The organism is Burkholderia sp. THE68, from assembly GCF_009938265.1.
Taxonomy (GTDB): Bacteria; Pseudomonadota; Gammaproteobacteria; order Burkholderiales; family Burkholderiaceae; genus Caballeronia.
Window position 1 is genome coordinate 746,458 of the sequence record NZ_AP022319.1, and the last position, 111,748, is coordinate 858,205.

Genomic DNA, 111,748 nt, shown 5'->3' on the forward strand with positions numbered 1-111,748 from the left:
GACAATGTGAGCAATGGAAATCTGCGGCTTAGCGCTGAGAGACCAGCTTGGCTACAGAGGACTCACCGGACGTCGTTCAGTGAACGGACCTTCGAGCGAGCAGTTGGTCAAGGTCGTCGCGGGCGGCTTGCAGCTCATCGATTGCTGCTGTGAGCCGGGCGAGCGGCAAGGTTGGCAGCGCCGTCTCGTCGGGGGCATTGAAGCGCTCCTCCAGTGCCACGGAGGCAGCCTGCACTTCCCGGGCAGCGCTCGCAATGCGTTCGATGGCAGCCGCTTCTTCGTTTTTGCTGTTGGTTTGTTCCATGCGCAGCGCCGCTTCTACTCGAAGGTCCCATTAGGTAAGTCCTTGCAAACCGGTGCGTTGCTAGCATAGTCCCACCGAAGTCCCTCTTGCACCACTGGTGACCACTTGCGCCAGCTGAAAAAGCTGCTCGGATGTCGCACGAAGAGCAGTTTCACAGGGCGCCCGGTCGCTGTGTGGACTGAACCGGAGCGCGCGCAGAACCGACCGACCTCTGTTGGATGGCGTCTCACCTTGCAGCTAATTCCATTTCGGCCTGCTATGAGCCGAAGTACGCTCGCAGACTCCACCCCGAACACAAGGCATTGTTCGATGCCTAATACATCAAACAGGTCCAACGCTGCGGCCCATCCCTTCTCGTAGTGGTGCGATTCTGGGCGATGCTTGGCCGAAGCCATGGCTTCGAGCACAAGGTTGTGATAACAAACGGAAGACCATAGTGTCTGCTTCTGGGCGTCGCTCGGATTGCGCCGTTGAAATATCGCACGCTCAATATTTCGTACGTAGCGAGATTTTTTATCGAAATCGAGTGCGTGATTACTGTGCGTGACGCGCAGACCAGAAGTCAGTGCATATCGCTTGTCGAACGCCTCGCCTTTGGACCAGCGGTACACGCTCTCACCGAGAAGCATCGTTTTGACGGCAGACCTTGAGAATTCGCTGCCCACCCAAGGCCACCATTTAATTTGCTGGCGGGTTTCAAAAAGGTGGTCAAACGACAAATCGAGGTGGTCCATGAGGTGCTAGTTATTTGTTTTGTTTGAGTACAAGGCGTTCGATTGCCATTACGCCTGCTTCCATCTTTGCGCGCGCGGCGCTGTTTGCAGAGTGTACGAAGATTTTTGGCGGCCGGAAACTTCTAAGCGCGACAGCTTCCTCTATCCAGAGGATGACGTCGTAGCCCGTTCCTCGCGAGTCGTCGCCGAGGTCGTGGTCGAGGCTTAGTTCTTCGACGGTCCCTGTTTCAAGCAGCCTGATTGCCTCCTGCGGCCAATACACGCGCGTCCAACCTTGCGGTATGACGCGCTCGTCGTCCAGGAAGACTTTCATACAGCCACCCCCAGCTCCGACATATCGAATGCTTCCGATGTGCGTCGAGGCTCTGCGCAGCTACGGCAATACACGGCCAGCTCGCGCTCGTCGACAACTCGCGCAGAAACGAGCCACGGCTCTGACGCATCTTCAAACTGCGACATGCTCACGGAAACGTGCGGCGCATTTCTGTCGACAGCGCGCAAGCAAAGCGAACAAGGCACCGTCTTGGCGGTCGTAGGATACGCGGACGTCAGCGTCGAGGAAATGGCCGCTTCGGCGTAGTCGGCGCATTCCTGTCCGCAGAAGTCTGTCAGCACGTTGTCGTCTGAAACCAAGACGACACCAGGCTCGCTGCCCGTTACAGTTTGGCTGCGCTTCGTCAGGCTGAAGAAGCCGTGCGAGAGTTCGTGGTCACAAACGCCGCAGTAACGACCTTGGTATGAATTGCCCATGCTTGTCTCTCCGTCAATTGCCGAGCAGATGGAAGGGGCTCGTCTGATGGAGGGGAGTCTATCCACCGACTGAGACAAGCGACGTCTCGATTTCCCTCATGCGACTTTCCATTCCTCGAGAATCTGCTGGGCCAGATATTCACATGGGGGTCGTGCGGAACGGGCACTGCGGACAAGCACGACCTCGACCTCGCTCATCGCGGGAACGCCGTCGCTTTCGGACAGTTGAACGAGATGGGCTGGGATGCTGCATTTGGCCAGTGGCGCGATGGCGAGGCCGGCCTCTACCATGCTAAGCAAGCCGAGGAAACTCGGGCTTTCAAACGACATCCGGAACGCGATGTTCTCTCGGCGGAGCGCCCGTACAGCGTGGTCGCGGGCAGTGCTGCCGTCGGCGAAGACAGCGATTGGCAACGGACGCTCCAACCAAATCTTCCGCTTCGACGGCCCAGTCCACACCATCTGCTCATGCCTGATGAACTCGCCCGCGATTCCCTTTCCCTTCGTGAGGCACGCAAGGTCGATGGTGCCGTCCTCAACCATTGGCATGAGCGCGGCGCTGGGAAGACCGATAACGCGAATATCCACTCGTGGATGCATCAACGCGAACTTTGCTAGCACCTGTGGCAGCAACGAAGAAACGTAGTCGTCGGGGACTCCAATCGTCACCTGTCCTTCTACTTCGGGACGAACTATGGAGGCCCACGCCTCATCTCGCATCTCGAGCATCCGACGGCCATAGTCCGCCAGCCTCTTGCCTTCCGCAGTTGCTGAGACATTGCGCGTGTCCCGGACGAACAGTTGCTTTCCGAGCGCGTCCTCGATTGTCTTGATTTGCATACTGACGGCAGAGGGTGACCGAAACACGGTCTGAGCCGCCTTGGCAAACGAGCCCGAGTCCGCAACCGCCACAACCATTTCAAGCACATCAAAATCGAGCTTCTTCATATTATTCAGAAAATCTGACGAGTGCGCTCAGTTTAATTCGTTTCTCTTCATGGTCGCATGGTCCGACAATCGGTTCATCAAGATTTTTTGAAGGTGAAGCGCAATGCAAGACGCTGGGTCGATGTACCAATTCCTCGCGGTGGGCGGGATGCTCGCCATTACGCCTGGTCCGAACATGGTCTACGTGATGTCGCGTTCGGTCGCGCAAGGGCGCGCCGCCGGCCTGATTTCGCTTGCCGGCGTAATGCTGGGATACCTCTTCTACATGTTCAGTGCCGCGTTCGGAATCACGGCGCTGGTACTCAAAGTGCCAGGTGCGAGTGCAGTTCTTGGCGCAGCAGGCTCGATGTACCTCGTTTATCTTGCGTGGCAAGCAGTGAAGCCCGGAGGGCGTTCACCGTTTCAGGTACGTCAGTTGACGCAGGAGCCGCCGCTACGTCTGCTTGCGATGGGGGCGACAACGAGCCTGCTGAACCCGAAGTTGGCGATGCTCTTCATTTCGCTGCTGCCGCAGTTCATCGACCACACGCGAAATGATGTGATGGGCCAATCCCTCATGCTCGGCTCGTTGCTGATTGCGGCGTTCGCTCTCGCGAATGGGCTTGTCGCTGTTGGCTCTAGCGGAATTGCCAATTTTCTCAGCGGTCGACCCTCGCTACTGCTCGCACAGCGATGGGTGATGGGAGCGATGCTGGCTGGACTTGGAATAAGTCTGGGTGTTAATTCCGTGAGACTTTTCCTCGTCTCCTGAGCGCGGCGCGGGTTGGCTTGACGTCGGCGGTAGGAGCGCGACGATTTCGAGTTAGCGAGCCAGAACCGCCGTTCGCACGGTCGCACCATTCATGATTTGGTACCGAAAACGTCGTCGAACAGCAGTACGCATCTCCGGCGCGTTACCAACAAAAGGCGCAAGCAAGGCTAAGTGCCGCGCTCTAGACGTGGCATGACCACGCCAACAATCTCCACCCAACCTGAAAACAAAGTCGCAGTCCGGAAACGGCGGTCACTGGCCGTTCTGGCTGCATTTCTTCTCTCTGATGCCGTCACGGACGTCGAACTTGTCTCTCGCGAGCTGTCTTTGGCGCCCGCGATGCTAGAACGCATGCGGCACGCACTAGATTGCCTGCAGTGCGTCGGGATGATTTTCGACACAGAGACTAGCGGTCAATTTGGTTGCACGGGTGACGGCGAGTCAACCATCGCCGCTCGGCTGCGGGAGCACTTGGGTGAATGGCCTGACGGAAGCCTGGAAGTGTTGGCCACAGATTTCCTGGAACCAAGACGTGATACGTCTCGGTTCGACGGTACCTTCGTCGGTACAGAAAGTTTGCGAGGGATTGAGGGATAGCAGGTGGCCGGTTGGTGCCTCTGACGACCTCACAACGCGGAGGGCAGACCGGGGCCAAGGCCCCGGGGTAACGCTCCGGCGTCATTCTGGATGCAAATTCGCAGAATTCGCCCATCACCGCGGCCGGGTTTCGGCCTTGCAATTAGAAGTGTTTACCCCTCTAGAACAACGACTTAGCGGCAAAAGCATAGTGAAAACAGGAAGAAGCGTTTACCTGTAAACGCTTCTATTTCCGTTTGCCATAACCAGAATCGAAGCTTGCGCTGATTGCTCCACCGTCACCGACTTCGCCACATTCCGTGTCTTATCGACACAAGTTCATTTTTAGCTAACGCCACGCGCGAACGCGACTCGCTTCCGCAGCTGCAGCAGCAAAGACCGGTCGCGCCCGGGCCCGCTCGGACAGCGGCGGCTTTGTCTTCCTTCCTATCAATTGCTCCCATTCTTGTTCACCAAATGGTTTATCTTCTTAGAAGGTGGGTAACGATTTTCTTTGCGACGTCGACCACGCTTCCGAACCTACCGACCGGAAGGGCTTCTGAGTACCGCTCTATTCCCTCTTTAAATATGACGCGGATACGGATGAGCTCACCGTCAACGACTATCTGCACGCAAGCATCCGGTCGCGGCTCAGTGTCATCAGCATTTCGATGTCCAACGAACGCTGTGAAGTGCCGGGCGTCGGGATAAGGACCAAGAGGCCATTGGTACCCGTGCATGTGCAGCGCAGCCGAAGCACGCTCCCAAATTGCCTTTCGTGGGTCAATCTCCGCCATGCAAGTGTAGAGCGGGTCTACGTTCGACGGTTCCTTCTCGTGTGTGCCGTCAAACAGCTTGACGATGGTCCGCGAAAACTCCGTTGCCCAAGCCTGCGCTACCCACAGGAGTCGCGCGTAATCTGCATCAGCATTGAGCATTTCGACAGGGCTGCGTTCACCAAGACTAGCGCGTCTCGATTTCAGGAAATCTAAGCGTGCATCGCCCGCTGGAACAATGATTCTGCAGACCTCTTCTAGACGCGTGTGATTGTGCCGTGGGTCGGCGAGCTCTCTGGGATAGTAGACGTGGCCATCGACTTTCATTCCAAATATGCTGCCAGCTTCGAGTAACTCTCGAAACTGCTTCTCGCCGACCCGGAGTCGTGCACGGAACACATCTTCTGGGAGCAGCGTTCCGTCTGACAGCATTTTGCGTCGAGCCCACAGCGCCTGTTCGCAAAGCTGGTCATGAAGGGATGACGCATCGGACATCACCCCGAGCCCTTCTTGAGACCATCCCTCAGATTTTATGGGCTGCGGCGACAGGATGACGACGCGCTCCGTCCAGCTCTCATCAGTTGCGACGTTCCAGCCGCAACTATGGCCATGACTGGCTGGAGCGTGAATACACATGGTGCTCCCGTCTTGCGAGTGTTGTCGCTCACATATCCACGGCTCGACAATCAAGCCGACATCGGCAAGTTCTTCTGCGTCGGTATAGTCGGCGTAGCCGGGAAGCAGCAGAACGACTGCGTTCGGGTCAGCGTCTGCAAGGCGTAACAGGAGTTCGGAGACTTTCATGGATTTTCGGGATAGGAGTGACGACGACGTCGCCCGCGTTGTTCGCCATCTGTTTCGCGAGACGCTCGGTAGTTCACTGGCATGCCCCTGCGTCGCGAGAAACCCGCCCGAGTTTCCGCAGGCGTGCAATCCGCCTACGTTTTTGGTAGTGGTTCAAAGCTTTCGTTCGCTGGATGTACCTCCGTCCACGAACGACAATTACTGGTCGAAAGATAGGGTTGTGCAGCAGTCTTCGGATGACGTAGACGGGCATGACATTGAGAAGCGGGGGCAGGTCAGCAACTGACATCAACGTTCGGTTGGCACGGTCGGTTTGACGCACACGCAAGAGCTTTGTCGAATTGAAGTGAGCTCGCAGCTAGACGTCGACGACCAATGTCGGGTTGAATGCGGGATTCTCCCAGACCAACTCATTTGGCCCTTCGGCACTCAGACGATTTCGCGCATACCCTCGCGGATTTGCAATCACTCTGCATCGACCGATGTGATACTCGAAACTGTCGTGTACATGTCCATGGCACCACAAGTCAGCTCGCTCGACCAGGGGCGTCAGGTCCGAGACAAAAGCGGCGTTGAGTATGTCTCCGTCATGCCTGCGATGTACCGAGCCGCGATGCGGCCCGTGGTGCGTTACAACAACGGTTCTACCATCGAAGGGCACCTCGAGTTGCTGTTGCAACCACACCCTTGATTTCACGTGCTCAGTCCGAGCAATTTCCGGCGTGAAATAGCCGCCCTCGCTGACTCGAATCACGCTGTGGTCGCGGATGCATCGCTGCGCCTCGCGCATTGCCCACGCGGTCCGGCCGTCAAGGGCGTAGTCGGTCCAAAGACACGTGCCGAGAATACGCACACCCGGCAATTCAAAGGCGGCTCGTTCAAGGTACTGAATTCCAGTCTCTTCCGCGAGACGCGCGATTTCGGCGGTTACGCCGTAGTAGTGAGCGCCATAGGCTTCGTGATTGCCGTGGACATAGAGCACAGGAACCGGCCAATCCGAAAATGCGTTGATGGCGTGTGTATGGCTGTGAATATCTCCGGCGAGAATGAGGGCATCCGCATCATGCACGGGTTCGACGACACGGTATCCGGGGAACCGATGCAGCATCTCCAAGTGCAGGTCGGAGGCTATTTGAAAGCGCAAGGTCTTCCTCCAAAACGAGAATCAAACGCGCGGCCGGCCGAGCATGGAAATCGCACGCGGCGGGCTGTATGCCTCACAGCGGAGTTCAAGAATCCTGAGTGCTTCCTTCCGCGGCTCGAACCCTTCACGATTGTCGGTCACAACATTGCTCGACGTCGCAGATATGCACCTGCTGCGATATGTCGCGGTTGTATTCAGCGTCGAGGACCTTATCGAGAGCACGGACTATCTCCCCATGGGAACCAGATATGGCCGCGGGCACGTTATGCAACAGATGCTTACTACCTTGCCAGGTGCGCTTCCGCGTGTTTTGCCAACCTGCGGGCGACGTCCTCGAGCGCGCTCGCCCGCAATGAGTCCGGTACGAAACAGGATGAACAGGCGACCCATTTGAATAATCGTCGCGCGGCAGCGATATCGCTCGGACTGACCTTTAGGGCGACCAATGCAACAACGAGTATCTCAAGGCGTGGCGGACCTCTGGTCTCGCGCTTCGTGGATAGCGAATCTGCGATTTCACAACAGATGAGATAGACGGACTCAAAGGCGCACCGCAGCCGAGTATGCTCCGAAAGCTCGATGTTGCTCGCATCTCGAAGAAAGGACTCGCTCAACCGAAACCGGCTGGAGTGATTCATGTCCACCGTCTCTCTGCGTGTCCTCCGAAATTCGACGCTTCACATGTGACGTCGCGGTAGTTCCTCACTTTGTTCGGCAAGCACCAGTTGGACCACACGTGTTCGGCGACCCCGGCGAAACCAGGCGCGCCAACGAACTGATACACAAGGGCTGAAATCGTCATGCCTCGCTTCTCAAGCTTGTCGAAGCTGACAATCGCCGAACTGACTCCGCCGTGATGATTCCGTGCATCACGGCCCACGAAGTGGGTCGTACCCTTGTCAATCGCAAGGATTCGCCACTGCAAGAGCTCAAAGCGGGAAACTTCGTTGAATGACCTGGCGCGCCAAATAGGCATACACGATTCCTCGCCACCCAAAAGGCGGCCGTTGCGAAGGCCCCAGTCGTCATCATCGCCCGTGAGCTCACGAAACATCGACGGCTTCCTCGCGAACGATGCTCCAGTACCGCTTCGCTAAGTCTTTCCACTCGTCAGTCAACTGGCTCTCGAAAAGCCGCCGCGCTTTGTTAAGCCGAGCGACCTCTTCGTCCGACAAACTCTGTATCGAATGGGTGGCACCTTCGATGACACCTTGCGCCTCAAGGGCGTGTAAGTTGAAATCGACTACTAGTTCCCATTCAACTGTCTGCAGTCGCGTCTCCCGGGCGGCTGGCTGCAAGGACACAAGGTGAAAGAAAACCCGCCGCACGAGCCATCGAAGTACATCGATGCGCCACTCCATCTCACCCGCCATCTCGGTTGCCGGCAATTGCACAATCTGCCCGTCGATTTTTGTTCTGAACGGTGCTCCCATACGCGCAAGCGTTGCGCGCGTAGAGGGTGGGACGAAATTGACTCGAGCGGTTTCCAAGTGGTTCCTTTCCTTTGGCTCAGGCGCTTCGCAATGGCATTTTCGGAAGTCATCGCATCGAGGTCAGCAAGGCCGACGACCCATCCGGTGAATTTATGCCTGTAATATGATAACTATAATAGGTGCATTTATAAATTGCCATTTTAAATTCGGGTAGATTCTCTCGTTTCGATAGGGGATGCTCTCGTCCGATATGGACGAGACCACCACCACACCTCGGCAGAGAGCTGCCCGTTCGCGGCTAGCGACGAATCTAAAATTGCTTCGCGGCCGCTCGGGCGTTTCGCAGGAGGATTTGTCCCGCCGCGCCGGCGTAAGTCGGGCGTACGTTGGACAGATTGAACGCCAACGGGTAAGCGCTACGCTCGATATCGTCGCTTCTCTCGCCGAGGCACTCGGTGTGGATGAGGTGGAACTTCTCTGTGAACCTCGCGAAGCGCCAATTCCGCTTAAAAAAGGTCGGAAAAAGAAGAGCGATGCGGGACAGAGTGAAGCCAAGTAAAGGCGTACGGCAGCAGATGCTCGTGGACCGTCAGCGCAACGCAGCTGTGCGCGACATCTTGCGGACCGAAAATCGCCTGTGCCTGCGGGCCCTCAATCGTCATGCGGACGATAGCCGGGCTCGCCCAACGGCCAGTTCGATTTGACGACCTCCCTCCACCAACGCAGAAGTCGTTGGTCGTGGAGCTCTTGTCGTTGCTGAAAGCCATCCGCGGTCGGCAATTCGTCCAGCGCACACGGTCGCCGGTGAAAGCTGACTGTGTTGTGCGGGTTCATCTACGCCAACGTTCGCGATTTAAGAGCCGGGCTCGTCCCAGGACCATCCAGCATTGCCGACCGCTGAGCAAAACGCGAATTTCACGGAAAGCAGCAACTACCACTCAGAGGAGCGAGCCGTGCTTCACGTCGAGCACAATCGCAAGTCGCTCAAACGTCTGGACGCTGATACTTTGCGGCCCGCAAACTGTTCAGGGCATCGAGCCAAGCTTTTGATGATGTGTTTCCGTGAACACATTGGGGTTGCATAAAACATGCACAAGCCATATCGGCGGGATATGCCGAACCCACACTGGACGACGGTGGTCGAGCCGATGGACCGCATCCTAATGTGCGCCGCCAGCAGCCGTTCTCGGTTCGTGCGCCCTACCCCACGGTGCTCCAGCGTAAGTCGTATTTCCGCCGACGATTTTCGAAGGTAAGATGATTCATTTCCTGTTATCAAAGACAGCGCGACCGTTTTGTACGGGACGTGGAACGGATGCTGAATCGCGATAGGCTGGGATACGATATGTCGACGAGGAATGCCCAGTGGACGACCAAAATAAACACAATAACGAGCCTGCTTCCGCCTCGCGCGTAAATTGGGGCTCGATTCCCATCGAAGAGGCGCTGCAGCAATTGCGCCTTCGATTGCTAGACCTGACCGCTCGCGACCGGCTGCTGAGCTTCAAACCGACTGCTGGGAAATCACTGCAATTCGTGCAGTGCAGTCCGGAAGCAGTATTCAGCAGACTAGTTGATGCCCCGAACTCTGCGACTGTCACGCTCACGGGGGTTCCCGAGCCTGAACGCGCCGCCTGGGCAATAAAGAACGGCCGGCTGACGCGCCCTGACGTACGCGACTACGCGCCGAGCGCCGGCATTCCTGTCACATACGAGCTGGGACGCGCCAATACGAAGCTGCCAGCCACGGCCACGTCCGGCGCCCAAATGCGCGCGCTCTTCTACGCCGACGACTTGCCGCTCCATTGCCGGAAGCTTGAGCGTGAGGCGAAGCTGGCCATGTTCAGATGCGGTGGGACGTCGAAAGCTGCATCGATGTGACAGAACTCGGGTGGCCCTATCCGCGAACGGAAAGCAGGTTCGATGAATTCGTCACTTCGAGGACTTTACAGTCCCATCCCGCCCTAACCCTCGAAGAAGCGAATAAGCCTACGATTGCCCCTTTGTTCTCAACCCACCAATCCGTCGTCGCGAGGAGCTGCGCGACAAGCCGCCGCGTAGCGCTCAACCAATAATTGAAACAGCAAAGGCAACGCCGCGCTTGATACGTCGAGCCTGCCGTCCGTCACGCATAAACGCTCTCCGACTTATCTGCGGAACATGACGGGCGCCGAACCTTTTTCCCGCCCCTCGTGCCGTCACCGAGCAATCAGACACCAAATCTTTTCTCCGGCAAGCGGCGGAGTCTCCCCCTTTGCGTTTCCCCGTGCTGGATAACTCACCCGCCCACAGGCCGATGAACCTGGCCTATGGACGGCCCTTCGGGACTGTGAGTTACCCACACTCGAGCCTGACGCGCCGCTCCGCGGCTTGCCCCAGTAAGAGCAACAGCAAAGTCAAAACCAACCGAAATGGCATGCCGACGCCGGAAATGCTGCCCTGAATCGTCGCCTAGCGACTTCTTTTTTTTCCCGTTCTCCTGATGAGGACCATGTCCATTTACTGACACCTGCTCTTGTTGCTGCAAGCCAAAAGACTTGCACGTAACCACCAGTCCTGCGCCGAGAGAATACGCGGCAGATGGCGCGCCTGCTGCGCGGCGCTGCCGAATTTCATCAGCACCGGGCCGATCATGTTGAGGCCGAACGGCAACTGGCGCGGCGCCCCCGCGAGGCCGCATTCGATATCGAACAGCAGCCGTTGCAGCGCCGTCCAGCCGGTACCGCCGAACGCCTCGGGCCAGCCGGGCGCGCCCCAGCCCTGCGCATGCAGGATGCGCTGCCAGCGCACCGTATCGTCGCGCTCGAGCGGGCGATGATTCAGCACCTTGTCGCGCAGATCACCGGGAAGGCGATCACGCAGAAATGCGCGGATGGAATCGCGAAACGCGAGTTCCTCTTTCGAATAACGCAGGTCCATTGAACATCCTCGTTGACGCGCATCCAGACAGACTCACGATACGCGGCATGCCACGCCGGACCGCCACCCGCCTCGGGTGGTCACGCGCCGGTGCGCCTCCCCTATCCTTCATCAAAGGGCAAGCGAGCCGTCGTACGGCGGAATCGACAAATCAACAGCCGGGGAACGGCGCGCGGCCTCGTGGCCGCATCCGGCAAAAGCATCCATGCTCGGGAGACAGATGTAATGAGCACGCTCGAAGCAAGCGGCAAGGTGGCACCGTCTTATCGTCCTGTGCGGTTTCCAGAGCGGCAAACGCTCGTCGAGCATCGCGCGGACGGCACGTTGATTCTCCGCAGCGCCCGCGCGCTGCCGCGCATCGAACAGCGCTCGTTCGCGGATTTCATTCCGGGCTGGGCGGCGCAGCGCGGCGACAGCGCCGCGTTCTGCGAGCGCGACAAGCACGGCGCATGGCGCTCGCTGAGCTGGCGCGAACTGTGGCGGCAAGTGCAGAAGGTGGCGGCCGCGCTGCTGGACATGGGACTGAACGCGCAGCGCCCGCTCATGCTGCTGTCGGGCAATTCCATCGAGCAGGCCGTGTTGCTGCTTGCGGCCGAATACGCGGGCATTCCGGCTGCGCCGGTATCGCCCACCTATGCGCTGATGAGCAAGGATTTCGCGCGCCTCAAGGCCATCTGCGAGCTGGTCCCGCCCGGCGCGGTGTTCGTGCAGTCGGTCGCGCCGTATGCGCGGGCGCTCGGCGCGCTGAATCTGAAGGGCGTGCCCGTCATCGCCGTCGATGGCGCAACGCAAGGTCAGTTCGCATGGGACGCGCTCACGGACGGCCCGTTCGACGAGACGCGCCAGCGCGCTGTCGAGCGCGCCCATGCCGCCATCGATCACGATGACACCGCCCGCGTGCTCTTCACCTCCGGCTCCACGGGGCTGCCGAAAGCCGTGCGCCTCACGTACGGCAATCTGGGCGCGGTCGCCGCGTATTACTCGGACAGCTTCGCATGGCTGCTCGACGCGCAGCCCGTATTTCTCGACTGGCTGCCGTGGCATCACGGTCTCGGCGGCGTGCTGCATCTCGGCCGCGCGATCCAGTTCGGCGCGACGCATTACATCGACGATGGCCGCCCCCTGCCCGGCATGATCGAGCGCACCGTGCGCAATCTGCGCGAAGTGTCGCCGACCATCTTCACGAGCGTGCCGTCCGCATGGACCGTGCTCGCCACCGAGCTCGAACGCGATCCGCAACTGGCCGAAAGCCTCTTCGCGAAGGCGAGCTTTTTCGGCTACGGCGGCGCGAGCATGCCGGCCGAAGTGTGGAAGCGAATCCAGAACGTGGCGGAGAAGACCATCGGCGCGCGGATCACGTTCTGCACCGGTCTCGCATCGACGGAAACGTCCGGCATGGGCACGTATTGCAGTTGGCCGACGGATACGCCCGGCAACATCGGCACGCCCGCGCTCGGCTCGGAAGTGAAGCTCGTGCCGCTCGAAGGCGGCGACGGCCGCTATGAAATACGCATGCGCGGCCCGAACGTGTTCGGCGGTTACATCGGGCAACCGGAACTCACCGCGGCCGCGTTCGATGACGAAGGCTACTTTCGCTTCGGCGACGCCGTCCGTCTGGCCGATCCCGCCGATCCGGCCCAGGGCATGATCTTCGCGGGCCGCACCGTCGAAGACTTCAAGCTCGCGAACGGCTCGTGGGTTCGCACCGGCGCGCTGCGGCTCGCGCTCGTCGACTGCTGCGCGCCCCTTCTGACGGACGCGGTGATCTGCGGGCACGATCGCGACTTTCTCACCGCGCTCGCCTGGCCGAACGTCGCGGCGTGCCAGCGCATCGCGCCCGAGCTCGCGTCGCTCGACGCCGGCGCGCTCGCCGCGCATCCGCTCGTCGTCGCCGAACTGAGCCGGCGCCTTTCGCAACAGAAGGCGCGTGGCGCGACGCTCGTCATCGAGCGGCTGATGTTGCTGGCCGAGCCGCCCTCGCTCGACGCCAACGAAATCGCCGACAAAGGCTACGTGAATCAGGCGGTCACGCGCGCGCGCCGGGCGCATCAGATCGACGCGCTCTATCTGGCCGATCCGGCTTCGAACATCGCGTGCACAGGCGCCATTCCGCGTCACGCGAAGAAATAGAACTCACCTTCCAGGATTCTCGACATGCACATCGAACGCACCGTCTTTCGGGACGATCACGAAATGCTTCGTACTACTGCTCGCCGTTTCTTCGAGCGCGAATGCGTTCCGCATCAGGCGGAATGGGACAAGGCCGGACGCGTGGATCGCGAAACCTGGCTGAAGGCGGGAAAGCAGGGCCTCTTGTGCGTCTCGATTCCGGCCGAATACGGCGGCGGCGGCGGCGATTTCGGCCATGTGGTCGTCGTCAATGAGGAAATGACGCGCGCGGGCGTGAGCGGGCCGGGCTTCGCGGTGCATTCGGATATCGTCGCGCCGTATATCGCGCGCATCGGCAGCGAGGAGCAGAAGCAACGCTGGCTGCCCGGCATCTGCACGGGTGAACAGATTCTCGCCATCGCGATGACCGAGCCCGGCACCGGCAGCGATCTGAAAGCGGTGCGAACCAGCGCGCGCCGCGACGGCGACCACTACGTCATCAACGGCAGCAAGACCTTCATCACGAATGGGCTGAATGCGGATCTCGTCGTGGTCGTCTGCACGACGGACCCGAGCGCGGGCGCGAAGGGCGTGAGCCTGATCGTCGTCGAGACGACGCGCGAAGGCTTCCGGCGCGGCCGCAAGCTCGACAAGATCGGCATGCACGCGCAGGACACCGCCGAACTCTTCTTCGACGATGTGCGCGTGCCGGTCGAGAACCGGCTCGGCGAGGAAGGCAAGGGCTTCGCGTATCTGATGGCCGAATTGCCGCAGGAGCGCCTGAACATTGCGGTCGGCGCAGCCGCGCGGCTCGAAACGTGCCTCGAGCATACGCTGAACTATGTGAAGGATCGCCGCGCGTTCAATCAGACCGTGTGGGACTTTCAGAACACCAAGTTCAAGCTCGCCGACATCAAGGCGCAGGCCATCGCCGTGCGGCTGATGGTCGATCACTACCTCGACGTGCACATGCGCCGCCGTCTGACGCTCGAGGAATCGGCGCTTGCGAAGCTCTTCGCCACCGAAGCGCTCGGCAAGGCGCTCGACGAGATGGTGCAACTGCATGGCGGCTACGGCTACATGCTCGAGTATCCGGTCGCCCGCGCATTCGTCGATGCCCGCGTGTCGCGCATCTACGGCGGCGCGAGCGAGGTCATGCGCGATCTCATCTCGCGCAAGCTGTGAATCCATCGAATCTTCAATTACTGAAGGAGAAGCACATGAGTCGCAAGGTGTATGTCGCAGGTGTCGGCATGATTCCGTTCAAAAAGCCGGGCGCGAGCGAGCCGTACGACGTGATGGGCGAAATCGCGATCCGCGATGCGCTCGCCGACGCTGGCCTCGACTTCAAGGCCATCCAGCAAGCCTATGCCGGCTATGTCTACGGCGACTCGACGTGCGGACAGAAAGCGATCTATCGCGTCGGCATGACGGGCGTGCCGGTCATCAACGTCAACAACAATTGCGCGACGGGTTCGTCCGCGCTCTTTCTCGCGCGCCAGGCCGTCGAATCCGGCGCGGTCGATTGCGCGCTCGCCGTGGGCTTCGAATTCATGCAGCCGGGCGCGTTGTCGTCGAAATGGAGTGACCGCGCGCCCGCGCTCGAACGCGCGCTCGATCTGACCAACAAGCTCGTCGGTCACACGGAGATTCCCACCGCGATCCGCCAGTTCGCCGGCGCGGGCCTCGCGCACATGCGCAAATACGGCACCAAGCTGGAGACGTTCGCGCGCATTCGCGCGAAAGCGAGCGAGCACGCGGCGCGCAATCCGCTCGCGGTGTTCCGCAATGTCGTGTCGACCGAAGACGTGATGAATGCGCCGGTGCTGTGGGAAGGCGTGCTGACGCGCCTGATGGCGTGTCCGCCGACCTGCGGCGGCGCGGCGGCCATTCTCGTGTCCGAAGCGTTCGCGCGCAAACACGGCTTGCGCAGCGATGTGATGATCGCGGGCCAGTCGCTCGCCACCGATCTGCCGAGCACGTATGACGCGGGCGACATGATCCGCGTCGTGGGCTTCGACATCACGCGCAATGCGGCGCAGCAGGCGTACGAGCAGGCGGGCGTCGGCCCCGATGACATCGACGTGATCGAACTTCATGACTGTTTCGCGCAGAACGAGCTGCTGACCTACGAAGGACTCGGCCTGTGCAAGGAAGGCGAAGGCGAGCGCCTCGTCATGGATGGCGACAACACCTACGGCGGCAAGTGGGTGACCAATCCGTCGGGCGGACTGCTGTCGAAGGGCCATCCGCTCGGCGCGACGGGACTCGCGCAATGCTTCGAGCTGACGCATCAGTTGCGCGGCACGGCGGGCGATCGGCAAGTTCAGGGCGCGAAACTCGCCTTGCAACACAACCTTGGGCTCGGCGGCGCGGGCGTCGTCACCATCTACAAGCGCAACGCGTGATGACGATCGAGAAGAAGCATATCGGCATGCGGTTGCCGGTATTCACTGCAACTGCGGATGCGTGGCGACTGCGCTTCTTCGCGAAGGCGATCGGCGAGACGAACCCGGTCTATTTCGACGAAGCCGCCGCGCACGACGCGGGGCATCCCACGCTGCCGCTGCCGCCCACGTTTCTGTTCTCGCTCGAATTCGAACAGTCGTCGACGGCATGGCGCGATGAACTCGGCATCGTCTCGTCGCGCATTCTGCACGGCGAGCAGTCGTTCGAGTATCACCGCATGGCGTATGCGGGCGATCTCCTGCGTTACGAAAGCCGCATCGCGGATATCTACGACAAGAAGAACGGCGCGCTGTGGTTCATCGTGCGCGAAACACGCGTGACGAACCAGCGCGGCGAGCACGTAGCCGATCTGCGCAGCGTCATCGTTCAGCGATAAGCGAGGAACAGGCGAATGAGCATCATCAGTTTCGATTCGATCCGCGTCGGCGACATCTTGCCGTCGCTCACGCTTCCCGCAGTGAACCGCACGACGCTCGCGCTTTTCGCGGGTGCGTCGGGCGATCACAACGCCATTCATCTCGACACCGACTATGCGCGTCGCGCTGGCGTGCCGGACGTGTTCGCACACGGCATGTTGTCGATGGCGTGGCTCGGGCGGCTGCTCACCTCGTGGGTCGAGCAGAGGCAGTTGCGCTCGCTCGGCGTGCGCTTTGTCGGCATTACGCAGCTCGGACATGTCGTGACGTGCACGGGCAAGGTCACCGAGAAATTCCAAGCCGAAGGCGAGCGCCGCGTGCGGCTCGAAATCCAGACCGTCAATCAATATGGCGAACCGCGCGTGCTCGGCGACGCGGTGGTCGCGCTCTGAATCATTCATCGGGAAGACATCATGGGAAAGCTCGAAGGCAAAGTGGCATTGGTAACCGGTTCGGGACGCGGCATCGGTCAGGCGATCGCGCTCAAGCTCGCGAGTGAAGGCGCGCGGCTCGTCATCAACGATCTCGATACCGAGGCCGCGCAGGAGACCGTGGAGCTGCTGCGCAAGCAAGGCACGGAAGCGGTGGCGTGTGTGGGCAATGTGTCGGCGCCGGATTTCGCGGACCGGCTGATCGGCACAGCGATGAATTCGTTCAAGGGCATCGACATCATCGTCAATAACGCGGGTTATACGTGGGACGACGTCGTGCAGAAAATGACCGATGAGCAGTGGTACGCGATCATCGACTGTCATCTCACCGCGCCGTTCCGCATTCTGCGCGCGGCCTATCCGCATATCAAAGCGCTGCACGCCGCTGATAAGGAAGCGGGCCGGGAGAATTATCGGAAAATCGTCAATATTTCGTCGACGTCGGCGCTGAACGGCAATGCCGGGCAGATCAACTATTCATCGGCGAAGGCGGGCGTGATCGGCATGACGCGCGCGCTGGCGCGCGAGTGGGGGCGTTTCAACGTCAACGTGAATTGCGTCGCATTTGGCCTGATCCATACGCGCATGACCGTGAGCACCGAGGCGGCGGCGTCCGTGAAGATCGATGGCAGGGACATTCGCGTCGGCCTGAACGCCGACATGCTGAAATCGCACGCGCAGCGCAATCCGCTCGGACGTGGCGGCACACCGGAAGAAGCGGCGGGCGGCGTCTATCTCTTCTGCTCGCCGGAATCGAACTACATCACCGGGCAGACTGTCGCGGTGGCGGGAAACCTGCAATAGGACTACTCGATTCAGGGATTGGGTTGCTCCACTTTGGCGCGTTCGGAGGTTGGCCGAACGTGCTTTTTTTGTTTTTCACGCGAGAAACATGCCTGCAATAGTCCATAACCCTAATACATCGAGACGGAACACGAAGTAGAATCCATGGTCAATTGTCGTTCTCCTGAAAATCACGAGCGGGGTTCACATCTATGCCAGCACCGCCGAAAATCAGTGTCTTGTTGCCTGTGTACAAAGTCGAGCCGTACATCGAAGAATGCCTCGATTCGCTTCTGTCGCAAACCTCCACTGATTTCGAGATTATCGCCGTCGACGACAGCAGTCCTGATCGATCCGGCGAAATGACCTCGCGCATCCTCGCGCAGCAAGACCGAATTCCGTGGCAGTTTATTAAGAACCGCGAGAACAAGGGCCTCGCCGAAACCCGCAAGATCGCCGCGCAGGCGGCGCGCGGGGAATACGTTCTGTGCGTCGATAGCGACGATCACGTTCACCGCGACCTCATCCGCCGGGTCATTGCCGAGGCGGACGCGCACCATGCGGACGTCGTAATCTTCGCTGCCGAGAACATCAGTCCGGAAGGTAAGATCAATTACCGCGTCGAAACGGGCGATGCGATCATCACCGGCCTGGAGGCGGTCGAGAGAATTCTCGATCTATCGCTGCAAGCCTATTGCTTCAACAAGCTCGTGCGCCGATCCATTTTCCTGGCCATTGAGCATCCGACCGGACTGATATACGAAGATATCTGCGTCTCGGTGCAGACGCTGGGCAAATCGGAGATCGTACGGCTCATGCCCGATACCTTGTATTCGTATATGTATAGGGAATCGGGCATTTCGACACGCTTCAATCCTAAGATCGTAGATCTTTTTGCCATCATGGATCGCGTGGAAAAGAGCACGGAATCGATGCCCATACGAAATTACCGCCGTCTTTTGTTCAGACTGAAATACATCTACGGTTATAGGACGATCGCGTTTCAGACAGCGATCAAGGCACCGACTTACCGACTGGCGAAACCGATTCTGTGCAGCGTAGCCGAGAGGCTTCGCATCGCGCATCTGGTCGGCATGTACTCGGATCATCGCCCGAAACTGTCCATTGTGATGGCCATGCTCAAGATCCATCCGTGGATTTTCTACTGCTTCGTCCGTCATTTCGGGCGTGGATAACATGCACAGGCTTTGAAGGGGCTGCTTCAACCGGTCAGGCTTCCGACGCGAACCCGAGGCCACTCGCACGCAGCCGCGCAATCTCCGATTCATCCAGGCCCCAGTCCCTCAAAGCACCGGCGCCTCCTTCGCCTCGTCGCGGCGCAGGCCGTGAAATGGCCGAAGGCGTTTGCGAAAACTTCGGCGCGGGCGCGGGCTGCACGACGCCATCGAACTCGACAAAGCTTGCGCGCGCGCGATGCTGCGGATGCGCCGGCGCTTCCGAAAAGCCCAGCACCGGCGCGACACAGGCGTCGCTGCCTTCGAACACGCGGCACCATTCGTCGCGCGTGCGCTCGGCGAACGCCGCCGCGAATCGTTCCCTCAGCAGCGGCCAGCCTGCCCGATCATGCTGCGCGGGCAAATCCGCGTCGGCCAAGCCGAGCTTCTCCAGCAATTGCGCATAGAAGCGCGCTTCGACCGCGCCAACGGCCATGTAATGCCCGTCACGCGTGCGATAACTGTCGTACCAGGGCGTGCCGCCATCGAGCAGATTGCTCTCGCGCGCCTCGCGCCAGTTCCCCGACGCAATCAATCCCCACAGGGTCGTGCCGAGCTGCGCAGCGCCTTCGATCATCGCGGCATCGACCACTTGTCCCGCGCCGCCGCGCTGCACGTTGAAGAGCGCCGCCACCACGCCGAGCGCGAGCAGCATGCCGCCGCCGCCGTAATCGCCGACGAGATTCAGCGGCGGCACCGGCGGCTCGCCCGCGCGCCCGATGCCCGACAGCACGCCCGACAGCGCGATGTAGTTCAGGTCGTGCCCAGCGCGCTCGGCGAGCGGACCTGTTTGCCCCCAACCCGTCATGCGGCCATACACGAGCTTCGGATTGCGCGCGAGCGCCGTTTCCGGTCCGATTCCGAGCCGTTCCATCGTGCCCGGCCGGAAGCCTTCGATGACGACATCCGCCTTCGATATCAGTTCGAGCGCGGCATCGGCGGCTTCGCGCTGCTTCAGGTCGAGCATGACCGAACGCCGGCCGCGCCCGGTCAGATTCTTGTGCTTGCCGCTGATCTTCGGCCCGAGATCGCCGGCCGCGACGGGACGATCGACGCGCAGTACATCCGCGCCCATGTCCGCGAGCAACATGCACCCGAACGGCGCCGGACCGATCGCCTCGAACTCCAGAACCCGAACTCCGCTCAATACGCCCATGTCTGCCTGTCTCCGGTGTGAAAGTGATGCGCTCCAGTCAGTAAGCCAGATGCGCGCATGAGCCGCGCCACCCGCGTCGGGTAGATCGATTCGAGCCGATCCGTTATCCTGCGCTGACAACCAACAGCGCGGCGCAATCGAACGCCATCGAACCCGATGCTCACTCTTTCCCCACGCGACACTGCGATGCTCGACGGCGAGTTCGGCGATGGCCTCGCGCTCGCGATGCGTATCGTCGCCGCGACGGCGCGCGTCATGGACGCCGATACGCTCATCGACATCAGCTGCGCGCACATCGACGGCTGTCTGTATCACGGCGCGGCGAGCCTCGATTTCGTCGAGCGCTTCGTCGCGAGCGGCGCGAAGGTCGCCGTGCCGACCACGCTCAATGTCGGCTCGCTCGATCTCATTCACCCGGAGCTGTTTCGCGGCGATGCCGGCACCGCGAGCGCGGGCAAGCGCCTCATGCAGGCGCATATCGAACTCGGCTGCGAAGCGAGCTTCACGTGCGCGCCGTATCAGTTGAAGCATCGCCCGAAACTGGGCGATCAGATCGCATGGGCCGAATCCAACGCGATCGTCTTCGCCAACTCGGTGCTCGGCGCGCGCACCAGCCGCTATGGCGATTTTCTCGATCTCGCCGCCGCGATCACCGCTCGGGTGCCGAACGCGGGCCTGCACGTCACGGCGAATCGCGCAGCGCGCATCGTGATCGCAGCACCCGATCTGCGCGCGTCGCCGCATCGCGATGCGGACTTCGCCGCGCTCGGCTTCCTGCTCGGCAGCGTGGCCGGCGCGACGGTGGCCGCCATCACCGGCCTGCCCGATGACACCACCGAAGACGAACTGAAGGCGCTCGGCGCGGCGGCGGCGTCGAGCGGATCGGTGGCGCTGTTTCATGCGGTCGGCATCACGCCCGAAGCCGCGACGCTCGACGCTGCATTGCAAAGGCGCGCGCCCGAACGCACGATTCCGGTGAGCGCATCGGACCTTCATGCCGTGCGCGCGCGCTGGAGTCACGCGCAACCGGGCGACGCGCTCGCCGCCGTCAGTCTCGGCACGCCGCATTTTTCCGTCGAGGAGTTCCGCACGCTCGCCGCGCTCTTCGCGCGTCATGAAGGCGCGCCGCGCTGCGATGTCTATGTGAACACGAGCCGCTTCGTGCTGTGGCAACTCGAAGAGGAAGGCATCGCGCAACGGCTTGCGGCGCGTGGCGTGCAAATCGTCGTCGATACCTGCACATACATCACGCCGGTGATGAAGCAGGTGAGCGGTCTCGTGATGACCAACTCGGGCAAATGGGCGCATTACGCGCCGGCGAATATCGGCGTGACGGTCGCGTTCGGCAGCATGAGCGAATGCGTGCGATCGGCGTTCGAAGGAAAGGTGTGCATCGATGAATACGTTTGAGGCCGTCACGCTCGTTCCGGGCCACGCACGCGCTGCGGGCATCGCGTTGCCGCCGCTCAGCTTCTGGGGCGGCTACGACGCGCAACGCGGCGTGATCGTCGATGCCACGCATGCCGGTCACGGGCAGCGTCTCGCGTCGCGCATTCTGGTGATGCCGCGTGCGCGCGGATCGAGTTCGAGCAGCAGCGTGCTCGCCGAAGCGTTGCGCAACGGCACGGGGCCGGCCGGCATCGTGCTGACGGAGCGCGATCTGATTCTGTCGATTGGCGCGATCGTCGCGAATGAACTGTATGCGTCGAACGTGCCGGTCGTGATGGTCGATGAAGCCGCGTTCGCGCAGCTCGCCGTCGCCGATGCTCACATCGAAATCGATGCGCGCGACGCAACGCAGCCCGCGACGCTGCGCGTCATCGCGCCATGATCGTCTCGACCACCGAGATGATCTGCTGCCCCGCCGTTTTCACGTGCTGTTCGAGCAGCTTCGCGCCGAGCTTCGGATCGCGCTTCCTGCATGCATCGATCAGGCTCATGTGCTCTTCATGCGACTGCTCGCGAATCGGTACCTGCACGACCTGAAAGCGGAAATAGCGGTCGCTGCGATCGTGCAGCCCGCGCAGCATCTGCAACGTGATATCGCGCCGCGCCGGCAGATACAGCGTTTCGTGCAGCCGCCAGTTCAGTTGCCCCCAGACGCCCGAATCCGCGTGATCCATCTCGTTGACGAGCTTTTCGGCCTTCGCGATTTCGGCATCGGTGATAAGCGGAATCGCCTGCGAGAATAGCCACGGCTCCAGCCGCAAGCGAATCTCGAACGTCTCTTGCACTTCTTCTATCGACAGCTCCGCGACATACGCGCCACGATGCGGCACCTTGGTCAGCAAGCCCTCGCCGGTGAGACGCGTGATCGCTTCGCGGATCGGCACGCGGCTCACGCCGAGTTCGTCGGCGAGCGCTTCCTGACGCAGCACTTCGCCGGGCGCGAGATCGCCCGAGAGAATGCGTTGCCGGATCGCGGTCGTGACGAGCTCGACCGTGGTCGTGCGCACGATCCTGTGCGCGGAATCGCTCGCGTTCGGCGTTTCTGTTCGACGGGATTTAGCGGCGACCGGAGGCATGTGCTTCATTCGATGCTTATCTATGATGTTGCGGCATCGTAGCACGCACCCACGCGCCATTCTTCATCACGCCCGCGATGCGCTCGCCCTGCCCGGTCAGCACGCGGATATCCTTGAGCGGATCACCATCCACGACGAGCAAATCCGCATACGCGCCCGCCGCGACGACGCCAAGCTTGCCCTTCATGTTGACGATCTCCGCGCCAATGGCGGTCGCCTGACGAATGGCCTCGAACGCGCCGACGATATCCGCGCGTATCGACAGCTCATCGCTCTGATACTGATGCATGTCGCCGAGCAGATCGGTGCCGAGGCCCATTTTCACGCCGCGCGCATGCAGCATCGCGAGCGCTTCGAGTCCGCGCTTGCGGACGGACTCGTTCTTGTCGAGCGTATCTTTCGCGAGGCCCATCTGCGCGCCGACTTTCGACATCGCGTCATACGTGACGAGCGTCGGCACTGCATAGGCGTCGTGTTCCGCCATCACGTCTGCGGTTTCTTCGTCGATCAGATTGCCGTGCTCGATCGTACGCACGCCGAGCCTGACCACGCGCGCAATCGCCTTCGCGGTGTAGGCATGCGCCATCACGTAGGTCTGATGCGATTGCGCTTCCTCGACGGCGGCCTTCACTTCGTCGACAGAGAATTGCAGGTTGCCGATGGGATCGGTCGGCGAAGCCACGCCGCCCGACGCCATGATCTTGACGTGATGCGCGCCCGCGCGCATTTCCTCGCGCACGGCACGGCGCATTTCATCAACGCCATCGACCACGCGCCCGATCGCGCCCATGTTGCGATTGCAGCCGCACGGGTCCGGATCCGAGTTGTCGTAACGTTCGCGGAAATCGCCGTGGCCGCCCGTCTGCGAAAGCGCCTTGCCCGCCACGAACAAACGCGGCCCCGCGATCACACCCTCTTCGATCGCACGCGACAGCGCGTAATCCGCGCCGCCCGCATCGCGCACGGTCGTGAAGCCGCGATTCAGCATACCCGCGAGAATCGGCACCGCGCGCAGCACGGCGAACGTGTTCGGCAAGCGGCTGTTGTTGCCGAGATGCGCGACCGATGCGATCACATGCACATGACAATCGATCATGCCGGGCATCACCGTCTTGCCGCCGACATCGATGACCTGCGCGTCGCTCGCCTGCACCGGTTCGCGCGTGACATCGCGAATCGTGTCGCCGTCGATCACGATCGAATAGCGGCCGTCGTCGCGTTCGTGATCGGCGTCGAGCACGCGGGCGTTTTTCAGTATCAGCATGGCTTGATCTCTCCCGTTATTTCAGCAGGAATCCGTGTGCGAGCGGATCGCGGTCATCGACGAAAATCGTGTTGTGGCCTGTCACGCGCGCCCAGCCTTCGATGGCCGGCTGAATCGCCTCGTAATCGCCGACGCGCGCCGCTTCCATCGGCACGCCTTCGAACAAGGTGCCGATGATGCTCTCGTGCACGAAGCGCTCGCCGATCTTCAACTGCCCTTTCGCGACGCGCTGCGCCATGCGCGCCGAGGTGCCCGTGCCGCATGGCGAGCGATCGATGGCCTTGTCGCCGTAGAACACCGCGTTGCGCGCGCTCGCGCCTTCCACGGTCGGCTCGCCGGTCCACATGACGTGACTCAGGCCGCATATGGCGTCGTTCTCCGGATGCACGAACGTGTACTTCTCGTTCGCCTGCTGGCGCAGCACCGGACTCAGGCGCTGGATGTCGGAAGGCTTCAGCGCGTGCAAGCCGTCATAGTTGCGCTGCGGCTCGACGATCGCATAGAAGTTGCCGCCGTACGCGACATCGAATTGAATTTCGCCGAGTCCTTCGACTTCGACGGACAAATCCCGCGAATGCAGGAACGAAGGCACGTTGACGAGCTGCACCGAATCCACATGCTCGCCATTCATCCGATATCGCGCGACGACGAGACCCGCTGGCGTATCGAGCCGCAGCACGCCGGGCTCGCGCGGCCGCACGAGTCCGTGTTCGATGGCCGTCGTCACCGTGCCGATGGTGCCGTGTCCGCACATCGGCAGGCAGCCGCTCACTTCGATGAAGAGAATCGCGAGATCGCAATCGGGGCGCGTCGGTGGATAGAGGATGCTGCCGGACATCACTTCGTGCCCGCGCGGCTCGAACATCAGTGCGGTGCGGATCCAGTCGAACTCGCGCAGAAAATGCGCGCGGCGCTCGATCATGTTCGCGCCTTCGAGCGGCGGCGCGCCACCCGCGACGACGCGCACCGGATTGCCGCAGGTGTGTCCGTCGATGCAGAAAAACGTGGATTTCATTGCGCAAGCGCCCGCACGTTGGCAATCGCCTTCTCGACGATTTCTATGGTCCGCTGCCGCTCATCGCCTTCGAGCATCAGACGCGGCGCCTTCACGTATTCCGGATAGCCCGCCGTGATGTTTTCCGCGAGCTTGATGTATTGCACGAGCTTCACATGCGTGTCGAGATGGAACAGGTCGATCAACGCGCGATACAGCGCGCGCGCCTTGTCGTATTCGCCATTGACCGCGTAATTCAGCAAATCGACGGATTCCTTCGGCATCGCGTTCGCCATGCCCGAGACCCAGCCTGTCACGCCGAGTGCGACGGATTCCACGATCAGATCGTCGACGCCGCAGAACACGACGAAGCGCTCGCCGAACCGTGTGTAGAGGTCGGTGACCCGCGTCGTGTCGTAGGTCTCTTCCTTGATCGCGACGACGTTCGCTTCATCGATGAGTTGCGCCAGCAGATCGGGACGCATGTCGACGCCATAGCCGCGCGGATTGTTGTAGATCATCAGGCCGAGCTTCGTGGAACGCGCGATCGACCGATAGTATTCGACGGTCTCGCGATCGTCCGAGCGATACGTCAGGCCCGGAAACACCATCAGGCCCTGCACGCCGATTGTTTCGGCATCCTTGGCGAATTGCATCGCGTTGGCGGTGTTCAGTTCCGCGAGACCGGAAATGACGGGCACGCGTCCCTTCACCGTTTCGACGGCAATCTTCAGCACCGTGCGCTTCTCTTCCGGCGTGAGCTGCGCGTTCTCGCCGACCATGCCCATCATCACGACACCGCCGACGCCGTTGTCGATCAGACGGTTCAGGCCGCTCACGATGACGTCGCGATCGAGCGAGCCGTCTTGCCTGAGCTTCGTCGTGACGGCGGGGAATACGCCTTTCCAGTTCACTTGCATGGTTGCTCCTCCAATTTAGAAACGCGCAATCGAATATGGCGCGAGCGGCACGCGCGGCGTGCGGCCCGCGAGTACATCGGCGACGAGCGCGGCGGTGGTTGCGGATTGCGTCAAGCCGAGATGACCGTGTCCGAATGCATAAACGACCGATGACATGCGCGGCGATGCGCCGATCACCGGCAACGAATCGGGCGTCGCGGGGCGATGGCCCATCCATTTCGCCGCGTCCCTATCGTCGATGCCCGGAATGAAGCGCTTGCCGAGCGCGAGCAATGCATCGCTGCGACGATAATTCGGCGGCGCATCGATGCCCGCGAACTCCGCCGCGCCACCGATGCGCAAGCCCACATCGAGCGGCGTCGCAACGAACTTGCGCTCCGCGAAGATCACTTCGCGCGTCAGTGCAGTGCCGTGTTTCGGCAGCGTCGCGTTATAGCCGCGCTCGCTTTCGAGCAACACGCTATCGCCGATGGACTTCGCCAGTGCCGCCGACCATGCGCCGGCGGCGATCACGATGCGCCGTCCTTTCACGCGGTTGCGGTCCGCAAGCAAGACCGTATCCGTCGATTCGATCGCACGCGCGACGCCCGTCACGAAGCGCGCACCGAGCGCACGCACGCGCTCGCGCAACAGCGTGACGATGCGGCGCGGATCGCCGATATGCGACCAGTCGTCGAGAAAGACGCCATGCCGGAACACGGGCGCGAGCGACGGCTCGCAATCGCGCACCTGCTGCGCGTCGAGCGCGTGCCAGCGCGCGCCGAGTTCGCGCTTGAACATCCATTCGGCCTGATCGGCGGCGAAGGCTGCATCGGTCTCATAGACGGTCAGCGCGCCGCGCCGGTAGTGCATCGCGCTTGCGCCGATATCGTCGAACATCGGCAGGATGTCGTGGTAGACGCGGTTGTTCAGCAACGCGAGCGCATGCGATATCGCCTGAAAACGTGCCGGCTCGCTCGCGCGCCTAAACGCCATGAACCACGGCAGCGCCTTTGGCAGATGCTTCCAGTCGAGCGCGAGCGGGCCGAGCGGGTCCATCAGCCATTTCGCGGCCTTCGTGAACATGCCATGCACGGCGATCGGCGTGCTCTCCGTCACCGCGATGCCGCCCGCGTTGCCGTGCGATGCGCGATCGCCTTCGAAATCCCGATCGATCACGGTCACGCGCGCGCCATCGCGCAGCGCCGCCCACGCGCAAGCCAGCCCGACGATGCCCGCTCCGATCACGACGACATCCGCGATTTCTTCGCCCGTCATGCTCATGAACTCGCGCGCGACTTGATGAGCTTGTCGTCGACGGCTTCGCACCACGTATCCGCGAGCGTGAAGCCGGTCTGGAAACGATCGGTCGGATCGACGCCGACTTGCGATATCGCGGTGATCCACGCCTGGCCGGATACGACGGGCACGATTGCGGGCACATCGCCCAGGCGCGTGACCGATTCGATGCGGCTCTCGAAGATCGACCCGATGATCGACTCGTGCAGGAAGGTCTCGCCCACGTCGATCAGTCCTTTGGCGTGCATCACCGCGAGCCGCGCGGACGTGCCCGTGCCGCACGGCGAACGGTCGCAGCGACCCGGCGACACGATCACCGTGTTGCGCGATTTCAGCACGCCGTTCTCGCGCGAGAGCGGCCCGACGAACTCGGTCATCGTGATGCCCTTGATGAGCGGATTCAACGGATGCGGCGACGGCAACTGCTCCGCCGCGGCGGCCTTGATGACCTGCCCGAGTTCGCACAGTTCGCGCGCTTCATCGGGCGTGATCTGAAAGCCGAGTTTTTCTGCATCGACGATCACATACGTCATGCCGCCATATCCGACATCGACAGTCAGGCTGCCGATGCCTTCCACTTCGATCGTCCTGTCGAGATGATTCGCGAACGCGGGCTGATTGGTGAACTCGACCTTCGTGACCTTGCCATTCGCGCACGCGCAGCGCAGATGGATCAGCCCGGCCGGCGCTTCGAGCACGAGCTCGGTGACGGGCTCGACCATCGGCAGGATGCCGGTTTCGAGCAGCACCGTCGCGACGCACATCGTGTTCGAGCCGGACATCGCCGGATATTCGGTCGATTCGGCGATCACATAGCCCATTTGCGCGCGCGGGTCGGTTGCGGGCAGCAGGAAGTTCACCGTCTGATTGGCCGAGCCGCGCGGCTCGAAGATGCAGATGCGGCGCAGATCGTCGCGCACTTCTTCGAGGTGCATCATCTTGTCGAACATCGTCGCGCCGGGTACGTCGAAGACGCCGCCCGTCACCACGTTGCCGACTTCGCCTTCGGCGTGGCAGTTCACTACTGTGAGCGTTCGGTTCCAGCGCATGATTATTGCAGCGGCGCGTGCGCCGTCTCCTTGATGGTGAAGACCGTGAAAGTCGAGAGCAGCGCGGCGAGCATCACGAAGTACGCCGGCGAAAGCGGCGAGCCCGTCGCCTTGATGAGCGCGATGGCGATCATCGGCGCGAAACCGCCGAACACCGCGTTGGCGATGCCGTAGCCGATCGACATCCACGTCGTGCGGATTTTCGTCGGAAAGAGTTCGGAGAGCACGGCGGGCCCGACGCCCGAGAAGATGCCGATGATCACGCCGCCCAGCACCTGCACCGCGCCGACGATCGCCGCCGATTTGTATTCGAGCATCAGATGGAAGATCGGATACGGCAGCACGAGAAACGCGATGCAGCCGATCGTATAGATCGGCTTGCGGCCGAAGCGGTCCGAGGCCGCGCCCCAGAACGGAATCGATGCCGTCATCACAATCAGGCCCGCCGTGTTGAGCCACAGCGCCGTCGATGCGTTCATGCCGACGTACTTCGTCGTGAACGACGGCAGGTAGTTGAGCAGCACGTAGAGCGATACCGTCCACACGATCACGAGGCCGCAGGCCTGCAGGCCGAGAAGAGCGGGCGCGCGGCCTTTCGCCTTGGGCGCTTCGTCGGTGGCGCTCTGGTAGACCGGCGTTTCCTCGCTGCGCTTGCGGATGATCCAGCCGATCGGCCCGATCACGATCGCACCAACAATGAACGGCACGCGCCAGCCCCAGTCGAGCATGGCCTGCTGGCTGAGCAGCGTGGTCATGAGCGCGGCCGCGCCCGAGCCGAGCAGCATGCCGCCGAGCGTGCTGCATTGCTGGAAGCTGCCGTAGAAGCCACGCTTGTTCGGCGGCGCCCATTCGACGAGAAACGCGACCGCGTTGCCCAGTTCCCCGCCGACGGAAATGCCTTGCAGCATGCGCGCGGCGACCAGCAGGATCGGCGCCCAGATGCCGATCGATGCATAGGTCGGCAACAGCGCCATGAAGAGCGTGGCGGCGGCCATCAGCGGCATGACGAAGGTGAGCGTCCACTTGCGGCCTTTCTTGTCGCCGAGCCAGCCGAAGATGATCGCGCCGAGCGGGCGCGCGGCGAAGCCGAGGCCGAACGCGCCGAAGGTGCCGAGCATGGCGGCGAAGTCGTCGCCAGTGGGGAACATGACTTTGGCGATGACGGTCGCGAGGAATGCGTAGGTACCGAAATCGAACCATTCGAGGATATTGCCGACGACCGCGGCAGTGACGGCGCGGCTGGATTTGGACGAGGCTTTGGGTGCGTCGCTTGCGGCGTATGGACTGGCAACGGCGTTGGCGCGGTCGGTCATGGTGACTCCCTCGGTCGCGTGGGGTGCGGTTCCGGGGGATTGTGCGCCCATATCAAAATTGAATCAAGGATTTTGGATCCAAAATTCGACGACGGAGCCGACAAAGGAGGGAGTCTTAAGCGACGGGCGGCCCTATGGGCCGCCCGTCGCAATCGTGGTATGACCTATTCGGAACAGCGATTACTTGCGAAGAAACGCAAAGAAATCTCCGAACGACGAGTAGTGCATCCCGCCCTTGGTGACGTACGGCAACTTGAGGTCGACATTCTTATACGTTCCATCGTCCTGCCTGTCGAACTGAGCAAAATCGGACGCCTTTAGTACGAAAATCGATTGCGATTTCGGGTCGAACTGAATCTGCCTGATCGCCGTGGTCGGAACGCTGAGAGTCGTTTTCACATTCTTTTGCACGTCGTACAGGATGACCGGATTGAGCGTGGAACTGTTGTTGGTAAAGACGATCTGTTGATTGTTGATTGCGTGGATATGCAGCGGGTTCGACTCGGTAAGCGCGGCGAACTCTCGCACAGCACCGTTCGACATATCCAGCTCTCTCAGACGCTGCTCATAGTTGGGTAAGCCAGGACCGTCGAAGTAGGCTCGCTTCCCATCGGGCGTGATAGCAAGCTCGTTCCTGTAGGGATTCCAATCTCCGAGTTCGAACGACTTCACCACATCCAGCCCCTTCGCGCTCAGTTTGAGGATCCAGTCCCGCTTCAGGCTGCTATTCGAGGCCAACGCGTAGATCGCGTCCGAATCGTCCGAGGCCGTGGCGACCTGACTCACACGCAATCCCTGAGGCGCAGCAATGGTCCCCTTCAACGCGCCATTAGTCGCATCGAAGACGCTTACCGACTCTGCAGCGACAAACAGGCGTGAGTTGTCCGAGGAAACCTGAATGCCGTAGACCGACGAGCTCAAATTCAGAGGCGAAACCCAGGCAACCGAATTGCTCGCAACATCGAACGCGGCCAAGTACTGCTTCTTATCAGCTTCATTGGCCAGGACAAAGTACATTCTCCGTCCGTCCGGACTCGATCGCATCAACGAAGCGCGGTCATAGGGTACGGCGACGCCAAGATCGATTTCCTTGACGATCGCACGAGTCGCGTAGTCGTACACCGTCAGATGAACCGGAGCGACTTCACGAGTCACTTCGTAAAACACCGCTTGTCTGCGCGGGCCATAGAATTTCTGCGCCATCTCGATGTCGGTGGGGCTCAGTTTGCCGTCGCCATTCCACTTCGGATTGCAGTAGTTCATGATCGACGCGAGATCCCACGGACCGACCATCGTGTCGCCGTAAGTACCCTGTGCGGGCTCGATACACGACGATGGTGTATCCGGCCGATTCTGCTCATGCGCAAAGCCCAGCGCATGACCGAATTCGTGCGCGGCGATGCGACGAATGCAATATTCCTCGCGCCCCTGACAGCTCTGGCCCCAGTTGTTGAAGGTGAAATTGAGCGCCATTCCGCCTTGAGCGTTGTTCAACATCGCACCCAGGCCCCACGTATGCGGCGCGCTGCCAACAATGTCCTCGACCGAGATCCGAATGCCGTAGTAGCCCGGATCATTCGTGCATTGCTGCCAACCGGAAAATTCGACGCCGGAATTCTGCTCCCAGGTCTCCTCGACCGCGAGACGAGTCCAGTTGCGCTCCGCGGAGTACCGCGCGAAATCCGCAGTGTTCAGATCCCAACAAACTCCGATGGGCACCCGATCCCAGATAACGGCCGACAACGCATAGCCTTTCACCGTTGCCTTGTCCTGCACGGCCGCCTGCTCGACTGAAGTCTTGGCCGTGGAACTAACCGCGTCGGTGCCGCCGCTGCCATCGCCGCACCCACTGATGAGCAATCCTGACAAGAATGCCAGTGCTAAACCCCTAAACCTTTTCATCTTCTTCTCCGTTAATGACTAACCACGCGTCCTCATGCGGGGCGGGAGAAGTATATTTTCAGCACCCAATCAATCTGACATCTTCATTACGAAATATTTCCAATGCCTTCATTTTCAGCAACGACGTGCAATTAGATTGCTTCTAGGCAGGCAATCAAGCGCAATGTCCCCTCATCGCGCTCCATAAAACCGCTGCGCCATGACGATATCCGTCGTGCTCAACTGCCCGTTGCCATTCCAGTCCGGATTGCAGTAATTCATGATCGATGCCAGATCCCACGCCCCGATCAATGTATCGCCATAACTGCCTTGCGCGGGCTCCTTGCATGTCGATGGCGTATCCGGCCGGTTCTGTTCATGCGCGAAACCCATCGCGTGACCAAACTCATGCGCGGCGATATTGCGAATGCAATACTCTTCACGGCCCACGCAACTCGTGCTCCAGTTGTGGAACGTGAAGTTGAGCACCATGCCGCCGACCACGTTGTTCAGCGTCGTTCCGAGCCCTTGCGTATGCGGTCCGTTCGTGGCGTTATCCTCGATCGAAATCCGTATGCCGTAGTAGTTCGGATCATTGGTGCATTGCTGCCAGCCCGTGAACGTCACGCCGGAGTGTGCCTGCCAGCTCGCCTCGACCGCGAGACGGCTCCAGGTGCGCTGATTGGTATACAGCGCGAAGTCGGCATTGCTCATGTCCCAGCAAACGCCGATAGGCTCCTGCTTCCAGATGACGGTGGACAACGCATATCCTTTTGCAGTGGCCTGATCCTGCGCGCTTGCTTGCTTCGCCGCGCTCCCGGCGTCGCTGCTATCGCTCCCACCGCACCCGCTAACCAGCATTCCTAACAATAATGCAAATGCCCATGCTCCGATTCGGCTCATCGTCTTCTCCTGAGTCACTCAGCAGAATTATATTTTGCGATGAGCCGTCAAACTCGAATGGTCATTCCATAAGATCCAGGAAAATCAACGATTTTGCGCGCGGGCGCTTTCGAACGTCGCCGTCACGATCACGCCGCGCTCGGGATGCTCTCGCTGGCCGAGCCGAATCTCGCCCCGATGCGCCTGCACGATTTCCTTCGCAATCGCGAGCCCCAGTCCCGTCCCTTCCGCATCCGCCGCCGCGCGATAGAACGGCTCGAACACGCGACTGCGCGCTTCCGCTGGAATGCCTGGACCGTCATCGGTGACGGTCAGCGTGACGCGTTGCGCATCGCGCGTGATGGCGACGGTCACGTGTCCACCCGCCTGCGTATATCGGATCGCATTCTCGGCGACGTTGTGAACCAGCGCCGACAACAATCCCTCATGCCCGATGATCCACGCCGATTCGACCAGCTCCGCGCCGAGGTCGATCTCGCGTTTCTGCGCGAACATCGCAAGGTCTTCGATCACGTTCTGCGCGATCGCGGCAAGATCGACCTCATGCTTCGCAAGCTGCGTATAGTCCGCCGCCTCGGCCTGCGCGAGCAGCAACAGCTTGTTGGTGAGGCCGACCATCGAGCGGTTGCTTCGCTGCATCGCCGCCAGCGCTTCGTGCAACGATGGCGCCATCTCGCGATGCTGCCGCGCGAACTGCAACTGCGTCTCCAGCAAGGTCAGCGGCGTGCGCAACTGGTGCGCCGCGTCCGCGATGAAGCGCCGCTGCGCCGCCACCTGAAGCCCGAGCCGCGCGATGCACTGATTGATCGCCTCGACGATCGGCCGTAACTCCGTATGCAAACGCTCGACGCGCAAGGGCTCGAGCTGCATCGGATCGCGATCCATCACTTCCTTCTTCACCTTCAGCAGCGGCCGCAATTCGAACGTCAGTCCGATGCACGCGAGCGCGACTGCGAGCAACACCATCTCGATCTGCCGCACGAGTTGCGGACGCCAGAGTTCGCGCACCATCGCGTCGCGCGACGCCTGCGTCTTGCCGACCGAGACCAGCACGCGCCGGATCGCGCCGTTGTCGTACATCTGGCGCACGAAGCCGACGGCGCGGATCGGCTTGCCGTGCAGATCGGCGTCGTAGTACATCGGCGTATCGTGGATCGCGGCGGTCGGCCCGAACGGAAAATCGGGCGCGCCGGCGAGCAGACGGCCGTCGTCGACGCTCACGTTGTAGAAAACCTGATCGCCCTGAGGCGACGCGAACACTTCGAGCGCGGCTGGCGGAACATCGACGAGCAAGCGCCCATCCGACCACTCGACTTCGCCCGCGATCATCCGCGCCGATGCTAGCAACGTGTTTTCCTGCACGAGATCGGCGGTGTGGCGCGCGTTGTCGTACGCGGCCTTGCCGGTCACGAACACGTAGAACGCGAGCGGCACGAGCAGCCACCAAAGCAGGCGAACGCGCAGGCTATTGGTCATCGTCCTTCTTGCGCAACAGATAACCGAGTCCGCGCAGCGTGACGATTGCGGCCGAACTGCCGTCGAGCTTCTTGCGCAGCCGCGACACGTAGATTTCGAGCGCGTCTTCGCTCGGGCTGTCCTCGTGCGTGAAGATCGCGTCCAGCAGCGATGCCTTCGACACCGTCTTGCCCAGACGCAAAATCAGCGCTTCGAGCACGCTGCGCTCGCGCGGCGTCACGTTGAGCGGCGCGCCCTTCATCGTGAACTGGCGCGTGTCGATATCGAAGACGAGATCGCCGCACGACACCTCGTTCGCCGTCGATGACGTGCGCCGCCGGATCATCACCTTCACGCGCGCGACCAGCTCGCGGACCTCGAACGGCTTCACCAGGTAATCGTCCGCGCCCGCGCCGAGCAACTCTACTTTCTCGTCGATGGAGCCGCTCGCGGTCAGAATCATCACCGGCGTCGCGTCGCCACGCTGGCGCATTCGTCGCAGCACGTTCTTGCCCGACAGGCGCGGCAGGTTGAGATCGAGCAGCACGACATCGTATTGATTGGTGCGCAGCAGTTGATCGGCGGACTCGCCATCCTGCACGGTTTCGAGTGCGAAGGATTCCTGTTCCAGCATCTTCGCGAGCCAGAGCGACAGCGTCGGATTGTCTTCGATCAGCAGCAGTTTCATGGTGGCGCGATTGTATTGGCTTCGACGAAGCATGACGCATCGGGTTAACACCCATGTTTCGCTATCGACACAGAAAGCTGGCAGAAGGATTCACCTTTCTATAATCGCCGCACACATTCGAACAAGCGGGCCTTTCCTTACGTCCCGCCCCACATCAAGGAGACTCCTGATGCGTACTTTGCGCCAGATCGCTGCGGTATCCGGTATCGCTTTCGCGCTCGCCGCGGCATCCGTGTCCGCCCATGCCGAGAAAATTTCCATCATGGTCGGCGGCGCGACCAAGATCATCTATCTGCCCGCGAAGCTGACGGAGCAGCTCGGCTACTTCAAGGACGAAGGGCTCGATGTCGAAATTCTCTCGCAGCCCGCGGGCGTCGATGCGGAAAACGAGCTGCTCGCCGGCGCGGTGCAAGGCGTCGTCGGTTTCTACGATCACACCATCGACCTGCAGAGCAAGGGCAAGGAAGTGCAGGCGCTGGTGATCTTCGGTCAGGTGCCGGGCGAAGTGGAACTGGTCTCGACCAAGGCCGCCGACAAACTCAAGAGCATGGCCGACGTCAAAGGCAAGACGCTCGGCGTGACGGGCCTCGGATCATCGACCAGCTTTCTCACGCAATACCTCGCGCAGCGCGCGGGCGTGAGCTCGAAGGAATACACGCTGCTGCCGGTGGGCGCGGACGCGAGCTTCATCGCGGCGATCAAGCAGGAACGCATCGACGCAGGCATGACCACCGAGCCGACCGTGTCGCAACTGCTCAAGACCGGCGAGGCGAAGGTGCTCGTCGACATGCGCACGCTCGAAGGCACGCGCGCCGCGCTCGGCGGCACGTATCCGGCATCGAGCTTCTACGTGCAGCGCGCGTGGGCGGAATCGCACAAGGCGGACGCCGCGAAGCTGTCGCGCGCGTTCGCGAAGACGCTCAACTTCATCTCCACGCACAGCGCCGAAGAGATCGCCGAGAAGATGCCGAAGGACTATTACGCGAAGAACAAGGAGCTTTACGTGGGCGCGCTGAAGGCCTCGCTGCCGATGTTCACCAAGGACGGCAAGATGCCCGCCGACGGCCCCGAAACCGTGCTGAAGGTGCTCTCCGCGTTCAATCCTTCGGTGAAGGGCAAGCATATCGACCTCGCGCGCACGTACTCGAACGAGTATCTGTCGGGCACCGCGACGGCATCGAAGTGAGGCGCGCACAATGAACCAGACGACACAACCGGCCATCGAACTGCGCAACGTCTCGTGCCGCTTCGTCTCGCCGGACGGCAAGGCCACGGTCGCGCTGCGCGAATTCAGCATGTCGGTGGCGAAGGGCGAATTCGTCGCGATCGTCGGCCCGACGGGCTGCGGCAAGTCCACCACGCTCAGCATGATCACGGGCCTGCTCAAGCCAACGACCGGCGAAGTGCGCGTGATGGGCCAGCCGGTCGACGGCATCGATCCGCGCATCGGCTTCGTGTTTCAGGCGGATGCCGTGTTTCCGTGGCGCTCGGTGCTCGACAACATCGCGGCCGGCCCGCTCTATCGCGGCCGCTCGAAATCCGCCGCCTATGACGAAGCCAACGAGTGGCTGCGCCGCGTCGGTCTCGACAAGTTCGGCAAGCATTATCCGCATCAGTTGTCGGGCGGCATGCGCAAGCGCGTCGCGCTCGCGCAAACGTTCATCAACAAGCCGGAAATCCTGCTGATGGACGAGCCGTTCTCCGCGCTCGACATGCAGACGCGCACGCTGATGCAGGACGAGTTGCTGCAACTGTGGTCGGCGAACGCGGGCTCGGTCGTGTTCGTCACGCACGATCTCGAAGAAGCGATCGCGCTCGCGGACCGCGTGTTCGTGCTGACGGCGCGCCCCGCGACGCTCAAGCGCGTCTACGAGATCGATCTGCCGCGCCCGCGCATCACGTCGGAGATTCGCTATCACCCGCATTTCATCGAGATTTCGCGGGATATCTGGCACGACCTGCGCGAAGAAGTGCAGATCGGTTGAACCTGTTCGAGAGGAACCTCACCCATGTCCACGCCTCAACAAGCGATGCCCGCGGGCATCGATCCCGGCGCGCTCGCGCAAGTCGAACGCGAAGCGCAAAAGCGCATCAAGCAGCGCCACGCACTCGTGATCGGACTGCGCATTGCGGTGCTCGTCTTCGTGCTCGGCGGCTGGGAGCTATCGGCTCGTCTTCACTGGATCGATCCGTTCTTCTTCTCGATGCCGTCCGCGATCTTCGATCAGATCGTCGAATGGTTCGTCGAAGGCACCTCGCAAGGGCCGCTGCTCACGCAAGTATGGGTCACGCTCGAAGAGACGGTGCTGGGCTTTCTGATCGGCTCGGTGGCGGGCGTGTTCTGCGGCATCGTGCTCGGCCGTAACAAGCTGCTGTCTGACGTGTTCAGCATCTACATCAAGATCGCCAACTCGATTCCGCGCGTTGTGCTCGGCTCGGTGTTCGTGATCGCGCTCGGTCTCGGCATGGCGTCGAAAGTGGCGCTGGCGGTCGTGATGGTGTTTTTCGTCGTGTTCGCGAATGCGTTTCAGGGCGTGCGTGAAGCGGACCGCTACATGATCGCGAATGCGCAGATTCTCGGCGCGTCGCGCCGTCAGGTGACGACGTCGGTGGTGATTCCTTCCGCGCTCTCGTGGATTCTCGCGAGCCTGCACGTGAGCTTCGGCTTCGCGCTGGTCGGCGCGGTGGTCGGCGAGTTTCTCGGCTCGAAACAGGGTATCGGCTTGCTGATCTCGACGGCGCAAGGCGCGTTCAATGCAAGCGGCGTGTTCGCGGCGATGATCGTGCTGGCGGTGGTCGCGCTCGCGGCGGATTATCTGCTCACAGCGGTCGAGCAACGGTTGCTGAAATGGCGGCCCACGGCGAATTGATGTGCCCCATGAAAAAACCCCACGCGAGCGCGTGGGGTTTTTTCGTTTCCGGGCAGTGTCCTGCATTCAGCGCAGGCCGACTTCCCTGGCCCGCGCGACGTTGCATGCGGCGTGTTCCGTGAAGACCACGCGATTCTGGTTGTTGTAATAGACCGAATACCGGTCGACGCCATTCTTCTTGAAGGCGTATTCGGTGCACTGCGAATGCCACGGCCCCCAGTTTCCGTCGGGCGGTCCGAGATGATCCTCGACATCCGCCCGCGTCATGCCGATCTTCACGCGACTCATGTACTCCGTCGGATCGGGGTCCGGGATGAAGGCCGAACATCCGTTCAGGCCGATCAGGGCGCCGAGCAGGGCCATCACCAGACACGTTTTCGATTTGAGCATCGCTTCAGCCTTCGCAAAAGGACTGAAACTATCGGCATCGCAGGCGCGGGGCAATCGACCTAGTCTGAAAGTGCGCGCGAGCGCCGCCGCGCCAGTTCCGCGACGCCGATGCACGCCGCCAGCCACGCGCCGCCCGACGCGAATCCGCCGATCACATCGCCGGGAAAATGCACGCCGATCACGATGCGGCTCGCCCCGATCGCCAGCACGATGAAGCACGCCAGCGCGACGATGAGCGGGTCCCAGCGCGTCGGCGCGAGCCTGAGCAGCACATAGGCGCACATGCCGTAACAGACGATCGACCCGAACGTGTGCCCGCTCGGAAACGCGAAGCTTTCGGGCAGCGGCACGGTCGAGCCGGTCGGGCGGTCGCGGCGCATCATCGCCTTGAGGGCCTGATTGAGCAGGCCGCCCGCGCTCGTGACCACCGCGAAATACACGGCGAGGCCGAGGCGGCGCGTCACGACGAGCGCCGCGCACATGAGCGCGCACAACAGCGTGAGGAACCACGGGTCGCCGAGATGCGTGAGCACGGCCAGCCATCGCGCGGCGAGTGCGGGCGCGCCGTCGCGCACGGCGTCGAGCACGCGCTGATCCGCCGATGAAAACGCCGTGCCCTGCGCAATGCGCGAGGCAATCGCGATGAACACGCCCGCGCCGGTCACGACCGGCACGCACGCCGCGAGCGCCACCGCGGCGGCTGAAAGCGGGGTCCGGCGTGCGCGCGCGGCCCAGGCCCAGGCGCCAGCCGCGATCGATGGAACGACGAAAAGCACGATCGCGATGATCGCGACCGCGTGGCCTTGCGCGAGCGCCCTGTATTCCATGATGTCCTGTTTCTCCCGAATGTCTCCCGAAAGGCGGCCGCTCGCGCGGGCTCAGGACGCAATCGCGCGTTCCTCTGCTTCGAGCGGCCGTTCCCAGCCGAATGCCTGCACGCGCGCGACGGGCTTGTCCACGACGAGCACGCCGCAGATTCCGCCGGGCATCGGTAGTGTAAGTGCGTGCCATTGCGGCGGCGCGGCGCGCCCTCGCGCGTCGCCGCGTTGCGCGCGGGTTCTGCCGATGCGCGCCGCCTCGTCCCACATGTCCTGTCTGGCGGCCGCGTCGGAGGCGCCGGTGGTTTCGACGACCACGCCGAGCCCTATTTTCGCCGATGCCACCGCGATCACGATCCAGATGCCCGAATACGCGACATCGACATGAAGCGTGCCATGGACAAGCGGGTGCGTGACGACGATGCGTTCGTCGGGTTCATCGTCCACGCTCACTTCGTGCGGCTCGCATTTCAGCATGTGCGAGAGCACGAGGCGCAACGTCGCGCGCGCCACGCTGAAGCGCCGCCCGAGCGCGGAATTCGGATGCAGCCGCGCGCGTTTGCGCTCCGCCGGGCTGAGCCAGTTTCCGATGTTCGATGCCGATGCGAAGCGGAATTCCGACGGCACGAGCCAGAGACAGACGTCGCCGGGCGCGGGCGGTTCGTGGATCTGCACGCGGGATTTGGCGAGATCGTAGTAGCGCCACGGGGCGTCGGCGATACGCGGCAAGGGTGGGCGGTGAGTGGCGGACATTCGCAGGGCGGAGGGGGCGGCGCGGGCGCGCGTCGGAATGCTCCGCATTCAGGGATGAACTCATATTCTCGGCATTCGTACCTTATGGGACGCTTAGCTGGCTGTTTTTTTGAAACGACCGCGAGGCGAACACTCGTCCCGGCGTACGGGTCATCCCCAAGTTGAGCTTTCCTCAACCCCGCCCTCAAAAATCCTCGATTCCACCCCGCGCGAAGCCCGTCGCAGAATGCCCTGCATCCACCGCACCGGTGGCACAACAGCGGACACAAAGGAAGGAGTCAATGGAAAAGAATCTCTTCATCGGCGAAGGCTTCGAAGGGCCGGGCGTGAATCTCGCCCATATCAACGTGCTGGTCGGCCCCCGTAACGGCCCCGCGGGCCAGGCGTTCGCCACCGCGCTCGCGACGCCGTCCGCCGGTCACGCGCCGTTCGTCGTGATCGCGCAGCCCGGCGTGCCGACCAAGCCGCTCACGCTCTACGTCAACAAGGCGCAGATCGACAGCGATTTCCACGGCAACGCAACCTGGGGCGCATCACAGGCGGGCATCGCGAGGGCAGTCGCCGAATCGCTCGAAAACGGCACGCTGCCGCCCGAAGCGGAAAACGACTGGGTCGTTGTATCCGCGAACTGGGTCAATCCGAAAACCGACGATCTCGATGCCGTCTTCGAGAACAACTATCGCGCATGTAAGAACGCGATCATCGCCGCGATGGAAGGCCTGCCGCGCAAGGAAGCCGTCTTCAAGGCCGCACGCGACGTCTCGAACCCGTTCTACACGCCGAAGAAGTAAGGAGTCTCTGCAAATGGAATACGTGCGTCTCGGCCACTCCGGCCTGAAGGTGTCGCGCCTTTGTCTCGGCACGATGAACATGGGCACGCCGCAATGGAAACCCTGGATCTTCGACGAAGCGCAAAGCGAACCGATCGTGCGCCACGCGCTCGACAAGGGCGTGAACTTCATCGATCTGGCCGATTTCTATTCGACGGGCGTCGGCGAGGAAGTCGTCGGCCGCATTCTGAAGCGGCTCGTCAAGCGCGAGGAAGTGGTCGTGACGACCAAGGTCGGCTACGACATGGCGAACCATCCGAACGCGGGCGGCCATTCGCGCAAGCACATCATGGACGGCATCGACGGCTCGCTCACGCGCCTCGGCATGGATTACGTCGATATCTACATGCTGCATTACTTCGACGTGAACACGCCCGTCGAAGAGACGATGGGCGCGCTCGACGACATCGTGCGCGCGGGCAAGGCGCGCTACATCGGCGTATCGACGATGTACACCTGGCAGTTCGCGAAGATCATGCAGGCGTGCGAGAAGAACGGCTGGCATAAGCCGGTCAACATGCAGTTGCAGCTCAACGCCGCGTATCGCGAGGAAGAGCGCGAGATGATTCCGTACTGCATCGATCAGGGCGTCGGGGTGTCGGTGTTCAGTCCGCTCGCGCGCGGCCTGCTCACGTCCGATGCGAAGTCCACGCGCAATCAGACCGATTTCTTCACCGCGCAGATGTACGGCGATCACGCGTCACAGGAAGTCGCGGCATCGGTCGCGCGGGTGGCGGCGCGGCGCGGGGTGTCGGCGGCGCAGATCGCGCAGGCGTGGGTGCTCAGCCGCCCCGGCATTTCGAGCATGCTGGTCGGCGCGGATTCCGCGGCGCAATTCGACAGCGCGCTCGCCGCGCTCGAAACGAAACTCGACGAAGCCGAAATGCACGAGCTCGATCGCAACTACACGCCGTGCGATCTCATCAACGACTACACGGCAGGACGACGCATCGCGCGCGAGGCGCGTGCCGCGCAAGGCCACTTCGAACCCGCACTGGAGCGCGCGGCATGATGAACCTGTTGCAATCGAGTCATTACATCGACGGTAAATGGCGTGAAAGCGCGAGCACGTATCCGGTGCGCAATCCCGCAACGGGCGACGTGATCGCGAACGTCGCGCGCGGCGGCGGCACGGAAACCCGGCAAGCCATCGATGCCGCGAAGCGCGCGTTCCCCGCATGGCGCGCGCTGACCGCGAAGGAGCGCAGCACGCGCGTGAAGCGCTGGGGCGAGTTGATGCTCGCCAACCGCAACACGCTCGCGGAACTGCTGACGCGCGAACAGGGCAAACCGCTTGCGGAAGCGCTCGGTGAAGTCGCGTACGCGGCGAGCTTCTTCGAATGGTTCGCGGAAGAAGCGAAGCGCAGCTATGGCGACATCATCCCGAGTCCGAAGCCGAATGCGAAGATCGTCGTCACGCGCGAGCCGGTGGGCGTCGTCGCGGCCATCACGCCGTGGAATTTTCCGCTCGCGATGATCACGCGCAAGGCCGGCCCCGCGCTCGCCGCGGGCTGCACAATGGTGCTGAAGCCATCCGAGGAAACGCCGCTGTCCGCGCTCGCGCTCGCGGTGCTGGCCGAGGAAGCGGGCATTCCGGCGGGCGTGTTCAACATCGTATCGGGCGATGCCACCGCCATCGGCCAGGTACTGACCGAATCGCCCGATGTCCGCAAGCTGTCGTTCACGGGTTCGACGCGCGTCGGCAAGCTGCTCGCGAAGCAATCGGCCGATACATTGAAGAAGCTCTCGCTGGAACTCGGCGGCAACGCGCCGTTCATCGTGTTCGACGACGCCGATATCGATGCCGCCGTGCAGGGCGCGATGGCATCGAAGTTCCGCAACACCGGGCAGACGTGCGTGTGCGTGAATCGCTTCTACGTACAGGACGGCATCTACGACGCATTCACGCAGGCATTGACGCGCGCCGTGCACAAGCTCCGCGTGGGCAACGGGCTCGAAGGCGAGTTCGATCAGGGGCCGCTCATCAACGAGGCCGCGCTCACAAAGGTGCAAACCCATCTCGCCGATGCCGTCAGCAAAGGCGCGAAGGTGCTGACCGGCGGCAAACCGCACGCGCTCGGCGGCACGTTCTACGAACCGACCGTGCTCGCGGACGCGAAGCCTTCCATGCTGATCGCCGATGAAGAGACCTTCGGTCCGGTGGCAGCGTGCTTCCGCTTCAAGAGCGAAGAAGAAGTCATCGCCCAAGCGAACGACACGCCTTACGGCCTTTCCGCGTACTTCTACACGCGCGATCTGGGCCGCGCGTGGCGTGTCGCCGAGGCGCTGGAGAGCGGCATGGTCGGCATCAACGAAGGCATCATCTCGACGGAAGTCGCGCCCTTCGGCGGCGTGAAGCAGTCGGGACTGGGCCGCGAAGGATCGAAGTACGGGCTCGATGAATACATGGAACTCAAGTACATGATGATGGCCGGCCTCGGCCGTTGATTCATCGCCACAGGGTCTGTTCACAAATAAAACGGCCATGCGTCGCCCCGTAAGGGGCCGCTCGCCCGTGGAGGAGATACTCTTGGACATGCAAAGCCTGAGCGCGCAGCCGCTCGCACCCGGCGCCGCCGCGCCCTTCGATACCGCGCAAAAACGCATCGCGCTCGACGATGTGCCGCTCAACCGCTTTCACGTGAAGATCGCCGGTCTGACGTTCGGCGCGCATTTCACCGAAGGCTATGCGCTCGGCACGATCGGTTACGCGCTATCGTCATTGAACAGGCAGATTCCGCTCGACGCATTCTGGATGGGCCTGCTCGGTTCGTCCGCGCTGATCGGCATTTTCATCGGCAGTCTCGTGTTCGGCTGGCTCTCCGACAAACTCGGCCGGCAGAAAATCTTCCTTCTGAGCTTCATCATCATCACGGCGGCCGCGTTCGCGCAGTTCTACGCGACCACACCGGCGATGCTCGTCGGGCTGCGCGTTCTGATCGGCTTCGGCATGGGCGGCGATTTCGCGGTCGGTCATGCGATTCTCGCGGAATTCTCGCCGCGCAAACATCGCGGCACGCTGCTCGGCTCGTTCAGCGTCATCTGGACGATCGGCTATGTGATCGCGAACGTGCTCGGCATGCATTACGCGGATGCATCGCCCGATGCGTGGCGATGGCTGCTCGCCTCGGCTGGCGTGCCGGCGTTTCTCGTGCTGATCATGCGATTCGGCACGCCGGAGTCGCCGCGCTGGCTGCTCGGCCAGGGCCGCAAGGACGAAGCGATGCGTATCGTGCGCAAGCACTTCGGCCCGCACGTGACGCTCGATGCCGGCGCCGGCGAGCACTTCGCGCCCGCGGGCGGCTTTGCGCGACTCTTCAAGCCGGATCTGATTCGCCGCACGGTCTTCAATTGCGCGTTCTTCGTGTGTCTCGTGATTCCCTATTTCGCGATCTATACGTTTCTGCCGAGCATACTCACGGCGATCCGTCTGCCCGAAGGCTCGGGCGCCGATCTGCTGCTCAACGGCTTTCTCGTGCTCGGCGCGCTGGTCGGGATCTGGCTGACGATCAGGCTGTCGCGACGTTCGTTTCTGATCGGGTCGTTCGCGGTGTGTTGCCTGTCGCTGTTCGCGTTGAGCGCGCTGCCGACATCGGCGAGCGTCGCGATGATCGTTGCGTTCGGGGTCTTCACGCTGACGATGTCTGCGTTCTCGAATCTCGTCGGTGTGTTTCCGCCGGAGTGCTTTCCGACCGAAGCGCGTGCGTGCGGCGTGGGGCTGTCGATTGCGTGCAGCCGGCTGGGGTCGGCGGTGGGGACGTTTTTGCTGCCGATCGGCATCGCGCAAGCCGGCGTGCAGATGACGATGCTCGCGCTCGCGGGTGTGTTGCTGATCGGGATGCTGGTCTCGATCGCGTGGGCGCCGGAGACGAAGCATCTGACGTTGAATCAGGCGAGCGGGGGGTAGTCGCGCTACGGCTGCGCGTCCTTCGCGCCCTCGGCGCGCAGCCACTCCGCAAACGCCTGCACGCTATCCTCACTCGCGAACGAAGGCGCGATATCCAGCCAATACCCATACGGCCCGGTCGATTCCACGGCCGACAGCAGAACCAGCGACCCATCATGCAGTTCATCGGTGATCATGTTGCGGTCGACCACCGCCAGCCCCGAACCCGCCCGCGCCGCATGAATCGCCTGATCCAGCGTCGAGAATTCGATGCCGTTCTCGCCGAAAGCGCGCGGCAATCCCGCCGCATCGAGCCAGTTGGGCCACAGCGTCAGCCGCGCATCGTTATGCAGCACATGCAGCGCGGGCAGCCGCTCGAGCAGCGTTTCGACGGACTGCCCCGCGAACTTCATCGCGCCGACGAGCACATGCCGCTCGATGAACAGCAACTCCGACCGATGATCCGCCCTCGCCTCGTACCCGAAGCGAATGCAGCACTGCCTGTCTTCGGCGGTATCGGTGCGTACGGACAGATCGATGTCGGGCACCGCGTCGATCAGCGAGCCGAGTCGCGGGGACAGCCAGCGCGTCGCAAAAGTCGGTGGCGCGCTCACGGTCAGACGCTTGCGCTCGACACGCTGCGCGGACGAAAGCGAGCGCGTCACACGTTCGATCGAATCGAATGCTTCGGACAGGCACGCGAGCAGCTCAGCGCCCTGTTTCGTGAGCCGAATGCCCTTGTGATCGCGATCGAACAGCTTGGTGCCGAGCGCATCCTCCAGCAGGCGAATCTGACGGCTCACCGCGCCCGGCGTCACGCACAACGCCGCGGCGGACTTGTTGAAGCTCATATGCCGCGCGCTCTCCTCGAAGAAGCGCAACGCGGTCAAGGATGGCAGTCGCCGCACGATCATCTCCCTTATCTGCGCGCGCCTCGCCTGGCGCCGCGTCCGCCCGCCTGCTTCTCGATCTCCTCGCGCAGCCACTCGCGAAAGAGCGCCACCTGCGGCGCATCGTCATGGCCGGTGCGCGTGACGAGCCAGTATGACTGATGCCCGTCCACCTCGACATCGACGATCGGCACGAGCGTGCCCTGCCGCAACTCGTGCGCGATCATATGTCGATCGGCGATGGTGACGCCGATGCCGTCGACCGCCGCGCGGATCGCATGATCGAGCAGATCGAACTCGTAGCCGCCGTGCGTATCGACATCGTCGATATTCGCTGCCTTCAGCCAGTGCTGCCACGTCAGATAGCGCTGATCGCTCGCCGCGAGCACATGCAGCAACGTGAAGCTGTTCAGGTCGATATCGGCGCTATCTTCCTCGCCGATCAGCGAAGGCGAACACACCGCGACATGCCGCTCGTTCATCAGCAACTGGTTGTCGAGACCTTCCCACTCGCCGTTGCCGAAGCGGATCGCGCAATCGAGCGCGCCCGATTCGACGAGATCGTCCTTGCGCTGCGTGGTCAGCGAGATTTCGAGGTCCGGCGCGGCGGCGCGCAACGATTGCAGCCGCGGCATGAGCCAGCGGCTGGCGAAGGTAGGCGGCGCGTTCACGCGCAAGCGCGTCAGATGAGTTCTTTCCTGAATGCTGCGCACCGTGAGCTCGATGCGGTCGAACGACATCTTGAGCGCCTGCAGCAGAAGGCGCCCCGTCGCCGACAATTCCAGATGATGATGCCGGCGCAGCAGCAACGGCTCGCCGAGCTGCGTCTCGAGCTGGCGCACCTGGCGGCTCACCGCGCTTTGCGTCACGTGCAGCATTTCGGCGGCGCGCGTGAAGCTGCCGGTATGTCCGGCGACCTCGAAAGCCCTCAGCGCATTCAGGGCAGGCATCTTTCGCTTCAAATCGGTCTCCTTTCCTTGCGTTCAACGCGTGATTCAACACGCATCCACGCCGGAACGTGCCGCTCTAAGGCAGCATTTTACGAATCGAGGCAAATTATGCCGCTTTATGACGTGAAGGCGACACGACGCCCTCACGCCTCACGCGGATCAGCCGATCGCCGCGGGTTCGGCCGGCGCCGGAACGCGTTCGACGACCGTGCGTGCGTCGTCGAGAATCATGTCCGCGCCTTTCTCCGCGACCATCATCACCGGCGCGTTGAGATTGCCTGACGTGATGTTCGGGAAAATCGACGCATCCACGATGCGCAAGCCCTCGATGCCATGCACGCGCAGCCGCTCGTCGACGACCGACGTGCGCTCGTCCGGCCCCATCGCGCAGGAACCGCACAAGTGGTAGATCGAGCCCGACTGCTCGCGGAAGTACTCCAGCAGGTCGGCGTCGCTCCGCACGTCCGGTCCCGGCGAGATTTCCTCCGCCGTGATCGCTCGCAGCGCAGCCGAACTCATGATCTTGCGCACGAGCTTGCTGCCCTGCACCGCTTCGTGGACATCCTTCGGCGTCGTCAGCGCGTTGATGCGGATCTTCGCGGCATCTCCCACGCGGTTCGACGCGATTTCGATTGAGCCGCGGCTCGTCGGGCGGCACGGGTTGAAGCACAGCAGGAAGCCCGAGTACGGCTCGGGTTCCAGCTGCGCCTTGCTGCTCTTCGGAATGCGATACGAGAGCGGATTGAAGTACAACTGCAGGTTCGGTTGCGTCTCTTCGTCATCGCCCTTGAAGAAGCCGCCCGACTGGTTCACGCTCATCGAGAGCGGCCCCTTGCGCGAGGTCATATAGCGCATCCCGGCCTTGATCTTGCCGACGAGCGATCGCAGTTCGTCATTCAGCGTCGGGACCGTCGCGCGATAGTAGAAGCTGACGCACAGGTGATCCTGCAGATTCTGGCCGACGGCCGGCAGCTCGCGCACGACCGGAATGCCGTGCCGCGCGAGCAGCGCGCCATCGCCGAGACCGGAGAGCTGCATGAGCTTGGGCGTATCCACCGCGCCCGCCGACAGAATCACTTCGCGCTTCGCACGGAATTGCAGCGACTCGCCCGCGCGCGTCGCCGTCACGCCGGTCGCGCGCGCGCCGTCGAAGAGCACGCGGCTCACGCTGACATTGCGCTCCACGCGCAGGTTCTTGCGTCCCAGCACCGGATGCAGATACTCGAAGCTGCTCGACGAACGCTCACCCTTGCGCGCGTTGATGTCGTAGATGGTCGCGCCTTCGTAGTCCGCGCCGTTGATGTCGCCGGTGACGGGATAGCCGGCCTGCCGCGCGCCTTCGAGGAACGTCCCGCAGATGGCGTGGGCGCCGTCCTTCATCGACGAAATGCTGATCTTGCCGCTCGCGCCGTGGTACTGCGTGTCGCCGGCCCAGTGCGATTCGAGGCGGCGGAAATACGGCAGCACGTCGCGATAACCCCAGCCCGCATTGCCCGCGCGCGCCCAGTCGTCGAAATCGTGCGGCTGGCCGCGCACGTAGATCATCGCGTTGATCGAGCCGGAGCCGCCCTGCACCTTGCCGCGCGGGCAATACAGCGAGCGGTCCTTCAGTTGCGCTTCCGGCTCGCTGTAGTACATCCAGTTGTATTCCGGGTTGTAGTAGGTCTTCGTGAAACCGACCGGAATCCTGAACCAGCACGAATCGTCCTTGCCGCCCGCTTCGAGCAGCAGCACCGAATGCTCGCCGGACTCGGTGAGGCGATCGGCGAGAATGCAGCCCGCCGATCCCGCACCCACGATGATGTAATCGAATTCCATGCTTTACCTGCTTGCCTTGTTCTGCGTTCAGCCCTTCGCGGGCGCGAGATCCTTCACGTCGGCGGGCTTCGCCGCCATCTGCAGATGCAGACGCGTGCCCGTGTACGGCGTATGCGCGCGCACGACATCCATGTTCAGTTCGACGCCCAGACCCGGCTCCGTCGACGGAATGATGTAGCCGTCTTCCCAGCGGATCTTCGTCTTGAGCACCTCGGCGTGAAAGCCGTCCCATGTGCCGATGCTTTCCTGAATCAGGAAGTTCGGCGTGCACGCGGCGATCTGGATGCTCGCAGCCGCGCCGACCGGGCCGTTGTAGAGATGCGGCGCGATCTGCGCGTAGTACACCTCGGCGAGACTCGCAATCTTCTTTGCTTCGAGCAGACCGCCCACGCGCCCGACGTTGAACTGCAGAATCGACGCCGCGCGTGCTTCGAGCAGCTTGAAGAACTCGTACTTCGTCGTGAGGCGCTCGCCCGCCGCGATCGGAATGCTGGTCTTCGCGGCGACTTGCGCCATCGCGCTTTCCTGTCCCGGCGGCACCGGCTCCTCGAACCACAACGGATCGAACTTTTCGAGGCGCTGCGCGAGACGGATCGCTGATGACGGCACCATCTGCCCGTGCGTGCCGAACAGCAGATCGGCCTTGCAGCCGACGGCCTCGCGCACCTTGCGGCAGAACGTTTCGCAACGGTCCATCACTTCGAGCGAAATCTGATGGCCGGAATACGCGGTGTACGGACCTGCCGGATCGAACTTCACGGCCGTGAAACCGAGCGCGACGTTGTGCGCGGCGCATTCGGCGGCGAGATCGGGATCGTCGTAGTCGTATTCGCCGCGCGCGTTCTTCGGATAGAGATAGGTGTACGAACGCAGACGCTCGTGCACGCGGCCGCCGAGCAGCTCGTACACCGGCTTGCCCGCCGCCTTGCCGATGATGTCCCAGCACGCCATTTCCAGGCCGCTGACGACGCCCATCATCGTGAGATCGGGGCGTTGCGTGAAGCCGCTCGAATACGCCTCGCGATAGAAGCGCTCGACGTGATGCGGATCGTGGCCGAGCAGATAGCGCTCGAACACGTCTTCGATGATCGGCGCCATCGCTTTCGGATGGAACGTCGCGGAATAGATCTCGCCGACGCCCTCGATGCCGCACGCGGTGCGCAGCTTGACGAAAATCCAGTACATCCCGCCGATGTGCGGCGGCGGCACCGCGACGATATGCGTTTCCAGCGCGGCGATCTTCATTGTTGCGCTCCCAGTTTGTTCAGTCGATGTTTGAAGAAAAGCGCGGCCACGCCGCCCAGCGCGGACATGAACGCGATATAGCCGAAATAGAGCTGATAGCCATGCGCGCCGGGATAGTTCTGCGTGAGATAGCCGTTGATGAGCGGCAGCACCGCATCGGGCGAGTAGCCGATCACCGAGACGAGGCCGATCGCGAGACCCATGATTTCGGCGGGCACCTTGCACTGATCGAGCAGCGACCAGTAGAGGCCGCGAATCGCATACGTCATCACGCCGATGAACAGCACGACCACCGCGATGAGCGCGTGACTGCCGATAGAAGGCGCGGCCATCAGTACGAGCAGCGCAGCGGCGGCAGCGAACAGCGCGAACACGAGCACGGAGGTCTTCGAGAAACGGTCGCCGAGAAAGCCCCCGCCGATGCCGCCGATCGGGCGCATCCACAGTTTGGCGGTGGTGATGAAACCCGCCGCGACGACCGACAAACCAATTTCCTTCTCATGCAGATACGCGGAGAAGCTGTAGGTCGCCCAGAACACCTGATAGCCGCAGAAAACGATCGCCGAGAGCAGCCACAGTTGCGGGTTCTTCAGCAGCACCGCGAGATCGCGCAGCACGTTGCGCTTTTCGCGCGCGGCCCGCGCCGGCTGCGCGCCTTGCGGATCGCGCACGAGACCGAGCACCACGCCGAGCCCGATGCACAGGAACGCGTACATGTACACGACGAGCCGGAAGCCCGCCGCCGTCGATTCGGCGTGCGTCTGCGTGGCCCATGCGAACAGGCTGATCGCGATGGTCGCGAGCAGCGCTTCGATCAGGCCGCGGCCGCCATCGAGAAAGCCGAAGAAGCGGCCTTGCTCGTCGGCGGCGGCGATCATCTGCACGCGCTTGATGATCGCGGCCCAGAAGGTCAGGCCGGTCGTCAGTCCCCAGCATCCGAAGATCACGATCAGCGAGCCGAACGATGGCGCAGTCGAATACCAGAGCCCGAGCGCGCCCGTCGCGATCAGCGAAAAGCTGATCAGCACGCGCGGCGCGACGCGGTCCGCGAGCCAGCCGCTCGGCAAATAGCAGACGAGAAAGATCGTGCCGAGCGCGGAATACAAATAGCCGAGTTGCGCTTCGCTGATGTGGAAGACTTCGAGCATCGTCGGCTGATAGACCTGCCGCAGATACAGAATCGGATAGATGGCGCCAGCGGCGATCACGAGCAGCGCGAGTTGCAGATAGCGGTCGGCGCGCGTGCCTTCGCGCGGCGCGACAACGCTTTCACTGGATTGAGCGGAATTCGTTGACACAGGAGTGCTCCTCAAAGGGCAGCGGCGCGCGACATGCGGATGCCGCGCGGCTGGCCTTCAATATGTTTTTGTTGAGTTAGGAATTGATGCGGCCGGCAGCGGCCGCGAGAATCAGTACTTCATGACGACGAGACGCGTCTGCGTGAATTCGAGCATGCCGTGCTTGCCGTCGTCGCCGCCGATGCCGGAGCGCTTCCAGCCGGCATGGAAACCCTGATACGGGTCGGCGGGCGTGCGGTTGATATAGAGCTCGCCCGCTTCGATCGCGTTGGCGACCTTCATTGCCGTGCGATAGTTTTCGGTGTAGAGCACCGACGACAGACCGAACTGGTGATCGTTGGCCATCGCGAGCGCGTCGTCGATGGTCGCGTACTTCAGCACCGCGAGCACGGGGCCGAAGGTCTCTTCCTGCACGATCTCCATGTCCTGGCGGCAATTCGAAAGCAGCGTCGGCGGATAGAAGAAGCCCTTGCGTTGCGGCACTTCGCCGCCGGTTTCGAGCGTCGCGCCCGCTTCGATCGCGCGGCGGACCATCGCGTGAATGCCGTCGCGCGACGCCTTGTTCACGAGCGGGCCCATGTTGCTCGGGTCCTCGTAGCGATCGCCGATTTGCCTGGCCTTCATCTGCTCGCGCAGCAGGCCGACGAATTCATCATGGATGCTCTCGTGCGCGTAGACACGCTCGATCGCCGTGCAAAGCTGGCCGCTGTGCGTGAGCTTCGAGGCGACGAGTTCGCGTGCGGCCTTGTGCAGATCGGCGTCCGGCTCGATGATCGCGGGCGTCTTGCCGCCCAGTTCGAGCGAAGGCTTCGCGATATTCGCCTTGCAGTATTCGAGCACCTTGCGGCCCGCGTTGACGCTGCCCGTCAACGTGATCATGCCGACCTTCGGATGCGTGCAGACGGCTTCCGCCGTCGCGTGATCCATCGCGAGAATATTGACGACGCCCGCGGGCAGCGCCGCGCGCTCGACGGCGCGTGCCAGTTCGAAAGCCGACAGCGGCGTGTTGTTGCTCGGACGCACGACGACCGTATTGCCCGCGATCAGCGCCGGCGCGACCTTGCGCATCAGCGTGTAGATCGGGAAATTGAACGGGATCAGGCACGCGACCACACCGATCGGCTCGCGATGCAGCACGAGGTTTTCGTTCGGCGTATCGCTCGGAATGACTTCGCCTTCGATACGGCGCGCCCACTCCGCGTGATAGCGCGTGATCTGTGCGGCATAGACGGCTTCGCTGGTCGCGTCTTGCAGGCTCTTGCCGGATTCCATCGCGAGCGCCGCGCCGATCTCGGCGGAGGCTTCGACGATCGCATCCGCGAGACGCTGCATATGCGCGCCGCGCTCGGCGGCGGGCATCACGCGCCACAGACGCTGGGCGTCGGCGGCCTGTTCGACGGCCATGAGCGCCTGCTCGCGCGAGGCGTCGTGCACGTGGCCCAGCAACTCTTCCGTCGCGGGATTCAGGATGGCAGTGACGTTATCGCTTACGGGCTCGATGAAACGTCCGTTCACAAAATTCCGTTCTAACTTCATGTCTGGCGGGTTCCTTTCGCTGGGCGTCGGGTCGCACGGCAGCCGCGATTCCGGCCAACCGCTGCGACAAGTCAACGCATTTGCGGCTCATTCTTCCGCGCCTCGCGCCGCAACGACAAGCGAAGAATTTTCTGGAAGAACATGCGAAAAAATCACGCTCGCTGTTCGACTAAATCCATTTTCAGTGCCGCTTTCCTCACGCACAATCCGTCGCTCGCGGTCCTGCCTGCACTGATGGTTCGGACTTCTTCGAATAAGTAAAAGATTTGAGACTTTCATGAGAATCAAAGCAATCTCCTTGGCCGCACTCGCGTGCATCGCGACTTCAGCGCATGCTCAAAGCAGCGTCACGCTGTTCGGCATCCTCGACGAAGGCATCGACTACACGAGCAACGTCGGCGGGAATCATGTCTATGAACTCACGAGCGGCTATGCGGCGGGCAGCCGCTGGGGCCTGCGCGGCGTCGAGGATCTGGGCGGCGGCACGAAGGCCGTGTTCCAGCTCGAAAGCGGTGTGAACCTCAGCAACGGCGCGGCCGGCCAGGGCGGGCGCATGTTCGGTCGTCAAGCGTATGTGGGCGTGAACAACGACCGTTTCGGCTCGGTGACGCTCGGCCGCCAGTACGACTCCATGGTCGACTATCTCGCGGCGACGACGGCCAACGGCAACTGGGCAGGCTATCTCTTCGCGCATCCGTTCGACAATGACAACACCGACAACTCGTTCCGCGTGAACAACACGGTCAAGTACGCGAGTCCGTCGCTCGGCGGCTTGCGCTTCGGCGGCACTTACAGCTTCAGCAACGACACGAACTTCGCGAGCAACCGGCAATACAGCGTCGGGGCGTCGTACGCGAACGGCGGCCTGCTGCTGGGCGCGGCTTACCTGCACGCGGACGGCACCGGCTCCAATGCCAATGGCGCGATCGCGACGAACGATGCGAGTTTCATCGCGTCGCGCATGCAGATTTTCGGCGCGGGCGTGAACTACACGTTCGGCAACGCGACGGCGGGCTTTGCGTACACGAATTCGAGCTATCGCGATCCGGTGACGAACGGGTATATCGGCGTGCCGCTCGCCTCGGACGGCAACACACTGAAGAATCTCCGATACCAGAACTTCGAAGTGAACGGAAAGTACCAGTTCACGCCGGCTTTCTTCGTCGGCGCACAGTACGTGTATTCGATCGAGACATACGACTCGACGGCAGGCACCGTGAAGCCGCGCATCCACTCGGCTGGTCTGATGGCGGATTATTTCCTGTCGAAGCGCACCGACGTTTATGTGCAGGGCGCGTATCAGAAGATCGCCGGCAAATCGACGGATTCGGTGATGGATCAGGCGTTCATTCCGGGCACGCAGGGTTTGTCGTCGAACTCGGAGCAGTTCGTCGCGCGCGTGGCGTTGCGGCACGCGTTCTGACGCAGCGCGTCGACATGCAGGCGGCACCGGACCATATGCGAGCCGCATGTCCGGGGGCCGCGCGTCATGATATCGTCGACGAGTCATTCCGGTGCCGTCATCATGAGTCAAGTGCGCTACCCCCTCGGACCCGATGACCGGGTGCATCTGCTGTGCTGGCTCACGTGCGGATTGCTCGGCGCGTACTACATCGAAGGCGACTGGCCCGATGCGTCGTTCCAGGTGCGCGCGGCGCATCGCTGGCTCGACCGGCATCATCGCGCGGCCGAGTGGATCGAGACCGCGCGGCTGTCGGCTGCGGCGCAGGCGCTCGCCGCGCGATTCTCGGCGACGCTCGACGCCGACGCCTCGCGCGGCGACATCGAGCGCATTCTCGAAGGCGAGGATCTCGACTACGAAAGCGCGCTAGTCAAGCGCGTCTATCACGAATGCTGGGTCGAGCTGACGAGCCGGCGCAAGCCTTCGCATTAGCCCGCGCTTTCAATCTACCTTCAGTCTTTATCGCCTTCACGTTCAATTTTCGTGCCGCATCGCGCGCGTGCCCCGACGAGTCTCGCGTTCGGGCACGCGCATTTTTTTGCGCCGCATGAATGTGCGGAACCCCACATTGGCGTATCGGGCGCGGCGCTAACATCTGCGCGCCTGCTCGCACGTCGATGTTCGCGTCGCCCGGCCGTGACCTGAAGCGCCGGGACAAGCGCGGCTACACCGTCAGCGGCCCCGAAAACGACCGGAACAATCGACATCGAGCCGAGGTAGCCATGCAGGATCGCATTCGTCCGTTTCTTCCCCGAATTCGTCATCGTCGCGCGAGGCTGCGGCCGCTCGCGATGTTCATATCGCTCATTGCGAGCTCTGTATACGCCGCGCCGCCCTTGCCAGCGGGCGGCCAGTTCGTCGCGGGCAGCGGCGCGATCAGCGGCGGCGGTCAGTCGCTCACGATCAATCAGACGTCGACGCGCGGCGTGATCGACTGGACCAGCTTTTCCATCGGCGGCGGACGGCAGGTCACGTTCAACAACGGCGCCGGCGCGACGCTCAATCGCGTGACGGGCGGCGAAGCGTCCGTGATCCTCGGCCAGCTCAGCGCGACGGGCAGCGTGTATCTCGTCAATCCGCAGGGCGTGCTCGTGGGGCCGGGCGGTGTCGTCGCGACGGGCGGGCGCTTCGTCGCGTCGGCGTTGAACATCGACGGCGATGCGTTCATGCAGGGCGGCCCGCTCACGCTCTCGGGCGGCGGCGACGGCATGGTCATCAATCTCGGCAAGATCGGCTCGAGCGGCGGCGACGTGTTCCTCGTGTCGCGCACGGCGGCGGTGAACGGCGGCAGCATCAGCGCGCCGCAGGGCAGCGTGGAAATCGCGACGGGCAATCAGGTGCTGCTGCAGGATGCGTCGGGCGGACAGCAGGTGTTCGTGCAGGCGGGCAGCGGCGGCACGGCGATGAACGGCGGCGCGATCCAGGCGGCGCAGGCGAACCTGCAAGCCGCCGATGGCAACGTCTACGCGCTCGCGGGCAACAGCAGCGCGATCCGCGCGACCGGCACCGCGACGCGCGACGGCCACGTGTGGCTCGTCGCCGACCAGGGCGCGGTGCACGCGAACGGCGCGATCGCCGCGACCAACGCGAACGGCAGCGGCGGCACGGTCGAGACGCGCGCAACCACGCTCGATGTCGCAGGCGCGAACGTGCAGGCGCGCACGTGGAAGCTCGGCGCGCCAACCTTCACGGTCGATCAGGCGAACGCGGATTCGCTCGCGCGCAGTCTCGCCAACGGCACCTCGGTCGATATGGAAACCAGCAGCGGCGACCTGAGCGTGGCGGGCAACGTCCAGTGGAACGGCAATGCGTCGCTGACACTCGGCGCGGCGCATAACGTGACGATCGGCACGGGCGCGACCATCGGCAACACGGGCAACGGCAATCTCACGTTGCGCGCGGATGCAGGCGGCGTCGACAACGGCGGCAGCGTGACCAACGGCGGCACGATCGACTGGTCGAAGAGCGGCGGGATCGTGAGCGCGCTCTATGACATGAACGGCAGCTACGCGCCGGGCACGGTGCTCACCAACAGCGGATGGACCGCCGCGCCGTATAGCGGGCTCGTCACGCAGTCGACCGCGTACCGGCTCGTGAACACGCTCGCTGATCTGTCGAACGTGTCGAAGGACCTCGCGGGCAACTATGCGCTCGGCAAGGACATCGACGCGAGCGCGACGGCCTATCCCAACTACTTCACGCCGATCGGACAGACGACGGCCGCGCCGTTCACGGGACAGTTCGACGGCTTCGGCCACAGCATCGACAAACTCGCGACGCAGTCGGATCTCGTGAACGACTACTTCGGCATGTTCGGCGTGATCGGCACGAGCGGCATCGTGCGCAATCTGAATCTTACCAACGCCAGCACGGGCGGCTACTCGTCCGGCGGGCTCGGCTTGCTGGCGGGTCAAAACAATGGCCTCGTCACCTACGTCAACACGACGGGCGCGGTCGGGCAAAACGGCTTCGGCGGATTCGGCGCGGGCGGACTCGTCGGCGTGAACAACGGGACGGTCGAGCGCTCGTCGAGCACGGCGGATGTCGGCTATCAGATCCCGGCGGGCGGGCTGGTCGGCGTCAATAACGGGACCATCGCGCAGTCGTACGCGACCGGCACGACGTTCGCCGGCAACCACGGCGAAACCGGCGGGCTCGTCGCGTTCAACACGGGACTCATCACGCAGTCATACGCGACCGGCAGCGTGGGCGGCTTCGGCGGCGGGGGGCTCGTGTTCGTCAACGGCAGCACGGGCGTCATCAACGAGTCGTTCGCGGTCGGGCAGGTCGGCGGCGGCGGGCCGCCGGGAGACCCGGAAGGCGGTATCGCCGCCTACAACCAGGGCGCGATCCACAACAACGTCTACTGGAACAAGGACACGACGATTCGCACGGCTGCCGCCGGGTCGAACTCGGGCACGGTGCCGCCGGATTCGAACGGGCTGTCGACGGCGCAGATGAGCAATGTGTCGAATTACCTCGACTGGAATATTCCGGCGGGCGGCGTGTGGGCGATGCCGGCGGGCGCGACGCATCCGGTTTTGCAGTGGCAGCAGGCGCAGCCCTGACGCGCGTGCGGCTGGGCGGCGCGGTGCGCCGTCCAGTCCGCTAACTCCCGATCACCAGAAACACTTCCCCCACCGGCGCCTTCGACCCGTTCGGCACCACCGCCTTCAGCGGAAACCCATACGTCCCGCGAAAGCTGACGAAGCGCCCGATCTGCACGCGAATCCCCGCTCCGACGCTCGCCAGCGACGCATTGTTGACTTCACCGAATTCGGCGATGCGATTCCACACGTGCCCCGCATCGAAGAACAGGAACGGCTGCATGGCCGCGCTGCCCGCCGATATCGCCGGCGCACGCAATTCCGTCTGCACGTTCCAGCCGCGATCGCCTTGCGCGGCGTACGGCTCGTAGCCGCGCACGGTGGCATCGCCGCCCAGACCCAGCTCTTCGCTCGGCAACAGCGTGCTGCCCGTCCATTGAAGCAGCCCGCGCGCCGACACCGAAAAGCCCGACTTGCCGAGCGGCATGTCGCGCTGCGCCGACAACTGCATGTACTGATAGCGCGGTGTCGCGCCGAGACGCGCCGCATCGTAGGCTTCGTCGTTACTGCTGCTGTCGAAGTAACCGGGACTCGCGAATAGCGATGCATTGAGATGCGTATCGCCGGATGCATCGCTTCGCAGAAGATCGTAGGCGATCACGAACTGATGGATATGCGTGTTCGCGTTGAACACCTGAAAGCCGCCGAATTCGAGGTCGTTGTTGGAGCGCTTGAAGTCGTAGCCGATCTGCACCTGCTGCTGCCACGCGCCGGCGCGATCGAGCGGCGGCAGGCGCCAGTCGTATCGAAAGCTGAGCTGCGCGCTGAGGCCGGTTTGACCGTAACTATCGGGCAGGCGCGGCGTGCTCTGCGCGTACACGCCGAACAGCTCGATTCGGTCGAGCCACGGCAACGGCGCGATCACATTGAACGCGTGCGCGATGTAACGCGGCCGATCGGGCCGCCCTTCGATATCCGGATTGCCGCTCAGCAGATCGTTACTCGCGGTCATCTGATAGCCGATGCGCGCATCGATGCCGAACAGATTGCCGTAGTCGAATCCGGCGAGAATGCGATCGCGGCCGAGGTCGCGCACGCCATCGTTGTTGTAGCCGCCGTAGAGGCGAAACGGCAAGCGGTCTTCGGTTTGCAGCACGACATCGGTGGTATCGTGCTCGGCGCCGGGCGCGTAGATCACATCGACACGCCGATACGGATTCGCGTTGAGCAACGCAAGCCCGGACGCGACAACGGCTTCGTGAATCGGTTCGCCGCTCGCAAGCGGCATCTCGCGCGTGAGCAACGCATCGGAGAAATAGCGGTTGCCTTTCGGTATGACACGTCCCGCACGAAACTCCGCGATTGCGATCGTCACGACGCCGTTGCTCACATCCTGTTCGGGCACGTACACATCGACGAGCGGCTGGCCTGCCGCGCGATAGCGCTGCACGACCGCGCGGCGTATCGCGGCGAGTCGCGCGAAGGTCAGTGGCTCGTGCAGATCGGCGGAAAAGCCGTCGAGAAACTCGGGCGTGAGCAATGGAACGCCCGTCGCCGTGATCGCACCTGCTTGCGCGGAAGCACGCGCGTTGGTATCGGTATCGGTATCGGCACCCGCATGCGCGCGCACGAATGCGATGCCCCGCAGATCGCGGATCGCGACGTCCTGCGACTTGTCGTCGGGCTCGGGCGGCGATGGCAACGCGCGCGGCTTCGCAGCGGCGGGAGGCGCGATCGGCGCCACGTCGCGATACGACTGCGCGGCGGCATCGCGCGCATGAACAAGGCAGACGATCGCAACCGGCAGGACCGTCGCGGCGATGCGTGCGGATTTCAATCGATCTCCGGCGTGGCTCTCACGTGAGTCGGCTTCGCATGGTATCAGCGGGTCGGCGTTCGATCCACGGCGCGGAACGATTCATGCATGAACGCGCTCGTGGCTCGCCGCCACTCACGCTGCTCAGCGTAGAAATGACACGCCCACGCATGACGCGGCAAGTAGAAATCACCGCTTGCGCGTCATGGCTGGCTTCCAGACACTCGACGCATCTATGATTCGAAGATGAGCGGCTCATCACCAGCCGAAACCGCATTACCAGGACGATGATGGACAAAACCTCTGCCGCAGACATCACCGGCTCCGATACGCTCGATGCATCGGTCCACGCGCAATGTGCGCGCGAGCCGATTCACATTCCCGGCGGCATTCAGCCTCACGGCGTGCTCTTCAGTGTCGACGCGCACTGCCGCATCCTGCAGGTCAGCGGCAACGTTGCGCAGTTCGCGAACATCGCGCCCGACGCGTGTCTCGGCCGCCCGTTGTCGACGGTGCTCGGCCAGCATGCCGCCGAGCGCGCGAGCGCGGGGCTCACGCAACTCGCGCGCGATGGCGCGACGTTCCACGTCGGCAACGTGGTGATCGACGGCTGGACGCCGCGCGGACCCGTCGCGATCATCGTGCATCGGCATGACGGGCTGCTGTTCGTCGAAGTCGAGCCCGCGCAGGACACCGCCGATGTCTTCTCGACGATCTACCCGCTCGTGCGCTCCTTCGTGAGCGAAGTCCAGTCGATGCGCACCATCGAGCAGATCTGCCAGTTCGCAGCGACGGAGATCGCGCGCATGACCGGCTTCGGCCGCACGCTCGTCTATCAGTTCGACGAGGAAGGCCACGGCAACGTGCTCGCCGAAGCGGCCGAGCCGGGCTATCCGTCGTATCTGAACCAGCACTTTCCGGCATCGGACATTCCCGCGCAGGCGCGCGAGCTCTATCGCAGGAATCGCATCCGGCTCATCTCGAACGCGAACTACGAAGCCGCGCCGCTCGTGCCCGCGCTGCATCCGGGGACGGGCCGCCCCACCGATCTCACCTACGCGTCCTTGCGCAGCGTGTCGCCGGTGCATCTGCAATACATGCGCAACATGGGCACGCTCGCCTCGATGTCGATGTCCATCCTCGTCGACGACAAGCTCTGGGGCCTGATCTCGTGCCATCACGCGACGCCGCGCCTGCCGTCTTTCGAAGTGCGCACGGCGTGCGAGCATGTCGCGCAGATCGTGGCGCTGCAGATCGAAGCGCGCGAAACACAGTCCGAAGCGCATTACCGGCTCGAACTGCGCCGCATGCTCTCCAAGCTGCTTTCGTCGATGGCGAATACCGACAGCTTCGTCGATGCGCTCGTCGACGACGCATCCGATCTGCTCGGCTTCACGCGCTCGTCGGGCGCGGCCGTGATCTTCGAGGGACGCACGTCGCTCGTCGGCGTGACGCCCGGCGAGCACAGCGTGACCGCGCTCGTCGACTGGCTCGACGATCAGAGCGAGGACGTCGTGCTGTCGGACCGCGCCTCGCAGGAGTGCCCCGCGCTCGCCGATTCGCCGGACGTGGCCGGCTTTCTGGCCGTATCGATCTCGAAGATCTACCGGAACTATGTCATCTGGTTCCGGCGCGAAGTCGTGCAGACGATCGAATGGGCGGGCGATCCGCGCGCGAAGCTCACGGGCCTCGCCGCATCGCTTTCGCCGCGCGAGAGCTTCGACACCTGGACCGATGTGGTGCGCCATCGCTCGCTGCCGTGGCGCCCCGCCGAGCGCGAGATCGCGCTTGAATTCCGCGCGGCCGTGCTCGGCATCGTGCTGCGGCGCGCGGAGGAAATCGCGCAGCTCGCAACCGAACTCGGGCGCGCAAATCACGAGCTCGAAGGGTTTTCGTACACGGTATCGCACGATCTGCGCGCGCCGCTGCGGCATATCGTGAGCTTCGCGGAACTGCTCAAACAGATCGACGGCGAGAAGCTCTCGGAGCGCGGGCGCGGCTATCTGGAGCGCATCGTGACATCGGCGCGTTTCGGCGGCCGACTCGTCGACGATCTGCTTTCGTTCGCGCAACTCGGCCGCGCGGCGCTGCGTCCGCATCAGGTCGATGTCCACGCGCTCGTGCGTACGGTGATCCAGAACGATATCGATGAACACGCGTCCTCCCGCGTGCACTGGACGGTTGACGCGCTGCCGCCCGTCGAAGCGGACCACGTCTTTCTGCATGTCGCGTTCGCGAACATCATGTCCAATGCGGTGAAGTTCAGCGCGCAGCGCGAGCAGCCGGCCATCGAGATCGGCGCGCGCGAAGGCACGGGCGAGCTGATCGGTCATATCGTCTATTTCGTGCGCGACAACGGCGTGGGCTTCGACATGCGTTATGTCGACAAACTCTTCGGCGTGTTCCAGCGGCTGCATGTGAACGAGGCATTCGACGGCACCGGCATCGGGCTGGCGAACGTCCGGCGCATCATCGAGCGGCACGGCGGCCGCGCGTGGGCCGAAGGCGAGCCCGATCGCGGCGCGACCTTCCATCTCGCGCTGCCCAAGCAGTTTCGCCCTGAGAGCGGGGTGCGGCGCGATACCGCCGCGAGCGCGCTGGCGCGGCTCGCCGCGGGCACGGGCGGCGCGGGGCATGATGTCGGCCAGCTCATCAAACGATCCGAACAGGACAAGAAGTAGCGCGCCATGCAAAACGGCCGCGATCTCGTCGATCGCGGCCGCTCTTTCCTGCGATGCTGCGTTTAGAAGCGGTGGCGCAGACCCACCGTCGCCGCGACCTGATTCTGCGTCGACGACGGAGACAGCGTGTTGATCATCGCGACGTTGGCGCCCGCGTTGCCGAGTTCGCCCGACGCGTGCTGATACACGCCTTCCACGTACACATCGGTGCGCTTCGAGAGCGAGTAATCGGCCTGCAGCGAAACCGTATGCCACTTCGGATCGCCGGTGCCGTTGCCGCCCGTCACCTTGCCGTCCGTGTACGTGTACGCGGCGTCGAGGCTCAGCGCCGGCGTCAGCGCATAACGGCCGTTCAATTCGAAGTTGTTCAGATGCAGGTTCGTGTTGCCCGGCAGCGCGATCGTCGAGCCGCCTTGCGACGCCGCGAGCAGTTGGTCGTAGTGCGTGTTGGTCCACACGAAGCCGACCGTTGCCGGGCCGAACGTGTAGTTCACGCCCGCGCCGAAGGTGCGCTGCAGTTCGGCGGTCAGGTTCGCGTTGTTGCCCTGACCCGCCGAAACCGCGCCGTTCGCGTTCGCGCTATTGCGCGAGTTATTCGTCTGCAAATAGGCCGCCCCGAAGTTGAGCGGGCCCGTGCTGTACGACGCGCCCGCGCTCCACGCGCGATTGTTCGCGAACTGGCCGGCGTCGTTCGAGAAGCCGTACAGGCCGCCGAACTTGAAGCCCGCGTAGTTCGCGCTTTGATATTTGACCGAGTTCTTGATCGAGAACGAATGATCGAGATTGTCGTTGTCGAACGGATGCGCGCTCAGGTTATTGCCGTAGCCCGCGCCTGCTTCCGAGAACGGCGACAGATAATCGACCATCGAATCGTATTGACGGCCGAGCGTGATCGTACCGTATTGATCGTGTTGCAAGCCGACGTAAGCCTGGCGATTGAACATCGTATTGCTTTCGGTGTAACGGCCATTATTGAGGTTGAAGCCGCTCTCCAGCTTGAAGAGCGCGTGCAACCCGCCGCCCAGATCCTCACTGCCTTTCAGGCCGAAGTAAGTATCGGAAACCGAGCCGCTGCCTTGCTGCCAGTTGTTATGGCCACCGGAATTGTTCGTGTAGACGAGGCCTGCATCCAGCGTGCCGTACAGCGTGACGCTGCTTTGCGCGTGGGCTGCCGCTGCGAACGTGCCGAGAATGCCCGCGATGAGAAGGGTTTTTTTCATGATTCTCTAGATCCTGTTTAACGCGAAAAGCTTCCTGAGGTTCGACGGGCCGTTTGGACGTCCGCTCGCCCTGAGAAACTGGACACACTTTAGGCGACGGGTCCCCGAATGTGGCTGCGTATCGTGCGCAATAGTCATTTGCTGATCGTGAGAACGGGCGCGTAAATCCCTTCATATTCTTTTAAGGTCAACCGCTTAGCGGCAACAGCGCGCGCGCCACGTCGGATCAGGTGTTGTGGATCGACGACGTTATTACTGCGTATTCCGGAGAACTCCATTGCGCGGCGCGTGGTTTATATCGGCCGATGTGATTGCTAAGCTTCCTCGCGTCAACAGAACTCCGAGAAGTCATTCTGAGGACACGGAGCAGTTTCGCGAGAGGAGACTGCTCCGTTTTCATTCTCCTTGCTTGAACGGATACGAAATCCTTCGGTCCGGAAAATGCGCGTTGGCCGCGCGTTTTCAAACACCATCGATATTCAGTTTTCCAAAGTATATCGACGACCATCCGAAGACAATCGGAACAACTCGCATTCAGACGACGCCTCGTCATTCGAAGCGATATGTTTCTCTCGATATCTCGCCACGATTGAAAACTTTGCGTGTCATTCCGATGTCATAACCCGGAAGTACGGCCGCCTCGCGATCGCGCGTCCGAACTTCGGCAAGTTCACGCTCAAAAATGTAACAGCCTCCGAGCGATTACGACGGGCATTTCAGCGATCCTGTGAACCCTCGTTTCAATTCGAAACAAATTGAATAAGCTTGAATCGCCTGTCCGGAACATTGATTGCTTTAATAGAGGTCTCTGCAAATCAAGCCGGAAACAGCCCTATGAAAAGTAGTATCGACGCCACCACCGTCCCAGCATTTCGACAGCGACGCCCAGCCCAACTCGCGGAGCGCGAGCTCGTGCATCTGGAAATGATCCTGGCGAATTTCGTCGAACGCAGCGTGACGTCCGAGCGCCTGCCTGCAAGATATTGGGACATGCGGATCGCGCAGCTCGATGCCGATTACGATCTCGTGCCATCGCAATGTCAGCGCGTGGCGTTGCTTCAACGGAAGCTCGCGTTGCTGGACAACGCGCTCGATACCGCGTCGTCCGCTGCGGACGCGCAAGAAGGACAGCAGAGCCGGCGCGCCGCCGCCTGACTGCCGGACGGCTCATCCGTCCCGCATCCTGAAATCAAGGTGCCGTTCGCACCCAGTCGTCCACGAACGCGCGTGCCGCCGTGTGTGCGCTCATCAGCGCGTCCTCGGCAGAGACGAAGTTCGCATAGCGCGCGCGGTCGATGCATAGCGGCGAGAACGCAGTCACCGGCCGCCCCGACCGGCTGATGGTCACAATGGCCAGATAATGCACCGCCCCGGGCGGCGGCACGAGCCTGCAGCTCGTTTCGATTGCGACTTCGAGCACGTAACCCTTGTGGTTATACGACCGTATCATCTGGGCACCCCGCCAGGTTCGGACGACGCAAGATCACACACCATATCGATGCACGGCGTCTGATCGTGCACTAGCATGAGGCGTACCCGTGAAATGCGTCCTATCGCGCGCGGCGCATCATCGCGCGTACGATGTTCGCGGCCAGATCGGCGCGTAGTTCGGCCCATTTGCCGAGCAGCGAGGCGTCGTCGGTGAGGAAGTACGGCGCGTCGGCCCATTGCAGAACCTGCCCGTCTTTCACCGCGATCTCGAAGATACGCATGTCGTGATCCTCGCTCACACCCACGCGCACGAGTTCGATGAACGAGCGGACGTCCTTCAGCGCGACATGCTGGACGCCGATGCTGTGAAGCACCGCCATCACCGTCTTGCCCATGCGCCAGGCGGCTTCGCGGCTGTCGGCCAAAATGTACGCGATGCCGTCTTCAGGCGTCTCGAACTTCAACCGGTACAGGCGCGATTTACACTGCTCACTGAGTTGCGTGTTCATGGGTTCAAGTCTGCCGCTCGTCACGCGAGTCCGCCGACACGGCGCTCGCTTGGAGCCGCGAGCAGCAGAACTCGTTCCCGGTCAGTGATTGAGTTCTTCGAGACGCAAGCCGTTGGTCTTCGGCCCGAACAGGCCGATCGCGAGCGCGACCAGCAGCATGCAAACCGTGATGCCGATGAACACGCCCGGCACGCCGAAGTCCTTCAGCAGGAACGCGATGATGAAGCCCGACATCATCGCGCCCACGCGGCTTGCCGAATACACGATGCCGCTCGCACGGCAGCGCACGGCCGTCGGAAAGAGTTCGGTCTGATACGCGTGATAGCAGACCGAGATGGTTTGCCCCGCGAGCGAGATCAGCACGCCGAACGTGATGAGCGCCGCGGGCGATTTCATCTGCCCGAATGCGAGGCCGCTCGCGATGACGACGAGCGCGCCGCCGACGATCAGATACTTGCGCTGGATGCGATCGGCATAGAGCATCGCGAGCAGCGGTCCCACTGGCAGCGCGAACGCGATGACGAACGAATACAGCAGACTTTTCGTCACGGTGATGCCTTGCCCGATCAGCAAGGTCGGCACCCAGTTCGCGAAGCCGTAATAGCCGATCGCCTGACAGAAATTGAACACGATGAGCATGATCAGACGCGAGCGATACGGCGCATGGAACAACTCGCCAAGCGACGCCCGCCGATGCGCCGGCTGCTCGACGACAGGCGCGGGCGGCGGCAGCGCCGCACCCGACTCGCGCTCGACCACGCGCTCGATGTTGCCGACCACGCGCTCACCTTCCTCGATCCTGCCGTGCATGGCGAGCCATCGCGGGCTCTCGGGCACCGTGCGCCGGATGAACCACACGACGACCGCGCCGACCGACCCGGCGAGCACGACCACGCGCCATCCATCGAGACCGAAGACCGTCTCCGGCACGAGCCAGTAAGACAGGATCGCGGCGACGGGCGCGGCGGCGAACATCACCATCTGGTTGAACGCCATCGCGCGGCCGCGCATGTGTTGCGGCACCAGCTCGGTCACGTAGCTGTCGATGGTGATGATCTCGATGCCCACGCCGATGCCCGTCACGAAACGCCAGAAGATCACGCCTTCGGGCGTCGTCTGAAAGGCCATGATCGCCGAGCCGACCGAGTACCACAGCAGCGAGAACGTGAACACGCTGCGCCGCCCGTAACGGTCCGGCAGCCAGCCGAAGAAGAACGTGCCGATGAAAAGCCCCGCGAAGGTCGCCGCGATGAAGCCCGCGATGCCCGTGAAGCCGAAGAACGCATGCGTGGTCGTCTGCAACAGGCCGCTTTTCGCCATGCCCGGCGCGATATAGCCGGTAAAGATCAGATCGTAGATTTCGAAAAAGCCGCCGAGCGAGATCAGAAACACGAGCATCCACAGATGCCGCGTGATCGGCAAACGATCCATGCGGGCGGAGATTTGCGCGCCGGGTGTCGAGGCGACGCGTACGTCGGGCGAAACGAGCGGCTCGGCGACCGCGCTGAAGGTTGGCTGCATTGCTGTGTCTCCTGAGTGGGCGATGGCGCTGGCTTTTTGTATGCGCTCGTCGCGATGCTTCATGCCGTGACGTTCTTCTTGAGCCGTCCCAGCACTTCGTCCGTATGCTCGCCGACGCGCGCGAGGGGTTGCCGCACGCCGGGGCGCCGGCCGCCCATCGTGAGCGGCAGCAATACGACGTCGGTGGTGCCGCCGTCGTCGGTCTGCATCGGCACGAGGCCGCCGCTCGCCTTCAGATGCGGATCGTCGAGCAGTTGCTCGGGGCGCATGATCGGCGCGTAGGGAATACCGGCCGCTTCGAGCTTCGGCGCGAGCTCGTCCGCGCGATGATGCGCGAGGATCTCGCCGAGCCGTTCCAGCAGATGCGGACGCACCGCGACGCGCATCGCGTTGGTCGCGAAGCCGGGTTCCTGCGCGAGGTCGGACCGTTCGAGCACATCGCACAGCGTGACGAACTGCTTGTCGCTCACCGCGCCGATGAACAACTGCTCGCCCCCGGCCAGCGTGAACACGTCGTACACGCTCCACGCCGACACGCGCGAAGGCATCGGCGGCGGCGCTTCACGCGTCATCGCGTATTGCTGCATGTGCTGCGAGGAAAGAAACACGCAGTTCTCGAACAGCGCGCTCTGCACCTCCTGGCCGCGTCCGGTGAGATCGCGTTCGCGCAGCGCGGCGAGCACGCCGATCGCGCCGAACATGCCGCCCATGATGTCGTTCACCGAGGTCCCGGCGCGCAGCGGCCGGCCCGCCGGACCGGTCATGTACGCGAGGCCGCCCATCATCTGCACGACTTCGTCGAGCGCGAGACGCTTTTCGTACGGGCCGGGAAGGAAGCCTTTGTGCGACACGTAGATGAGTTTCGGATACCGCTTCGATAGCGTGTCGTAATCCAGCCCGAATTTCGCCATCAGGCCGGGGCGGAAATTTTCGAGCAGCACGTCGCATTCGCCGATCAGTTCGATCGCGGCTTCGCGGCCCTCGTCCGTGTTGATGTCGATGACGACGCTCTTCTTGTTGCGATTGAACGAGCGAAAGAAGCCGATACCGAGTCCCGGCAGATTGCGCGTCTTGTCGCCGCCGGGCGGTTCGATCTTGATGACTTCCGCGCCGAGATCCGCGAGGATCATGCCGCAGGTCGGGCCCATCACCATATGCGTGAACTCGATCACGCGAATGCCTTCGAGCGGCAGGGTGGAATGGTTCATATCGTCCTCAGGCTGCGATTGCAGCGTTCGATCCGTAAGTGACCGGCAAGCCCGCGAGCGCGAGCGCGCCGCGCAGCGTTTCGCCGTCGAGCCAATGCGCGAGCTTCGCGCGCAGGGTCAGCAAGGCTGGAATGTCGATGCCGGTTTCGATGCCCATGTCGGCGAGCATGAACGCGAGATCCTCGCTCGATGCATTGCCGCTCGCGCCCGGCGCATGCGGACAGCCGCCGATGCCCGCGAGCGTCGCATCGAAGCGCGCGACGCCGGTTTCGAGCGCGGCGCAGACGTTGGCGAGCGCGAGTCCGCGCGTGTCGTGAAAGTGGCCGCACCACAAGCGCTCGCCCGCGATGGCGTGCGCCTTCTCGAAGAGATCGCGCACGGCGCGCGGACCGGCGTAACCGACCGTATCGGCGATGCTCACACGGTCCGCGCCGGCATCGAGCAGCGCCTGCATGTAGCGCAGCACATCGGCGTGATCGACGTGGCCCTGGATCGTGCAGCCGAACGCCGTGCCGATGCCGCCTTCGATCAGCGTCTTCGCGCCCGACGCGTCGCGCGCGGCACGCATGCGCGCCACTTCGTCGACGACTTCTTCCGGCGTCTTGCGCAGATTCGCGAGACTGTGCGCGCGGCTCGCGGAAAGCGGCACGAGCATCAGATCGGCGTGTGTTTCGATGGCGCGCTCCGCGCCCTTGAAATTCGGCACGAGCACGGATACGAAAAGTCCCGGCAGCGTCTTCGCGTAGGCGACGAGTTCGGCGGTATCGGCAAGTTGCGGCAGAAGGCGCGCGGGCACGAACGAGCCGACTTCGATTTCGCGCTGGCCGGCGGCGTAGGCGTCGCCGATCCATTCGATCTTGCGAGCGGTCGGCAAGAGCGTTCGAATGCTTTGCAGGCCGTCGCGCAAGCCGACTTCGCGGATCACGGCGCGCTGGGGGAACGCGGGCATGGCTTTGTCTCCGGGTCTTTTGTGTGTATGGACTCGACTTTAGAGATTCCGTAAATGCCATTAAAGCGGTATTTTGGAAGGTTCATGCTTCCCGTTCGGAACGTCAGAGGAAACCGCCCTGCCATGCGCGACATCGACCTGAAAACGCTGCGTCTATTCGTGACAGTTTGCGAGCACCAGAACATCGCGCGCGCGGCGCAGGAATCGCATATCGAGCCTTCGGCAATCAGCAAGCGCATCGCGCAGCTTGAGACGTCGCTCGGCGTGCCGCTTCTGTCGCGCTCGCGACGCGGTGTCGAACCGACGCCCGCAGGCATGGCGCTGCTGGAGCACGCGCGCAGCGTGCTTTTCACGATGGAGCGCATCGCCAACGATGTCGCCGCGTTCGGCGGCGGTCTGATGGGGCGCGTGAGCATATGCGCGTCGGCATCGGCGATTGCGGAAGCGCTGCTCGACGATATCGCGTCGTTCATGCGCGAGCCCGCGAATCAGAACATCAAGGTCGACGTGGAAGAGCGCCTGTCGCACGATCTCGTGCGGCAACTGCGCGAAGGCGTGGCGTCGGTGGGCGTGTGCTGGGACAGCGTCGATCTGCGCGGCTTGCAGCATCGCGCTTATCGGCACGATCAGCTCGCGCTCGCGGTGCCCGCCGATCATCCGTTCGCGCGGCGGCACACGGTGAGCTTCGAGGAATCGCTGGCGTTCGAGCACGTCGGACTGCCGCCGGCGACCGCCGTGCACACCATGTTGCAGCGCGCGGCGGCGCAGGCCGGCAAGACGATGTCGTATCGCGTGATCGTGTCGAGCTTCGACGCGGCGTTTCGCGTCGTCGCGGCGGGACTGGGCATCAGCGTCGTGCCGATGGAAGTGGCGGGAACCTACCGGCAGGCGCTAGGTGTCGAAGCCGTGCCGCTATCGGATGCCTTCGCGAAACGCCGCTTCGTCGTGTGCTTCAGGGATTTCGATTCGTTGCAGCCTGCGGCGCAGCGTCTCGTGGAACATCTGGAAACGCGCGCGGCGCGCTAGTTCGGCGCGTCGCAGAACACCGTTTCGGTGTCCGTTTTCTCGATGGTCAGGTTGACCGATCGCGCGCCGCCCGGCCGCGTGCAGTGGAGTTTGCCCGCGGGCACGGTCAGCAATTGTCCCGCGCGCAATTCGACGGCGCCGTCCTCGAACTCGATGATCAACGTGCCTTCCACCGACACGAAAGTCTCGTCGGAATTCGGATGGAAGTGCCACTGGAAAGGCGCGTCCATCACGCTGATGTGGATGTCGTGATCGTTCACGTTCGCGATGACGCGGTTCATGTAGCCGTCGCGCGCGGCGTCGGCGATTGCGGCGTAGTCGATGGTTTTTGTCATGCGATCAGGCTAACGCTGCACGCGCGACGGCACAAACGAATCCTTTTCGCGTCGATGTGAGCGCGATTAGCATCGTCACACACCGCTCTGGGCATTCGCGTGCCCCATGATCGACGCGATATTGCCGATGGCCGGCTGCGCGTACCGCACCGGCGGCGCGTCGAGCGGCAGCGGCGCGGGGCCGGAATCCGTCGCGCGGGCATAGACCGGCAGCGGCGGCGCGCTCTGCGCGCTGGAGGCGACCGGAAACTCCGGGCCGCCGATGATGCCCACGCCGATGAACGGATGCGCCTGCGCCACCGTCGCCAGACCGAAGGTCAGTTTGGCTGCCACTATCGCGTATCTGATCGCTTTCATTTCTCGTCTCCTGGGTTGCTGTTGTCTTTCGATGGAGGGCATTCTGCGCGTCGAAAATGAGCGAAGAATGAGAACGGGGCGCGCGTAACGTCGGATCAATCGGCGCGGACTACACTTCCAGACGTCATCGCACATTCAAAGGCCGCGAGATGCAAAGCCGTTTCACCGCGATCCTCACTGCGCTCGGCGCCGCCGCGCTGTTCGGCGCGGCCACGCCGATCGCGAAAGCGCTGCTCGGCCCGATGCCGCCGTTCATGGTCGCGGGCCTGTTCTATCTCGGCAGCGGCATAGGCCTCGGCGCGGTGCTGCTCGGCCGCCGGTTCTGGCGGGAGAAGGACAAAGGCGTGGGCGCACGGGAACTGGCCTGGCTGCTCGGCGCGATCGCGTTCGGCGGCGTCGCCGGACCGGCGCTGCTGATGCTCGGCCTGACGACCACGCCCGCCGCGACGAGCGCGCTCCTGCTCAATTTGGAAGGCGTGTTGACGGCGGCGATCGCGTGGATCGTGTTTCGCGAGAACGTCGATCTGCCGGTGTTTCTCGGCATGGCCGCGATCGTCGCGGGCGGCGTCGTGCTGGCGTGGGAACCTGGCCCGAGCGGCGTATCGGCGGGTGCGCTGCTGATCGCGCTGGCGTGTCTCTGCTGGGCCATCGACAACAATCTGACGCGCAGGATCTCGAGCGCCGACGCCACCCTGATCGCGTGCGCAAAAGGACTCGTCGCCGGGGCGGTGAATCTCGGTATCGCGCTCGCGATGGGCGCGCGTCTGCCCGCGCCGCATATCATCATCGGCGCGATGACGACGGGCTTCGGCGGCTATGGCGTGAGTCTCGTGCTATTCGTGATCGCGCTGCGCCATCTCGGCACCGCGCGCACGGGCGCGTATTTCTCGGTCGCGCCCGTGTTCGGCGTCGCGCTCTCGCTCGTGATGTGGCCGCACGCGCCGGGCGCGGCGTTCTGGATCGCCGCCGCGCTGATGGCGCTCGGCGTGTGGCTGCACGCGCGCGAGCGGCACGAACACGCGCACACGCACGAGCGGCTGGAGCATGTGCATCGGCATGTGCATGACGAGCATCATCGGCACGCGCACGACTTTCCGTATGCCGGCGACGAACCGCATACGCATCCGCACGTGCATCTGCCGATCACGCATACGCACGCGCACTTTCCGGACATCCATCACCGGCATTCGCACGAGCGCGGCTAGAACACCTTCCCCGGATTGAGCAAGCCGTGCGGATCGAGCGCCGCCTTGATCGCGCGCATCGACGCGATATCGGCTTCACGGCGCGCGAGATGCAGATACGCGCGCTTTTTCAGGCCGATGCCGTGCTCCGCCGAAATCGAGCCTTCGAACGCGCGCGTGACGTCGTAGACGACGGCGTCGACATCGTCGTGGTCCTGCTTTCCTCTGCCCGGAATATCCACGACGATGTGAATATTGCCGTCGCCCAGATGGCCGTAGGTCATCACGATCGCGTCGGGCCAGCGCGCGCGCAGACGCGCCTCGCATTGCGCGGCCGCATCGCCGACCTGCGCGATGGAAAAGCTCACGTCATACGCCGCGTGGTTCGGAATGAAGCGATCGTATTCGCCGGGCGCATCGCGGATCGCCCAGAAATCACGCGCGTGCGCCTCGTTCGATGCGATCGCCGCATCGGTCACGATGCCTGCTTCGAGCATGCCGCCGAGAAACTCCTCGAAGGCTTCGCCGTGCCGCGCGGGATCGGTGCCGACGCTTTCCAGCAGCACGTAGAACGGATGCGCATCGGCGAGCGGCGCGCGCAGATTCTTCAGATTCGCGATGACGGTGTCGTGATAGCCCGCCCACATCACTTCGAACGCGGACACGCCCGGCGCGAGTCCCGCCTGCGCGCGCGTGAGCAGCGTGGTGACGGCCGCGAAATCCGGCAGGCCGCACCATGCGGTGGCGATCGCGGTTGGCTTCGGGCGCAAGCGCAACACGACGCGCGTGATCACTGCGAGCGTGCCTTCGCTGCCGATCAACAGATGCCGCAAATCATAGCCGCTGTTGTTCTTGATCATCTTGTTCAGTCCGCCGACGATCTCGCCGCTCGCCAGCACCGCTTCGACGCCAAGCACCTGATCGCGCATCATGCCGTACTTGATGACGCGGTTGCCGCCCGCGTTCGTTGCGAGATTGCCGCCGATCGAGCAACTGCCGCGCGCGCCGAGATCGAGCGGAAAGTAGAAGCCCGCCGCGCTCGCCGCCTCCTGAACTACTTGCAGCGGCGTGCCGGCTTCGACGGTCATGGTCGCGGAGATTTCATCGATTTCGATGATGCGGTTCATGCGCTCGAGACTCAGCGCCACTTCGCCGCCGAGCGCGTTCGCACCGCCGACGAGGCCCGTGAGACCGCCTTGCGTGACGACCGGTTGCCTGTGCTTCGAGCAGATCGCGAGCGCTTTCGCGACATCATCGGTGGTGCGCGCGCGGATGATCGCGAGCGGCGTCGCGCCGGGCAGACCGCTCCAGTCCACGACGCGCCTGTCGCCGAATTCATCAGGCAGCGCCACGACCTGCGCGCCGAGCGCTTCACGCAATGCCATTACCGCTTCGTTGACTGCCATGCATCGTCTCCGTTCGTTGTTTCGCGTTGTGGTCAGATGCGATAGTGTGAACCAGATTTGGGAGACGACGATGGAACGTGCAGATTTTGACGGCGCGCTCGCCCAGTTGACCGGCGCGGCGGAACTGGTCGCGGCCGCGTCGAGCGAGGCGCTACGCGCGCAGGCGTTCGAGATGGTGGCGTTTTTCCGGCTGCGTCAGGGGCGTGTCGGTGACGCTGGCGCGCGGGTCACGTCCAACGATGAGCTGTTCAAGGACACCGCGATCGCCGCGCTGACGATGGCCGGCAGAAAGGAAATGCTCGCCGCGGCCGCGTTGCTCGAACAGGCGCGGGGATTGTTGCGGGACTGAGCGTCCGCTAGAACAACTCGGTCTCCAGCGGCAGCAGATTGACCCACTTCACGGCGGTGCGGCGTTCCACGCCGTCGTCGTGAATCGACCGTATCATCACGCGCTGGCCGCGCGCCTCCCCGAGTACTTCGACGATCCGGTTGCGATATCGCGCAAGCGAGCCGCGTGACGGCTTGCGCTTCCTGCTCTTGCGGGGGGAAACTGCGGGCATGGACGTGACAGCGATTTATGACGGCCACATCATAACGATGCGCACGCCTTCCACCAAATATCCAACCTCCACACTGCGAACCGCCACACCATGCGTCGAATCACTGTCCGGACTTCGCCCGTTCATGGCCGGGGCGTCTTTGCTCTCGCCGATCTGCCAACCGGCACATTGCTGCTCGAATACAAAGGTCTGCGGCTCTCGTGGAAAGAGGCGCAGCGCATCCACGCGAAATCGGGCGCGGAGGACGGCCACACGTTTCTCTTCGGACTGGATGACGGCAGCGTGATCGACGGCGCGCGCGGCGGCAATTCCGCGCGCTGGCTGAATCACAGTTGCGCGCCGAATTGCGAAGCGGAACAGGACGGCGAGCGCGTATTCATCCGCGCGATCCGGCCGATCGGAAAGGGGCAGGAGTTGTTCATCGATTACCGGCTGACCGTCGAGGGCCGGCGCACCGCGGCGCTCAAGCGGCTTTATGCTTGCCGATGCCTCGCGTCGGGGTGTCGTGGGACGATGCTTTCGGCTAGTCGATAGCGGCTGTGTGCTGCTGCTTCTCTTCCAGTGACAGGCGCTTGGCGCGCTTCAGTTCAGCCAGCATTTCCAGTGCGCGTCCCTCATCGCTGGTCAGATCGGCGAGAAACGCGTCATTGTTCTCCTTGATCCATTTCAGTGGCATATCCCACCATGCCAATTCGAGAAGGCTCTCGCGCACTTTCTCGGAGAATCGAAACTTGACGAGACGCGCGGGAGAACCGACATAAATTCCATACGGTTCGCTTCGAAAATTGGGCGGTACGACGGTACGTGCGCCGATTACGCATCCGTTCTCCACGGTGCTGCCGCCAAGAAACATCGCCTCGTCGCCGATCCACACATCGTTGTGAATGACCGTGTCGGCATACTGCGGCGGCGCAACGTTTCGTAACCCGTCGCCATATACGCTGAACATCGCGGTCGAGATGGTCCTCATCTCGTGCTGACCGTTCAGCAGAAAGCGCAACCGGAGACCGCCCGCAACGAACTTCCCGATATTCAGTTTCTGAACGCCGGCGTCATACTTGGCGATCGAGCCGACGCCCAGGCCTGAACATCTGCCGATGGAAAACGTTCCTACCTTCGCCTCTTCGTCGAGCCAATCCTTGAAGAAGTTATTGGGAATCAGAGAGAACGCGCCGTCTCGATATGCCAGCACGATGAAGTGCTTTGCCCACGGATGATCCGCCGAGACTCCAATAAAGTCGTCTGAAGTTGTTACGTTCATTCTCTAAGGTCTTCCAAGGGTCGCGCATATTGCATGGTAGTTTGGGCGACCGTCCATCAAACCCGTGAAAACAGCCGATTCTTGCCCCTTTCTCGATAGTTCATCAGGCGACAGCATCGCGTAGACATTGCGAGCCGCTGACAAAAAAGCCTCTCCCTTCAGAACGCCCCCCGCGCCGCCGTTAACACACGCAACCGTCAACCAGACCTCGCCACCCGATACGATGAATCGCGACCCATCCGAAAGCACCCTCAAGGCCGCTTTCCTGCGGCACGAAGACACCCTCGCCCCACCGGAGCGCGCGCTCGGCGAGGACGATCACGCCGTCTACCGCACGCTGCTCGAATCGACCAAGGCGATTCCCTGGAAGATCGACTGGGCGACGATGGAATTCGCCTACATCGGACCGCAGATCGAGGCGCTGCTCGGCTGGGCGCCTTCGTCGTGGAAAACCGTGCACGACTGGGCCGAACGCATGCATCCGGACGATCGCGAAGCGGTGGTCAGCTTCTGCGTGTCGCAATCGAAAGCAGGAACGGACCACGAAGCGGACTACCGCGCGCTCACCCGCGACGGCGGTTACGTGTGGCTGCGCGACGTCGTGCACGTCGAGCGCAACGAGCAAGGCGAGGTCGAAGCGCTGATCGGCTTCATGTTCGACATCAGCGAACGCAAGCGCACCGAGGAAAAGCTCGCGCAGTTGCAGCAGGAACTGGAGCGCCTGTCGTTCAGCGACAGCCTGACGGGCGTCGGCAACCGCCGTCGCTTCGACGACGTGATGGCGCGCGAGTGGGACGTCGCGAAGCAAGCGGACAAGCCGCTGTCGCTCATCATGATCGATATCGACTTCTTCAAGTCGTACAACGATTACTACGGCCACGTCCAGGGCGACGAATGCCTGAAGCGCATCGCGCGCGTGCTCGGCGAGGCGGCCGGTCCGCAACACTTTCTCGGGCGCTTCGGCGGCGAGGAGTTCGCGCTGATCCTCGCGGGCGCCGATGCCGAAGCCGCGATACACATCGCCGAGCGCTGCCGCGCACTGATCGCCGATGAAGCCATCGCGCACGTGCGCTCGCCGCACAATCAGCAAGTGACGGCGAGCTTCGGCGTGGGCACCGTGGTGCCGGGCGAGCGCATGGACGTGACGACGTTCATCAATCTCACCGACGCGCAGTTGTATCAGGCGAAGGACAACGGCCGCAATCGCATCGCGGCCGTGGATCGCGCGGGCATGCAGGGCGAAGCGTTCAAGGCCCAGACGCGCTGATCCCGCTGACCTTCAGACGCGCCCGTTCACCGGAATCGCCGCGCCCGTGATGCACTGCGCATCGGGCGAAAGCAGGAACGCGATCACCGCGCCGAGTTGCTCCGGCTTCACCCAGCGCGAGAAATCGGCGTCGGGCATGTCGCGGCGATTCGGCGCGGTGTCGATGATCGACGGCAACAGCGCGTTCACCGTCACGCCCTTGTCCTTCAGCTCTTCGGCAAGCGCCTCGGTCAGGCGCAGCAGCGCGGCCTTCGATGCCGCGTAGGCGCCCATCCCCATCCCCGCTCTCATCGCCGCGAGCGCGCCGATATTGACGATGCGCCCGCCTTCGTTCGCGCTCAGTGGCGCGAGCGCCGCCTTCGACGCGTTGAGCGCGGTCTTCACGTTCACGTCGAACATCGATTGCCAGGTGTCGACGCTGCCGTCCGCGATCGTTTCCCAACTGAACGCGCCGGCCACGTTCACGAGCGCATGCAGCCCGCCCATCCGCTGAACGATGCTGTCGATGGCTTGCTGCGCCGACTTCGCATCCGTCAGATCGATGCCGGTGACGATGCACGCATCGGCGAGCGGCGCGGGCAATGCATCCGACGCTGCTCCGTGGCCGATCAGCGCGACACGCGCGCCACGTTCGGCGAGCGCGCGCGCCGTCGCGAGTCCCAGACTGCCGAAGCCGCCCGTGACGGCGACGATCTTTCCTTCCAGACTATTCATGGCGTTGCCGCTCCGTTTCATGGCGCCAGAAGAAGGATAGGACGGAACGCGGCGCGGCGCGAGTCAGCTCGCCTGGAAATAGAGCGCTGCGGGATTGTCGACGAGAATCCTGCGCATCGTCGGCTCGTCATCGACGCAACGCGCCATCCAGCCGAGCATATCGGCGTCGGCGGGCGTCGGCTTTACGTTCGGATGCGGCCAGTTCGACGCCCACAGCGAGCGTTCCGGATGCCGCGCGGCGAGCGTGCGCGCGAGCGGCGCGATGTCGTCGTAGCCGGGCGGGCCGATGCGCGAACTTTCGTACGGCGCGGACAGCTTCACCCAGCAGCGCGGCCCGTCGAGCAGGCGGCTCAGCGAAGCGAACGCGTCGCTATCGGTGGTCACCGGGCCGAGAAATTTGCCGATATGATCGATCACGAGTTTCGCCGGCAGGCGCATGAGCATCGCCTCATGTTGCGGCAGCGTGCAACCGTCGAGCTGAAGGTTGATGTTCCAGCCGAACGGCGCGATGCGCGCGGCGATATCGTTCAGGCTGTCCCATTGCAGCAGCCCGCCCGGCAGCATCATGAAGCGCACGCCGCGAATGCCGGCTTCGTGCAGGCGTTGGAGTTCGGCATCGCTGATATCGGGCGGCACGACCGCGATGCCGCGCGCGCCCTCGCCCAGCTTCTCGATCGCATCGAGCGTGCAGCGGTTGTCGAAGCCGTAGCCCGTCGGCTGCACGACGATCACACGCGACAAACCCAGCGCGCGCTGCACGTCGCGGTACGCGTCGGCGGGCGCGGGCGGCGGAACGAACGTGGCGCTGGGCGCGAGCGGATAGCCGTCCTCGTAAATGTGGATGTGGCAATCGCACGCGCCGGTCGGGAGCTTCATCATTGCGTGTGGGCCGGGATAGCGAAGCGCGCAACGCGAAACGCGCGCGGCGCATTCACCGCGCCCTGCGGCGTGCGGCCCTGAAACAGCGCTTCCGTCTGCGCGACGGTTTCCATCGACTGATGCTCGATCGCAGCGGGCGTGAGGCCGCCGACATGCGGCGTCGCGATCACGCGCGGATGCTGCGCGAGCGCGGGCGACGGCATCTGGTCCGGCGCGCGGCCCACGTCGAGCGCGCAGCCGGCGAGATGACCGCGATCGAGCGCGGCGAGCAATGCGGCGTCGTTGACAAGTTCGCCGCGCGCCGCGTTGATGAAGTACGCGCCCGGCTTCATGGCGCCGATGGTCGTCGCGTTCATCAGATCGTGCGTTTGCGCGTTCGCGGGCGCGAGGCACACGACGAAATCGGCTTCGGCCAGCAGCGTGCCGAGATCGCGCTGATGCACGCGCGGGTCGTCGATCAACGCGAAAGGATCGGACACGACGATCCGCATGCCGAACGCCAGCGCCAGATCGCACAGATAACGCGAAATCTGCCCGTAGCCGATCACGCCGAGCGTGCTGCCGCGCAACTCGCGGCCCATCTTCGGCGCGGGCGCGCCGCGCTGGTGGTACGCCTCGGCCTGGAAGGTCGTCGCGCGGCCCAGATCGAGCATCGCGCCGATCACCCATTCGGCCACCGCCGGCACGAAGCCCGCGCTCGCCTGCGTCACGAGCACGCCGTGCTCGCTCGCGGCGTCGACATCGATGGTGCGGATATCCACCGCGCAGCGCACGAACGCCGCGAGCTTCGGCAGCGCGGCGAACAGCGCGCGCGGCGCGGGCGTCTGCCGGTAGCCGATGATCACGTCCGCGTCGCTCGCGGCGACGGCCAGTTCGTCCGTCGTCAGTTCGCGGCATTCGGGGTTGAACGCGACGTCGGCGACGGCACGCAACGCATCGGCCGCGCGTGCGCCGAAGTAATGGTCCAGCATGTGCCGTGGATGGCTGACGAATACCTTGTTCATGTCCTGGTCCTGTATTGCTTTGCTCACGCCGGCGCTGCAACGGATTCGCGTTCGACCAGCGTGATATCGGTGAAAAGCGCCTGCCCGGAATCGAGCGGTGCTTCGTCGTTCTGTCGCATCGCGCGTTCGACCATCGCGGCGGCCATCGCCGGAACGGGAAGCTGCACGGTCGTGAGCGCGGGGTTTGAAATCGCCGCGAGAAAATGCCCGTCCATGCCGACCACCGACATATCCTGCGGCACGCGCAAGCCCGATTCGCGCAAGCCCGCCATCAGGCCGAGCGCCATCAGATCGTTCACGGCGACGATGCCGGTCGGCCGGAGCGCGTCGCTCGCGAGTTGCCGCGCGAGCGCGCGGCCGTTCTCCGCGATCATCGAATCGCCGTATTCGTTGACCGGGCCGCTGTCGAGCACGCGCGCGCTGTCCGACAAACCCGCTTCCTCCGCCGCCGCGAGAAAGCCGCGAATCTTGTCGCGGCGCGACAGCGTCATGCCCGCGAGCGTCGCGTAACCGAGCCGCGTGTGGCCACGCGCGATCAGATGCCGCGTCGCGAGCCGCGCCGCCTCGAAGTTGTCCGGCGTAACGTGATCGATGCGCGTCGTCTCGCCTTCGTTCGCGCGGCGGTCATAGCTCACGACGACCATGCCGCGCTCGGCTGCCGTTTCGAGGTGGCGTTCATCGGCGAGCGAGGAAATCACGATCACGCGCCGCACGCCGTGCGACAGCAGATCCTCGAAAAACGACGCCTCTTTCGCCGGATCGCGATACGTATTGCCGATCAGCACGCGATACCCATAGCGCTCCTGCGCATACGTCTCGACTTCGCGGGCGATATAGCCGTACATCGGATTCGCGATCGACGGCACGAGCAGCCCGACGAGCGGCGTCTGGCCGGTCTTCAACTGCCGCGCGAGCGTGCTCGGGCGATATTGCAGCGCGCTCATCGCGGCCTGCACGCGCGCGAGCGTGTCCTGGCGCATCTGATCCGTGCGGCCGTTGAGCACGTTGGAAACAGTGCTGACGGAAACCCCGGCGTGGCGGGCGACGTCCTGAATGGTGCTCATAACGAAGTTCTACTGCCGGCTACAGGCCGAGCCGGGTCGGCAGCCACAAGGAAAACGAGGGCACCAGAATGAGTACCACAAGCGCGATGCACAGCACCACCAGATATTTCAGCATCGGACGCGCGACGGCTTTCATGTCGGTGCCGGTGATCGCGCAGGTCGCGAAAAGTCCGAGGCCGACTGGCGGCGCGAACAATCCGAGCCCCATCGCGACGACGATGACCGTGCCGAAGTGCAGCGGATTGATGCCGAGCTGCGTGGCGATCGGCGTGAGCAGCGGCCCGAAGATGATCAGCGCGGGCGCGCCTTCGAGCACCGCGCCGAACACGATCATGATGAGCACGGAGAGCAGCAGGAACATGGTCGGGCCGTACTGGTGCGCGAAGGCGATCATCGCGTCGGAGACGAGCGCGGGAATCTGCTCGATCGTCAGCGCGAACGACACGCTCGACGCCGCCGCGACGATGAACAGAATGCCGCTCGCCATCGACGCCGAGCGCACGAACACGCGCGCCACCGACTTCGGCGTGAGTTCGCGGAACGCGAGCCAGCCGACCACGAGCGCATAGACGACCGCGAACGCGGACACTTCCGTCGATGTCGCGGTGCCCGAGGTCACGCCCTTGCCGATCATCGCGATCATCACGAGGGCGACGAGCGCGCCGCCGAGCAACGGCAGCCAGGCGCGCGGATGGGTCAGCGCATCGGCGATATTGATGCGCCGCCCATAGATCACCGCGACGATCGCAAGCGCGATCGCCAGCACCGCCGCCGGCACGACGCCCGCGAGGAACAGCCCGGCGATCGAGATATTCGCGACGAAGCCCATGATGATCATGTTCACGCACGGCGGAATGGTTTCCGCCATCACCGCGCTGCACGCGAGCAGCGCCGCCGCTTCGTTCGGGTCTTCCTTGCTCTGCCGCACGGCCGGCATCACGACGCCGCCGACCGCGGCGATATCCGCGAGCTTCGAGCCGGACACGCCGGAGAAGAACGCCGTCGCCATGATCGTGATGAGGCCGAGGCCGCCGCGCACGCGTCCGAACATGCGCAGCAGCAGTTCGATCAGCCGCGACGACATGCCGTTGCCTTCCATCAGCAAACCGGCGAGCACGAAGAACGGAATCGCGAGCAGCACGAAGTGGTCGGTGCCGGCCATCACTTGCTGCGAGTAGACGAGTATCGGCAGGGATGGTTCGGCGAGGAAATACAGCAGCGCCGAGAACGCGAGCACGAAGCCGATCGGCACGCCGAGCGCGAGGCCGCCGACGAAGCCCGCCGCGAGCAGAACGCCCGGCTTCACGGCGTGCGCCGGAACGAAGGCGTTCCACGCGAATAGCGCCGCCGCCAGCAACGCGCAGCCGGCCAGCGTGCCGAGCACGGTCTTGCGCGGCCCGTTGAGCGCGTTGGCGAGCGCGAACACCGTCATGAACACGCCGCCCGCGACGAGCGGATAGACGTTGATCCACGCGGGCAGGCCGCTCGGCGTCATCTGTCCGTATGAATCGACGAGCAGCAGGCACGACGACACGCACAGATTCCCCGCGACGCCCGCGATGATCCAGTGCCCCGCATGCACGAGCGCGGGCTGCCAGCTTTTCGGCAGCGCGCCGCGAAACAGATCGACGCCGACGTGCTGGCTGCGTCCGAGCACGGTCGCCGCGCCGAAGAACACGAGCACGATCATCAGCGCGCGGGCGACTTCCTCGGCCCAGTCGACGGGATCGTGCAGGAAGTATCGGTAGACGACCGAGACGAACACCACGATCACATCGGCGGCGAGCACGGCCGCGCATAGATATTCGATCCAGTGCATGAGGGCGGCGAGCCCGCGTGCGAGCGCAGTTTCGCGGCCGAAGCCGGGCGCGGCGGAGAGTTGCGCCTCCGGTCCGGGCGTCGCGGAATAGCTGGTCATGGTCTTAGCCTCGTGCGGCGGCGATGGCCGTGAAGAGCGGCGCGGTCGCCGGATATTGCTTCGAGAAGCTCGCGTACAACTGCGACTGCATCTCGCGGCGGGCGGTGTCGCGATCGGCCGGCGACATCGGGAAGAAGGTCATGCCGCGCTTCTTCAGTTCCTGCTCGGCGCTCGCGGCGGTCTGGATCGCGGCGATGCGCTGCTTCGCGGTCGCGTCCTGCGCGGCCTTCTGGAACGCGGGGCGCAGGTTCTCCGGAATCTTCGCGAGCGCGCGGCGGCCCATCACGACGACGAGCGGGCTGAACACGTGGTTCGTCTGCCAGCACGACTTCACCACTTCGTCGTACTTGCTCGCGAGCACGGTCGCGCAATCGTGCTCGAAGCCGTCGACCACGCCTGTCTGCGCGGCCATGTACAGCTCGCCGATGGGAATCGGCGTCGGCACCGCGCCCATCAGCCGGAAGGTGTCCATGAAGGCCGGCGTCGGCAGCACGCGCAGCTTGACGCCCTTGATATCCGCGAGCGAATGCGCGGGCTTCTTCGTGAACACGTTGCGCGCGCCGAACGAGTAGCCCCACGTCAGCACCGAACAGCCCGCGCGCTTTTGCAGCAGCTCGTCGAAGGACTTGCCGACGCTGCCGTCCATCGCGCGGCCGACGTGATCGAAGTTGTCGAACACATAGCCGAGATCCAGCATGCCGAGCTCGGGCAGCACGGTCGCCCAGATCGACGAGCCGGTGACCATCATGTCGACCGCGCCGACCTTGACCTGCTGCACGACATCGCTTTCCTTGCCGAGCTGGCTGTTCGGGAAATAGTCGATGCGAATCTGGTCGCCGACGCTCGCCTTCAGGTTGGCCGCGAGATTCTGATACCAGACGTAGTGCGCGGCGTTCTCGTTGGCGGGCATCGACGATGAAAGCCGCAACGTGACCGCCGGCTGCGCGCTCGCGAAGGTGGGCAAACCGCCGCCGACCGCCGCGAGCGAGGCCGCCGAGGCCGTCTGAAGGAAGCGTCGCCGGGAAATCAAATGCATGGTGTGTCTCCTGGATGCCGCGCGTCGCGCTGCGGACTGTATCGATTTAGTGTATCGATACAGTAATCGGCGGTGGCGATATGCACCAATAGGCGTATACCCGCTGTATCGATTTAGAAGAAGCGCTTCGGGGAAGACTCAGGCAGCGCGGCCGGCTGCGCGCTGGACGGCGAAAACGGCGACCGCCGTGGTCACGCCGGTGACGAGCACGCCGTACAAGCCGAGCAAGATCGACAATGCGCGCCCGACGGCGGTCGTCGCGACCACATCGCCATAGCCGATGGTGAGCGCGGTCACGCCGCAGAAATAGAGCGTCTCGCCGAAGGATGCAGGCGCGCGCGTGGCGCTGTCGACGGGCGCGCCAAGGCAGAACATCGCTGTGCAGAGTGCGAAGAACACGATCAGCAACATGACGAGCAGCGAGCGCAGATGCCAGAGCGCCCGAATGAACTCGAACACCGTGCGGCTGGAATTGATCGTTTCGACCTTGAAGAGTTTCGCAATGCTATTCATCTGGACTGGATCTGCGTGGCGTCGGGCGAAGCCGCCATCCTACCTTTGGCCGATATCCGCCCGGAAGCTCGAGACCCCGCTATTCAGCCAATGCCGAGCCAGCCTTTCCCGATGCATTCACGCCGCTTTCGCTTTGCGTGCGGCCCGCGAGCAGCCAGACCGCTGCCGCGATCGTCAGCGCGCACGCGCCCGCCACGCCGAGCGACGCCGCGAAACCGCTGGCGAAGCTGTCGCGCGCGATCCGCACGATCGCCGCGCCTGCCGGCCCGCTCAGGCTTTCGCCCGCGTGGGCGAGATCGCCGGCCAGCAGACGCGAAAGGAAGGTCGCATCGAGCACGGTGGCGGGATCGGTCAGGCTCGACGCGTGCGCGGTCAGCGCGACGTGCGTGCGCGTCGCCAGCACCGCGCCCAGCACGCCTACCGAAGTGACGATCGCCGTGAAGCGCGTCGTCGTGCTGATGCCCGAAGCCATGCCGGTGCGGTTCGTCGGCACGCACGCCATGATCGCTTTTTGCGTGTCGCCGTTGAGCACGCCGGCGCCGAGGCCCGTGACGATCATGCCGAGCGCGATCAGCGCGTAATTCGACATCCCCGCGAACAGCGCCGTCAGCAGATTGCCCACGCCGATGGTCGCGAGGCCGAGCGTGAGCAGCGTCATGCCCCGCACGCGTTTGCCCAGCGCCGCGCCGATATGCGGCCCGACGACCATCGCCACGGCGAACGGCAACATGCCGATACCCGCACGCACCGCCGGCAGACCGAACGCGTTTTGCAGATAGAGCGGCAGGAACGTCATCATCACCTGCGCGCAGGCGGCGTAGCCGAACATCGCGAGCACGGCGGCGACGAAGCGCGGCTGGCGAAACAGCGCGAGATCGATCATCGCGTGGGCGCGTGAACGCTGCACGCGCACGAACACGACGAAGAGCGCCGCGCTCGCCGCCAGACGCGCGATGGTACGCCAGTCCGACCAGCCGTCGGCCTGGGCGTCGATCAGCGCCCAGATGCCGAGCGCGAGCGACGCGGCGAACAGCACGCTGCCCGCCAGATCGATCGCGCCCGCTTCGGGATTGCGCGACTCGCGCATGCCGCGCCAGGCGCACGCGGCGAGCAGCGCGCAGATCGGCAGGTTCATCAGGAAGATCCAGCGCCAGCCGGCCCATTGCGTGATGACGCCGCCGACGAGCGGCGCGATGGTCGTCGATACGCCCATGCACGTGCCCCACACGGCCCACGCGCGGGCGCGCGCCGCGCCTTCGTGGAAGGTGTTGGCGATGATCGCGAGCGCCGATGTCAGCAGCATCGCCGCCCCGACGCCCTTCGCCGCGCGCGCGATATTCAACGCCAGCGCCGACGGCGCGAGCCCGCACCCGAGCGACGCGAGCAGGAACGCGGCGAGGCCCGCGATCAGCATCCTCTTGCGTCCGATGCGGTCGGCGAGCGCGCCCGCGGGCAGCAGGCACGCGGCAAACGCGACCATGTACGCGCTCACGACCCATTCGACATCGGCGAAACCGGCGTGGAAATCGCGCGCGATGGACGGCAGCGCCACCGCGACGACGTTGGTGTCGAGCGTGATCAACGCGCACGTCGCGGACGCGGTGAGCAGCACGAAGCGGGGAGATTCGGATGTATCGATGATCTTTGGCATGACGTCGCGGCGAAAGATGAAACGGATTGGTCGATGCTAGCGGCGTCGCTCTTTCTCGTCATTGACATAGAATCGCTGAATAATTATCGAAATATGGAATACGGACATGCCCGTCGAATTGCGTCACGTGCGCTGTTTTCTGAGCGTCGCCCGGCATCTGCATTTCGCGCGCGCGGCGGAAGAACTCGGCATCGCGCCGCCCGCGCTCACCAAGCAGATTCAGGAAGCGGAGCGGCTGCTCGGCGTGCGGCTGTTTCATCGGACCAAGCGTTCGGTTGCGCTGACGGCCGCCGGTGAGGCCTATCTCGGCGAAGCGGTCAGCGCGCTCGATCATCTGGCGCGCGCAGCCGAACGCGCGGCGCTCGCGGAGCGTGGGGAACTGGGGAAGATCGTCATCGGCTATGTCGGGTCGGCGGTGTATTCGGGCGTGCTGCAGGCGACCGTGCGCGGCTTTCGGGCGGGTCATCCGCTGGTGGAAATCGGCATCGAGGAAATCGTGATGCGCGAGGCCGGCGCGCTGCTGATGGAAGGGCGCATCGACATCGCTTATGTGCGGCCGCCGGTGCCGTATCCCGAAGGCGTCGAGGCGCGCACGGTGCATCGCGATGACTTCATCGTCGCGCTGCCCGCCGATTCGCCGCTGGCGGCGTCGGAAGTCATCGCGCCGACGCAGTTGCGCGATCAGTCGTTCGTCGTGCCGGAGCAGGAATCAGGCACGCTCGACGTGGCCCGGCGCGGGCGCTTCACGGCGCGCGTCGTCGCGCAGCCGGGCACGCTCGCGGACGTGCTGGCGCACGTTTCGCTGGGCGGCGATGTCGCCGTCGTGCCGCGCTCGCTCGCGCAGTGCGTGACGGTGCCGGGCGTGGCGTATCGGGAGATCGCGGGCAAGGCGGTGCCTTCGGAAGTGGCGATGGTGTATCGGCGTTTCGAGCGGGCGCCGGCGGTCAAGGCTTATCTGACGTTCGCGGCTTCATGACCGAAGCGCGGATCGGGCAATCGGCTCGAATCCGGCGCGATACGCTTGCGCGAGCGCCCGCGCGGTTTCGTGCAGCGCGGCGCGATTCATCGCCAGCGCTTCGCGCATCGCCGCGTGCAATTCGCCGATGGACACGACGCCCGGCGCGCCCGCGATCTCCCACGTCGACACATACGCGTGCTGCTTGACCGAATCCGCGTGCTGGAGCGTCACGCGCGGCAAACCATACGCCATCGCGACGATCCGGCCGTGCAGACTGCTGCCCGCGAATCCCGCGCTGTTCGCGATCAGCGCGCAGATGTCCCAGATGTTCAGCGAACCGACGATCCGCACCGTTGCGTGGCGCATGCGCGCGGCCATGCGCTCGTAGACCGCGATGTCGTCGTGCCATGGCGCCGCGCCCGCGCGGAACAGCGCGATGCCGAGGCCGGTCGATTCTCCCAGCCGATCCAGTTGCTGCCCGATGCGCGAGAGCGTGGTGTCGTCGCCGAAATCCGCGCTGAACTGGACGGCGAGATAGCCGCGACGGGCATCGTCATGCGTCCGGATGCGCGCGTCGAAGAGTTCGGCGGTCAGCGTCGCCGGATCGGGGACGATTGGAGCGTCGATTCCCGCGCGCTTCAGCGTGGCTTGTGTTTGTGTGTCTCTCACGCTGATGAAGTCGGCGGTTCGCAGTTTGGTGAGCACCTCTTCGCGCAGGGCGGCATCACGTGAATCCAGCGCCGCGCCGCCGATCGCGTTGAAGCAGATCGACTGCGCGTGTGGAAACGTCTCGCGGCCGATCACGTAAGGCGCCAGCGCGTACGTTCCGAGCGCGGCGCGCGCCCATGCGTTTCGGGCGTCGGCGTGAGCGCCGTATCGGGCGATGCAGGCTTGAGCGTCCTCGGGCTTCGTCAGCATGACGGCGGCTTCCCACGCGTCGCACGTCAGCAGTTCGCCGCCCGCATGGATCAGGGCGACCGGCTCGTCTCGCCCGTGCGCCGACAAAGCGGCGACCGCATGACCGCCATACGCGCGCAAGTCGCGCTGCGCGCATCCCGCGAACACCGGTTCGATGTCCGCCGAACGCTCCGCAAGCAATCGCACGACGACATGCGCGAACAGCATGTCGCCGAAATTGTGGCGATCGAACGCGCCGAAGATGATGATCCGGCGTTTCGACGAGACGTGAGCGTTAGCCATTCGGCCAGCTATTTCGACCCCGTCCGGACAGGCACCATGAGCCTGTAACCCGTAAGGAACCCTGACATTCTGCAATTAGGAGAAAACGCATGCTGAATCTCGCCGCTTCCAATGGACTTCTGCTAGAGTACACACGTAGGTACACACAGGAAGTCATCATGCCCATCACCCGAATTTTCCGCAACGGCAACTCACAAGCCATCCGCATTCCCGCCGAACTCGCCTATCCGGACACGGAGACCGAAGTCGAGATCGAACGCGTGGGCGACGAACTACGCATTCATCCGGTGCGACGCTCGCTCGCCGGTGCGCTCGACCGCTTCAAACGCTTCGATTCCGATTTCATGGCGTCGGGACGCAACGAGCCGGAACAGGACGATCGGGAGTTCTTCTGATGCCGCGCTATCTTCTCGACACCAACATGTGCATCTATCTGATGAAGCACCAGCCCGAACAGGTCGCCCGGCGCTTTGCGCAATGCTACGTCGGCGACGTGGTCATGTCGTCGATCACGTACGCCGAACTGCAATTCGGCGTCGCGATGAGCGCGCGGCCGGAACGCGAGCGCGCCAATCTGGCGTCGCTCGTCGAGTTGATCGAGGTCGCGCCGTTCGGGGAGGACGCTGCGGCCGCCTATGGTCCGATCCGCCACGCTTCGCCGGAGCGCAACCGGGGCGCGCTGGACAAGCTGATCGCCGCTCACGCGGTCGCGCTGGGCGTGCCGATCGTGACGAACAACGTCAAGGATTTCGAGAACTATCCCGGTGTGAGCGTCGAAAACTGGCTCAATGGGGACGCGTGATTCAGGAGGTCTCGTGCGCGGCTGGCCGCTGAAACGCATCCTCACGATCGGCTAATTTTCCCCGATCAGACTTCCCTCACACGCTGCACGAGAGGAGGGAAAGATGAAGATCGAACCGACGCCCATCGCCGCCGCATCGCTGATCGCCGGGGACACGGAGCGCGCCGCAACGCCCGATAGCGCGACCGCCGACGCAACCGCCTCGCCCGAACCGATGCGCTACGAAGACCTCCTGCCCTATCTGCTCCTGCCGATAGCCGGCGCATACTGAACCGAACACCGCTGGAGCACCCGATGTTCACCCGAGACGGCGTCACCTTCGAGTTCCATCACCTGGGCATCCCGACGCACGAGCCGCGCGAAGGCGAACGCTACAGCGCGCAGTTCCGCATGTATACGAGCGATGCCGAGTGCGGACTCATGCGCGTGCAGTATCACCGCTTCGAGGAAGGCAGTTCGCTGCCCGAGCTGATGCGCGTGGCGCCGCACGCGGCGTTCAAGGTAAGCGATCTGGCGAAGGCGATCGAAGGCAGGACAGTTCTGCTCGGCCCTTACGAACCGATCGATGGCTTTCGCGTCGCGGTCATTCGAGACGGCGAAGCGCCCGTCGAACTGATCGAGACGACGCTTACGGACGAGGAAATCTGGGGGCGGGCGAAGAGCGGCGTGCGGGCATCGATTTATCGTCGGGACTAGCGCCGCCTGCCGCGAAACTACGCATCATCGACGCGCCGAAGCGCTGCGCGACGCTCATCGTCGAGCGTCGCGGCGAAGTGCCTTCAGGCTGTCACCCGCGTGATGCCGCCGCTCGACAGCAGACGCACGCGCTGGCCGGCGTAGAACATCTGACCATCGGCGGCTTGAGTGATTGCGCGCAGATCGCCATTGTCGAGGCGCACGGTGATTTCGAGGCCCTTCTGCCGTTCGAGATGATCCTGGACCTGATCGCCCGCGACCGCGCCCGCAATGCCGCCGATCACACCGGCGAGCAGCGAGCCGTGCCCGCTCCCGACCGCGCTGCCCGCAACCGCGCCGAGCAGGCCGCCGCCGAGCGCGCCCAACGGGCTCGACTGCCCGTTGTTGTTTTCGATCGTCACGCCGCGCACGCTCTCGACGGTCGCCATGCGGACGGTCTCTTCGTGCTGGGTCTGCATGCTGTTGTAGACGTCGGCGGAACTGCCCATCGACGCGCACCCGCTCATTCCCACTGTGCAGGCGACGGCCAGTGCGCAGACCGCGATAGTCGACTTGTTCATTTTTTCTCCTCAGATCGGACGATGCCTTGTTGGAATCGGCCCGCGTTCGTGTATCGCGGCGCCATGAAAAGCATCGTAAAGACGCTGAATGAGGCGTGAATGAGGACGCGCGGCGTGCTTGACCTGCATGATTGAAGCGCTTATACAGAACTCTCATCGCTCGCGACCGGAGTTCTGAATGACAAGAAACGCGATTTCCATCGTGGTTTGCGCCATCGCTCTCGCTGCTTGTTCCACCGACGGCTCCAATTCCGCCCCGCCACCCGGCGCCACCGCCACGACCCTGCCTTCCGGCGGCGTCTATAAAGGCTCACTCAAAGGCAGCACGGCCGAAGCCACGCTGTTGATGCTCTTCAACGGCACCGCGTATCTTTTCTATGGAGGCGCGGGCGGCACGGGTCTCGCAGGCGTCGCGGTCGCGACCAATGGCGCGCAGTCGGGCGACGGGCGCTTCACCAGCAATTCGGCGTTCGACTATCGCGTGGGCAAGGCGCCTGCGTCGCCCGCCGCGTTCAGCGCGAACTTCGCGCAGGCGCCCGCCGTCGATGCAACCGTCGCGAACAAGGACGGCAGCGCGGGCCTCGCGTTTTCCGGCAACGCCGCGTCGATGCTCGATATCGCGCCGAGCCGCGCCAATGCGGGCGGCCTCTACAGCGGGCGCGGCATGGCGCTCGGCGGCACGACGCAGACGCGCATCACCGTCGCCGGCGACGGCTATCTGGCCGGCACAACGACATCCGGCTGCATCTTCAAGGGCACAGTGGCGCCGCACGAAGGCGCGAACGCGTACGACGTTTCGGTGACGTTCGGCCCCGCGCCCTGCCCGATTCCCGACGCCACCGTGACCGGTAACGCCGTGCTCGACGGCCCGCGCCTCCTGGTCGCGTTGCCTAGCCCGGACCGTTCGAACGTGTTTCTCTTCGACGGGCGGAAATAGATGCCGCACGAACGGATGCGCGGCCGCGAAAGTTAGTCATCCACTGCTTACAAAAGCGTTTTCTATCCTAAGATTGTTGACTGCAGGCAGCGTCGTGGCGTTCACGCCGGTTGCTTTCCGGGCCGCGCGCTTCGGCGAAAGTAGTCGTGTGTTGTTCAGTGCAATTTCCGAAGAGCAGTCTTGCTTTGCATGGGATCGGACGCGCCCACGCGCGCGCTCCGGTCGATAACAACAGGAGACAAACCAGATGAACGCAACGCTCAAGCTTTTGCCGTTGGCCGTCGGTGCGATGTTCGCCTGCCTGCCGTATGCGAACGCGGCGCAGGACAATGTCAATACGCTTTCCAATTTTCGTCAGACCGGCAACGCCGTACCGGCGGAAAAGATCCCGCAAGCCGGACCGACCGCCGACGCGCTACGCAAGAACCTCGAGCAGATCAAGCTGCCGCCGGGCTTCAAGATCGAGTTGTACGCGGTCGTGCCGGAGGCGCGGCACATGGCGATCGAGCCATCGACGGGCGTCGTGTTCGTCGGCACGCGCAAGAATCGCGTGTGGCAGGTGACCGATCGCACCAAGCAGCGCGTCGCGAGCGACGTCGTGCAGTTCGCGTCGTCGGTGACGTTCAAAGTGCCCAATGGCGTGTGTTTCTCGCCCGACGGCGTGCTGTATGTCGTCGAGCAGAATCGCGTGCTGGGCTTCCCTGCCGCGCAGTTCTTCGGTGAAGGCGGCCCGGACGTGGCGGCGGCGGTCGTCGTGCCGCAGGGCAAGCTCATTCCGGCCGCGTTCGAGAGCTTCAACCACGGCGCGCGCGCTTGCCGCGTCGGACCGGACAAGAAGCTGTACATTGCGCTCGGCCAGCCTTGGAACGTGCCGCCGAAGGACAAGCTCGCCGATCTCGACAAGAACGGGCTCGCCGGCATCATCCGCATGGATCAGGACGGCAAGAACCGCGAAGTCTATGCACACGGCGTGCGCAATTCGGTCGGCCTCGATTTCAATCCGAAGGACAAGACGCTCTGGTTTACGGATAACCAGGTCGATGGCATGGGCGACGACATTCCGCCCGGCGAGCTGAATCACGCGACGAAAGCCGGCGAGAACTTCGGCTTCCCGTGGTACGGCGGTGGCAAGGTCCGCACGGTCGACTACAAGGATCAGAATCCGCCGGCGGGCGTCGTGTTCCCACAGGTCGAATTCGCCGCGCACGCCGCCGACCTCGGCATGTCGTTCTACAACGGCAAGATGTTCCCGCAGAAATATCAGGGCGGCATCTTCGATGCGGAGCATGGTTCGTGGAATCGCACGACGCCGATCGGCGCGCGCATCATGTACATCCCGATCAAGGACGACGGCACCGCAGGCGAGGCGGAAGTCTTCGCGGAAGGCTGGCTCACGTCGAACGGCGAATACATGGGCCGCCCCGTCGACGTGCAGGTGCTGCAGGACGGCTCGCTCCTCGTCTCCGACGACTACGCGGGGGCGATCTATCGCATTTCCTACACGGGGGCCAAATGAAGCAAGCGCTGACGGCGGCGGTGCTGGCCAGCATTCTGGCGGCGGTGTCGCACGCGTCGTTCGGCGCGGGCGACATCAAGGCCGGGCGCGCGAAAGTGGCGCAATGCGCGGCGTGTCACGGGATCGATGGCATGTCGAAACTGCCGGAAGCGCCCAATCTCGCCGGTCAGACGGAAGAATATCTCGTGAAGGCGCTCAACGATTTCCGCTCGGGCGAGCGCAAGAACGAGATGATGTCGATGATGGCGAAAACCTTGTCGGACGCGGACATCGCCAATCTGGCGGCGTATTACCACAGCCTCGGCAAGCAGTGACCGCGACCAATGTTGTAAATATGTTGCAAATTTGCTGCGGTACAAACCCGATTGCGATTTTTTTTGTTTTAGGTGTTGACGTGGAGACTTAAGGGTTTATACTTACACCTGTCTCCTCCATGTCTCAACCGATGTGGATTCAAGCCCGCTCATCTGAAGCGGGCTTTTTTTTGCCCCTGCATTAGCCCGCGTTGCCGCGCCGCGCATCCAGCGACTTGCGCGATCGTTCCAGTTCGTCCGCGATCAGCCGCTCGTCGGGGAGCACCGTCTGATATTCCGCCGCCAGTATCTTGTTCGGCAGATTGTCGAGCGCATAGCGCGCCTCCGCACTGCCCTTTCCCGCGCACAGAATCAGCCCGACCGGCGGGTTTTCGCCCGGTTTCATCCAGTGTTCGCGCGCGTAATTCAGATAGAGATGCATCTGACCTGCGTCCGCGTAGCTGAACCGGCCAACTTTCAGATCGACGACAACGAGGCACTTCAGCCGTCGATGGAAAAACAGCAGATCGACGCGAAACCAGGTGTCGTCGATGCGCAACCGTCTCTGTCGTCCGATGAACGCGAAGTCGTCGCCGAGTTCCAGCAGAAAATCCGCGAGGCGCCGGATCAGCGCTTCCTCCAGATCCGATTCGGAATATTCGTCCTTGATGTCGAGGAATTCGAGGACGAACGGGTCCTTGATCGCTTGCTCGGGCGTGATCGCATCGTCGGGAGCATGCTCGGCGGCCTTTTCCAGCAGCGCGGCCTTGTTGCGCGACAACGCAAGACGCTCATAGAGCTGGCTGTTCACTTGCCGGTCGAGCTGACGGACCGACCAGCCTTCGCGCAACGCTTCGGTTTCATAGAAAGTGCGCGCCGCGTCGCTCTTTACGGAGAGCAGACGCACGTAGGCCGACCACGGCAGCGCGAAGCGGGCGGCGAGTGACGCCAGTCGTACGTCGGCGCTAGCGGACGGCAAGGAGGGTGCGGATTCTCCAGACGCCGTCTGGAGTATTGGCGAAGCCATCGGGGACTTTCCAGACGCTGTCTGGAAAATCGTTTCTTGCGGCCATTGCTGATAGAACGCGCGCATATTGGCGAGGTTCGCCTTGCCGAATCCCCTGCCGAAACGGCTCGTGAGATCGCTGGCCAGCCGCGCGATCAGCGTGTCCCCGTAGACCGCCCGATGCGCCCCGCCCTGCTCCGATTCGACGATCCGTCGCCCGATTTCCCAATACGACGCCGTCATGATCGCATTGACGCTCCGTGCGGCGGCGCGCCGCGCGCTCTCGAGCACATCCACGATGCCCGAGCGGAATTCGTCGTAGTCGTCTGCGGCGATCTCGTGTTTGCTCATCCGTCGAAGGTCTCCGTGCGGTGCGGCCCGTCGGGCGCGCATCAGCGCTCGAATATAACGGAATTCGCCTCCCCGTCGAGGCACGGCATCCGCACGGAGCTTCGGTCTTGTCGTTTGGGTTGGTCTCCCGACGCGCCCCGCGCGCAAGGCTTGGGGTTTCTTCGCAGGCTCGTGCATTGCGAGCCGCGGACTTTTCCACAGTTTCCGTGCACAAGGCTGTGGATATCGTTCTGGGTACTACTGCAACGCATTGATTCGACAACACTTACATCCGACGCCCGACAATGCGCCCCGTGCGCGCCGCCGGACTCAATCGCCCTTCGGCACGCAGGACGCGAGCATCGCGTCGACGCGATTCATCTCGATACTGAAAACCGACTGCGGCGCGGTGGCGCTCAACTCGTCGGAGGCGGAGCGCGGCAGCGCCATCGCGATGGTGGCCGTCGCAAGCAGCGCGACAACCACGGACAGGAACCAGGAAATGACAGCCATTGCCAACCTCGTCAAGAAGATCTCTCGGAATCGGCGCGCGTGAACGTCAGCGCGTGATGTGAAGAGTACGGCTGCGCGGCGCTTCGCACAGCCCTACGGACGGGGGGACTTGAAGGAGGGTAACTACGGACGCAGTTTCGGCGAGGGAATGGTCGGCACGTTCTGGGCGAGCGCCGCGGCCTCCTGGGCGCGCATCGCGCGAATGAAGCCGTCGCGCTCGCGCAGGCGGCTCCAGTAATCGGCGATCGACGGTGCGAAGCGCTCGTTCAGATCGATCAGCTCCGCGAGCATCAACGCATAGCCGACGGAAATGTCTGCCGCCGTGAAGCGCCCTGCGCACAGAAACGGCTGCGCGGCCAGCAGCGGCGCGAGCGTGCGCAGGCGCGCGTGAAACCAGCGCGCGTAGTCGTCGACGATTTGCGGCTGCCGACGCTCCGGCGGCTCCAGATGCGTATAGCGCAGGACGAGGGTTTGCGGAAAGGTGAGCGTCGCTTCGCCGAAATGCACGAAATTGAGATAGCGGCCGAAATCGGCTTCGTGCGGCGCGACGTCGAGCACGCCCGGCGAATGGCGCGCCGCCAGATACTGGCAGATCGCCGCCGATTCGGTCATCAGGAGCGCGCCGTCCTCCAGCAGCGGAATCGTGCCGAGCGGGTTCACTTCCTTGAACGCGTGAGCGAGCACGCGCGGCGGAAACGGCAGCATCTTCAGTTCGTACGGCACGCCGATCTCTTCCAGCGCCCACAGCGGCCGGAACGAACGCGCGCTCACACAATGGTGCAGCGTAATCACGTCGGTATCTCCGCTCAGCCGAGCCAGGACGGCTTGCGCTTCTCGAGGAAACTGCGCACGCCCTCGCGCCCTTCGTCCGATGCCCGGATGCGCGCGATACGCTCGGCGGTCTCCGCGATCAAGGATTCGTCGATGTCCTTGCCCGCGAAATCCGCGACGAGCTTCTTGCACTCGCGCACGCCGTTCGGACTGTTCGCGGCGATGCTCGCGGCGATCGCGTCGACGCGCGCATCGAGTTGATCGGCGGCGACGGCTTCATGCACGAAGCCGAGCCGCAGCGCTTCGGCGGCATCGAAGCGCTCCGCCGACACGAAATAGCGATGCGCCGCGCGCGCGCCCATTGCGCGGATCACGTACGGCGCGATCGTCGCGGGCATCAGGCCGAGCTTCGCTTCGGAGAGACAGAAGTGTGCCGTCTGCGCCGCGACCGCGATATCGCATACCGCGACGAGGCCCATGCCACCCGCATAGGCATCGCCCTGCACCCGCGCGATCACGGGCTTCGAGCACGCGTAGATCGTGTTGAGCATCGTCGCGAGGCCGAGTGCATCGGCACGATTTTCCGCTTCCGAATAGCCCGCCATGCGTTTCATCCAGTTCAGGTCCGCGCCCGCGCAGAAGGCCGGGCCGCTCGCGGCGAGGATGACGACGCGCACGTTGGCGTCGTCGTCGAGCGCGCGGAAGGCGGCGGTCAGCTCGACGATGGTCGCGTCGTCGAAAGCGTTGCGCACGTCGGGGCGATCGAGCGTCACGCGCGCGACGTGTCCTTCGATGCCGAGCTTCAGGCGTTGCAGATTCGCTGCGTCGGTCATGGTGTCGTCTCCTGATGCGCCTGAATTGAGCGTTGCTCAATTTATTCAGACTGACAGCTTGCCTTTGATGGATCAGTGTCTACGAAAAGCGTCATCGAGGTCAACTCGAATGTTTGAGTATGACTCACAAATCGGCAAAGGAACAATCATCCGATGAGACCTATGTCCGGCATGTCACCGAGCGGCAACACGCGGACGTAATATAGTCGTATATATTACGGTGCTCGCCGAGCCGCACGGCCACACGCTCGCGGTCGTCCAGCGTGCCATCCGAAGTCGATCCATAAACAGAAAGTCAACTCGATTCAAGGAGCTTTACGTGAAGATTCGTATTTTGCGCGCTTTGCTTTCCGCCTTCGTTCCATTAGCCGCGGGCATTGCCGCAACGTCGGCGCTCGCCGGTGAGGTGCAGGTGGCGGTCGCGGCGAACTTCACGGCGCCCGTGCAGGCGATCGCCGCCGATTTCGAAAAGGATACGGGCAACAAGGTCGTCGCTTCCTTCGGGGCGACGGGCCAGTTCTACGCGCAGATCAAGAACGGCGCGCCGTTCGAAGTGTTCCTCGCCGCCGACGACTCCACGCCCGCCAAGCTCGACGGCGAAGGCGCGACCGTTGCCGGCAGCCGCTTCACCTACGCGACCGGCGCGCTCGCGCTGTGGTCCGCGAAAGACGGTTACGTCGACGACAAGGGTGACGTGCTGAAGAAGAATGACTTCAAGCACATCGCAATTGCGAATCCGAAGGCCGCGCCCTATGGACTCGCCGCATATCAGACGCTCGACAAGCTCGGCCTGGCGACGGAGATCAAGCCGAAGGTCGTCGAAGGACAGAACATCTCGCAGACGCAGCAGTTCGTCGCGACGGGAAATGCCGAGCTCGGTTTCGTCGCGCTGTCGCAGATCTACAAGGACGGCAAGATCACGAGCGGCTCCGCGTGGATCGTGCCCGCTGACCTGCATGAGCCGATCAGGCAGGACGCCGTGATCCTGAGCAAGGGCAAGGACAATCCGGTCGCGAAGCAGTTCATCGAATACCTGAAGGGTCCGAAGGCCGCCGCGGTGATCAAGTCCTACGGCTATCAGCTGTAAATCCGGTTACGGAAATGGTGTGGCCGCGATAATCTCGTGCCCCTGCGGCCACCCGTGCAACCAGAAAACATATGGATTCAAACGACTTCGCGGCCATTCTGCTGACGCTCAAGCTGGCAAGCGTCGTCACCGTTCTCCTCCTCGTTTTCGGCACTCCGGTTGCCTGGTGGCTCGCACGCACGCGCTCGCGGCTCAAAGGGGCGTTCGCGGCGGTGGTCGCGCTGCCGCTCGTGCTCCCGCCCACGGTCCTGGGTTTCTATCTCCTGTTGACGCTGGGACCGAACGGGCCGGTCGGCAAGCTGACGGAATCGTTGGGCCTCGGCGTTTTGCCCTTCACCTTTCCAGGCCTCGTCATCGCATCCGTTTTCTATTCGTTTCCGTTCATGGTTCAACCGGTACAGGGCGCGTTCGAAGCTATCGGTGACCGTCCGCTCGAGGTCGCCGCGACCCTTCGCGCCAGCCCTTGGGAAACTTTCTGGTCGGTCGCGGTTCCGTTGGCCAAACCGGGCTTCCTGTCCGGCTCGATCCTGGCGTTCGCTCACACCGTCGGCGAGTTTGGCGTCGTGCTGATGATCGGCGGCAACATTCCGAACAAGACGCGCGTAGTCTCGGTGCAGCTTTTCGACCACGTCGAAGCGATGGAATACACCGCCAGCCACTGGCTCGCGGGATGCATGGTGCTGTTCAGCTTTGTCGTCCTGCTGCTGCTGTACACGTTGAGTCCTCAGACCGTGCGAGGCCGCGCAGGATGAGCCATATTCGCGCGACGGTCTGCATCGATCGGGGAGCGTTCCGGCTCGACGTCGATCTCGAACTGCCGGATCGCGGCGTCACCGCGCTCTTCGGTCATTCCGGCTCGGGAAAGACGACGCTGCTTCGCGCCATCGCCGGACTCGAGCGTGCTCCGAACGGCTATATCGGACTCGGCGATGTCGTCTGGCAGGACGATGCCCGCGACATCTTCGTACCGACGTATCGGCGCTCGCTAGGCTATGTCTTTCAGGAAGCGAGCCTGTTCGAACATCTCGACGTGCATGGCAATCTGAATTTCGGCCACAAGCGCATCCCGGATTCGGAGCGGCGCTTCAAGCCGTCGGACGTCGTCGAACTTCTCGGGATCGGCGGCCTGCTGAAGCGCCGGCCCGCTGGCCTGTCAGGCGGGGAACGTCAGCGCGTTGCCATCGCGCGGGCTTTGCTGACCGCGCCCCGGTTGCTGCTCATGGACGAGCCGCTCGCCGCCCTCGACCTCAAACGGAAGCAAGAAATCCTTCCCTATCTCGAGCGGCTGCACGACGAACTGTCGATTCCCATCATCTATGTCAGCCATTCGCCGGATGAAGTGGCGCGACTGGCCGATCATCTCGTGCTGCTCGACGCAGGCAAGGCCGTCGCCAGCGGCCCGCTGACGGAGACGCTGGCCCGCGCGGATCTGCCGCAAGCCTTTGCCGATGATGCCGGCGTCGTGCTCGAAACGGTCGTCGGCGCCCATGACGATGATCACCTCACGCGACTGGATTTCGCCGGCGGAAGCGTCTATGTCGCCATGCGGCCGGAAGCGATCGGCCGGCGGCTGCGTTGTCGTGTGCATGCGCGCGATGTCAGTGTCGCGCTGGAGAAACCCGCTGCAACGAGCATCCTCAATCTGTTGCCGGGCGTCGTGACGGACATCGTATCCACCGATCCCGCAGGTCACGTCCTCGTACAACTCCGCTTGGGGAAGACGCCGCTCCTCGCACGCATAACGGAAAGGTCCAGGAAGACGCTCGATCTCAAGAAGGGCCAGCAAGTCTGGGCTCAGGTCAAATCTGTCGCCTTGCTCGATTGAACTTAGTTGGCGTCGTTGTACACGGTCGCGCGCGATACGCGCAAATGCTGCGCGACCGTCTCCATGGACCGGCGCAGCTCCAGAAACCCCTCGTCCTTCAGCGTCTGCATCAGCGCTCTGCGTTGATCCGTGCGTAGCGCCTGCGGTGTGGCCGCGAGGCTGATCGCGAACTTGTCGATACGCTCGCGCAGCGACTTCTTGATTTTTTGTCCAATTTTGGACATAATTTTCAGAACCGCCGATTTCACCCTGGAACGTTTGCCATGAACACTCCCGAGCTTCCGACCTACGCCGACGTCGAAGCCGCCGCCTCCCGCATCGCGGGCGTCGCGCATCGCACGCCGGTTCAGACATCGCGCACGCTGAACGACATCATCGGCGCCGAAGTTTTCTTCAAGTGCGAGAACTTCCAGCGCATGGGCGCGTTCAAGTTTCGCGGCGCATTCAATGCGCTCTCGAAGTTTTCACCCGCGCAGCGCAAGGCTGGCGTGGTCGCGTTCTCTTCCGGCAATCACGCTCAGGGCATTGCGCTGTCCGCGAAGATTCTCGGCATTCCGGCCACCATCGTGATGCCGCACGATGCGCCTGCCAGCAAGGTCGCAGCAACGAAGGGCTACGGCGCGACGGTCGTTTCGTTCGACCGCTACACCGAGGACCGCGAGGCAATCGGCCGCCGTCTCGCCGAAGAAAAGGGACTCACGCTGATACCGCCGTATGACCACCCGGACATCCTGTCGGGACAGGGCACCGCCGCGAAAGAACTGTTCGAGGAAGTCGGCGCGCTGGACTATTTGTTCGTGCCGTTGGGCGGTGGCGGACTTCTGTCCGGAACGGCGCTCTCGACGCGCGCGCTCGCGCCGCAATGCGTGCTCTATGGCGTCGAACCGGAAGCCGGCAACGACGGGCAGCAGTCCTTCAGAAGCGGCGAAATCGTGCACATCGACACACCGAAGACCATCGCGGACGGCGCGCAGACGCAGCATCTCGGCAATTACACGTTCGGCATCATCAGACGCGACGCCGATGACATCCTCACCGCCACGGACACGGACCTCGTGAACGCGATGAAGTTCTTCGCCTCACGAATGAAGATGCTCGTGGAACCGACCGGATGCCTCGGACTGGCTGCCGCGCTGAATCTGAAGGATGCGCTCAAAGGCAAGCGCGTGGGCGTGATCCTGAGCGGCGGCAATGTCGACCTCGAACGGTTCTGCGCGCTGACGGCGGGGTGAACGCCATGTCGACCGTATTCGAGAATCTGATCGCATTGCTCGAGCGCGAACAAGCCCGCTTTCGCGTGCTCGAGCATCCTGCCGAAGGGCGGTGCGACGTGGTCGCCGCCATGCGTGGAACGGCGCCGGGGCAAGGTGCGAAGGCCATGCTCTGCAAGAGCAAAGCCGACGATCAGGCGCTGGTCCTCGCCATCCTTCCCGGCGACAGGAAGCTGGATTTCAGGAAAGTGGCGGCAGCGGCGGGAATCAGAAAAGCCACGCTCGCCTCACCCGATGAAGCGCAACGCGAGACAGGATGCGCGATCGGCGCCATTCCGCCGTTCTCGCTTTCGCCATCGATCAGACTGATCGTCGATCCGGCGCTGGTCAGTGACTTCGAAGAGATTGCTTTCAACGCCGGCCGGCTTGACCGATCGATGGTTCTCGATTCAGCCGATTACCTGCGGATTGCGAAGCCGCTTCTCCATCCGCTGTGCGCGTGAGCAACGTCGCCGTTGCCCGAGGATTCAATGTCCTTCGGGAAACAGCGCCGCCTGCACCATTGCCCGCGCTGCGGCTCCCTTGTCGGCCAGGAATGCGTCGCGATCCTTGCCGACGATCCATGCAGGCGCGCGCCCGCGGCCGCTCCATGTCGAGCCGCTCGCGGGGTCGCGGTATTTCGCGGAGGGTTCATCCGGCTCAGCGCCGGACTTCCGGCCCATCAGTTCGTTGATGGAGATGCCGTACTCGCGCATCTTCTGCACGATCTCGATCATCACCTGGCGCGTCTCGCGCTCTTTGGCATCAGCCAGTTGTTTATCCAATGCTTCCTGCTGCGCGCGCAGTTGAGCGAGTTCGATGCTCTGATATGCCATAGCTTTGGGAATCTGTCGCCGATGCTGTGTCGACCGGCTTGAGGGAATAGTGCCGTAATTATAGGCCGTCTTTTCGCTCGCTCTTTTTCGGCATCGCACGGTCGGACTCATTTCCAGGCGAGAGCAAGGAAGTTGCGTACCACGGCCGATGAATCATCGCGCCGCGAAGCCACCGCAAGTCGGGCGCGAAGTCCCCGCGCCACAAGCGGCTTATAGACGACGCCCGGCACGCGCACCTGCGTGATGGCTTTTGGCACGATGGATATGCCAAGCCCCGCCGCGACGAGCGTAACGGCCGATGCCATCTGCGGCGCGCGCTGGGCCAGTCGCGGTTCGAAACCCGCTTCGGCGCATGCCGCAACGATATCGTCGAATAACGCACCGCCGGCTTCGCGCGGCACTTGCACAAAGGCTTCGTCGGCGAGTTCCGCAAGCCCGATCCGTTTGCGGGACGCAAGCTGATGAGCGACCGGTAACGCGACCAGCATAGGCTCTTCTTGCCAGTCTTTCTGCTGCAGAACGTCGGCGATGCGCCTTTCCGGCCGAACGATCGCGACGTCGAGCTGCCCCGCTTCTAGGCCGCTCAGAAGGACGCCGGAGGCCGCTTCATGCAAGGTCAGTTCGGCATCGGGATACGCTTCGCGAAATTCGCGAATCAGGCCCGATACGTGTTCGTTGAACGCCGCGGTGCCGGTGAAACCTACGCGCAGGTGCCCGGTTTCGCCGCGTGCAGCACGTTTTGCCGCGCGCGCGGCGCGTTCGGCATCCGCCAGTACGCGTCGAGCTTCGTCGGCGAAGACGCGCCCCGCCTCGGTCAGGTCCGCGCCACGCGCCGTGCGCTTGAACAACTCGACGTCGAGTTCCTTTTCGAGCGCCTTGATCTGTTGACTGAGCGGCGGCTGGCCTATCCCGAGAACTTCGGCCGCCCTCGTGAAATTCGCCGACTCGGCCACTGCCAGAAAGTAGCGTAGATGCCGAAGCTCCATCGATTCGATCTCCTTCAGTCACGTTCGAGCCAGTGCTAAAACGTATCGCTCTGCATGGTTTCATATATTGGACATATGAATCCATTTTGGCAAGAATGAGTCTGTTCCCGATTAGCCGAGCACGCACAATGTCTTCGCCCTCATTCTCACCGGTCGCGTCACCGCAACGCCCCACTCTGCCAATCGGCGTTTTGCCGAGTTCGGCGGCGTATCGGCGCATTGCGGTCGCGCTTTTCCTCGCCGGTTTTTCGACGTTCTCGCTTCTCTATTGTGTTCAGCCGTTGCTTCCCGCCTTTGCGCGCGAGTTCAATATCGGTGCGGCGGCGAGTTCGCTTTCACTGTCGCTTTCGACGGGATTCCTCGCGCTGTCCATCCTTTGCGCGGGCGCGTTGTCCGAACGTGTCGGGCGACGCGGACTGATGTTTGCATCGATGACCCTTGCGGCGCTGTTCAACATGCTTGCCGCGAGCGCGCCGAACTGGCACTGGATGCTGACGTGGCGCGCGCTTGAGGGATTCGCGCTTGGCGGCGTCCCGGCCGTCGCCATGGCGTATCTCGCCGAAGAAATCGCGGCTGAGGGACTGGGCTTCTCGATGGGCCTGTACGTCGGCGGGACTGCCTTCGGCGGCATGATCGGCCGCATCGGCATGAGCGCGCTGGAAGAATACTTTTCCTGGCGAACGGCGATGATGACGATCGGTCTCGTCGACCTGCTTGCAGCCGTCGCGTTCGTGCTGTTGCTCCCGCCATCACGCCGCTTTATCAAGCGCACCGATCTGACGCTTCGACATCATCTCCTGCTGTGGCGCGCACAACTGCTGCACGCTCGCCTGCCGTTCGTCTTCGCAATCGGCTTTCTCGTGATGGGCGCATTCGTCACGATCTACAACTACGCCGCGTTCCGGCTCATGGCGCCGCCGTTCAACCTGAGTGCGACGGAGTGCGGTCTGATCTTCGGCGCCTACCTGTTCGGCATGGTGTCGTCGTCGAGCGCGGGCGCGCTTGCCGACCGGCTCGGGCGCGCGCCGGTGCTGGTCAGCGGGGTTCTGCTGTTCGCCGTGGGCGTCGTACTGACGCTTTTCGTTTCGATCGTCGCGGTTGTCGCCGGCATCGTGCTCATCACGATTGGCTTCTTCGTGACTCACTCGGTAGCCAGCGGATGGGTCGGGCAACTGGCCGGTTCCGCCAAGGGTCACGCGGCGTCGCTTTATCTGCTGGCGTATTACGTCGGATCGAGCGTGCTGGGCTCGGTGGGCGGTTCGTTCTGGCAACACGGCGCGTGGCCTGCGGTCACGGCGTATGTCGGCGTTCTGCTTGCGCTTTGTCTCGTCGTGACCTTGCGCATCGGTCGTCACGCGTCAGTCCAGTGACGCGTCGCACGCTTGCTTGAACGACGCGTTCCTTGCTGGCCGTTCCAGTGCGGCGAGGCGCTGAAGCGTCACCAGTCCGAGCACCGCGAGCCCGAGTCCCAGCGTGAAGTCGGCGTGTACGCCCGCACGGTCGACAATCGCGCCGCCCACCGCCGAACCCGCCGCGATCGCGACCTGGATGATGCTGACGAACATTGCCGAACCTGCTTCCGGCAAGTCCGCCGTGCCACGCTGAATCCACACGCTGAAACACAGCGGCAGCGCGCCGAACGCGATGCCCCACAGCAGCATTCCCGCAGTCTCGCCGATGGTCGAGTGTTCGAGCAGCAACATCGACGACAGCGCGCCGAGCAGCAACAAGACCATAACGGCGACAGACTTCTTGAGGTGGTTCGAGACCGCCATCGACATCAACGCATTCGAGAAGAACCCGATGAGCCCGAATCCGAACAGCAAGAGCGTGATCGTGCTCAACGAAAAGTCCTGTTCGAGCAGCGGCGCGATATACGTATAGGTCGAGAAGTGCGCGCCGAATACGAGTGCGACCATCAGCATGCTCATGCGCGTGTGAGGGCGGCGCAACAACGTCTTGAAATCGGCGATGCGCAACGCCGACGCGGACGGCAGCGAAGGCACGAGCAACGCTTGCGCGACCAGCGCCACCGCCACGAGTCCGGCGGTGGCTGCGAACGACAGACGCCACGACGCAAACGAGGCGATGAACGTCCCGAGCGGCACGCCGATGACCGTCGCGCAGGTCACGCCGGTCAGAATGGTGGCGGTCGCTCTGGCGGCATCTTTCGCTTGCACGAGACGCGGCGCGGCCGCGGTCGCGAGCGTCCAGAAGCCGCCCAGCGCGGCGCCGAGCAACGCGCGTCCGATGAGCATGACCGGCATGCTCGTCGAGACGGCGCACACGATGTTCGCAATCAGCAGCACTGCGGTGAGAAGCAGGAAGACGTACCGGCGGTCCATGCGGCCCGCACTGACGATCAGCGTCGGCGCGAAGATCGCCGCCATGACGCCGGGTGTCGTGACCATCAGGCCCGCGACGCCAGTCGATACGCCCAGATCCTGTGCAATCTGCGGCAGCAAGCCGACCGGCAGGAATTCCGCCGTCACGAACGCAAATGCGCTCACGGCGACAGCAATGACGGCAAGCCATTGACGCACCGACGTCGAACCTTCTTCTAGCGATATTGGATTTGCAGGTGTATCGATTTGCATGATGACATTGATGCTGGATTGAAGCCGACCACTTTAGGCCGCGCCCGGTTTGGGAAAAAGCACCGCGCCTTGAACAATGTTGACGGCGTGGCCGAACAATAGGCGTGCGGATGAAGGCGAACATGGTTCGCCCTCGAAAGGTGAGTTCGGGAAAGAAGGGTCGATTGAAGCGAGCCGGCATGACTACCGGCTCGTCCAATCGCTTACGGGGTCAGGACTGCACGAACGCGAGCAGGTCGGCGTTGAGGATGTCCGCGTTGATCGTCAACATGCCGTGCGAAAAGCCGGGATATGTCTTCAACGTACCGTTCTTCAGCAGTTTGATGGACTTCAAGGCCGCGTCGGCGATAGGCACAATCTGGTCGTCTTCACCGTGCAACACGAGCGTCGGCACGGAAATCGACTTAAGGTCTTCGGTCTGGTCCGTCTCCGAAAACGCCTTGATGCCTTCGTAATGCGCCTTCGCGCTGCCCTCCATGCCCTGACGCCACCAGTTCTGAATGACGCCCTGATGAACCGTCGCGCCCGACCGGTTGAATCCGTAGAACGGCCCCGTCGGAACATCGACGAAGAACTGCGCGCGATTGTCGGCCAGCGCCTTGCGGAATCCGTCGAAGACTTCGACTGGCAGACCTTCCGGATTGGCTTCGGTCTTCAGCATCAGCGGCGGCACCGCGCTGACGAGCACCGCCTTTGCGACGCGTCCCGACGGCTCGCCGTGCTTCGCCACATATCGCGCGACTTCGCCGCCGCCCGTCGAGTGCCCGATGTGGACGGCATTCTTCAGGTCCAGCGCTTCGACGACCGCGAAGGCGTCGGCGGCGTAATGGTCCATGTCGTGGCCATCGGAGACCTGCGACGAGCGGCCGTGCCCGCGCCGGTCGTGCGCAACCACCCGATATCCCTTCTGGAGGAAAAACAGCAATTGCGCATCCCAGTCATCCGAGGAAAGCGGCCAGCCATGATGAAAGACGATGGGTTGCGCGTCCTTCGGCCCCCAGTCCTTATAGAAAATCTCGACGTTATCTTTGGTCGTGACGAACGGCATGGTGATCCTCACTCGTTGGAAGGTTTGGAGCAGGACGCCGGACCAAGTCTGAAGACCCGGCGCCGGCTTCGACGTTCTTGCAGGCCAAACAAAGGAGACCGACGACGCTCAGCCGAACTTAACCAGATTGAGTGCTGGCAAAGGACCGCCCGGAAACTGAACGAGGCGCGCACCGACAGCAAGTGAACCGAGGTCGATACCGAAGAAACCGAGCCGGTCTATCAGTGCGCCGATTTCGGTTTTCGAGTCCGCATCGTCGCCCGAGTAGAACAGTACACGCTTACCGCCTTCGCTGGAGGGATCGCCCGTCAGCAAGTGGGGTTGCAGATGGTTGAAGCCCTTGACGACGCGCGCGCCAGGCACCAGATCGGTGAATACTTCCGACGACGCGCGCTTGCCGAGGTCGACCGGTTTGAACAACGGCGCTTCGATTGGATTGTTCGTATCGACCACGATCCGGCCCGCGAAATCGGGCAAGCCACCGAGCGCGGCAGGCAGCTTCGACCAGTTCACCGCGACGAACACGATTTCCTTCGACGCGGCTTCTTCACGCGTGCCTGGCGTGACGCTTGCGCCGATGGCCGAAGCCCGTTGCCTGAGGCTGTCCGGTCCGCGGCTATTCGACAATGTCACGTCGATGCCCTTTCGAGCGAGCGCAGTCGCAATTGCTTCACCGATATTACCGGCCCCGATGATTCCGATGCTGTGCATGACTATGCTCCTTTGACATTCCGATTAATGGCAATCAAGCCGTCAGGCCGCCGTCGGCGACGATATCCGCGCCCGTGATGAAAGCCGCTTCGGGCGTCGCGAGATAGGCGACGACGCTCGCGATCTCGGCGGGCTGACCATAGCGACCGATCGCCATGCCGGGGCCGACGATCGCGGCGACGGGTCCGTCGGCCGGGTTCATGTCCGTGTCGGTGGGTCCGGGATGTACCGTGTTGACCGTGATGCCCTTCGGACCGAGATCGCGCACGAGACTGCGATTGAAGCCCGTGATCGCGCCTTTCGTGAGCGTGTAGACGGACGCGGTCGGAAACGCCGCATACCGCGTCATCGACGAGCCGATGTGAATGACGCGTCCGCCCTGCTTCATGTGGCGCACGGCTTCCTGGGTCGCGACGAAGACGCCGGTCACGTTGACGGCAAGCATCCGCTCGAAGTCTTCGAACCTGTAGTCCTCGATCGGGGCATTGATCGCCATCCCGGCGTTGTTCACGAGAATGTCGATGCCGCCGAACTTTTCGACCACCGCAGCCACTGCCGCACGCACCGCCGACGGATTGCCCGCGTCCGCCTGAATCGCAAACGCCCTGCCGTCCCCGGCTTCGATTTCGCCGACGACTTCGGCCGCGCGCTCGGGCGACGCGCTGTACGTCAAGCCAACCGCAGCGCCGTATTGCGCAAGCCGCTTCGCGATCGCCGCGCCGATGGACCGCGAGCCGCCGGTGACCAGCGCTACCTTGCCGCGGAGGGGTTTCAGATCGTTGCTCATTGCTTCGCTCCTTGCTGTGTTTGGGTTGAAGCAACTATGGTGGTTTTCTGGCTCAAGTTTTAGTGTGAAGTAGCTTGTTATACTTTCAACGTTCACTTGAAGGCTACGCGATGGAAACGCTCGCCAATCTCGAATCGTTCATCCGCAGCGCGGAGCACGGAAGTTTCTCGGAAGCCGCTCGATGGCTGTCTCTGACGCCAGCGGCGGTAAGCCGCAACGTCGCGATGCTCGAGCGCAATCTCGGCGTGCGGCTTTTCCATCGCTCGACTCGCAAGCTGACTCTGACCGAAGCCGGGGAATCTTTCCGGCTGGCCATATCGGACAATCTGAGTGGCATTCAGGCCGCCATCGCGGGCATCGCGGGTGACGGCGGCGAACCTGCGGGCGTTCTCAAGCTCAGCCTGGCGCCCACGTTCGGCGTGGCGCATATCCTGCCCCTGCTGCCCGGCTTCCTCGAGCGGTATCCACGAATCAAACCCGAGTGGCACTTCGAGAACCGGCAGGTCGATCTGATCGCGGAGGGCTACGACGTCGCGATCGGCGGAGGGTTCGACCTTTCGCCGACGATCGTCGCGCGGACGCTGGCGCCTGCGCACGTGATCGCGGTTGCATCGCCGGGCTACATGGCCGACAAGACGCCGCCACGCGAACCTGCCGACCTGCAGGAATTTCGCGGCATCGTCATGCGTTCCCTGCAATCGGGCCGCGTGCGCCATTGGAGCATGCGCGACGTGACCGGCCGCGAAGAGCCGGTGCGCCTGCAGGAGTCGTTCGTCGTGAATGATCCGTCTGCGATGCGCGGGGCCGCATTGCTCGGCATGGGTGTCGCCATGCTCGCAACCGCGGACGTGCTCGCGGACCTCGAAAATGGCTCATTGGTCCGACTCGCGCCGCGATGGTATTCGGATGCGGGCGCAATCTCGATGTATTTCCCGTCGCGAACGCTTTTGCCCGCAAAGACGCGCGTGTTCATCGACTGGGTCGTGACGGCGTTCGAGGTTCAGAAACTCGCGGAGCGATTCGCCGGAAGTCTCGATCCCCGGCCAACCCGTACAGGCTAGATCGACGCGTCCGAACGCGCCTTCAGCGCCGCGTACTGCAAAAGCATGATCGTCTTGCCGTCCATGATGTCGCCGCGCTCGATCATCTGCAGCGCGGTTTGCAGCGGCACTTCGATCGTCTCGATTTCCTCGCCCTCTTCCTCGACGCCGCCGCCGTCCGACACGCGCATCGAGCTGTCGTAATCGCCGAGATAGAAATAGAGCTTCTCCGTCACCGATCCGGGGCTCATGAACGCCTCGAAAATCTTCTCGACGTGATGCACGCGATACCCCGTTTCCTCTTCCACTTCGGCGCGGATGCGCTCTTCCGGCGACGCATCGTCGAGCAAACCGCCCGGCGTCTCGATCAGCATGCCGTGATGGCCGTTCACGAACGCGGGCATGCGGAACTGGCGCGTCAGCAGCACGTTGCCCGTCTTCCGGTCGTGCAGCAGGATGGTCGCGCCGTTGCCGCGGTCGTACGTTTCGCGGCTTTGACGCTGCCAGGTGCCGTCGCGGCGCAGGAAATCGAACGTGACCTTTCTGAGTACGTACCAGTCGTCCGATAGAACGTCGGTTTTGAGGATGCGGACGCGCTCTTTCGTTTCCATCGCTTCACCTGTTCGACATTTAATCGAGCCCATGGTAGCGTGCAGTTTCGTGCAATATCAAGTGAATTCGTGCAAATCCATGTTGACCAGCCAACGCAAGAAAGCGATCCTCGATACCCTCAAACGCGACGGCCAGGTGCTCGCCAGCGATCTGAGCGCGCGCTTCGGCGTCTCGGAAGACACCGTCCGGCGGGATTTGCGCGAGCTTGCGGCCGAAGGGCTGTTGCAACGCGTGCACGGCGGCGCGCTGCCGGCGTCGCCGGCCGTTGCGCCGTTCGCGCGGCGTCAGGAAATGGAATCGGATGCGAAGCGGCGCATCGCGAAAAAAGCGGCGGAGATGATCGCGCCGGGGCAGGTCGTCATCGTCGATGGCGGCACCACGTCCGCGCTCCTCGTGCGGCAGCTGCCCGAGCATCTGACCGCGACGATCGTCACGCATAGTCCGAGCGTCGCGGTCGCGCTGGCGGAGCACGCGTCGGTCGAAGTCGTGCTGATCGGCGGCAGGCTCTACAAGCATTCGATCGTCTCGGTCGGCGCGGCTGCCGTCGAAGCCATGTCGCACATTCACGCCGACCTCTATTTCATGGGCGTCACTGGCGTGCATCCGGCCGCCGGCCTCACCACCGGCGATTTCGAGGAAGCGCATATCAAGCGGGCGCTCGCGGCGCGCGCGGCGGAAACCGTCGTGCTGGCGTCGGCGGCGAAGCTCCATGCGGCGTCGGCTTACAGGATCGGGGCGATCGAACTGGCGCAGACGATCATCGTCGAGGATGCGGCTGACGCGAAGCTCACCGAGCCGATCGAGCAAGCCGGAATTACCGTGCTGCGCGCGTGATATTGCGACGTATTTTTACCGGGTAACGCGCCGAAAAATACGGGCCGGGTCCTGTAATTGTATTTCCTCTCCAACTGGCATAGCGTTGAAAGATGTGCCATGTCCGGTCAACAGCGCAGGCCGGTTTTCCGTTGAAGGCATCGACACAGCGAACATTTTTCTGGAGAAGGTCGTGAATCGCCTGAAGGCTTTAATCGCGCTGTCGCTGATCGCGAGCGCGGGCGTGACCGCCGATGCATACGCCTGGGCTCGCGTCGGCGTGTGGGTCGGCGGACCCGTGTATTACCCATATCCCGTCGCGCCGGCGCCGTATTACTACTATCCGCCGCCGCCCGTGGTCGTCGCGCCGTCCGCGCCGGTGCAATACGTCGAGCAGGGTCAGCCCGTCGCCGATCCCGGCGCGCCCGCCCAGCAGCCCGGCATGTGGTACTACTGCGACTCCGCGCGAGCCTACTACCCGTACGTGAAGCAATGCTCCGGCGCATGGCGCCCGGTTCCGGCGACGCCGCCGCCGTCGAACTGACGCTTCTGACGCTCTGAAAACCGACGACGAAACGAATTTGCAAGAATCCATGAACTACTCAAGGCTTGCCCTGCTTTTTGCGGGAATCGGCGCGCTCGGCCTGTCGGCCTGCACGGTGATGCCCACCGGTCCCAGCGTGATGGCGCTGCCCGGCAGCACCAAGACATTCGATCAGTTCCGCGCCGACGATGCCTCGTGCCGGCAGTTCGCCCTCAATCAGGTCGGCGGCGTGGACGCGAATCAAGCCGCGACGAACAGCGCAGTCGGCAGTGCGGTCGTCGGCACCGCGCTCGGCGCTGCGGCAGGCGCGGCGTTCGGCGGCGGCTCGGGTGCGGCCATCGGCGCGGGCGCGGGTCTGCTGACCGGCAGCGCGTTCGGCGTCGGCGCTTCGCAGGCGTCGGGCTACAACGTGCAGCAACGTTACGACTACGCGTATCTGCAATGCATGTACGCCGCCGGCGACAAGGTGCCGGTGCGTGGCGCGGTACGCACGAGCCAGCCCTATGGCTCGTCATACACCACGCCTCCGCCGCCTCCACCCCCGGCCGGCTGGCAGCCACCGCCGCCCGGAGCGTATTGACGGATTCGTCATCGCCGCATGCGCCGTTCGTCGCCTCCGGCGTAGAGCGGCGCGTCGGTCACGAACGCGGGCGCAACGAGCAAGCCCGTCACCCAGCCGATATAGAAACGCAGATCGCTCCAGAACTCCGATCGTTCGTAGATGCGAAACGCCTGCACGTGCGCGAGCCATAGCGCGACTTGCAGCATGCCCGTCAGCACGAGCCAGGCGAGCGCAATGACACCCGTCGCCCGCGCGCAGCGCCTGAACGTGCGCGCGTCCCATTGTTGCCGCACGATGATGCATCCCGCGATCAGCACGCAGATCACCGGAATCACGCTCGTCACGAGCACGTGCACGCTCCATCCGAATATCACGCCGGCGGCAAAGCTCACGATCACCGCGAACGCGGCCACCGGCCACGCGATCCACGCCGGCCCGCGCGCGGCCATCCACGCAATCGTGATGAAAAAAGGCGTGATCGCCCATTGCAGCGCCAGCGAGACGGCCCTGGCGAGATTCTCGGCCGCCTGCTCGTTGGAGTGACTCGCCGCGACGTACACGGTGATTGCCTCATGCACGCAGACGGCGACGACCGCGAAGCTCAACGCCTCGCACGCGGCGAAGGCCGGCGATTTTTCCGCGTGCGCGGGCGCGTCGCCGATTCCGCGCAGGCGCTCCAGAACCGGTTCGACAAAAAACGCGAGAATCGCGCCGATCAATAGCGCTGCGGCGGCATCGGTCAGCGAAAAGTGCCCGAACAGGGAAAACAGCCCTTGCCAGAGGAATTCGGGCGCGGCGGCGCACACGGCCACCCACAGCGCGAAGAAGAACCCGTTCGAAGCACTTCTGAGCGGCATGGCCACCTCGATGCGTTTTTATTGCTCTGGCAGCGGCGCGTCCTTCACACGTTCGATCAACGCCGCGCGCACGCGCTCGCGCAGATCGGCGGGTATCGAGAAACATTCGTAGGCGAGCGCCTGCGCAACGGTCACGACGCGCATTTCCTCGTAGCGGCGTCCGCTGCCGATCATCGCCTCGAACGCGTTGGCGCGCTCGTTGATTTCGATCGGATCGGCGTCGACGAGCAGGACGGCGTGCGCGAGCACCGCATACAGTGGCGGCTGGTCCTTGTCGCCGTCAGGCACGCGACGCCAGTACTGCGCCGTGCCGGCGATCTTGCGTGCATCGTCGCCGGGGCCCCACGCGAGGTTGAAGCGGCCATCGCAGAAGGAGCCTTCGACCGCCTGCCAGTGCGTCAGCACGCCGAGCGAGTTGAGCGCATCCGCGAGAATCCTGCACAGATGCACATAGACGGTTTCGGAGAGCGTGCCCATCGGCGCGCGCACCGGATAGGCGAGGCTCAGGTTGAGAATGCCCGGGCCTTGCGGAACGAGGCCGCCGCCCGACAGACGCAGCCAGACGGGACAACCGCGCCGTGCGAAGGCGTCGCGAGCGTCGGCGAGCGGCGCGTAGCGCTGATAGCTGCGCGGCACGACCAGCGACGCAGGCGCTTCCCAGACGTGCGCGACGGCGTCGCCGGCGGCCGCGCGCGCGAGCAGCGCTTCCTCGGCATCGAGGGGATCGCCGGAACGCGAGGCGGGATCGAGCAGTTGGAAGGGCATGGAATCGATGTCCGGGCGCGTCGCGAGCGGACGCCACCCCAGCATGGTAGCCAATAACGGCGACGAACGAGCGCGCCCCGTCGGCGGCCTTCTCCGGCGGGGCGCGCTCGGGGCTGGACGCGCTCAGCCGCCCTTTTGCACGTGCTCCTTCAACAACGCATTCACTTCGTTCGCTTTCTCCATCTGGCTCATGTGGCCGGCGTCGTCGAACACGCGCACGGTCGCGCCTTCCGGTGCATGCTTCGCGTGCGCGGCGGGAATGATCTGGTCCTTTTCACCCCAGATCACGAGCACCGGCTTGCCCGTCGCGGCCAGCTTGCCGCCCGGCTGCGCGCTCTGCCGGCCGCCCGCGAACAACCCGCCATTGAGCGAAGTGAGCGCGGTGCTCACGCCATCGAGCCGCTTGTATTTCAGCAGATCGTCGAGCATCTGGCGGCTCACGAGTTCCGGATTGGCGAACAGCAGTTCCACGACCGGCTTCAGTTCGCGGCGCGACTCCGCCGTCACGAAACCTTCGGTGTACGCGTTGTTCACCTCATCGCCGAAACCGGCGGGCGAAATCAGCGACACCGACGCCACGCGCTCCGGCTGATCGACGGCCATCTGCGCCGCGATGCCGCCACCCATCGAATGCCCGACGAGATGCGCCTTCTTCAGCTCCAGCGCGTCCATGAACTTGCCGACGAAACCCGCGAGATCCGCCAGCGTCGTGCCCGGCACTTTCGGTGTCGATTGCCCGTGGCCCGGCAAATCCAGCGCGAACACGCGATTCTTCTCCGCGAGCGCATCGAGATTGAAAAGCCAGTTGTCGAGATCGCCGCCGAAGCCGTGGATGAACAGCACGGCCGGACGGTTCGCGTCATCGCCGCCGCGCAAGGCGTAGCGCACGCGGATGCCGTCGATATCGACGAAGTGATACGCCGCGGCCTCCTCACCTTCTTCCTCGTCTCCGGCGGGCGTCACGTACGACGACACATACGCATCGATATCGGCATCGCTGACGTCAGACGGCGCGAGCACGCCGAGCAGCGCCTTCACCGGCAGCGTATCGCCCGCCTCCGCCACCTTGCGGCGTAGCAAACCGGCATCGGGCGCTTCGACTGCATTGGCGATCTTGTCGGTTTCGACGTCGAGAATCGGCATGCCGACGGTAATCTCCGTGCCCTCCTCCACGAGCCATTCGTTGACCGTGCCTTCCTTCATCGACAAGCCCCATTTGGGCATCACGATCGGTGTGATTGCGGACATCAGTGCTTTCCTCCCTTCATGGTTTTTCGTGCGGCGTCGGCAATCTGCGCGGCGCTCGGAATGTAAAGATCTTCGAGCGTCGGCGAGAACGGCACCGGCGTATGCGGCGCGGTCACCATCTCGATGCCGGCCTTCAGCGCGCCGAACGCCTGCTGCGCGACCTGCGCGGAAATATCGGTGGCGATGTTGCAGCGCGGATGCGCTTCATCGACGACCACTAGCCGCCCCGTTTTCTCGACCGTTTCGATCACTGTGTCGATATCGAGCGGCGACAGCGTGCGCAGATCGACGACTTCCGCTTCGATGCCCTCCTTCGCGAGCGTCGATGCCGCTTCGAGCGCGCGATGCACCATCAGTCCGTACGTGACGATCGACACATCCTTGCCGTCGCGCACGATGTTCGCCTCGCCGAACGGAATCGCGTACGAGTTCTCGGGCACTTCGCCTTCGAAGC

At 63.4% G+C, this 111,748-nt stretch carries 114 protein-coding genes and 2 pseudogenes (1 of these 116 cut by a window edge); 47 read left to right on the forward strand and 69 right to left on the reverse strand.

The genetic code is table 11. The features are described 5' to 3' along the window. Window positions 1-76: 76 nt before the first annotated feature. The 5 genes from BTHE68_RS31935 to BTHE68_RS31955 all read right to left on the reverse strand — a co-directional run bounded on the left by BTHE68_RS31935 (window position 77) and on the right by BTHE68_RS31955 (window position 2,736). Complete coding sequence (locus BTHE68_RS31935) at window positions 77-304, reverse strand: hypothetical protein (RefSeq protein WP_162070273.1); 228 nt, start codon at window positions 302-304, stop codon at window positions 77-79. A 14-nt stretch (window positions 305-318) separates the two neighbouring features. Then, entirely contained in the window at window positions 319-1,038 is a 720-nt protein-coding gene (locus BTHE68_RS31940) for a hypothetical protein (protein WP_197919769.1), read from the reverse strand. Between the two features lie 10 nt (window positions 1,039-1,048). Then, complete coding sequence (locus tag BTHE68_RS31945) at window positions 1,049-1,351, reverse strand: cyclic-phosphate processing receiver domain-containing protein (RefSeq protein WP_162070274.1); 303 nt, start codon at window positions 1,349-1,351, stop codon at window positions 1,049-1,051. Beyond that, on the reverse strand, window positions 1,348-1,788 hold the full coding sequence (locus BTHE68_RS31950; RefSeq protein ID WP_162070275.1) for a hypothetical protein: 441 nt from the start codon (window positions 1,786-1,788) through the stop codon (window positions 1,348-1,350). Before BTHE68_RS31950 ends, BTHE68_RS31945 begins: the two co-directional genes overlap by 4 nt. Before the next feature lie 96 nt (window positions 1,789-1,884). Beyond that, window positions 1,885-2,736, reverse strand: coding sequence for a LysR substrate-binding domain-containing protein (locus tag BTHE68_RS31955; RefSeq protein WP_162070276.1), 852 nt, complete (start codon window positions 2,734-2,736; stop codon window positions 1,885-1,887). A gap of 103 nt (window positions 2,737-2,839) precedes the next feature. Here BTHE68_RS31955 and BTHE68_RS31960 point away from each other — a divergent pair, with 103 nt between their 5' ends. Beyond that, window positions 2,840-3,487: a LysE family translocator gene (locus BTHE68_RS31960; RefSeq protein ID WP_162070277.1), complete on the forward strand. Its 648-nt coding sequence runs from the start codon at window positions 2,840-2,842 to the stop codon at window positions 3,485-3,487. A 1,058-nt stretch (window positions 3,488-4,545) separates the two neighbouring features. Here BTHE68_RS31960 and BTHE68_RS31965 read toward each other — a convergent pair. The 4 genes from BTHE68_RS31965 to BTHE68_RS31980 all read right to left on the reverse strand — a co-directional run bounded on the left by BTHE68_RS31965 (window position 4,546) and on the right by BTHE68_RS31980 (window position 8,277). Next, window positions 4,546-5,643, reverse strand: coding sequence for a hypothetical protein (locus BTHE68_RS31965; protein ID WP_162070278.1), 1,098 nt, complete (start codon window positions 5,641-5,643; stop codon window positions 4,546-4,548). Window positions 5,644-6,001: 358 nt separating this feature from the next. After that, complete coding sequence (locus BTHE68_RS31970; protein ID WP_162070279.1) at window positions 6,002-6,787, reverse strand: metallophosphoesterase family protein; 786 nt, start codon at window positions 6,785-6,787, stop codon at window positions 6,002-6,004. A gap of 634 nt (window positions 6,788-7,421) precedes the next feature. Further along, window positions 7,422-7,841 carry a hypothetical protein gene (locus BTHE68_RS31975; RefSeq protein WP_232078318.1) on the reverse strand — a complete coding sequence of 140 codons (420 nt, stop codon included), beginning with the start codon at window positions 7,839-7,841 and terminating at the stop codon, window positions 7,422-7,424. Beyond that, entirely contained in the window at window positions 7,831-8,277 is a 447-nt protein-coding gene (locus BTHE68_RS31980) for a hypothetical protein (RefSeq protein WP_162070280.1), read from the reverse strand. The genes BTHE68_RS31975 and BTHE68_RS31980 overlap by 11 nt, the downstream gene beginning before the upstream one ends. Window positions 8,278-8,455: 178 nt before the next feature. Here BTHE68_RS31980 and BTHE68_RS31985 point away from each other — a divergent pair, with 178 nt between their 5' ends. Both BTHE68_RS31985 and BTHE68_RS31990 read left to right on the forward strand, forming a co-directional pair. Next, complete coding sequence (locus tag BTHE68_RS31985) at window positions 8,456-8,779, forward strand: helix-turn-helix domain-containing protein (protein WP_232078321.1); 324 nt, start codon at window positions 8,456-8,458, stop codon at window positions 8,777-8,779. 806 nt (window positions 8,780-9,585) lie between these two features. Further along, complete coding sequence (locus BTHE68_RS31990) at window positions 9,586-10,101, forward strand: DUF4011 domain-containing protein (RefSeq protein ID WP_162070281.1); 516 nt, start codon at window positions 9,586-9,588, stop codon at window positions 10,099-10,101. A gap of 666 nt (window positions 10,102-10,767) precedes the next feature. Here the strand turns inward: BTHE68_RS31990 and BTHE68_RS31995 are convergent. After that, window positions 10,768-11,139, reverse strand: a pseudogene (locus BTHE68_RS31995) (acyl-CoA dehydrogenase family protein); the annotation flags it as partial. 225 nt (window positions 11,140-11,364) lie between these two features. Here BTHE68_RS31995 and BTHE68_RS32000 point away from each other — a divergent pair. The 7 genes from BTHE68_RS32000 (at window position 11,365) to BTHE68_RS32030 (ending at window position 18,543) form a co-directional block, all read left to right on the forward strand. Next, entirely contained in the window at window positions 11,365-13,269 is a 1,905-nt protein-coding gene (locus tag BTHE68_RS32000; RefSeq protein WP_162070283.1) for a feruloyl-CoA synthase, read from the forward strand. Between the two features lie 24 nt (window positions 13,270-13,293). After that, window positions 13,294-14,433, forward strand: coding sequence for an acyl-CoA dehydrogenase family protein (locus BTHE68_RS32005; RefSeq protein ID WP_162070284.1), 1,140 nt, complete (start codon window positions 13,294-13,296; stop codon window positions 14,431-14,433). Window positions 14,434-14,468: 35 nt separating this feature from the next. After that, window positions 14,469-15,656 (forward strand): lipid-transfer protein, encoded by a 1,188-nt coding sequence (locus BTHE68_RS32010; protein ID WP_162070285.1) that lies wholly within the window; start codon window positions 14,469-14,471, stop codon window positions 15,654-15,656. Next, window positions 15,656-16,093, forward strand: a complete 438-nt coding sequence (locus tag BTHE68_RS32015; protein WP_162070286.1) for a MaoC family dehydratase N-terminal domain-containing protein — start codon at window positions 15,656-15,658, stop codon at window positions 16,091-16,093. Before BTHE68_RS32010 ends, BTHE68_RS32015 begins: the two co-directional genes overlap by 1 nt. 15 nt (window positions 16,094-16,108) lie before the next feature. Further along, entirely contained in the window at window positions 16,109-16,525 is a 417-nt protein-coding gene (locus BTHE68_RS32020) for a MaoC family dehydratase (protein WP_162070287.1), read from the forward strand. A 21-nt stretch (window positions 16,526-16,546) separates the two neighbouring features. Next, window positions 16,547-17,368: an SDR family NAD(P)-dependent oxidoreductase gene (locus tag BTHE68_RS32025; protein ID WP_162070288.1), complete on the forward strand. Its 822-nt coding sequence runs from the start codon at window positions 16,547-16,549 to the stop codon at window positions 17,366-17,368. 191 nt (window positions 17,369-17,559) lie between these two features. Next, on the forward strand, window positions 17,560-18,543 hold the full coding sequence (locus BTHE68_RS32030) for a glycosyltransferase family 2 protein (RefSeq protein ID WP_162070289.1): 984 nt from the start codon (window positions 17,560-17,562) through the stop codon (window positions 18,541-18,543). Between the two features lie 34 nt (window positions 18,544-18,577). On the opposite strand, the gene BTHE68_RS32035 is transcribed toward BTHE68_RS32030, so the two are convergent. Beyond that, window positions 18,578-19,738: a CaiB/BaiF CoA transferase family protein gene (locus BTHE68_RS32035; protein WP_162070290.1), complete on the reverse strand. Its 1,161-nt coding sequence runs from the start codon at window positions 19,736-19,738 to the stop codon at window positions 18,578-18,580. A gap of 156 nt (window positions 19,739-19,894) precedes the next feature. Between BTHE68_RS32035 and BTHE68_RS32040 the strand changes: the two genes are divergently transcribed. Both BTHE68_RS32040 and BTHE68_RS32045 read left to right on the forward strand, forming a co-directional pair. Then, window positions 19,895-21,148, forward strand: coding sequence for an aconitase X (locus BTHE68_RS32040; protein WP_162070291.1), 1,254 nt, complete (start codon window positions 19,895-19,897; stop codon window positions 21,146-21,148). Beyond that, window positions 21,135-21,569 (forward strand): aconitase X swivel domain-containing protein, encoded by a 435-nt coding sequence (locus tag BTHE68_RS32045; RefSeq protein WP_162070292.1) that lies wholly within the window; start codon window positions 21,135-21,137, stop codon window positions 21,567-21,569. Before BTHE68_RS32040 ends, BTHE68_RS32045 begins: the two co-directional genes overlap by 14 nt. Here BTHE68_RS32045 and BTHE68_RS32050 read toward each other — a convergent pair. The 11 genes from BTHE68_RS32050 to BTHE68_RS32100 all read right to left on the reverse strand — a co-directional run bounded on the left by BTHE68_RS32050 (window position 21,556) and on the right by BTHE68_RS32100 (window position 34,008). Further along, window positions 21,556-22,263 (reverse strand): GntR family transcriptional regulator, encoded by a 708-nt coding sequence (locus BTHE68_RS32050; RefSeq protein ID WP_162070947.1) that lies wholly within the window; start codon window positions 22,261-22,263, stop codon window positions 21,556-21,558. The genes BTHE68_RS32045 and BTHE68_RS32050 overlap by 14 nt on opposite strands. Window positions 22,264-22,279: 16 nt before the next feature. Further along, the gene (locus BTHE68_RS32055; protein ID WP_162070293.1) at window positions 22,280-23,527 is read right to left on the reverse strand and encodes a metal-dependent hydrolase family protein; all 1,248 of its coding nucleotides are present in this window, start codon (window positions 23,525-23,527) and stop codon (window positions 22,280-22,282) included. Window positions 23,528-23,543: 16 nt separating this feature from the next. Then, window positions 23,544-24,542 (reverse strand): 4-hydroxyproline epimerase, encoded by a 999-nt coding sequence (locus BTHE68_RS32060; protein ID WP_162070294.1) that lies wholly within the window; start codon window positions 24,540-24,542, stop codon window positions 23,544-23,546. Then, window positions 24,539-25,441, reverse strand: a complete 903-nt coding sequence (locus BTHE68_RS32065) for a dihydrodipicolinate synthase family protein (protein WP_162070295.1) — start codon at window positions 25,439-25,441, stop codon at window positions 24,539-24,541. The genes BTHE68_RS32060 and BTHE68_RS32065 overlap by 4 nt, the downstream gene beginning before the upstream one ends. Window positions 25,442-25,456: 15 nt before the next feature. Further along, window positions 25,457-26,698 carry an NAD(P)/FAD-dependent oxidoreductase gene (locus tag BTHE68_RS32070; protein WP_162070296.1) on the reverse strand — a complete coding sequence of 414 codons (1,242 nt, stop codon included), beginning with the start codon at window positions 26,696-26,698 and terminating at the stop codon, window positions 25,457-25,459. 2 nt (window positions 26,699-26,700) lie between these two features. Then, window positions 26,701-27,768: a proline racemase family protein gene (locus BTHE68_RS32075; RefSeq protein ID WP_162070297.1), complete on the reverse strand. Its 1,068-nt coding sequence runs from the start codon at window positions 27,766-27,768 to the stop codon at window positions 26,701-26,703. Window positions 27,769-27,770: 2 nt separating this feature from the next. Then, entirely contained in the window at window positions 27,771-29,081 is a 1,311-nt protein-coding gene (locus BTHE68_RS32080; RefSeq protein ID WP_162070298.1) for an MFS transporter, read from the reverse strand. A gap of 180 nt (window positions 29,082-29,261) precedes the next feature. Further along, window positions 29,262-30,983: a hypothetical protein gene (locus BTHE68_RS32085; RefSeq protein WP_162070299.1), complete on the reverse strand. Its 1,722-nt coding sequence runs from the start codon at window positions 30,981-30,983 to the stop codon at window positions 29,262-29,264. Between the two features lie 171 nt (window positions 30,984-31,154). Then, window positions 31,155-31,724: a M12 family metallopeptidase gene (locus BTHE68_RS32090; RefSeq protein WP_232078169.1), complete on the reverse strand. Its 570-nt coding sequence runs from the start codon at window positions 31,722-31,724 to the stop codon at window positions 31,155-31,157. 225 nt (window positions 31,725-31,949) lie between these two features. Then, window positions 31,950-33,341 carry a sensor histidine kinase gene (locus BTHE68_RS32095; protein ID WP_162070300.1) on the reverse strand — a complete coding sequence of 464 codons (1,392 nt, stop codon included), beginning with the start codon at window positions 33,339-33,341 and terminating at the stop codon, window positions 31,950-31,952. After that, window positions 33,331-34,008, reverse strand: coding sequence for a response regulator transcription factor (locus BTHE68_RS32100; protein ID WP_061177439.1), 678 nt, complete (start codon window positions 34,006-34,008; stop codon window positions 33,331-33,333). The genes BTHE68_RS32095 and BTHE68_RS32100 overlap by 11 nt, the downstream gene beginning before the upstream one ends. A 169-nt stretch (window positions 34,009-34,177) precedes the next feature. Between BTHE68_RS32100 and BTHE68_RS32105 the strand changes: the two genes are divergently transcribed. From BTHE68_RS32105 to BTHE68_RS32115, 3 genes are read left to right on the forward strand one after another with little or no spacing between them, the layout of a single operon-like run. Then, the gene (locus BTHE68_RS32105; protein ID WP_162070301.1) at window positions 34,178-35,194 is read left to right on the forward strand and encodes an ABC transporter substrate-binding protein; all 1,017 of its coding nucleotides are present in this window, start codon (window positions 34,178-34,180) and stop codon (window positions 35,192-35,194) included. A gap of 10 nt (window positions 35,195-35,204) precedes the next feature. Further along, the gene (locus BTHE68_RS32110; RefSeq protein ID WP_061177441.1) at window positions 35,205-35,993 is read left to right on the forward strand and encodes an ABC transporter ATP-binding protein; all 789 of its coding nucleotides are present in this window, start codon (window positions 35,205-35,207) and stop codon (window positions 35,991-35,993) included. Between the two features lie 24 nt (window positions 35,994-36,017). After that, window positions 36,018-36,878: an ABC transporter permease gene (locus BTHE68_RS32115; protein ID WP_162070302.1), complete on the forward strand. Its 861-nt coding sequence runs from the start codon at window positions 36,018-36,020 to the stop codon at window positions 36,876-36,878. Between the two features lie 66 nt (window positions 36,879-36,944). Here BTHE68_RS32115 and bamE read toward each other — a convergent pair whose 3' ends face one another. The 3 genes from bamE to BTHE68_RS32130 are packed head-to-tail and all read right to left on the reverse strand — an operon-like array spanning window position 36,945 to window position 38,839. Then, window positions 36,945-37,268, reverse strand: a complete 324-nt coding sequence (gene bamE / locus BTHE68_RS32120; protein ID WP_162070303.1) for an outer membrane protein assembly factor BamE domain-containing protein — start codon at window positions 37,266-37,268, stop codon at window positions 36,945-36,947. A 59-nt stretch (window positions 37,269-37,327) separates the two neighbouring features. Further along, a complete protein-coding gene (locus tag BTHE68_RS32125) occupies window positions 37,328-38,095 on the reverse strand; it encodes a phosphatase PAP2 family protein (protein WP_162070304.1) in 768 nt (255 codons plus the stop codon). A gap of 51 nt (window positions 38,096-38,146) precedes the next feature. Then, window positions 38,147-38,839 carry a 4'-phosphopantetheinyl transferase family protein gene (locus BTHE68_RS32130; RefSeq protein WP_162070305.1) on the reverse strand — a complete coding sequence of 231 codons (693 nt, stop codon included), beginning with the start codon at window positions 38,837-38,839 and terminating at the stop codon, window positions 38,147-38,149. 281 nt (window positions 38,840-39,120) lie between these two features. Between BTHE68_RS32130 and fae the strand changes: the two genes are divergently transcribed. The 4 genes from fae (at window position 39,121) to BTHE68_RS32150 (ending at window position 43,576) form a co-directional block, all read left to right on the forward strand. After that, window positions 39,121-39,630, forward strand: coding sequence for a formaldehyde-activating enzyme (gene fae, locus BTHE68_RS32135; protein WP_162070306.1), 510 nt, complete (start codon window positions 39,121-39,123; stop codon window positions 39,628-39,630). Window positions 39,631-39,643: 13 nt separating this feature from the next. Further along, complete coding sequence (locus BTHE68_RS32140; RefSeq protein WP_162070307.1) at window positions 39,644-40,681, forward strand: aldo/keto reductase; 1,038 nt, start codon at window positions 39,644-39,646, stop codon at window positions 40,679-40,681. Further along, window positions 40,678-42,117: an NAD-dependent succinate-semialdehyde dehydrogenase gene (locus BTHE68_RS32145; protein ID WP_162070308.1), complete on the forward strand. Its 1,440-nt coding sequence runs from the start codon at window positions 40,678-40,680 to the stop codon at window positions 42,115-42,117. The genes BTHE68_RS32140 and BTHE68_RS32145 overlap by 4 nt, the downstream gene beginning before the upstream one ends. Before the next feature lie 88 nt (window positions 42,118-42,205). After that, window positions 42,206-43,576, forward strand: a complete 1,371-nt coding sequence (locus BTHE68_RS32150) for an MFS transporter (RefSeq protein WP_232078350.1) — start codon at window positions 42,206-42,208, stop codon at window positions 43,574-43,576. Window positions 43,577-43,581: 5 nt separating this feature from the next. On the opposite strand, the gene BTHE68_RS32155 is transcribed toward BTHE68_RS32150, so the two are convergent. The 6 genes from BTHE68_RS32155 to aldA form a co-directional block, all read right to left on the reverse strand. Continuing rightward, window positions 43,582-44,463, reverse strand: a complete 882-nt coding sequence (locus BTHE68_RS32155) for a LysR substrate-binding domain-containing protein (RefSeq protein WP_162070310.1) — start codon at window positions 44,461-44,463, stop codon at window positions 43,582-43,584. A gap of 11 nt (window positions 44,464-44,474) precedes the next feature. Further along, window positions 44,475-45,395, reverse strand: a complete 921-nt coding sequence (locus tag BTHE68_RS32160; protein ID WP_162070311.1) for a LysR substrate-binding domain-containing protein — start codon at window positions 45,393-45,395, stop codon at window positions 44,475-44,477. A 159-nt stretch (window positions 45,396-45,554) separates the two neighbouring features. Beyond that, window positions 45,555-47,213, reverse strand: a complete 1,659-nt coding sequence (locus tag BTHE68_RS32165; protein WP_162070312.1) for a GMC family oxidoreductase — start codon at window positions 47,211-47,213, stop codon at window positions 45,555-45,557. A gap of 27 nt (window positions 47,214-47,240) precedes the next feature. After that, window positions 47,241-48,458 (reverse strand): mandelate racemase/muconate lactonizing enzyme family protein, encoded by a 1,218-nt coding sequence (locus BTHE68_RS32170; RefSeq protein ID WP_162070313.1) that lies wholly within the window; start codon window positions 48,456-48,458, stop codon window positions 47,241-47,243. Further along, the gene (locus BTHE68_RS32175) at window positions 48,455-49,756 is read right to left on the reverse strand and encodes an MFS transporter (protein WP_162070314.1); all 1,302 of its coding nucleotides are present in this window, start codon (window positions 49,754-49,756) and stop codon (window positions 48,455-48,457) included. Before BTHE68_RS32175 ends, BTHE68_RS32170 begins: the two co-directional genes overlap by 4 nt. A 111-nt stretch (window positions 49,757-49,867) precedes the next feature. Next, window positions 49,868-51,292, reverse strand: coding sequence for an aldehyde dehydrogenase (gene aldA / locus BTHE68_RS32180; protein ID WP_162070315.1), 1,425 nt, complete (start codon window positions 51,290-51,292; stop codon window positions 49,868-49,870). Between the two features lie 277 nt (window positions 51,293-51,569). Here aldA and BTHE68_RS32185 point away from each other — a divergent pair, with 277 nt between their 5' ends. The 3 genes from BTHE68_RS32185 to BTHE68_RS32195 all read left to right on the forward strand — a co-directional run bounded on the left by BTHE68_RS32185 (window position 51,570) and on the right by BTHE68_RS32195 (window position 55,822). Beyond that, window positions 51,570-52,715: a porin gene (locus BTHE68_RS32185; RefSeq protein WP_162070316.1), complete on the forward strand. Its 1,146-nt coding sequence runs from the start codon at window positions 51,570-51,572 to the stop codon at window positions 52,713-52,715. A 102-nt stretch (window positions 52,716-52,817) separates the two neighbouring features. After that, a complete protein-coding gene (locus BTHE68_RS32190; protein ID WP_162070317.1) occupies window positions 52,818-53,186 on the forward strand; it encodes a hypothetical protein in 369 nt (122 codons plus the stop codon). A gap of 290 nt (window positions 53,187-53,476) precedes the next feature. Further along, complete coding sequence (locus tag BTHE68_RS32195; RefSeq protein WP_162070318.1) at window positions 53,477-55,822, forward strand: beta strand repeat-containing protein; 2,346 nt, start codon at window positions 53,477-53,479, stop codon at window positions 55,820-55,822. Between the two features lie 40 nt (window positions 55,823-55,862). Here BTHE68_RS32195 and BTHE68_RS32200 read toward each other — a convergent pair whose 3' ends face one another. Continuing rightward, window positions 55,863-57,638 (reverse strand): ShlB/FhaC/HecB family hemolysin secretion/activation protein, encoded by a 1,776-nt coding sequence (locus tag BTHE68_RS32200; protein ID WP_162070319.1) that lies wholly within the window; start codon window positions 57,636-57,638, stop codon window positions 55,863-55,865. 269 nt (window positions 57,639-57,907) lie between these two features. Between BTHE68_RS32200 and BTHE68_RS32205 the strand changes: the two genes are divergently transcribed. Continuing rightward, on the forward strand, window positions 57,908-60,298 hold the full coding sequence (locus BTHE68_RS32205) for an ATP-binding protein (RefSeq protein ID WP_162070949.1): 2,391 nt from the start codon (window positions 57,908-57,910) through the stop codon (window positions 60,296-60,298). 62 nt (window positions 60,299-60,360) lie between these two features. Here the strand turns inward: BTHE68_RS32205 and BTHE68_RS32210 are convergent, their stop codons facing one another. Next, the gene (locus tag BTHE68_RS32210) at window positions 60,361-61,518 is read right to left on the reverse strand and encodes a porin (protein ID WP_162070320.1); all 1,158 of its coding nucleotides are present in this window, start codon (window positions 61,516-61,518) and stop codon (window positions 60,361-60,363) included. Between the two features lie 765 nt (window positions 61,519-62,283). Between BTHE68_RS32210 and BTHE68_RS32215 the strand changes: the two genes are divergently transcribed. Continuing rightward, complete coding sequence (locus BTHE68_RS32215) at window positions 62,284-62,673, forward strand: hypothetical protein (RefSeq protein WP_232078172.1); 390 nt, start codon at window positions 62,284-62,286, stop codon at window positions 62,671-62,673. 34 nt (window positions 62,674-62,707) lie between these two features. Here BTHE68_RS32215 and BTHE68_RS32220 read toward each other — a convergent pair whose 3' ends face one another. The 5 genes from BTHE68_RS32220 to BTHE68_RS32240 form a co-directional block, all read right to left on the reverse strand. Beyond that, a complete protein-coding gene (locus BTHE68_RS32220; RefSeq protein WP_225936465.1) occupies window positions 62,708-62,938 on the reverse strand; it encodes a hypothetical protein in 231 nt (76 codons plus the stop codon). A gap of 130 nt (window positions 62,939-63,068) precedes the next feature. Next, a complete protein-coding gene (locus BTHE68_RS32225) occupies window positions 63,069-63,458 on the reverse strand; it encodes a hypothetical protein (protein ID WP_162070322.1) in 390 nt (129 codons plus the stop codon). 81 nt (window positions 63,459-63,539) lie between these two features. Continuing rightward, entirely contained in the window at window positions 63,540-64,979 is a 1,440-nt protein-coding gene (locus tag BTHE68_RS32230; RefSeq protein ID WP_162070323.1) for an MFS transporter, read from the reverse strand. 59 nt (window positions 64,980-65,038) lie between these two features. After that, window positions 65,039-66,187 carry a CaiB/BaiF CoA transferase family protein gene (locus BTHE68_RS32235; RefSeq protein ID WP_162070324.1) on the reverse strand — a complete coding sequence of 383 codons (1,149 nt, stop codon included), beginning with the start codon at window positions 66,185-66,187 and terminating at the stop codon, window positions 65,039-65,041. Window positions 66,188-66,194: 7 nt separating this feature from the next. Beyond that, entirely contained in the window at window positions 66,195-67,136 is a 942-nt protein-coding gene (locus BTHE68_RS32240) for a hydroxymethylglutaryl-CoA lyase (RefSeq protein WP_162070325.1), read from the reverse strand. Window positions 67,137-67,259: 123 nt separating this feature from the next. Here BTHE68_RS32240 and BTHE68_RS32245 point away from each other — a divergent pair, with 123 nt between their 5' ends. Next, on the forward strand, window positions 67,260-68,162 hold the full coding sequence (locus BTHE68_RS32245; RefSeq protein ID WP_162070326.1) for a LysR family transcriptional regulator: 903 nt from the start codon (window positions 67,260-67,262) through the stop codon (window positions 68,160-68,162). Here BTHE68_RS32245 and BTHE68_RS32250 read toward each other — a convergent pair. Beyond that, window positions 68,159-68,497, reverse strand: a complete 339-nt coding sequence (locus tag BTHE68_RS32250) for a cupin domain-containing protein (RefSeq protein ID WP_162070327.1) — start codon at window positions 68,495-68,497, stop codon at window positions 68,159-68,161. The two genes, BTHE68_RS32245 and BTHE68_RS32250, sit on opposite strands and share 4 nt — an antisense overlap. Before the next feature lie 75 nt (window positions 68,498-68,572). After that, entirely contained in the window at window positions 68,573-68,854 is a 282-nt protein-coding gene (locus tag BTHE68_RS32255; protein ID WP_162070328.1) for a hypothetical protein, read from the reverse strand. A 149-nt stretch (window positions 68,855-69,003) separates the two neighbouring features. Between BTHE68_RS32255 and BTHE68_RS32260 the strand changes: the two genes are divergently transcribed. Beyond that, window positions 69,004-70,059 (forward strand): DMT family transporter, encoded by a 1,056-nt coding sequence (locus BTHE68_RS32260; protein WP_162070329.1) that lies wholly within the window; start codon window positions 69,004-69,006, stop codon window positions 70,057-70,059. Here BTHE68_RS32260 and BTHE68_RS32265 read toward each other — a convergent pair. After that, window positions 70,056-71,444 carry an FAD-binding oxidoreductase gene (locus BTHE68_RS32265; protein WP_162070330.1) on the reverse strand — a complete coding sequence of 463 codons (1,389 nt, stop codon included), beginning with the start codon at window positions 71,442-71,444 and terminating at the stop codon, window positions 70,056-70,058. The two genes, BTHE68_RS32260 and BTHE68_RS32265, sit on opposite strands and share 4 nt — an antisense overlap. Before the next feature lie 70 nt (window positions 71,445-71,514). On the opposite strand from BTHE68_RS32265, the gene BTHE68_RS32270 reads away from it, so the two are divergent. After that, on the forward strand, window positions 71,515-71,793 hold the full coding sequence (locus BTHE68_RS32270; RefSeq protein WP_162070331.1) for a hypothetical protein: 279 nt from the start codon (window positions 71,515-71,517) through the stop codon (window positions 71,791-71,793). A 7-nt stretch (window positions 71,794-71,800) separates the two neighbouring features. Here the strand turns inward: BTHE68_RS32270 and BTHE68_RS32275 are convergent, their stop codons facing one another. Next, window positions 71,801-72,004, reverse strand: a complete 204-nt coding sequence (locus BTHE68_RS32275) for a hypothetical protein (RefSeq protein ID WP_162070332.1) — start codon at window positions 72,002-72,004, stop codon at window positions 71,801-71,803. A gap of 90 nt (window positions 72,005-72,094) precedes the next feature. On the opposite strand from BTHE68_RS32275, the gene BTHE68_RS32280 reads away from it, so the two are divergent. After that, entirely contained in the window at window positions 72,095-72,538 is a 444-nt protein-coding gene (locus BTHE68_RS32280; RefSeq protein ID WP_061177642.1) for an SET domain-containing protein, read from the forward strand. Here BTHE68_RS32280 and BTHE68_RS32285 read toward each other — a convergent pair. Then, a complete protein-coding gene (locus tag BTHE68_RS32285; RefSeq protein ID WP_162070333.1) occupies window positions 72,528-73,265 on the reverse strand; it encodes an LbetaH domain-containing protein in 738 nt (245 codons plus the stop codon). The genes BTHE68_RS32280 and BTHE68_RS32285 overlap by 11 nt on opposite strands. A 223-nt stretch (window positions 73,266-73,488) precedes the next feature. On the opposite strand from BTHE68_RS32285, the gene BTHE68_RS32290 reads away from it, so the two are divergent. After that, window positions 73,489-74,532, forward strand: a complete 1,044-nt coding sequence (locus BTHE68_RS32290; protein WP_162070334.1) for a GGDEF domain-containing protein — start codon at window positions 73,489-73,491, stop codon at window positions 74,530-74,532. Window positions 74,533-74,544: 12 nt separating this feature from the next. Here the strand turns inward: BTHE68_RS32290 and BTHE68_RS32295 are convergent, their stop codons facing one another. The 8 genes from BTHE68_RS32295 to BTHE68_RS32330 form a co-directional block, all read right to left on the reverse strand. Then, window positions 74,545-75,246: an SDR family NAD(P)-dependent oxidoreductase gene (locus tag BTHE68_RS32295; protein WP_162070335.1), complete on the reverse strand. Its 702-nt coding sequence runs from the start codon at window positions 75,244-75,246 to the stop codon at window positions 74,545-74,547. Between the two features lie 63 nt (window positions 75,247-75,309). Further along, window positions 75,310-76,125 carry an amidohydrolase family protein gene (locus tag BTHE68_RS32300; RefSeq protein WP_162070336.1) on the reverse strand — a complete coding sequence of 272 codons (816 nt, stop codon included), beginning with the start codon at window positions 76,123-76,125 and terminating at the stop codon, window positions 75,310-75,312. Continuing rightward, window positions 76,122-77,129, reverse strand: a complete 1,008-nt coding sequence (locus tag BTHE68_RS32305) for a hydroxyacid dehydrogenase (RefSeq protein ID WP_162070337.1) — start codon at window positions 77,127-77,129, stop codon at window positions 76,122-76,124. The genes BTHE68_RS32300 and BTHE68_RS32305 overlap by 4 nt, the downstream gene beginning before the upstream one ends. 23 nt (window positions 77,130-77,152) lie before the next feature. Continuing rightward, window positions 77,153-78,193 carry a LacI family DNA-binding transcriptional regulator gene (locus BTHE68_RS32310; RefSeq protein ID WP_162070338.1) on the reverse strand — a complete coding sequence of 347 codons (1,041 nt, stop codon included), beginning with the start codon at window positions 78,191-78,193 and terminating at the stop codon, window positions 77,153-77,155. Window positions 78,194-78,212: 19 nt separating this feature from the next. Next, the gene (locus tag BTHE68_RS32315; protein ID WP_162070339.1) at window positions 78,213-80,111 is read right to left on the reverse strand and encodes a TRAP transporter large permease; all 1,899 of its coding nucleotides are present in this window, start codon (window positions 80,109-80,111) and stop codon (window positions 78,213-78,215) included. A gap of 4 nt (window positions 80,112-80,115) precedes the next feature. Beyond that, window positions 80,116-81,147, reverse strand: coding sequence for a TRAP transporter substrate-binding protein (locus BTHE68_RS32320; protein WP_162070340.1), 1,032 nt, complete (start codon window positions 81,145-81,147; stop codon window positions 80,116-80,118). A 138-nt stretch (window positions 81,148-81,285) separates the two neighbouring features. Beyond that, on the reverse strand, window positions 81,286-81,660 hold the full coding sequence (locus tag BTHE68_RS32325) for a potassium channel family protein (protein ID WP_162070341.1): 375 nt from the start codon (window positions 81,658-81,660) through the stop codon (window positions 81,286-81,288). A 79-nt stretch (window positions 81,661-81,739) separates the two neighbouring features. Next, window positions 81,740-83,311, reverse strand: a complete 1,572-nt coding sequence (locus BTHE68_RS32330; RefSeq protein WP_162070342.1) for an MFS transporter — start codon at window positions 83,309-83,311, stop codon at window positions 81,740-81,742. Window positions 83,312-83,417: 106 nt separating this feature from the next. Here BTHE68_RS32330 and BTHE68_RS32335 point away from each other — a divergent pair, with 106 nt between their 5' ends. After that, the gene (locus tag BTHE68_RS32335; RefSeq protein WP_162070343.1) at window positions 83,418-84,287 is read left to right on the forward strand and encodes a LysR family transcriptional regulator; all 870 of its coding nucleotides are present in this window, start codon (window positions 83,418-83,420) and stop codon (window positions 84,285-84,287) included. Here the strand turns inward: BTHE68_RS32335 and BTHE68_RS32340 are convergent. Beyond that, window positions 84,282-85,469: a polysaccharide pyruvyl transferase family protein gene (locus BTHE68_RS32340; RefSeq protein ID WP_162070344.1), complete on the reverse strand. Its 1,188-nt coding sequence runs from the start codon at window positions 85,467-85,469 to the stop codon at window positions 84,282-84,284. The two genes, BTHE68_RS32335 and BTHE68_RS32340, sit on opposite strands and share 6 nt — an antisense overlap. Window positions 85,470-85,627: 158 nt before the next feature. Between BTHE68_RS32340 and vapB the strand changes: the two genes are divergently transcribed. From vapB to BTHE68_RS32355, 4 genes are all read left to right on the forward strand, one after another. Further along, the gene (gene vapB / locus BTHE68_RS32345) at window positions 85,628-85,864 is read left to right on the forward strand and encodes a type II toxin-antitoxin system VapB family antitoxin (RefSeq protein WP_061177632.1); all 237 of its coding nucleotides are present in this window, start codon (window positions 85,628-85,630) and stop codon (window positions 85,862-85,864) included. After that, window positions 85,864-86,271, forward strand: a complete 408-nt coding sequence (locus BTHE68_RS32350) for a type II toxin-antitoxin system VapC family toxin (RefSeq protein WP_162070345.1) — start codon at window positions 85,864-85,866, stop codon at window positions 86,269-86,271. Before vapB ends, BTHE68_RS32350 begins: the two co-directional genes overlap by 1 nt. A 103-nt stretch (window positions 86,272-86,374) precedes the next feature. Then, entirely contained in the window at window positions 86,375-86,542 is a 168-nt protein-coding gene (locus BTHE68_RS36680; RefSeq protein ID WP_174258139.1) for a hypothetical protein, read from the forward strand. Between the two features lie 23 nt (window positions 86,543-86,565). Continuing rightward, window positions 86,566-86,967 carry a hypothetical protein gene (locus BTHE68_RS32355; protein WP_162070346.1) on the forward strand — a complete coding sequence of 134 codons (402 nt, stop codon included), beginning with the start codon at window positions 86,566-86,568 and terminating at the stop codon, window positions 86,965-86,967. 83 nt (window positions 86,968-87,050) lie between these two features. Here BTHE68_RS32355 and BTHE68_RS32360 read toward each other — a convergent pair whose 3' ends face one another. Beyond that, complete coding sequence (locus BTHE68_RS32360) at window positions 87,051-87,527, reverse strand: outer membrane lipoprotein (RefSeq protein ID WP_162070347.1); 477 nt, start codon at window positions 87,525-87,527, stop codon at window positions 87,051-87,053. Between the two features lie 178 nt (window positions 87,528-87,705). On the opposite strand from BTHE68_RS32360, the gene BTHE68_RS32365 reads away from it, so the two are divergent. From BTHE68_RS32365 to BTHE68_RS32375, 3 genes are all read left to right on the forward strand, one after another. After that, window positions 87,706-88,464: a hypothetical protein gene (locus BTHE68_RS32365; protein ID WP_162070348.1), complete on the forward strand. Its 759-nt coding sequence runs from the start codon at window positions 87,706-87,708 to the stop codon at window positions 88,462-88,464. A gap of 247 nt (window positions 88,465-88,711) precedes the next feature. Then, window positions 88,712-89,980 (forward strand): PQQ-dependent sugar dehydrogenase, encoded by a 1,269-nt coding sequence (locus BTHE68_RS32370; RefSeq protein ID WP_162070349.1) that lies wholly within the window; start codon window positions 88,712-88,714, stop codon window positions 89,978-89,980. Further along, on the forward strand, window positions 89,977-90,294 hold the full coding sequence (locus BTHE68_RS32375) for a c-type cytochrome (RefSeq protein WP_162070350.1): 318 nt from the start codon (window positions 89,977-89,979) through the stop codon (window positions 90,292-90,294). Before BTHE68_RS32370 ends, BTHE68_RS32375 begins: the two co-directional genes overlap by 4 nt. 181 nt (window positions 90,295-90,475) lie before the next feature. Here the strand turns inward: BTHE68_RS32375 and BTHE68_RS32380 are convergent, their stop codons facing one another. From BTHE68_RS32380 to BTHE68_RS32395, 4 genes are all read right to left on the reverse strand, one after another. After that, complete coding sequence (locus BTHE68_RS32380) at window positions 90,476-91,630, reverse strand: PDDEXK nuclease domain-containing protein (RefSeq protein WP_162070351.1); 1,155 nt, start codon at window positions 91,628-91,630, stop codon at window positions 90,476-90,478. 309 nt (window positions 91,631-91,939) lie between these two features. Further along, entirely contained in the window at window positions 91,940-92,122 is a 183-nt protein-coding gene (locus BTHE68_RS32385; RefSeq protein WP_162070352.1) for a hypothetical protein, read from the reverse strand. A gap of 123 nt (window positions 92,123-92,245) precedes the next feature. Continuing rightward, entirely contained in the window at window positions 92,246-92,914 is a 669-nt protein-coding gene (locus BTHE68_RS32390; protein ID WP_162070353.1) for a glutathione S-transferase family protein, read from the reverse strand. 14 nt (window positions 92,915-92,928) lie between these two features. Next, window positions 92,929-93,726 (reverse strand): enoyl-CoA hydratase/isomerase family protein, encoded by a 798-nt coding sequence (locus BTHE68_RS32395; RefSeq protein WP_162070354.1) that lies wholly within the window; start codon window positions 93,724-93,726, stop codon window positions 92,929-92,931. A gap of 319 nt (window positions 93,727-94,045) precedes the next feature. On the opposite strand from BTHE68_RS32395, the gene modA reads away from it, so the two are divergent. From modA to modC, 3 genes are all read left to right on the forward strand, one after another. Continuing rightward, entirely contained in the window at window positions 94,046-94,813 is a 768-nt protein-coding gene (gene modA / locus BTHE68_RS32400; RefSeq protein WP_502710613.1) for a molybdate ABC transporter substrate-binding protein, read from the forward strand. A gap of 71 nt (window positions 94,814-94,884) precedes the next feature. Then, the gene (modB, locus tag BTHE68_RS32405; RefSeq protein ID WP_162070355.1) at window positions 94,885-95,565 is read left to right on the forward strand and encodes a molybdate ABC transporter permease subunit; all 681 of its coding nucleotides are present in this window, start codon (window positions 94,885-94,887) and stop codon (window positions 95,563-95,565) included. Beyond that, window positions 95,562-96,638, forward strand: coding sequence for a molybdenum ABC transporter ATP-binding protein (gene modC / locus BTHE68_RS32410; protein WP_162070356.1), 1,077 nt, complete (start codon window positions 95,562-95,564; stop codon window positions 96,636-96,638). Before modB ends, modC begins: the two co-directional genes overlap by 4 nt. A 2-nt stretch (window positions 96,639-96,640) precedes the next feature. On the opposite strand, the pseudogene BTHE68_RS37070 reads toward modC, so the two are convergent. Then, window positions 96,641-96,832, reverse strand: a pseudogene (locus BTHE68_RS37070) (helix-turn-helix domain-containing protein); the annotation flags it as partial. A gap of 69 nt (window positions 96,833-96,901) precedes the next feature. Between BTHE68_RS37070 and BTHE68_RS32420 the strand changes: the two are divergent. Further along, window positions 96,902-97,870: a threo-3-hydroxy-L-aspartate ammonia-lyase gene (locus BTHE68_RS32420; RefSeq protein ID WP_162070358.1), complete on the forward strand. Its 969-nt coding sequence runs from the start codon at window positions 96,902-96,904 to the stop codon at window positions 97,868-97,870. A gap of 5 nt (window positions 97,871-97,875) precedes the next feature. After that, complete coding sequence (locus BTHE68_RS32425) at window positions 97,876-98,352, forward strand: YbaK/prolyl-tRNA synthetase associated domain-containing protein (RefSeq protein WP_162070952.1); 477 nt, start codon at window positions 97,876-97,878, stop codon at window positions 98,350-98,352. 24 nt (window positions 98,353-98,376) lie between these two features. Here the strand turns inward: BTHE68_RS32425 and BTHE68_RS32430 are convergent, their stop codons facing one another. After that, entirely contained in the window at window positions 98,377-98,724 is a 348-nt protein-coding gene (locus BTHE68_RS32430) for an H-NS histone family protein (protein WP_162070953.1), read from the reverse strand. Between the two features lie 107 nt (window positions 98,725-98,831). Beyond that, window positions 98,832-99,710 carry a LysR family transcriptional regulator gene (locus BTHE68_RS32435; RefSeq protein WP_162070359.1) on the reverse strand — a complete coding sequence of 293 codons (879 nt, stop codon included), beginning with the start codon at window positions 99,708-99,710 and terminating at the stop codon, window positions 98,832-98,834. 128 nt (window positions 99,711-99,838) lie between these two features. Here BTHE68_RS32435 and BTHE68_RS32440 point away from each other — a divergent pair, with 128 nt between their 5' ends. After that, window positions 99,839-101,080, forward strand: a complete 1,242-nt coding sequence (locus BTHE68_RS32440) for an MFS transporter (protein WP_197919763.1) — start codon at window positions 99,839-99,841, stop codon at window positions 101,078-101,080. On the opposite strand, the gene BTHE68_RS32445 is transcribed toward BTHE68_RS32440, so the two are convergent. The 4 genes from BTHE68_RS32445 to BTHE68_RS32460 all read right to left on the reverse strand — a co-directional run bounded on the left by BTHE68_RS32445 (window position 101,069) and on the right by BTHE68_RS32460 (window position 104,853). Then, a complete protein-coding gene (locus tag BTHE68_RS32445) occupies window positions 101,069-102,307 on the reverse strand; it encodes an MFS transporter (protein WP_162070361.1) in 1,239 nt (412 codons plus the stop codon). The two genes, BTHE68_RS32440 and BTHE68_RS32445, sit on opposite strands and share 12 nt — an antisense overlap. 211 nt (window positions 102,308-102,518) lie before the next feature. Further along, complete coding sequence (locus tag BTHE68_RS32450; RefSeq protein WP_162070362.1) at window positions 102,519-103,355, reverse strand: alpha/beta fold hydrolase; 837 nt, start codon at window positions 103,353-103,355, stop codon at window positions 102,519-102,521. Between the two features lie 108 nt (window positions 103,356-103,463). Beyond that, window positions 103,464-104,066, reverse strand: coding sequence for an NADPH-dependent F420 reductase (locus tag BTHE68_RS32455; protein ID WP_162070363.1), 603 nt, complete (start codon window positions 104,064-104,066; stop codon window positions 103,464-103,466). 34 nt (window positions 104,067-104,100) lie between these two features. Then, complete coding sequence (locus tag BTHE68_RS32460; protein ID WP_162070364.1) at window positions 104,101-104,853, reverse strand: 3-oxoacyl-ACP reductase family protein; 753 nt, start codon at window positions 104,851-104,853, stop codon at window positions 104,101-104,103. A 110-nt stretch (window positions 104,854-104,963) separates the two neighbouring features. On the opposite strand from BTHE68_RS32460, the gene BTHE68_RS32465 reads away from it, so the two are divergent. Then, window positions 104,964-105,914: a LysR family transcriptional regulator gene (locus BTHE68_RS32465; protein ID WP_162070365.1), complete on the forward strand. Its 951-nt coding sequence runs from the start codon at window positions 104,964-104,966 to the stop codon at window positions 105,912-105,914. On the opposite strand, the gene BTHE68_RS32470 is transcribed toward BTHE68_RS32465, so the two are convergent. Beyond that, entirely contained in the window at window positions 105,911-106,504 is a 594-nt protein-coding gene (locus tag BTHE68_RS32470) for an NUDIX domain-containing protein (RefSeq protein ID WP_162070366.1), read from the reverse strand. The two genes, BTHE68_RS32465 and BTHE68_RS32470, sit on opposite strands and share 4 nt — an antisense overlap. Window positions 106,505-106,535: 31 nt before the next feature. On the opposite strand from BTHE68_RS32470, the gene BTHE68_RS32475 reads away from it, so the two are divergent. From BTHE68_RS32475 to BTHE68_RS32485, 3 genes are all read left to right on the forward strand, one after another. Continuing rightward, entirely contained in the window at window positions 106,536-107,339 is an 804-nt protein-coding gene (locus BTHE68_RS32475; RefSeq protein ID WP_162070367.1) for a DeoR/GlpR family DNA-binding transcription regulator, read from the forward strand. A gap of 172 nt (window positions 107,340-107,511) precedes the next feature. Then, complete coding sequence (locus tag BTHE68_RS32480) at window positions 107,512-107,862, forward strand: hypothetical protein (protein ID WP_162070368.1); 351 nt, start codon at window positions 107,512-107,514, stop codon at window positions 107,860-107,862. Between the two features lie 49 nt (window positions 107,863-107,911). Next, entirely contained in the window at window positions 107,912-108,442 is a 531-nt protein-coding gene (locus BTHE68_RS32485) for a YMGG-like glycine zipper-containing protein (protein WP_162070369.1), read from the forward strand. A gap of 8 nt (window positions 108,443-108,450) precedes the next feature. On the opposite strand, the gene BTHE68_RS32490 is transcribed toward BTHE68_RS32485, so the two are convergent. The 4 genes from BTHE68_RS32490 to BTHE68_RS32505 all read right to left on the reverse strand — a co-directional run. Then, the gene (locus BTHE68_RS32490) at window positions 108,451-109,281 is read right to left on the reverse strand and encodes a beta/alpha barrel domain-containing protein (RefSeq protein ID WP_232078176.1); all 831 of its coding nucleotides are present in this window, start codon (window positions 109,279-109,281) and stop codon (window positions 108,451-108,453) included. Window positions 109,282-109,299: 18 nt separating this feature from the next. Beyond that, complete coding sequence (locus BTHE68_RS32495; protein ID WP_162070371.1) at window positions 109,300-110,046, reverse strand: lipoyl protein ligase domain-containing protein; 747 nt, start codon at window positions 110,044-110,046, stop codon at window positions 109,300-109,302. Window positions 110,047-110,169: 123 nt separating this feature from the next. Then, entirely contained in the window at window positions 110,170-111,294 is a 1,125-nt protein-coding gene (locus BTHE68_RS32500) for an acetoin dehydrogenase dihydrolipoyllysine-residue acetyltransferase subunit (protein WP_162070372.1), read from the reverse strand. Then, window positions 111,294-111,748 carry the 3' end of an alpha-ketoacid dehydrogenase subunit beta gene (locus BTHE68_RS32505; RefSeq protein WP_162070373.1) on the reverse strand. Its footprint extends 562 nt past the window's final position, so the window shows 455 of its 1,017 coding nt (coding positions 563-1,017); its start codon lies beyond the right edge, outside the window — the gene reads right to left on this strand; the stop codon is at window positions 111,294-111,296. Before BTHE68_RS32505 ends, BTHE68_RS32500 begins: the two co-directional genes overlap by 1 nt.

Coding starts and splice junctions, on each gene's coding strand:
- BTHE68_RS31935 (WP_162070273.1), bottom strand. CDS start 304: ATGGAACAAACCAACAGCAAAAACGAAGAAGCGGCTGCCATCGAACGC.
- BTHE68_RS31940 (WP_197919769.1), bottom strand. CDS start 1,038: ATGGACCACCTCGATTTGTCGTTTGACCACCTTTTTGAAACCCGCCAG.
- BTHE68_RS31945 (WP_162070274.1), bottom strand. CDS start 1,351: ATGAAAGTCTTCCTGGACGACGAGCGCGTCATACCGCAAGGTTGGACG.
- BTHE68_RS31950 (WP_162070275.1), bottom strand. CDS start 1,788: ATGGGCAATTCATACCAAGGTCGTTACTGCGGCGTTTGTGACCACGAA.
- BTHE68_RS31955 (WP_162070276.1), bottom strand. CDS start 2,736: ATGAAGAAGCTCGATTTTGATGTGCTTGAAATGGTTGTGGCGGTTGCG.
- BTHE68_RS31960 (WP_162070277.1), top strand. CDS start 2,840: ATGCAAGACGCTGGGTCGATGTACCAATTCCTCGCGGTGGGCGGGATG.
- BTHE68_RS31965 (WP_162070278.1), bottom strand. CDS start 5,643: ATGAAAGTCTCCGAACTCCTGTTACGCCTTGCAGACGCTGACCCGAAC.
- BTHE68_RS31975 (WP_232078318.1), bottom strand. CDS start 7,841: ATGTTTCGTGAGCTCACGGGCGATGATGACGACTGGGGCCTTCGCAAC.
- BTHE68_RS31985 (WP_232078321.1), top strand. CDS start 8,456: ATGCTCTCGTCCGATATGGACGAGACCACCACCACACCTCGGCAGAGA.
- BTHE68_RS32000 (WP_162070283.1), top strand. CDS start 11,365: ATGAGCACGCTCGAAGCAAGCGGCAAGGTGGCACCGTCTTATCGTCCT.
- BTHE68_RS32005 (WP_162070284.1), top strand. CDS start 13,294: ATGCACATCGAACGCACCGTCTTTCGGGACGATCACGAAATGCTTCGT.
- BTHE68_RS32010 (WP_162070285.1), top strand. CDS start 14,469: ATGAGTCGCAAGGTGTATGTCGCAGGTGTCGGCATGATTCCGTTCAAA.
- BTHE68_RS32015 (WP_162070286.1), top strand. CDS start 15,656: ATGACGATCGAGAAGAAGCATATCGGCATGCGGTTGCCGGTATTCACT.
- BTHE68_RS32020 (WP_162070287.1), top strand. CDS start 16,109: ATGAGCATCATCAGTTTCGATTCGATCCGCGTCGGCGACATCTTGCCG.
- BTHE68_RS32025 (WP_162070288.1), top strand. CDS start 16,547: ATGGGAAAGCTCGAAGGCAAAGTGGCATTGGTAACCGGTTCGGGACGC.
- BTHE68_RS32030 (WP_162070289.1), top strand. CDS start 17,560: ATGCCAGCACCGCCGAAAATCAGTGTCTTGTTGCCTGTGTACAAAGTC.
- BTHE68_RS32035 (WP_162070290.1), bottom strand. CDS start 19,738: ATGGGCGTATTGAGCGGAGTTCGGGTTCTGGAGTTCGAGGCGATCGGT.
- BTHE68_RS32040 (WP_162070291.1), top strand. CDS start 19,895: ATGCTCACTCTTTCCCCACGCGACACTGCGATGCTCGACGGCGAGTTC.
- BTHE68_RS32045 (WP_162070292.1), top strand. CDS start 21,135: ATGAATACGTTTGAGGCCGTCACGCTCGTTCCGGGCCACGCACGCGCT.
- BTHE68_RS32050 (WP_162070947.1), bottom strand. CDS start 22,263: ATGCCTCCGGTCGCCGCTAAATCCCGTCGAACAGAAACGCCGAACGCG.
- BTHE68_RS32055 (WP_162070293.1), bottom strand. CDS start 23,527: ATGCTGATACTGAAAAACGCCCGCGTGCTCGACGCCGATCACGAACGC.
- BTHE68_RS32060 (WP_162070294.1), bottom strand. CDS start 24,542: ATGAAATCCACGTTTTTCTGCATCGACGGACACACCTGCGGCAATCCG.
- BTHE68_RS32065 (WP_162070295.1), bottom strand. CDS start 25,441: ATGCAAGTGAACTGGAAAGGCGTATTCCCCGCCGTCACGACGAAGCTC.
- BTHE68_RS32070 (WP_162070296.1), bottom strand. CDS start 26,698: ATGACGGGCGAAGAAATCGCGGATGTCGTCGTGATCGGAGCGGGCATC.
- BTHE68_RS32075 (WP_162070297.1), bottom strand. CDS start 27,768: ATGCGCTGGAACCGAACGCTCACAGTAGTGAACTGCCACGCCGAAGGC.
- BTHE68_RS32080 (WP_162070298.1), bottom strand. CDS start 29,081: ATGACCGACCGCGCCAACGCCGTTGCCAGTCCATACGCCGCAAGCGAC.
- BTHE68_RS32085 (WP_162070299.1), bottom strand. CDS start 30,983: ATGAAAAGGTTTAGGGGTTTAGCACTGGCATTCTTGTCAGGATTGCTC.
- BTHE68_RS32095 (WP_162070300.1), bottom strand. CDS start 33,341: ATGACCAATAGCCTGCGCGTTCGCCTGCTTTGGTGGCTGCTCGTGCCG.
- BTHE68_RS32100 (WP_061177439.1), bottom strand. CDS start 34,008: ATGAAACTGCTGCTGATCGAAGACAATCCGACGCTGTCGCTCTGGCTC.
- BTHE68_RS32105 (WP_162070301.1), top strand. CDS start 34,178: ATGCGTACTTTGCGCCAGATCGCTGCGGTATCCGGTATCGCTTTCGCG.
- BTHE68_RS32110 (WP_061177441.1), top strand. CDS start 35,205: ATGAACCAGACGACACAACCGGCCATCGAACTGCGCAACGTCTCGTGC.
- BTHE68_RS32115 (WP_162070302.1), top strand. CDS start 36,018: ATGTCCACGCCTCAACAAGCGATGCCCGCGGGCATCGATCCCGGCGCG.
- bamE (WP_162070303.1), bottom strand. CDS start 37,268: ATGCTCAAATCGAAAACGTGTCTGGTGATGGCCCTGCTCGGCGCCCTG.
- BTHE68_RS32125 (WP_162070304.1), bottom strand. CDS start 38,095: ATGGAATACAGGGCGCTCGCGCAAGGCCACGCGGTCGCGATCATCGCG.
- BTHE68_RS32130 (WP_162070305.1), bottom strand. CDS start 38,839: ATGTCCGCCACTCACCGCCCACCCTTGCCGCGTATCGCCGACGCCCCG.
- fae (WP_162070306.1), top strand. CDS start 39,121: ATGGAAAAGAATCTCTTCATCGGCGAAGGCTTCGAAGGGCCGGGCGTG.
- BTHE68_RS32140 (WP_162070307.1), top strand. CDS start 39,644: ATGGAATACGTGCGTCTCGGCCACTCCGGCCTGAAGGTGTCGCGCCTT.
- BTHE68_RS32145 (WP_162070308.1), top strand. CDS start 40,678: ATGATGAACCTGTTGCAATCGAGTCATTACATCGACGGTAAATGGCGT.
- BTHE68_RS32150 (WP_232078350.1), top strand. CDS start 42,206: ATGCAAAGCCTGAGCGCGCAGCCGCTCGCACCCGGCGCCGCCGCGCCC.
- BTHE68_RS32160 (WP_162070311.1), bottom strand. CDS start 45,395: ATGCCTGCCCTGAATGCGCTGAGGGCTTTCGAGGTCGCCGGACATACC.
- BTHE68_RS32165 (WP_162070312.1), bottom strand. CDS start 47,213: ATGGAATTCGATTACATCATCGTGGGTGCGGGATCGGCGGGCTGCATT.
- BTHE68_RS32170 (WP_162070313.1), bottom strand. CDS start 48,458: ATGAAGATCGCCGCGCTGGAAACGCATATCGTCGCGGTGCCGCCGCCG.
- aldA (WP_162070315.1), bottom strand. CDS start 51,292: ATGAAGTTAGAACGGAATTTTGTGAACGGACGTTTCATCGAGCCCGTA.
- BTHE68_RS32185 (WP_162070316.1), top strand. CDS start 51,570: ATGAGAATCAAAGCAATCTCCTTGGCCGCACTCGCGTGCATCGCGACT.
- BTHE68_RS32190 (WP_162070317.1), top strand. CDS start 52,818: ATGAGTCAAGTGCGCTACCCCCTCGGACCCGATGACCGGGTGCATCTG.
- BTHE68_RS32195 (WP_162070318.1), top strand. CDS start 53,477: ATGCAGGATCGCATTCGTCCGTTTCTTCCCCGAATTCGTCATCGTCGC.
- BTHE68_RS32205 (WP_162070949.1), top strand. CDS start 57,908: ATGGACAAAACCTCTGCCGCAGACATCACCGGCTCCGATACGCTCGAT.
- BTHE68_RS32210 (WP_162070320.1), bottom strand. CDS start 61,518: ATGAAAAAAACCCTTCTCATCGCGGGCATTCTCGGCACGTTCGCAGCG.
- BTHE68_RS32225 (WP_162070322.1), bottom strand. CDS start 63,458: ATGAACACGCAACTCAGTGAGCAGTGTAAATCGCGCCTGTACCGGTTG.
- BTHE68_RS32230 (WP_162070323.1), bottom strand. CDS start 64,979: ATGCAGCCAACCTTCAGCGCGGTCGCCGAGCCGCTCGTTTCGCCCGAC.
- BTHE68_RS32235 (WP_162070324.1), bottom strand. CDS start 66,187: ATGAACCATTCCACCCTGCCGCTCGAAGGCATTCGCGTGATCGAGTTC.
- BTHE68_RS32240 (WP_162070325.1), bottom strand. CDS start 67,136: ATGCCCGCGTTCCCCCAGCGCGCCGTGATCCGCGAAGTCGGCTTGCGC.
- BTHE68_RS32245 (WP_162070326.1), top strand. CDS start 67,260: ATGCGCGACATCGACCTGAAAACGCTGCGTCTATTCGTGACAGTTTGC.
- BTHE68_RS32250 (WP_162070327.1), bottom strand. CDS start 68,497: ATGACAAAAACCATCGACTACGCCGCAATCGCCGACGCCGCGCGCGAC.
- BTHE68_RS32255 (WP_162070328.1), bottom strand. CDS start 68,854: ATGAAAGCGATCAGATACGCGATAGTGGCAGCCAAACTGACCTTCGGT.
- BTHE68_RS32260 (WP_162070329.1), top strand. CDS start 69,004: ATGCAAAGCCGTTTCACCGCGATCCTCACTGCGCTCGGCGCCGCCGCG.
- BTHE68_RS32265 (WP_162070330.1), bottom strand. CDS start 71,444: ATGGCAGTCAACGAAGCGGTAATGGCATTGCGTGAAGCGCTCGGCGCG.
- BTHE68_RS32270 (WP_162070331.1), top strand. CDS start 71,515: ATGGAACGTGCAGATTTTGACGGCGCGCTCGCCCAGTTGACCGGCGCG.
- BTHE68_RS32275 (WP_162070332.1), bottom strand. CDS start 72,004: ATGCCCGCAGTTTCCCCCCGCAAGAGCAGGAAGCGCAAGCCGTCACGC.
- BTHE68_RS32280 (WP_061177642.1), top strand. CDS start 72,095: ATGCGTCGAATCACTGTCCGGACTTCGCCCGTTCATGGCCGGGGCGTC.
- BTHE68_RS32285 (WP_162070333.1), bottom strand. CDS start 73,265: ATGAACGTAACAACTTCAGACGACTTTATTGGAGTCTCGGCGGATCAT.
- BTHE68_RS32290 (WP_162070334.1), top strand. CDS start 73,489: ATGAATCGCGACCCATCCGAAAGCACCCTCAAGGCCGCTTTCCTGCGG.
- BTHE68_RS32295 (WP_162070335.1), bottom strand. CDS start 75,246: ATGAATAGTCTGGAAGGAAAGATCGTCGCCGTCACGGGCGGCTTCGGC.
- BTHE68_RS32300 (WP_162070336.1), bottom strand. CDS start 76,125: ATGATGAAGCTCCCGACCGGCGCGTGCGATTGCCACATCCACATTTAC.
- BTHE68_RS32305 (WP_162070337.1), bottom strand. CDS start 77,129: ATGAACAAGGTATTCGTCAGCCATCCACGGCACATGCTGGACCATTAC.
- BTHE68_RS32310 (WP_162070338.1), bottom strand. CDS start 78,193: ATGAGCACCATTCAGGACGTCGCCCGCCACGCCGGGGTTTCCGTCAGC.
- BTHE68_RS32315 (WP_162070339.1), bottom strand. CDS start 80,111: ATGACCAGCTATTCCGCGACGCCCGGACCGGAGGCGCAACTCTCCGCC.
- BTHE68_RS32320 (WP_162070340.1), bottom strand. CDS start 81,147: ATGCATTTGATTTCCCGGCGACGCTTCCTTCAGACGGCCTCGGCGGCC.
- BTHE68_RS32325 (WP_162070341.1), bottom strand. CDS start 81,660: ATGAATAGCATTGCGAAACTCTTCAAGGTCGAAACGATCAATTCCAGC.
- BTHE68_RS32330 (WP_162070342.1), bottom strand. CDS start 83,311: ATGCCAAAGATCATCGATACATCCGAATCTCCCCGCTTCGTGCTGCTC.
- BTHE68_RS32335 (WP_162070343.1), top strand. CDS start 83,418: ATGCCCGTCGAATTGCGTCACGTGCGCTGTTTTCTGAGCGTCGCCCGG.
- BTHE68_RS32340 (WP_162070344.1), bottom strand. CDS start 85,469: ATGGCTAACGCTCACGTCTCGTCGAAACGCCGGATCATCATCTTCGGC.
- vapB (WP_061177632.1), top strand. CDS start 85,628: ATGCCCATCACCCGAATTTTCCGCAACGGCAACTCACAAGCCATCCGC.
- BTHE68_RS32350 (WP_162070345.1), top strand. CDS start 85,864: ATGCCGCGCTATCTTCTCGACACCAACATGTGCATCTATCTGATGAAG.
- BTHE68_RS36680 (WP_174258139.1), top strand. CDS start 86,375: ATGAAGATCGAACCGACGCCCATCGCCGCCGCATCGCTGATCGCCGGG.
- BTHE68_RS32355 (WP_162070346.1), top strand. CDS start 86,566: ATGTTCACCCGAGACGGCGTCACCTTCGAGTTCCATCACCTGGGCATC.
- BTHE68_RS32360 (WP_162070347.1), bottom strand. CDS start 87,527: ATGAACAAGTCGACTATCGCGGTCTGCGCACTGGCCGTCGCCTGCACA.
- BTHE68_RS32365 (WP_162070348.1), top strand. CDS start 87,706: ATGACAAGAAACGCGATTTCCATCGTGGTTTGCGCCATCGCTCTCGCT.
- BTHE68_RS32370 (WP_162070349.1), top strand. CDS start 88,712: ATGAACGCAACGCTCAAGCTTTTGCCGTTGGCCGTCGGTGCGATGTTC.
- BTHE68_RS32375 (WP_162070350.1), top strand. CDS start 89,977: ATGAAGCAAGCGCTGACGGCGGCGGTGCTGGCCAGCATTCTGGCGGCG.
- BTHE68_RS32380 (WP_162070351.1), bottom strand. CDS start 91,630: ATGAGCAAACACGAGATCGCCGCAGACGACTACGACGAATTCCGCTCG.
- BTHE68_RS32385 (WP_162070352.1), bottom strand. CDS start 92,122: ATGGCTGTCATTTCCTGGTTCCTGTCCGTGGTTGTCGCGCTGCTTGCG.
- BTHE68_RS32395 (WP_162070354.1), bottom strand. CDS start 93,726: ATGACCGACGCAGCGAATCTGCAACGCCTGAAGCTCGGCATCGAAGGA.
- modB (WP_162070355.1), top strand. CDS start 94,885: ATGGATTCAAACGACTTCGCGGCCATTCTGCTGACGCTCAAGCTGGCA.
- modC (WP_162070356.1), top strand. CDS start 95,562: ATGAGCCATATTCGCGCGACGGTCTGCATCGATCGGGGAGCGTTCCGG.
- BTHE68_RS32420 (WP_162070358.1), top strand. CDS start 96,902: ATGAACACTCCCGAGCTTCCGACCTACGCCGACGTCGAAGCCGCCGCC.
- BTHE68_RS32425 (WP_162070952.1), top strand. CDS start 97,876: ATGTCGACCGTATTCGAGAATCTGATCGCATTGCTCGAGCGCGAACAA.
- BTHE68_RS32430 (WP_162070953.1), bottom strand. CDS start 98,724: ATGGCATATCAGAGCATCGAACTCGCTCAACTGCGCGCGCAGCAGGAA.
- BTHE68_RS32435 (WP_162070359.1), bottom strand. CDS start 99,710: ATGGAGCTTCGGCATCTACGCTACTTTCTGGCAGTGGCCGAGTCGGCG.
- BTHE68_RS32440 (WP_197919763.1), top strand. CDS start 99,839: ATGTCTTCGCCCTCATTCTCACCGGTCGCGTCACCGCAACGCCCCACT.
- BTHE68_RS32445 (WP_162070361.1), bottom strand. CDS start 102,307: ATGCAAATCGATACACCTGCAAATCCAATATCGCTAGAAGAAGGTTCG.
- BTHE68_RS32450 (WP_162070362.1), bottom strand. CDS start 103,355: ATGCCGTTCGTCACGACCAAAGATAACGTCGAGATTTTCTATAAGGAC.
- BTHE68_RS32455 (WP_162070363.1), bottom strand. CDS start 104,066: ATGCACAGCATCGGAATCATCGGGGCCGGTAATATCGGTGAAGCAATT.
- BTHE68_RS32460 (WP_162070364.1), bottom strand. CDS start 104,853: ATGAGCAACGATCTGAAACCCCTCCGCGGCAAGGTAGCGCTGGTCACC.
- BTHE68_RS32465 (WP_162070365.1), top strand. CDS start 104,964: ATGGAAACGCTCGCCAATCTCGAATCGTTCATCCGCAGCGCGGAGCAC.
- BTHE68_RS32470 (WP_162070366.1), bottom strand. CDS start 106,504: ATGGAAACGAAAGAGCGCGTCCGCATCCTCAAAACCGACGTTCTATCG.
- BTHE68_RS32475 (WP_162070367.1), top strand. CDS start 106,536: ATGGTAGCGTGCAGTTTCGTGCAATATCAAGTGAATTCGTGCAAATCC.
- BTHE68_RS32485 (WP_162070369.1), top strand. CDS start 107,912: ATGAACTACTCAAGGCTTGCCCTGCTTTTTGCGGGAATCGGCGCGCTC.
- BTHE68_RS32490 (WP_232078176.1), bottom strand. CDS start 109,281: ATGCCGCTCAGAAGTGCTTCGAACGGGTTCTTCTTCGCGCTGTGGGTG.
- BTHE68_RS32495 (WP_162070371.1), bottom strand. CDS start 110,046: ATGCCCTTCCAACTGCTCGATCCCGCCTCGCGTTCCGGCGATCCCCTC.
- BTHE68_RS32500 (WP_162070372.1), bottom strand. CDS start 111,294: ATGTCCGCAATCACACCGATCGTGATGCCCAAATGGGGCTTGTCGATG.